The organism is Kiloniellales bacterium (assembly GCA_030066685.1).
Taxonomy (GTDB): Bacteria; Pseudomonadota; Alphaproteobacteria; order Kiloniellales; family JAKSBE01; genus JAKSBE01.
Genome location: JASJBF010000031.1, coordinates 56,157 through 167,776 on the forward strand (window position 1 = coordinate 56,157; position 111,620 = coordinate 167,776).

The 111,620-nt window shown below is 65.5% G+C and carries 110 protein-coding genes and 1 tRNA gene (1 of these 111 only partly in view); 65 read left to right on the plus strand and 46 right to left on the minus strand.

Annotated elements, in window-relative coordinates; genetic code table 11:
* The first annotated feature begins 152 nt into the window (after positions 1-152).
* Positions 153-2,879 (plus strand): DNA gyrase subunit A, encoded by a 2,727-nt coding sequence (gyrA, locus tag QNJ30_17470; GenBank protein ID MDJ0945261.1) that lies wholly within the window; start codon positions 153-155, stop codon positions 2,877-2,879.
* Positions 2,876-3,397, plus strand: coding sequence for a pantetheine-phosphate adenylyltransferase (coaD, locus tag QNJ30_17475; protein MDJ0945262.1), 522 nt, complete (start codon positions 2,876-2,878; stop codon positions 3,395-3,397). Before gyrA ends, coaD begins: the two co-directional genes overlap by 4 nt.
* 16 nt (positions 3,398-3,413) lie before the next feature.
* Here coaD and QNJ30_17480 read toward each other — a convergent pair whose 3' ends face one another.
* The 3 genes from QNJ30_17480 to QNJ30_17490 all read right to left on the minus strand — a co-directional run bounded on the left by QNJ30_17480 (position 3,414) and on the right by QNJ30_17490 (position 7,460).
* The gene (locus QNJ30_17480) at positions 3,414-4,178 is read right to left on the minus strand and encodes a VacJ family lipoprotein (protein MDJ0945263.1); all 765 of its coding nucleotides are present in this window, start codon (positions 4,176-4,178) and stop codon (positions 3,414-3,416) included.
* A 9-nt stretch (positions 4,179-4,187) separates the two neighbouring features.
* Positions 4,188-5,510, minus strand: a complete 1,323-nt coding sequence (locus QNJ30_17485; GenBank protein MDJ0945264.1) for an alpha/beta fold hydrolase — start codon at positions 5,508-5,510, stop codon at positions 4,188-4,190.
* A 102-nt stretch (positions 5,511-5,612) separates the two neighbouring features.
* Complete coding sequence (locus tag QNJ30_17490) at positions 5,613-7,460, minus strand: adenylate/guanylate cyclase domain-containing protein (protein MDJ0945265.1); 1,848 nt, start codon at positions 7,458-7,460, stop codon at positions 5,613-5,615.
* 211 nt (positions 7,461-7,671) lie between these two features.
* On the opposite strand from QNJ30_17490, the gene QNJ30_17495 reads away from it, so the two are divergent.
* From QNJ30_17495 to QNJ30_17510, 4 genes are all read left to right on the plus strand, one after another.
* A tRNA-Lys gene (locus QNJ30_17495) sits at positions 7,672-7,747 on the plus strand.
* A 908-nt stretch (positions 7,748-8,655) separates the two neighbouring features.
* The gene (locus QNJ30_17500; GenBank protein MDJ0945266.1) at positions 8,656-10,008 is read left to right on the plus strand and encodes an NADP-dependent malic enzyme; all 1,353 of its coding nucleotides are present in this window, start codon (positions 8,656-8,658) and stop codon (positions 10,006-10,008) included.
* A gap of 140 nt (positions 10,009-10,148) precedes the next feature.
* Positions 10,149-11,786, plus strand: a complete 1,638-nt coding sequence (locus tag QNJ30_17505; protein MDJ0945267.1) for an acyl--CoA ligase — start codon at positions 10,149-10,151, stop codon at positions 11,784-11,786.
* Positions 11,787-11,836: 50 nt separating this feature from the next.
* On the plus strand, positions 11,837-12,427 hold the full coding sequence (locus tag QNJ30_17510; protein MDJ0945268.1) for a nucleoside-triphosphatase: 591 nt from the start codon (positions 11,837-11,839) through the stop codon (positions 12,425-12,427).
* Between the two features lie 57 nt (positions 12,428-12,484).
* Here QNJ30_17510 and QNJ30_17515 read toward each other — a convergent pair whose 3' ends face one another.
* Together QNJ30_17515 and QNJ30_17520 are read right to left on the minus strand one after the other, a co-directional pair.
* Complete coding sequence (locus QNJ30_17515) at positions 12,485-13,336, minus strand: metallophosphoesterase (GenBank protein MDJ0945269.1); 852 nt, start codon at positions 13,334-13,336, stop codon at positions 12,485-12,487.
* A gap of 557 nt (positions 13,337-13,893) precedes the next feature.
* A complete protein-coding gene (locus QNJ30_17520; protein MDJ0945270.1) occupies positions 13,894-14,364 on the minus strand; it encodes a cyclic nucleotide-binding domain-containing protein in 471 nt (156 codons plus the stop codon).
* Between the two features lie 157 nt (positions 14,365-14,521).
* Between QNJ30_17520 and QNJ30_17525 the strand changes: the two genes are divergently transcribed.
* The 17 genes from QNJ30_17525 to QNJ30_17605 all read left to right on the plus strand — a co-directional run bounded on the left by QNJ30_17525 (position 14,522) and on the right by QNJ30_17605 (position 27,221).
* Positions 14,522-15,583, plus strand: coding sequence for a 4Fe-4S dicluster domain-containing protein (locus QNJ30_17525; protein ID MDJ0945271.1), 1,062 nt, complete (start codon positions 14,522-14,524; stop codon positions 15,581-15,583).
* Positions 15,543-16,373 carry an FAD/NAD(P)-binding protein gene (locus tag QNJ30_17530; GenBank protein ID MDJ0945272.1) on the plus strand — a complete coding sequence of 277 codons (831 nt, stop codon included), beginning with the start codon at positions 15,543-15,545 and terminating at the stop codon, positions 16,371-16,373. The genes QNJ30_17525 and QNJ30_17530 overlap by 41 nt, the downstream gene beginning before the upstream one ends.
* A gap of 3 nt (positions 16,374-16,376) precedes the next feature.
* Positions 16,377-16,865: a 4Fe-4S binding protein gene (locus QNJ30_17535; GenBank protein ID MDJ0945273.1), complete on the plus strand. Its 489-nt coding sequence runs from the start codon at positions 16,377-16,379 to the stop codon at positions 16,863-16,865.
* Complete coding sequence (locus tag QNJ30_17540) at positions 16,838-17,788, plus strand: NADH-quinone oxidoreductase subunit H (protein MDJ0945274.1); 951 nt, start codon at positions 16,838-16,840, stop codon at positions 17,786-17,788. Before QNJ30_17535 ends, QNJ30_17540 begins: the two co-directional genes overlap by 28 nt.
* Positions 17,789-17,792: 4 nt before the next feature.
* Positions 17,793-18,287, plus strand: coding sequence for a hydrogenase (locus QNJ30_17545; protein MDJ0945275.1), 495 nt, complete (start codon positions 17,793-17,795; stop codon positions 18,285-18,287).
* Between the two features lie 24 nt (positions 18,288-18,311).
* Positions 18,312-18,752: an NADH-quinone oxidoreductase subunit C gene (locus QNJ30_17550; GenBank protein MDJ0945276.1), complete on the plus strand. Its 441-nt coding sequence runs from the start codon at positions 18,312-18,314 to the stop codon at positions 18,750-18,752.
* A 7-nt stretch (positions 18,753-18,759) separates the two neighbouring features.
* The gene (locus QNJ30_17555) at positions 18,760-19,980 is read left to right on the plus strand and encodes a nickel-dependent hydrogenase large subunit (protein ID MDJ0945277.1); all 1,221 of its coding nucleotides are present in this window, start codon (positions 18,760-18,762) and stop codon (positions 19,978-19,980) included.
* Positions 19,981-19,996: 16 nt separating this feature from the next.
* Positions 19,997-21,865 carry a proton-conducting transporter membrane subunit gene (locus tag QNJ30_17560; protein ID MDJ0945278.1) on the plus strand — a complete coding sequence of 623 codons (1,869 nt, stop codon included), beginning with the start codon at positions 19,997-19,999 and terminating at the stop codon, positions 21,863-21,865.
* On the plus strand, positions 21,858-22,427 hold the full coding sequence (locus tag QNJ30_17565) for a DUF4040 domain-containing protein (GenBank protein MDJ0945279.1): 570 nt from the start codon (positions 21,858-21,860) through the stop codon (positions 22,425-22,427). Before QNJ30_17560 ends, QNJ30_17565 begins: the two co-directional genes overlap by 8 nt.
* Positions 22,424-22,909, plus strand: coding sequence for an MnhB domain-containing protein (locus QNJ30_17570; GenBank protein ID MDJ0945280.1), 486 nt, complete (start codon positions 22,424-22,426; stop codon positions 22,907-22,909). Before QNJ30_17565 ends, QNJ30_17570 begins: the two co-directional genes overlap by 4 nt.
* Positions 22,906-23,253 (plus strand): sodium:proton antiporter, encoded by a 348-nt coding sequence (locus QNJ30_17575; GenBank protein ID MDJ0945281.1) that lies wholly within the window; start codon positions 22,906-22,908, stop codon positions 23,251-23,253. Before QNJ30_17570 ends, QNJ30_17575 begins: the two co-directional genes overlap by 4 nt.
* 33 nt (positions 23,254-23,286) lie before the next feature.
* Complete coding sequence (locus tag QNJ30_17580; GenBank protein ID MDJ0945282.1) at positions 23,287-24,741, plus strand: proton-conducting transporter membrane subunit; 1,455 nt, start codon at positions 23,287-23,289, stop codon at positions 24,739-24,741.
* A 38-nt stretch (positions 24,742-24,779) separates the two neighbouring features.
* A complete protein-coding gene (locus QNJ30_17585) occupies positions 24,780-25,394 on the plus strand; it encodes a Na+/H+ antiporter subunit E (GenBank protein MDJ0945283.1) in 615 nt (204 codons plus the stop codon).
* Positions 25,395-25,520: 126 nt separating this feature from the next.
* Positions 25,521-25,688 (plus strand): monovalent cation/H+ antiporter complex subunit F, encoded by a 168-nt coding sequence (locus QNJ30_17590; GenBank protein MDJ0945284.1) that lies wholly within the window; start codon positions 25,521-25,523, stop codon positions 25,686-25,688.
* Complete coding sequence (gene mnhG / locus QNJ30_17595; protein MDJ0945285.1) at positions 25,681-26,034, plus strand: monovalent cation/H(+) antiporter subunit G; 354 nt, start codon at positions 25,681-25,683, stop codon at positions 26,032-26,034. Before QNJ30_17590 ends, mnhG begins: the two co-directional genes overlap by 8 nt.
* Positions 26,031-26,642: a 4Fe-4S binding protein gene (locus QNJ30_17600; protein ID MDJ0945286.1), complete on the plus strand. Its 612-nt coding sequence runs from the start codon at positions 26,031-26,033 to the stop codon at positions 26,640-26,642. Before mnhG ends, QNJ30_17600 begins: the two co-directional genes overlap by 4 nt.
* An 81-nt stretch (positions 26,643-26,723) precedes the next feature.
* On the plus strand, positions 26,724-27,221 hold the full coding sequence (locus tag QNJ30_17605; GenBank protein ID MDJ0945287.1) for a hydrogenase 3 maturation endopeptidase HyCI: 498 nt from the start codon (positions 26,724-26,726) through the stop codon (positions 27,219-27,221).
* Between the two features lie 331 nt (positions 27,222-27,552).
* On the opposite strand, the gene QNJ30_17610 is transcribed toward QNJ30_17605, so the two are convergent.
* Positions 27,553-27,990: a cytochrome c gene (locus tag QNJ30_17610; protein MDJ0945288.1), complete on the minus strand. Its 438-nt coding sequence runs from the start codon at positions 27,988-27,990 to the stop codon at positions 27,553-27,555.
* Between the two features lie 647 nt (positions 27,991-28,637).
* Here QNJ30_17610 and QNJ30_17615 point away from each other — a divergent pair.
* The gene (locus tag QNJ30_17615) at positions 28,638-29,456 is read left to right on the plus strand and encodes a M28 family peptidase (GenBank protein ID MDJ0945289.1); all 819 of its coding nucleotides are present in this window, start codon (positions 28,638-28,640) and stop codon (positions 29,454-29,456) included.
* A gap of 10 nt (positions 29,457-29,466) precedes the next feature.
* Positions 29,467-29,736, plus strand: a complete 270-nt coding sequence (locus QNJ30_17620) for a hypothetical protein (protein MDJ0945290.1) — start codon at positions 29,467-29,469, stop codon at positions 29,734-29,736.
* A gap of 41 nt (positions 29,737-29,777) precedes the next feature.
* Here QNJ30_17620 and QNJ30_17625 read toward each other — a convergent pair whose 3' ends face one another.
* The 6 genes from QNJ30_17625 to dnaK form a co-directional block, all read right to left on the minus strand.
* Positions 29,778-30,407 (minus strand): hypothetical protein, encoded by a 630-nt coding sequence (locus QNJ30_17625; GenBank protein ID MDJ0945291.1) that lies wholly within the window; start codon positions 30,405-30,407, stop codon positions 29,778-29,780.
* Positions 30,408-30,410: 3 nt separating this feature from the next.
* The gene (locus QNJ30_17630) at positions 30,411-31,448 is read right to left on the minus strand and encodes an MBL fold metallo-hydrolase (GenBank protein MDJ0945292.1); all 1,038 of its coding nucleotides are present in this window, start codon (positions 31,446-31,448) and stop codon (positions 30,411-30,413) included.
* Positions 31,449-31,567: 119 nt separating this feature from the next.
* Entirely contained in the window at positions 31,568-32,068 is a 501-nt protein-coding gene (locus QNJ30_17635; GenBank protein ID MDJ0945293.1) for a BCAM0308 family protein, read from the minus strand.
* Positions 32,069-32,245: 177 nt separating this feature from the next.
* Positions 32,246-33,331 (minus strand): DnaJ C-terminal domain-containing protein, encoded by a 1,086-nt coding sequence (locus tag QNJ30_17640; GenBank protein MDJ0945294.1) that lies wholly within the window; start codon positions 33,329-33,331, stop codon positions 32,246-32,248.
* Positions 33,332-33,345: 14 nt separating this feature from the next.
* Positions 33,346-33,501 (minus strand): hypothetical protein, encoded by a 156-nt coding sequence (locus QNJ30_17645; protein ID MDJ0945295.1) that lies wholly within the window; start codon positions 33,499-33,501, stop codon positions 33,346-33,348.
* A 5-nt stretch (positions 33,502-33,506) separates the two neighbouring features.
* Complete coding sequence (dnaK, locus tag QNJ30_17650) at positions 33,507-35,192, minus strand: molecular chaperone DnaK (GenBank protein MDJ0945296.1); 1,686 nt, start codon at positions 35,190-35,192, stop codon at positions 33,507-33,509.
* A 266-nt stretch (positions 35,193-35,458) separates the two neighbouring features.
* Here dnaK and QNJ30_17655 point away from each other — a divergent pair, with 266 nt between their 5' ends.
* The 3 genes from QNJ30_17655 (at position 35,459) to rtcA (ending at position 38,642) form a co-directional block, all read left to right on the plus strand.
* Positions 35,459-36,178 (plus strand): SagB/ThcOx family dehydrogenase, encoded by a 720-nt coding sequence (locus QNJ30_17655; GenBank protein ID MDJ0945297.1) that lies wholly within the window; start codon positions 35,459-35,461, stop codon positions 36,176-36,178.
* A 24-nt stretch (positions 36,179-36,202) separates the two neighbouring features.
* Positions 36,203-37,336 (plus strand): site-2 protease family protein, encoded by a 1,134-nt coding sequence (locus tag QNJ30_17660; GenBank protein ID MDJ0945298.1) that lies wholly within the window; start codon positions 36,203-36,205, stop codon positions 37,334-37,336.
* Between the two features lie 229 nt (positions 37,337-37,565).
* Complete coding sequence (gene rtcA, locus QNJ30_17665) at positions 37,566-38,642, plus strand: RNA 3'-terminal phosphate cyclase (GenBank protein MDJ0945299.1); 1,077 nt, start codon at positions 37,566-37,568, stop codon at positions 38,640-38,642.
* Here the strand turns inward: rtcA and QNJ30_17670 are convergent.
* Together QNJ30_17670 and QNJ30_17675 are read right to left on the minus strand one after the other, a co-directional pair.
* Complete coding sequence (locus QNJ30_17670; protein MDJ0945300.1) at positions 38,639-39,178, minus strand: THUMP domain-containing protein; 540 nt, start codon at positions 39,176-39,178, stop codon at positions 38,639-38,641. The genes rtcA and QNJ30_17670 overlap by 4 nt on opposite strands.
* A gap of 39 nt (positions 39,179-39,217) precedes the next feature.
* Complete coding sequence (locus QNJ30_17675; GenBank protein ID MDJ0945301.1) at positions 39,218-39,946, minus strand: BON domain-containing protein; 729 nt, start codon at positions 39,944-39,946, stop codon at positions 39,218-39,220.
* A 282-nt stretch (positions 39,947-40,228) separates the two neighbouring features.
* Between QNJ30_17675 and QNJ30_17680 the strand changes: the two genes are divergently transcribed.
* Genes QNJ30_17680 through gcvPB form a run of 4 tightly spaced genes read left to right on the plus strand, consistent with a single transcriptional unit; the run spans position 40,229 to position 44,626 of the window.
* Positions 40,229-40,567: a GYD domain-containing protein gene (locus QNJ30_17680; protein ID MDJ0945302.1), complete on the plus strand. Its 339-nt coding sequence runs from the start codon at positions 40,229-40,231 to the stop codon at positions 40,565-40,567.
* Positions 40,568-40,610: 43 nt separating this feature from the next.
* On the plus strand, positions 40,611-41,732 hold the full coding sequence (locus QNJ30_17685) for an ATP-NAD kinase family protein (protein ID MDJ0945303.1): 1,122 nt from the start codon (positions 40,611-40,613) through the stop codon (positions 41,730-41,732).
* Between the two features lie 45 nt (positions 41,733-41,777).
* Positions 41,778-43,130, plus strand: coding sequence for an aminomethyl-transferring glycine dehydrogenase subunit GcvPA (gene gcvPA / locus QNJ30_17690; GenBank protein MDJ0945304.1), 1,353 nt, complete (start codon positions 41,778-41,780; stop codon positions 43,128-43,130).
* The gene (gene gcvPB / locus QNJ30_17695) at positions 43,127-44,626 is read left to right on the plus strand and encodes an aminomethyl-transferring glycine dehydrogenase subunit GcvPB (GenBank protein ID MDJ0945305.1); all 1,500 of its coding nucleotides are present in this window, start codon (positions 43,127-43,129) and stop codon (positions 44,624-44,626) included. Before gcvPA ends, gcvPB begins: the two co-directional genes overlap by 4 nt.
* 36 nt (positions 44,627-44,662) lie before the next feature.
* Here gcvPB and nfi read toward each other — a convergent pair whose 3' ends face one another.
* The 4 genes from nfi to polX form a co-directional block, all read right to left on the minus strand.
* Complete coding sequence (gene nfi, locus QNJ30_17700) at positions 44,663-45,343, minus strand: deoxyribonuclease V (GenBank protein MDJ0945306.1); 681 nt, start codon at positions 45,341-45,343, stop codon at positions 44,663-44,665.
* A 176-nt stretch (positions 45,344-45,519) separates the two neighbouring features.
* Entirely contained in the window at positions 45,520-45,951 is a 432-nt protein-coding gene (locus tag QNJ30_17705) for a hypothetical protein (protein ID MDJ0945307.1), read from the minus strand.
* Positions 45,952-46,512: 561 nt separating this feature from the next.
* Positions 46,513-47,076, minus strand: coding sequence for a hypothetical protein (locus QNJ30_17710; GenBank protein ID MDJ0945308.1), 564 nt, complete (start codon positions 47,074-47,076; stop codon positions 46,513-46,515).
* A gap of 40 nt (positions 47,077-47,116) precedes the next feature.
* Positions 47,117-48,838 (minus strand): DNA polymerase/3'-5' exonuclease PolX, encoded by a 1,722-nt coding sequence (gene polX, locus QNJ30_17715; GenBank protein MDJ0945309.1) that lies wholly within the window; start codon positions 48,836-48,838, stop codon positions 47,117-47,119.
* A 465-nt stretch (positions 48,839-49,303) separates the two neighbouring features.
* Between polX and QNJ30_17720 the strand changes: the two genes are divergently transcribed.
* A complete protein-coding gene (locus QNJ30_17720) occupies positions 49,304-50,335 on the plus strand; it encodes a ribose-phosphate pyrophosphokinase (protein MDJ0945310.1) in 1,032 nt (343 codons plus the stop codon).
* A 50-nt stretch (positions 50,336-50,385) separates the two neighbouring features.
* On the opposite strand, the gene QNJ30_17725 is transcribed toward QNJ30_17720, so the two are convergent.
* A complete protein-coding gene (locus QNJ30_17725) occupies positions 50,386-51,426 on the minus strand; it encodes a hypothetical protein (protein MDJ0945311.1) in 1,041 nt (346 codons plus the stop codon).
* Between the two features lie 158 nt (positions 51,427-51,584).
* Between QNJ30_17725 and QNJ30_17730 the strand changes: the two genes are divergently transcribed.
* The 11 genes from QNJ30_17730 to QNJ30_17780 all read left to right on the plus strand — a co-directional run bounded on the left by QNJ30_17730 (position 51,585) and on the right by QNJ30_17780 (position 63,428).
* Positions 51,585-52,268, plus strand: a complete 684-nt coding sequence (locus tag QNJ30_17730; GenBank protein ID MDJ0945312.1) for a dienelactone hydrolase family protein — start codon at positions 51,585-51,587, stop codon at positions 52,266-52,268.
* Entirely contained in the window at positions 52,229-52,990 is a 762-nt protein-coding gene (locus QNJ30_17735; protein ID MDJ0945313.1) for a phosphoribosyltransferase, read from the plus strand. Before QNJ30_17730 ends, QNJ30_17735 begins: the two co-directional genes overlap by 40 nt.
* A 45-nt stretch (positions 52,991-53,035) precedes the next feature.
* Entirely contained in the window at positions 53,036-53,416 is a 381-nt protein-coding gene (locus tag QNJ30_17740) for a DUF3775 domain-containing protein (GenBank protein MDJ0945314.1), read from the plus strand.
* Positions 53,417-53,625: 209 nt separating this feature from the next.
* Positions 53,626-54,693 carry a 2,4-diaminopentanoate dehydrogenase gene (ord, locus tag QNJ30_17745; GenBank protein ID MDJ0945315.1) on the plus strand — a complete coding sequence of 356 codons (1,068 nt, stop codon included), beginning with the start codon at positions 53,626-53,628 and terminating at the stop codon, positions 54,691-54,693.
* Entirely contained in the window at positions 54,686-55,000 is a 315-nt protein-coding gene (gene ortA / locus QNJ30_17750; GenBank protein MDJ0945316.1) for a 2-amino-4-oxopentanoate thiolase subunit OrtA, read from the plus strand. The genes ord and ortA overlap by 8 nt, the downstream gene beginning before the upstream one ends.
* Entirely contained in the window at positions 54,997-56,418 is a 1,422-nt protein-coding gene (gene ortB, locus QNJ30_17755) for a 2-amino-4-oxopentanoate thiolase subunit OrtB (protein ID MDJ0945317.1), read from the plus strand. The genes ortA and ortB overlap by 4 nt, the downstream gene beginning before the upstream one ends.
* Positions 56,396-56,749, plus strand: a complete 354-nt coding sequence (locus QNJ30_17760; GenBank protein ID MDJ0945318.1) for an ornithine aminomutase subunit alpha — start codon at positions 56,396-56,398, stop codon at positions 56,747-56,749. Before ortB ends, QNJ30_17760 begins: the two co-directional genes overlap by 23 nt.
* Entirely contained in the window at positions 56,746-58,941 is a 2,196-nt protein-coding gene (oraE, locus tag QNJ30_17765) for a D-ornithine 4,5-aminomutase subunit OraE (protein MDJ0945319.1), read from the plus strand. Before QNJ30_17760 ends, oraE begins: the two co-directional genes overlap by 4 nt.
* Positions 58,942-58,973: 32 nt before the next feature.
* The gene (locus tag QNJ30_17770) at positions 58,974-60,074 is read left to right on the plus strand and encodes an alanine/ornithine racemase family PLP-dependent enzyme (GenBank protein ID MDJ0945320.1); all 1,101 of its coding nucleotides are present in this window, start codon (positions 58,974-58,976) and stop codon (positions 60,072-60,074) included.
* Between the two features lie 274 nt (positions 60,075-60,348).
* Positions 60,349-60,987: a protein-L-isoaspartate(D-aspartate) O-methyltransferase gene (locus QNJ30_17775; protein ID MDJ0945321.1), complete on the plus strand. Its 639-nt coding sequence runs from the start codon at positions 60,349-60,351 to the stop codon at positions 60,985-60,987.
* Positions 60,987-63,428: a hypothetical protein gene (locus QNJ30_17780; protein ID MDJ0945322.1), complete on the plus strand. Its 2,442-nt coding sequence runs from the start codon at positions 60,987-60,989 to the stop codon at positions 63,426-63,428. Before QNJ30_17775 ends, QNJ30_17780 begins: the two co-directional genes overlap by 1 nt.
* Here QNJ30_17780 and QNJ30_17785 read toward each other — a convergent pair.
* The gene (locus QNJ30_17785) at positions 63,425-64,381 is read right to left on the minus strand and encodes an IS481 family transposase (GenBank protein MDJ0945323.1); all 957 of its coding nucleotides are present in this window, start codon (positions 64,379-64,381) and stop codon (positions 63,425-63,427) included. The two genes, QNJ30_17780 and QNJ30_17785, sit on opposite strands and share 4 nt — an antisense overlap.
* Positions 64,382-64,657: 276 nt before the next feature.
* Here QNJ30_17785 and QNJ30_17790 point away from each other — a divergent pair, with 276 nt between their 5' ends.
* Both QNJ30_17790 and QNJ30_17795 read left to right on the plus strand, forming a co-directional pair.
* Positions 64,658-64,900 (plus strand): hypothetical protein, encoded by a 243-nt coding sequence (locus QNJ30_17790; protein ID MDJ0945324.1) that lies wholly within the window; start codon positions 64,658-64,660, stop codon positions 64,898-64,900.
* 190 nt (positions 64,901-65,090) lie between these two features.
* Complete coding sequence (locus tag QNJ30_17795) at positions 65,091-65,342, plus strand: hypothetical protein (GenBank protein MDJ0945325.1); 252 nt, start codon at positions 65,091-65,093, stop codon at positions 65,340-65,342.
* Between the two features lie 108 nt (positions 65,343-65,450).
* Here the strand turns inward: QNJ30_17795 and QNJ30_17800 are convergent, their stop codons facing one another.
* The 5 genes from QNJ30_17800 to QNJ30_17820 all read right to left on the minus strand — a co-directional run bounded on the left by QNJ30_17800 (position 65,451) and on the right by QNJ30_17820 (position 72,144).
* Positions 65,451-66,170, minus strand: a complete 720-nt coding sequence (locus QNJ30_17800; protein ID MDJ0945326.1) for a PD-(D/E)XK nuclease family protein — start codon at positions 66,168-66,170, stop codon at positions 65,451-65,453.
* 109 nt (positions 66,171-66,279) lie between these two features.
* On the minus strand, positions 66,280-67,098 hold the full coding sequence (locus QNJ30_17805; GenBank protein ID MDJ0945327.1) for an alpha/beta hydrolase: 819 nt from the start codon (positions 67,096-67,098) through the stop codon (positions 66,280-66,282).
* A gap of 199 nt (positions 67,099-67,297) precedes the next feature.
* Positions 67,298-68,338, minus strand: a complete 1,041-nt coding sequence (locus tag QNJ30_17810; GenBank protein ID MDJ0945328.1) for a DUF21 domain-containing protein — start codon at positions 68,336-68,338, stop codon at positions 67,298-67,300.
* A gap of 114 nt (positions 68,339-68,452) precedes the next feature.
* Positions 68,453-68,932, minus strand: a complete 480-nt coding sequence (locus QNJ30_17815) for a YbhB/YbcL family Raf kinase inhibitor-like protein (GenBank protein ID MDJ0945329.1) — start codon at positions 68,930-68,932, stop codon at positions 68,453-68,455.
* A gap of 761 nt (positions 68,933-69,693) precedes the next feature.
* The gene (locus QNJ30_17820) at positions 69,694-72,144 is read right to left on the minus strand and encodes an FAD-dependent oxidoreductase (protein MDJ0945330.1); all 2,451 of its coding nucleotides are present in this window, start codon (positions 72,142-72,144) and stop codon (positions 69,694-69,696) included.
* Between the two features lie 78 nt (positions 72,145-72,222).
* Between QNJ30_17820 and QNJ30_17825 the strand changes: the two genes are divergently transcribed.
* Genes QNJ30_17825 through QNJ30_17850 form a run of 6 tightly spaced genes read left to right on the plus strand, consistent with a single transcriptional unit; the run spans position 72,223 to position 78,874 of the window.
* Positions 72,223-73,131 carry a MurR/RpiR family transcriptional regulator gene (locus QNJ30_17825; protein MDJ0945331.1) on the plus strand — a complete coding sequence of 303 codons (909 nt, stop codon included), beginning with the start codon at positions 72,223-72,225 and terminating at the stop codon, positions 73,129-73,131.
* A 10-nt stretch (positions 73,132-73,141) separates the two neighbouring features.
* Positions 73,142-74,248, plus strand: coding sequence for an aromatic ring-hydroxylating dioxygenase subunit alpha (locus QNJ30_17830; protein ID MDJ0945332.1), 1,107 nt, complete (start codon positions 73,142-73,144; stop codon positions 74,246-74,248).
* Positions 74,241-75,338, plus strand: coding sequence for an alcohol dehydrogenase family protein (locus tag QNJ30_17835; GenBank protein ID MDJ0945333.1), 1,098 nt, complete (start codon positions 74,241-74,243; stop codon positions 75,336-75,338). Before QNJ30_17830 ends, QNJ30_17835 begins: the two co-directional genes overlap by 8 nt.
* 4 nt (positions 75,339-75,342) lie before the next feature.
* Positions 75,343-76,461: a mandelate racemase/muconate lactonizing enzyme family protein gene (locus tag QNJ30_17840; protein MDJ0945334.1), complete on the plus strand. Its 1,119-nt coding sequence runs from the start codon at positions 75,343-75,345 to the stop codon at positions 76,459-76,461.
* Entirely contained in the window at positions 76,458-77,561 is a 1,104-nt protein-coding gene (locus QNJ30_17845) for a mandelate racemase/muconate lactonizing enzyme family protein (GenBank protein MDJ0945335.1), read from the plus strand. Before QNJ30_17840 ends, QNJ30_17845 begins: the two co-directional genes overlap by 4 nt.
* A gap of 14 nt (positions 77,562-77,575) precedes the next feature.
* A complete protein-coding gene (locus QNJ30_17850) occupies positions 77,576-78,874 on the plus strand; it encodes an aminotransferase class III-fold pyridoxal phosphate-dependent enzyme (GenBank protein MDJ0945336.1) in 1,299 nt (432 codons plus the stop codon).
* 24 nt (positions 78,875-78,898) lie between these two features.
* On the opposite strand, the gene QNJ30_17855 is transcribed toward QNJ30_17850, so the two are convergent.
* From QNJ30_17855 to QNJ30_17885, 7 genes are all read right to left on the minus strand, one after another.
* Positions 78,899-79,933, minus strand: a complete 1,035-nt coding sequence (locus QNJ30_17855; GenBank protein ID MDJ0945337.1) for an NAD(P)-dependent oxidoreductase — start codon at positions 79,931-79,933, stop codon at positions 78,899-78,901.
* A gap of 12 nt (positions 79,934-79,945) precedes the next feature.
* Positions 79,946-80,722: an aldolase/citrate lyase family protein gene (locus QNJ30_17860; GenBank protein ID MDJ0945338.1), complete on the minus strand. Its 777-nt coding sequence runs from the start codon at positions 80,720-80,722 to the stop codon at positions 79,946-79,948.
* A 29-nt stretch (positions 80,723-80,751) separates the two neighbouring features.
* Complete coding sequence (locus QNJ30_17865) at positions 80,752-82,707, minus strand: hypothetical protein (GenBank protein ID MDJ0945339.1); 1,956 nt, start codon at positions 82,705-82,707, stop codon at positions 80,752-80,754.
* Positions 82,708-82,731: 24 nt separating this feature from the next.
* Entirely contained in the window at positions 82,732-83,847 is a 1,116-nt protein-coding gene (locus QNJ30_17870; GenBank protein MDJ0945340.1) for an ABC transporter ATP-binding protein, read from the minus strand.
* A gap of 3 nt (positions 83,848-83,850) precedes the next feature.
* Positions 83,851-84,732 carry a carbohydrate ABC transporter permease gene (locus tag QNJ30_17875; protein MDJ0945341.1) on the minus strand — a complete coding sequence of 294 codons (882 nt, stop codon included), beginning with the start codon at positions 84,730-84,732 and terminating at the stop codon, positions 83,851-83,853.
* Positions 84,729-85,640: a sugar ABC transporter permease gene (locus tag QNJ30_17880; GenBank protein ID MDJ0945342.1), complete on the minus strand. Its 912-nt coding sequence runs from the start codon at positions 85,638-85,640 to the stop codon at positions 84,729-84,731. The genes QNJ30_17875 and QNJ30_17880 overlap by 4 nt, the downstream gene beginning before the upstream one ends.
* Positions 85,641-85,953: 313 nt before the next feature.
* The gene (locus QNJ30_17885; GenBank protein MDJ0945343.1) at positions 85,954-87,396 is read right to left on the minus strand and encodes a sugar ABC transporter substrate-binding protein; all 1,443 of its coding nucleotides are present in this window, start codon (positions 87,394-87,396) and stop codon (positions 85,954-85,956) included.
* 195 nt (positions 87,397-87,591) lie between these two features.
* Between QNJ30_17885 and QNJ30_17890 the strand changes: the two genes are divergently transcribed.
* Positions 87,592-88,344: a transcriptional regulator NanR gene (locus tag QNJ30_17890; GenBank protein MDJ0945344.1), complete on the plus strand. Its 753-nt coding sequence runs from the start codon at positions 87,592-87,594 to the stop codon at positions 88,342-88,344.
* A gap of 293 nt (positions 88,345-88,637) precedes the next feature.
* Positions 88,638-89,423, plus strand: a complete 786-nt coding sequence (locus QNJ30_17895) for a MipA/OmpV family protein (GenBank protein ID MDJ0945345.1) — start codon at positions 88,638-88,640, stop codon at positions 89,421-89,423.
* A 51-nt stretch (positions 89,424-89,474) separates the two neighbouring features.
* On the opposite strand, the gene QNJ30_17900 is transcribed toward QNJ30_17895, so the two are convergent.
* On the minus strand, positions 89,475-89,711 hold the full coding sequence (locus tag QNJ30_17900; protein MDJ0945346.1) for a hypothetical protein: 237 nt from the start codon (positions 89,709-89,711) through the stop codon (positions 89,475-89,477).
* A 68-nt stretch (positions 89,712-89,779) separates the two neighbouring features.
* Between QNJ30_17900 and QNJ30_17905 the strand changes: the two genes are divergently transcribed.
* Positions 89,780-90,040, plus strand: coding sequence for a hypothetical protein (locus QNJ30_17905; protein ID MDJ0945347.1), 261 nt, complete (start codon positions 89,780-89,782; stop codon positions 90,038-90,040).
* A 308-nt stretch (positions 90,041-90,348) separates the two neighbouring features.
* A complete protein-coding gene (locus QNJ30_17910; protein ID MDJ0945348.1) occupies positions 90,349-92,502 on the plus strand; it encodes a hypothetical protein in 2,154 nt (717 codons plus the stop codon).
* Between the two features lie 91 nt (positions 92,503-92,593).
* Here the strand turns inward: QNJ30_17910 and QNJ30_17915 are convergent, their stop codons facing one another.
* The 7 genes from QNJ30_17915 to paaG form a co-directional block, all read right to left on the minus strand.
* Complete coding sequence (locus QNJ30_17915) at positions 92,594-92,758, minus strand: hypothetical protein (protein ID MDJ0945349.1); 165 nt, start codon at positions 92,756-92,758, stop codon at positions 92,594-92,596.
* A 67-nt stretch (positions 92,759-92,825) separates the two neighbouring features.
* A complete protein-coding gene (locus QNJ30_17920; protein MDJ0945350.1) occupies positions 92,826-93,113 on the minus strand; it encodes a hypothetical protein in 288 nt (95 codons plus the stop codon).
* A gap of 118 nt (positions 93,114-93,231) precedes the next feature.
* Positions 93,232-93,828, minus strand: coding sequence for a TetR/AcrR family transcriptional regulator (locus QNJ30_17925; protein ID MDJ0945351.1), 597 nt, complete (start codon positions 93,826-93,828; stop codon positions 93,232-93,234).
* Between the two features lie 227 nt (positions 93,829-94,055).
* Entirely contained in the window at positions 94,056-95,366 is a 1,311-nt protein-coding gene (paaF, locus tag QNJ30_17930; protein MDJ0945352.1) for a phenylacetate--CoA ligase, read from the minus strand.
* A 203-nt stretch (positions 95,367-95,569) separates the two neighbouring features.
* Positions 95,570-96,772, minus strand: coding sequence for a 3-oxoadipyl-CoA thiolase (gene pcaF, locus QNJ30_17935; GenBank protein ID MDJ0945353.1), 1,203 nt, complete (start codon positions 96,770-96,772; stop codon positions 95,570-95,572).
* Complete coding sequence (gene paaI, locus QNJ30_17940; GenBank protein MDJ0945354.1) at positions 96,772-97,224, minus strand: hydroxyphenylacetyl-CoA thioesterase PaaI; 453 nt, start codon at positions 97,222-97,224, stop codon at positions 96,772-96,774. The genes pcaF and paaI overlap by 1 nt, the downstream gene beginning before the upstream one ends.
* Before the next feature lie 195 nt (positions 97,225-97,419).
* On the minus strand, positions 97,420-98,217 hold the full coding sequence (gene paaG, locus QNJ30_17945) for a 2-(1,2-epoxy-1,2-dihydrophenyl)acetyl-CoA isomerase PaaG (GenBank protein MDJ0945355.1): 798 nt from the start codon (positions 98,215-98,217) through the stop codon (positions 97,420-97,422).
* Between the two features lie 205 nt (positions 98,218-98,422).
* Here paaG and paaN point away from each other — a divergent pair, with 205 nt between their 5' ends.
* From paaN to QNJ30_17990, 9 genes are all read left to right on the plus strand, one after another.
* Positions 98,423-100,096, plus strand: a complete 1,674-nt coding sequence (paaN, locus tag QNJ30_17950; protein MDJ0945356.1) for a phenylacetic acid degradation protein PaaN — start codon at positions 98,423-98,425, stop codon at positions 100,094-100,096.
* 15 nt (positions 100,097-100,111) lie between these two features.
* On the plus strand, positions 100,112-100,726 hold the full coding sequence (locus tag QNJ30_17955) for a phenylacetic acid degradation protein PaaY (GenBank protein ID MDJ0945357.1): 615 nt from the start codon (positions 100,112-100,114) through the stop codon (positions 100,724-100,726).
* An 80-nt stretch (positions 100,727-100,806) separates the two neighbouring features.
* The gene (locus tag QNJ30_17960) at positions 100,807-101,964 is read left to right on the plus strand and encodes an ABC transporter substrate-binding protein (protein MDJ0945358.1); all 1,158 of its coding nucleotides are present in this window, start codon (positions 100,807-100,809) and stop codon (positions 101,962-101,964) included.
* A gap of 202 nt (positions 101,965-102,166) precedes the next feature.
* Positions 102,167-103,039, plus strand: a complete 873-nt coding sequence (locus QNJ30_17965) for a branched-chain amino acid ABC transporter permease (GenBank protein ID MDJ0945359.1) — start codon at positions 102,167-102,169, stop codon at positions 103,037-103,039.
* A gap of 2 nt (positions 103,040-103,041) precedes the next feature.
* Positions 103,042-104,004 (plus strand): branched-chain amino acid ABC transporter permease, encoded by a 963-nt coding sequence (locus QNJ30_17970; GenBank protein MDJ0945360.1) that lies wholly within the window; start codon positions 103,042-103,044, stop codon positions 104,002-104,004.
* Positions 104,001-104,789, plus strand: coding sequence for an ABC transporter ATP-binding protein (locus QNJ30_17975; GenBank protein ID MDJ0945361.1), 789 nt, complete (start codon positions 104,001-104,003; stop codon positions 104,787-104,789). The genes QNJ30_17970 and QNJ30_17975 overlap by 4 nt, the downstream gene beginning before the upstream one ends.
* Positions 104,773-105,477: an ABC transporter ATP-binding protein gene (locus tag QNJ30_17980; protein ID MDJ0945362.1), complete on the plus strand. Its 705-nt coding sequence runs from the start codon at positions 104,773-104,775 to the stop codon at positions 105,475-105,477. The genes QNJ30_17975 and QNJ30_17980 overlap by 17 nt, the downstream gene beginning before the upstream one ends.
* Positions 105,478-105,663: 186 nt before the next feature.
* Positions 105,664-105,951 (plus strand): hypothetical protein, encoded by a 288-nt coding sequence (locus QNJ30_17985; GenBank protein ID MDJ0945363.1) that lies wholly within the window; start codon positions 105,664-105,666, stop codon positions 105,949-105,951.
* Positions 105,952-106,310: 359 nt separating this feature from the next.
* Positions 106,311-106,607: a YciI family protein gene (locus QNJ30_17990; GenBank protein MDJ0945364.1), complete on the plus strand. Its 297-nt coding sequence runs from the start codon at positions 106,311-106,313 to the stop codon at positions 106,605-106,607.
* A 4-nt stretch (positions 106,608-106,611) separates the two neighbouring features.
* Here QNJ30_17990 and QNJ30_17995 read toward each other — a convergent pair whose 3' ends face one another.
* The 6 genes from QNJ30_17995 to xylB all read right to left on the minus strand — a co-directional run.
* A complete protein-coding gene (locus QNJ30_17995) occupies positions 106,612-106,962 on the minus strand; it encodes a glycine zipper family protein (GenBank protein ID MDJ0945365.1) in 351 nt (116 codons plus the stop codon).
* A gap of 194 nt (positions 106,963-107,156) precedes the next feature.
* Complete coding sequence (locus tag QNJ30_18000) at positions 107,157-107,543, minus strand: YkgJ family cysteine cluster protein (GenBank protein ID MDJ0945366.1); 387 nt, start codon at positions 107,541-107,543, stop codon at positions 107,157-107,159.
* A 95-nt stretch (positions 107,544-107,638) separates the two neighbouring features.
* Positions 107,639-108,496, minus strand: a complete 858-nt coding sequence (locus QNJ30_18005; GenBank protein MDJ0945367.1) for an AraC family transcriptional regulator — start codon at positions 108,494-108,496, stop codon at positions 107,639-107,641.
* An 86-nt stretch (positions 108,497-108,582) separates the two neighbouring features.
* Complete coding sequence (locus QNJ30_18010) at positions 108,583-109,419, minus strand: hypothetical protein (protein MDJ0945368.1); 837 nt, start codon at positions 109,417-109,419, stop codon at positions 108,583-108,585.
* Complete coding sequence (locus QNJ30_18015; GenBank protein ID MDJ0945369.1) at positions 109,416-109,817, minus strand: hypothetical protein; 402 nt, start codon at positions 109,815-109,817, stop codon at positions 109,416-109,418. Before QNJ30_18015 ends, QNJ30_18010 begins: the two co-directional genes overlap by 4 nt.
* A gap of 315 nt (positions 109,818-110,132) precedes the next feature.
* Positions 110,133-111,620 carry the 3' portion of a xylulokinase gene (xylB, locus tag QNJ30_18020; GenBank protein ID MDJ0945370.1) on the minus strand. Its footprint extends 36 nt past the window's final position, so 1,488 of the gene's 1,524 nt are visible here — the last part of the coding sequence; its start codon lies off the right edge, out of view; the stop codon is at positions 110,133-110,135.

A 111,620-nucleotide genomic window follows, 5' to 3' on the forward strand; every position in this document is an offset into this window, starting at 1 on the left:
CCTCAAGCATTGTTCGCACCTGCGGCAACTGCTATAAACCAGTCGGCCGGCATCTCGCGATGCGGCCTCGATTCCGCGCTTTGCCTCGGCCACCAAGAGGCGCCCAGGGGCTGCCCCCCCTGAGGTTCATTCAGCCATCAGGAACAGACTTCTTGGACACGCCCACGCCTTTGCCGCCTGACTTCGACGTAGAGCCGGTCACGATCGAAGACGAGATGCGGCGCTCCTACCTCGATTACGCCATGAGCGTGATCGTGTCGCGGGCGCTGCCGGACGTCCGCGACGGCCTGAAGCCGGTCCACCGGCGCATCCTCTACGGGATGAAGGAGCAGGGCAACGACTGGAACCGCGCCTACCGGAAGTGCGCCAAGACGGTCGGCGAGGTCATGGGCAACTACCATCCCCACGGCGACAACGCGATCTACGACGCCCTGGTGCGCATGGCGCAGGACTTCTCCATGCGGCTGCCGCTGGTCGACGGCCAGGGCAACTTTGGCTCGATGGACGGTGACGCCGCGGCGGCGATGCGCTACACGGAATCGCGCCTCACCCGGGTCGCCAGCGACGGCCTGCTGGAGGATATCGACAAGAACACCGTCGACTTCCAGCCCAACTACGACGAGACGAGCAAGGAGCCGGTGGTCCTGCCGGCGCGCTTTCCCAACCTGCTGGTCAACGGCGCCGGCGGCATCGCGGTCGGCATGGCGACCAACATCCCGCCGCACAACCTGGGCGAGGTGATCGACGCCTGCTGCGCCTACGTGGACGACCCGGCGATCTCGATCGACGCCCTGATCGACATCGTGCCCGGTCCGGACTTCCCCACCGGCGGGGTGATCCTGGGCCGGGCCGGCATCCGCGAGGCCTATCACAAGGGCCGCGGCTCGGTGGTGATCCGCGCCAAGGCGACGGTCGAGGAGCTGCCAAAGGACCGTTCGGCGATCGTCTTCACCGAGATCCCCTACCAGGTGAACAAGAGCCGCCTGGCGGCGAGGATCGGCGAGCTGGCGCGCGAGAAGACCATCGAAGGCATCTCCGACATCCGCGACGAGAGCAATCGCGAAGGCGTGCGCCTGGTGATCGAGGTTCGGCGCGACGCCATGCCCGAGATCGTCCTGAACCAGCTCTACCGCTATACCGCGCTGCAAACCTCCTTCGGCGTCAACATGCTGGCCATCGACAACGGCCGGCCGGGCATGATGACCCTGAAGGAGATCATCGGCGCCTTCGTCCGCTTCCGCGAAGAGGTCATCACCCGGCGCACGATCTTCGACCTCGGCAAGGCGCGGGAGCGGGCCCACATCCTGGCCGGCCTAGCCATCGCCGTGGCCAACATCGACGAGGTGATCCGCCTGATCCGGGCCGCGCCGGATCCCAACGCGGCGCGCGAGGCCTTGCTGGCGCGGTCCTGGCCGGCCGAGGAGGTCGCCGACCTGATCGCCCTGATCGACGAGCCCGGACACAAGGTCGCCGCGGACGGCACCTACCGTCTCTCGGAGGCCCAGGCACGGGCCATCCTGGACCTGCGCCTGCAGCGCCTGACCGGCCTGGAGCGGGAGAAGATCGCCGACGAGCTGAAGGCGCTGGCGGCGCAGATCCTCGACCTGCTCGACATCCTGGGGTCCCGCGAGCGGCTGCTCTCGGTCCTGCGCGGTGAGCTGGTCGAGATCAAGGAGCGCTTCGGCGATCCCCGGCGCACGACCATCGAGGACGTCGAGTTCGAGCACGACGTCGAGGACCTGATCCAGCGCGAGGACATGGTCGTCACCGTCACCCACAACGGCTACATCAAGCGCGTGCCGCTCTCGACCTATCGCTCGCAGCGCCGCGGCGGCAAGGGCCGCGCCGGCATGTCGACCCGAGACGGCGACTTCGTCAGCCGCGTCTTCGTCTGCTCGACCCATACCCCGGTGCTGTTCTTCTCCTCGCGCGGCATGGCTTACAAGCTCAAGGTCTACAAGCTGCCGGTCGCCTCGCCGCAGGCGCGGGGCCGGCCGATGGTCAACCTGCTGCCGCTGCAGGAGGGCGAGACCATCACCACGACCATGGCCATGCCCGAGGACGAGGACACCTGGGACGCCTTCTTCGTCATGTTCGCCACCTCGGCCGGAACGGTGCGGCGCAACCGTCTGTCGGACTTCGTCCGGGTCCAGGCCAACGGCAAGATCGCCATGAAGCTGGAGGAGGGTGCGCGGCTGGTCAGCGTGCAGACCTGCAACGAGGACCAGGACGTGCTGCTCGCCACCGCGGCCGGCAAGTGCGTGCGCTTCCCGATGGACGACGTCCGGCTCTTCGCCGGCCGGACCTCGGCAGGCGTGCGGGGCATCAAGCTGGCCGCCGACGACCATGTCATCTCGATGTCGATCCTCGACCATGTCGAGGTCGAGACCGAGGAGCGCGACGCCTACTTCCTTCGAGACCGGGACGAGGACCAGCTCTCCGAGGCAGCCCTGGCGGCGAAGCGCGGCCTGGACCCGGCGCGGGCCGAGGAGCTGGCCGGCAAGGAGCAGTTCATCCTCGCGATTGCCGAGGACGGCCTGGGCAAGCGCAGCTCGGCCTACGAGTACCGGATCACCGCGCGCGGCGGCAAGGGTATCGACAACCTCGACCTCAGCCGCGGCCGGAAGGGCAGCGACTCTCGGGTGGTCGCGGCCTTCCCGGTCGAGCAGGAGGATCAGATCATGCTGGTCTCCGACGGCGGCCAGATCATCCGGGTCGGAGTCCAGGACATCAGCCTGCAGCGGCGCGCCACCCGCGGCGTGCGCATCTTCCACGTGGCCGAGGACGAGCGGGTGGTCTCGGTGACGCGGCTGGAAGACGAGAACGGCCAGGACGAGGAAGCGGTGTCGGACCCCGGGTCGGAGGAGGGGGCGTCATGACCCAGCGCAAGCCCCTGGTCGGGGTCTACCCGGGGACCTTTGATCCGATCACTTTCGGGCACATGGACATTATTTCCCGCGCCACGCGGGTGGTCGACCACCTAATCGTCGCGGTGGCGCACAACGCCGGCAAGGGGCCGCTGTTCTCGATCGACGAGCGGGTCCAGATGGTCCGAGAGGAGCTCGGCGCGATCGAGACCAACAGCGCCGAAGTCGAGGTCCGATCGTTCCGCAACCTGCTGATGCACTTCACCCAGGAAGTCGGCGCCCGGGTCATCATCCGCGGCCTGCGGGCGGTCTCGGACTTCGAGTATGAGTTCCAGATGGCGTCCATGAACGCACGCCTGGACCCCGACGTCGAGACGGTCTTCCTCACCGCCTCGGAGCGTCAGCAGTTCATCGCCTCGCGCCTGGTCAAGGAGATCGCGGTGTTGGGCGGCGACATCACCAGCTTCGTCAGCCCGCGGGTGGCCGAGCACGTGCGGGCGCGCTGTGCCAACCCGCGCGACCTCGATTAGCCCCTGACGGGGTCTCTTACTGCGCGATGTCGATCTGGCGTCTCTTGGTGTAGAGCAGCCTGACCAGATCGTATTCGTAGGGCGAGCCGGATTCCCAGTAGCGGAAATTGATCCGGCTGCGCGTGTCGACCGCGCGCAGGCCGGTGATCACCGGATAGCGTTGTTCGATCGTGGCCATGTTGAAGGGGTCGACGAGCGCGAACGCGACGGTGTCGCCGATCAGTCCGACCGTATCGCGCAGGTTCGAAGGCCCGAAGATCGGCAGGACGAGGTAGGGACCGCCCGGCACGCCGTAGCGGCCCAGGGTCTGGCCCAGGTCCTCGCGGATCTGCTGGATCCCCATCTCGCTGGCGATGTCGATCAGGCCGCCCAGCCCCAGAATGGTGTTCAGCGAGAAGCGCAGCGCGGCGCGGCCCGCCCGGATCGGCTTCAGCTGCAGGGCGCCGTTGGCGAATGTGATGAGCTCGGTGATGTTGGAGAAGAAGTTGGAAACGCCCTTTTGCGCGAGGTCCGGAGTGACGGTCTGGTAGGCTTCGACGACGGGCAGGAAGACGAAGCGGTCGAACTCGGTATTGAAGTTGTAGACCGCCCGGTTGAAGCCCTCCAGGGGATCCGAGACCTCGATCGGATGCTGCTCCGAGCGGTCGATGAACTCGTCGGCCGGGTATACCGGCGGGTCCAGATCCGCCGCCGTTCGCTCCCCACCGGCGCAGGCGAGGAGCGGCAAGGTGAGCAGGAGCGCCGAGAAGATCCGAAGGATGGATTTGCCAGGCTTCCGCATCGATCGGCGTCAGTCCCTGAAGAAGCGGACGATGCGGGCGACGACTGTGTGGTGCTCGAGATTCCCCATGTGGCCGCCGGTCGGAAAGATGGTTGCCCGGTTGCCGAAGACCTGACGCAGGTAGTCGATCTCGCCGCGGGCCAGGATGATGTCGTCTTCGTTGTGGATCAGGCCGATTTTGTCAGTCGCCCTCAGGTAGGGCTCGATCGCCCTGAAGCTGGCCTCCTCGATCAGGGCTTCCTTGGTCAGTCCCGGCTCGCGGTCCCGGAAGTAGGGGTAGAAGAAGCGGTCGAGGTAGTTGCGGAAACCGACCTCCCGGCCGAGGATAAAGAAGTCCGTTAGGGAAGAGGTCGCATGAAGCTGCCGGTTGCGAGGCACGATGAAGCCGAAGCGCGACATCACGTCGGCGGTCAGGATCATGTCGTTTGCCGAGAGGCGGAAGGCGACGCCGACCAGCGCCGCCAGGTCGGTCTCCTCGGGTTCCTTGCGAAGATAGACGCGATAGAGGAAGTCCTGTGAGAAGTCCACGGCGTCGAGCTCGACGTAGACCTCGGCGAAATCCTGGAAGACCTGGTCGAAGAAGGCGCTGAAGTTGGCCATCCCGCCGGGGATGTTCTGCTCTGCCAGATCGTCGAGAAGCCCGATCGAGTTGAACAGGCTGACCGGCGGATTGATCAGCAGGACCTTGCCGAAGCCGAAGGCGCGCTCGGCCTCGTCCAGCTGCGCGACGAAGGGGGCCTGCCAGGCGCCGAGGCTGGCGCCGGCCAGGTGGAACGCCGTCACCTCGACCTCGTCCTTCACCTCGGCGTAGGCCAACTGCATCGTCCGATAGAGGTCTTTGGCGTCGTCCCCGATCCGGCCCGGCACGCCGGTCGTCGAGGCGTTGCGGATGAAGTTCGGGTTGGTCGGCGAGGGCACGCTGATGACGTGGAGGCCCGCGGCGGTCAGGATGCGGGTGAGCAGCCGGCTGGTCGGCGAGATGTCGCTGCCGCCGGTCCCGGCGATGACGAAGACCAGCGGCGCCGGGCCCTCCTGCTTCGCAATCGAGAAGCGAAGCGCCCTGTCGTACCAGAACACGTCGGGCGGCGAGCGGCCCTCGAAGACGGTCAGATCGTGACGAACCGTGACCACGTCCTGCTCTTCGGGAAGATCGGCCTTGTAGCCGGTCGGCGTACCCACCACCGTCGCGGCGAAGGGGTTGACGAAGGGATAGTCGTAGTCCCGGTCGACCACCAGGAGTCGCTCTGTCTCGAAGGGCGGATTCGTCGTGCTCGCGCAGGCCGCGACCAGCAGCAACAGTGGGCCAAAAAAAATGGCCGAGAGGGCTCGCATGAAACCACCAACCATGCTCCAACCTTAACGGCTGCTGCTCTGGAGGCAACAAGGTATCTTTCCTCGCGCGACCGGCGTCGCGGTCTCGCGGTTGCGGCCGTGCTAGGTGTGCAGCCGGTAGACCTCGAGCGCGTCACTCTTGCCGCGGACCTCGAAGCGGCCGGCGAAGTCCAGCTTGAACCCGTCGTCCAGGCGCCCGGCGGTGGCGCCGCTGACCAGGATGACGACGTCCTCGCCCTCGCCCATGTCCTTGCCGAGGGCCTCCAGGCGCTGGCTGCTGTTCACGGTGTCGCCGACGATGGTGTAGTTGATCCGGCCCGGCCAGCCGATGTTGCCGACCACCACGGGCCCGGTGTGGATGCCGATCCGGAGTCGGACCGGGGGCTTGCCTTCGGCCCGCCGCTTGTCGTTGTCGGCGGTCACCGCGGCGGCCATCGCCAGGGCCGCGCGGCAGGCCCGGGCCGCCGTGTCGGGCTGCGGATCCGGGGCGCCCCAGAAGGCCATGAGGGCGTCGCCGATGAACTTGTCCACCGTGCCGTCCTCGGTTTCGACGCAGGATCCCAGCAGGGCGAAGTGCTGGTTGAGGAAGGCCGCGACCTCGGCGGCCGGGATGTGCTCGGACAAGCGGGTGAAATCGGCGATGTCGGTGAAGAGGATGGTCAGCTCGCGCTCCTCGGAGGTCACCGCCTGTTCGCCGCCGGCCTGGATCAGGCGGGTGACCAGCCGGCGCGGGACGTAGGTCTCGAATGACTTGAGGCTGGCGAGCATTGCGTTGAAGGCCTGGGCCTGGTTGTCCAGCTCCCGCAGCCGGCTCGGCCCCAGGGTGTCGACGTGGGCGAGGTCGAGGTGCCCGATACGGGCGGTGCCTTCGGCGACCCGACGGATTGGCCTGGCGATCAGGCGCCCCAGAAGAAATGCCGCGGCCACGGCCAGGACCAGGAGGAGCAGGCTCCATTCGATCGAGCGCACCAGCCGGTCGACGACATTGTCGGCGGTCAGCAGGAACCAAGCGCCGATGTACCAAGGCTTCGGGCCGTAGTCTGCGAGCTCGCGGTAGACGAAGGCGTATTCCTGGTCGCCCAGTTCGGTTCGTACAACCGTGGCATCCAGGCCCTCGGCGCTGAGGCCCTCGATCGGCCGGCCGTTCCAGATCTCTGCCAGGACCGGATCGCCGACCCGGTCGAGCCGAACCACTGGGCTTTCCGGCGACTGATCCGGATGAGCGGAAACGAGGTTGGGGTGGGCCAAGACACCGTCGGTTCCCTCCAGGACGAAGGCGGTGCCTTCGAGGATCCGGCTCAGGTCGGCGGCCAGCGCCGAAAGGTCCTGTACGGAGATCGTGGCGACGAGCAGGCCGACGGTCTCGCCGTCGTGGCGGAGCGGCTGGCGAAGGTTGATCCGGGGCGCGTTTCCGCGGAACACCGTCTTGCCCCAGACGGCGCCTTCGCTGGTCTTCATCTCCTCGGCCGTGGCGCGCATCAGCGGGTCGTCGCTGAACTCGCCCTCCATGATCCCGCTGGTGCCGTCCGCTTCGCGCCAGACGGCGAAGCGACGCAGGTCCGTGTCCCAGGTGAGGAGGGCGGTGATCTGGGGCGTGCCGGCCACGGCACCGGTCAAGAGGTCCCGCAAGCGCGCCCGGTCCTGCAGGTCGATCGCGCCGCTTTCGATTTGACGGGCGATGAAGGCGGCCTGATCTCGGGCCGGCTCCAGGTGGTCGCGCAGGCTGCGGTCCATGTACTCCACCACCAGGGCGGTGACTTCGCCCAGCAGCTGGAAGGTATTCCGCTGACTGGCCGAGACCTGGATGGTGATGACCAGGACCACCGACAGCAGGACCAGCAACGCCATGCTGGCCGCCAGCACCAGGGTCACCGAGGGACGCCAGAGCCGGTCCGGGCCGCGACCCGCGGCCTCCGGCGTCTCGATCAGCTGCCTGCCATCCCCCGGCATCGCCTGGTCCCCGATTTGCAGCCGCGCCTCAAGACAGCGCGATCCTAGAAGATCCGCAAAGCGCTGCCTAGGCAAGCGCTGCGCCCCCGGCCCGGGCGCCGCGGGACCGAAAGGGCGCCGGGGGCGGCGCAGGCCTGGCCCCGGTTGACCCGTCGAGGCCGGCTGCTTATCTTCCGCCCCGAATCGGTGCCAAGTTGCCCACGCCCTCTCGGGGCCCGTAGCTCAGTTGGTAGAGCAACTGACTTTTAATCAGTAGGTCCTAGGTTCGAATCCTAGCGGGCTCACCAATTTTTTCAAATGGTTAGGCGGCATTCTTCTCCAAGCTGGAGTTCTAGCTCCCATGTAGCAACCAAACGGTCGCAATTGAGATCGGAAGAGGTTTACGATCTTGTGTGCCTTGGCAAGAACAGGACCTTGGGAGCAGGAATCTTGGCAGGCAAATCGAGATCACGACGGCGTTGTGGCGCACGACGAAAGCACGATGACCAGGCTTGCCAGGCACCAGCGTATCCGAATGGTCGCTGCAAGCTATGGCGGGCTCTCTACCGGCCCGAAGACACGGGAGAGTCGTGATCGTATTGCTGCAGCTCAGCGCGTTAGGTGGTCGAAATGGCATGCGGCTCGAGACGCTGAAACCTCTTGGGCTGCATCCACATGGCTATGGCGCAGGAGAGATCCCTAACCTCGCCAGTAGGTACCGTGCCCCCACCTCTCTTTGAGTCTGTACCCCCTCCTGATAGTATCTGCACCCAAGGCTAAATCCGGATTTGCTTGATGCAGGAGCCTGGAGTTCTGGTAGGCGCCTCAAGATCACAGCTCGCGGGCCATCGAGGAGTGTATCAGCGTTCCTCGAGGAGGAGATGCCCGCAAGCACTCGGCGCAAGACGTCGAGGTAGACGACTTCCCCGTCTTCGACGCAGCTGTTGAGCTCTCGGGTACAAGGACTCCCTAGAGCGGGATGACATGAAGCCGATCCAGCTTCATGTCTGAATCTCGCTCTCTTTCAACAGTTTAGAGCACGATTCAGACAAGAGGTCGATTCGACCTCATGTCATCGTGCTCTAGCTACCTGACTCAAGGTGTCCAAGCCTGTCAGCTCGTCATGTCTGGCACAGGGTCCAAAACTGCACGACGTTGATCGCAAGCCGGGTATGTTCTTTACCTGGACCGGTGACGCTGTCGATGGAGGTGAGGTATGTCCAGGTCACCACCTGGCGGCGGCGGGCGGAAGAGGACGAAGGGGGAGACCGCACTAAGGCTGCATCGGCTGTGTCGGGGCAAGATCCAGACTCTGCCGAAATGCCCGCTGCGGGGGCTCGAGGACCTCGCCGTCTGGTACACGCCTGGCGTGGCCGCCGCCTCACGTGCGATCGCCGTCGAACCCGATCGCGTTTATGAGCTCACCAACAGGGGCAACTCGGTCGCCGTGCTGACGGATGGAAGCCGCGTCCTCGGCCTCGGCGACATCGGCCCGGAGGCGGCTCTTCCGGTGATGGAAGGCAAGGCTTTGCTGTTCAAGCATTTCGGCGGAGTCGATGCGATCCCCATCTGCATCGCCGCTCAAGCGGAGGCCGAGATCGTCGCCCTCGCGCAGGCGCTGGTGCCTTCCTTTGGCGGCATCAACCTGGAAGACATCTGCGCCCCGAAATGCTTCCGGATCCTCGACGCTCTGCGCGCCGAGCTTCCCATCCCCGTCTGGCACGACGACCAGCAGGGAACGGCCATCGTCGTCCTTGCCGGTCTCGTCAATGCGCTGGAGGTCCTGGGGAAGCGGCTCGCCGACGTGCAGATCGCGCTCATCGGGATCGGCGCCGCCAACATGTCGGTCTACCGCCTGCTCATCGCCGAGGGCGCCCAGCCCGAGCAGATCATCGCCTGCGACAGCAAGGGGACGCTGCATGACGCGCGCGAGGACCTGAAAGCCGCACGTGAAGGCTATCGGGAGAAATGGCAGGTCTGCCGCGAGACGAACCCGAAGCGGATCGCTGGCGGCGTCTTGGAAGCGCTCCGAGGCGCGGACGTCTGCCTGGCCTTCTCGCAGCCCGGGCCCAACATCATTCCAGCCCAGGCGATCAAAGCGATGGCGCGTGATCCGATCGTCTTTGCCTGCGCCAATCCGGTGCCCGAGATCTGGCCCCACGAGGCGCAGGCGGCGGGGGCCAGGATCATCGCGACAGGGCGCAGCGATTTCGAGAATCAGGTCAACAATTCTCTCGCCTTTCCGGGGGTCTTCCGTGGCGTGCTCGACGTGCAGGCAAGCGCAATCACGGACGGCATGGTCCGAAGCGCAGCCTATGCCCTCGCGCGTTGCGCGAAGGACCGCGGGCTTTCGGAAGATGCGATCCTGCCCCGCACCGACGACATGGAGGTCGCTGCTTCGGTGGCTGCCGCGATAGGTGAACAGGCGCAACGAGACGGCGTTGCCAGGCGGCAAGCCAGCCGTGACGCGCTTTTCCGTGATGCCATGGAGAGGATTCGAGGGGCCCGTGAGGCCAGTCGCTTGCTTTTGGACGCAGGGTTGATCCCCTGTCTCCCTCAAGAGCCCTAGGGGGCGCGGCAAGAGCTGACCAAGCGGCTCTCTTGCATCGTTCGTGCTATCTTCCAGGCAGTGCAGGAAAGCAAATAGGGCTCTAACCTCAGGCAGCGAAGCGCGAAGGGCCGAGGGCCGCTATGCTCGATCTTCCCAAGATGACCGACTACGAAGCGCTGCGGGCCGGGTTCGAACTCGAAATCCCGGAGCACTACAACTTCGGCTTCGATGTCATCGAGCGACGCGCCTTAGAGGCCGACAAGACAGCCTTCATCTACGTCGACCGCTCGGGGCAGACGATCGAATCCTGCAGCTTCAGCGACCTGAATCGCGCCTCCAATCGATTCGCCAACGTGCTTCTCGAACTGGGCATCGAAAAGGGCGATTCCGCCTTCGTCATGCTGCCGCGCGTGCCTGCGTGGTTCGAGGTGATGATCGGCTGCATCAAGTCGGGCGTGGTTGCGATGCCGGGCACCACGCTCCTCACCCCCAAGGACATCGCCTATAGACTGACGAAGTCCGGGGCCAGGCTCGCCATCGTCGGCGCCGAAGACGCCCAGAAGGTGGACGAGATCCGGGCCAACTGCCCGGCGCTGGAGCACCTCATCATCGTGAACGGAGAGCGCGAGGCTTGGATCAGCTACAAGCGGGCCTGCGCGGCGGCCCCGGATCGCTTGAGTCGCAGCGACGCGCCCCGAACCGGAGCCCGAGACACGATGCTGGTGTACTTCACCTCCGGAACGACCGGGCCGCCCAAGATGGTGCCGCAGGATCACGGCTATGCGCTGGCACACGCCCTCACCGGCCGGTACTGGATGGATCTCGAGCAGGATGACATCCACTGGACGCTGTCAGACACCGGTTGGGCCAAGGCGGCATGGGGCACCTTCCCGCCATGGCAGATGGGTGCGACGATCGTTCTCTACGATGCGGCCTCGCCTTTCGATGCCGATGCCCACCTGCGCCTTGTCGGCAGGCTCGGCGTCACGACCTTCTGCGCGCCGCCGACCGCATACCGGATCTTCGCCCAGCTGGACCTTACGCAGTACGATCTGCGCTCCATCCGTCACTCAATCGGTGCCGGCGAACCGCTCAACCCCGAAGTCATGCGGATCTGGAAGGCGGCGACCGGCACCGACATCTACGATGGCTATGGTCAGACCGAGACCGTGAACCTGGTGGCTAACTATCCCTGCCTGCCGGTCAGGCCGGGCTCCATGGGTAAGCCGGTGCCCGGCCTCGAGTTGGAACTCGTCGACGACAATGGCAACATCGTGAGCACCGGCGAGATCGGGGAAATCGCTGTACGGGTTACGGAGCCATATCCGCCGGGACTGTTCAGAGGTTACCACGGCGATCCGGAGGCCAATGCCCGCTGTTTCCGCAGCGGCTGGTACTACACGGGCGACACCGCGAGACGGGACGCGGAGCGCTATATCTGGTTTGTCGGCCGTTCGGACGACATCATCACCTCGGCCGGCTACCGCATCAGCCCCTTCGACGTCGAGAGCGCCCTCCTGGAGCACCCGGCCGTTGCCGAGTCAGCCGTGGTCGGCAAGCCGGATCCGCTACGGGGCGAGATCGTGAAGGCCTACGTCACGCTCGCTGCAGGGTTCGAAGCCTCCGAAGACCTGATACGGGAGCTGCAGAGCTTCGTCAAAAAGCAAACTGCTCCATACAAGTATCCGCGCGAGATCTCGATTCGGGATGAGCTGCCCAAGACGATCTCCGGCAAAATCCGCCGGGTCGAGCTCCGCGCCGCCGCCATAGCGGAGTCCGAGGGAGAGGCGCGATAGCGAGGCGCACGGCGGGCCGCCCACGCGGCAGTCCCATCGGGGCCGCGGGAATGCAAGATCCATCGCGCAACGGCCGGCAGCACGCCGGCAGCGAACAAGCCGGAGACGCAGGCCGCGACGGCAGGCACGTGCTTCTCCTCACGGGGAGGCCTGGCGTCGGCAAGACCACGGTGATCCGGCGGGTCGCCGGCGGATCGCAAGAGACGCGGCTCAGTGGCTTCTACACCGAGGAGATCCGCGAACACGGCGAGCGGAAGGGCTTCCAGCTGATCGGCTTCGACGGCGAAGATCGAGTCATTGCCCATGTCGACTTCCCAAAGGCCCCTCGAGTGGGCAAGTACGGTGTCGACCTGACCGCCATCGACGATGCGATATCTCTGCTCGCCTACGACCCCGCCGTGCGGCTCTACCTGGTCGATGAGATCGGCAAGATGGAGTGCCTCTCCGCGCGCTTCGTGACCGCGATGCGTAAGCTGCTCGCCGGCGACACGCCGGTTGTCGCCACGGTCGGCCTGCAGGGCGGCGGGTTCATCGCCGAGGTGAAACGATTGAAGCAATGTCTTCTTTGGGAGGTAACGCAAGACAATCGAAACAAGATGCCAAGCCGTGTCCTCGCCTGGATCACGGAGACGCAGACATAGAAGCATGTTCGACGCTGGTGATCTCTCCGGCAAATCGTCGAGCAGCGTAACGCCTGGCTAGGGCTTTTCCGGATGGCTTCGTTTGACGCATTGGCTCCGGCCCGAGTCGGCAAAGCCCTGTTCATCGGCGGGCATGAACTCCCAGGCATATTCCTGCTCGTAGAGCTTGAGGCGGAGGACACCCCAGGATCCAGCGTGAAAGGTTTCGCTGTTGGGCGCGGCTTCCCGTCTGGGGCGCAGCGGCGCGCCGCCTGTGCCCACGACGAAGCTGCGGATGCCACGCTCCGGATCCACTCGGCCCTGGGGATCTTGGGGCGCGAAACGCTCGTAGTTGTGGTCGTGACCTGAGAGGACGACGCTGGCGCCCGCTTCGTAGAGGGCCGCATACAGAGGCAGCAGGTCGGGCACCCCACCGTGCTTCCCCGAGCTGAAAACCGGGAAGTGCCAGTAGGCGAGAATACAGCGGGCTTCGGTCTTCGCCAGATCGGCGCGCAGCCAGCGCTCCTGCGGGGAGCCCTTTCGCGCATCGACGTTGCTGTTGAGCGCGACGATGTGCCAGTCGCCTAGATCGAAGCTGTGATAGCCCTTCCCGGGTTCGCCTGCCCGCTCGCCCCAATAGGCAAAATATGGGGCAGCGTCCGGGCTCCTGTACTCATGGTTGCCGGGCGTCGGCCGTGTCCGTTCCTTGTGGCGACCCCAGGTTGGCTCATAACACCTACGGAAATCCTCGGCCGAGCCTTCAGGGTAGACGAGGTCGCCTAGGGCCAGCACCGTGCCCGGCAGGCGGTCGAGCAAAGCAGCAGTGGCCGGGGTTCCGGACTCTGGGTCCTCGCCCCTCAAGCGCGACCGCATCCGGTCCCACCAACCTTCCGGGCACCACGCGACGTCCCCGGCAGCGAGCACCGTCACCGGCGTTTCTTCCGGCTTCCCCTGCGCGAGCGTAGCTGTCAGAACCCCGGCCGCAAGGATCAAGCAGATTGGTAGGCAACCCCGAATCACCGAACGTCTCATCGCTCAAAGCCGTCGACCGCCGCCTGGAACACTGCAGGCAGGGCGCACGACCGGGAAGGTGAGATGCATTTCGAGTTGCGCGACCATCACATCACCTTGTCCGGTTGTTGCATGATCGTCACCAACGTGGAAACGATCCGGAAGGTCTTCGAGCTGCCGCACTCTCCGGGGCGCACGCCATGATGCGATGTGGCTTAGACAGAAAATGAGCCAATCGGAAGCCTAGGGCTTGACCGTCCTGGGATGAAGCTTGGTAGATCAGCCCATTGCGGAACGGCCATTTCTCGATCTCGACCACCACCAACACAACCCAAGGCAGCCCCGGGACCATGAACAGTTCCTCCAGCGTCCGGTCGCCCGGCGGAGCCTCCGCCTCCAGTCTGGCGTCGGCGTCCTTTGCGACCGGTATGAATTCGCCCGTCAGTGCTGCTTCGTCCTCTGAAAGGTCGGCGGTCTCATGCGGAGGTCGGACCGTAGATGTCCATGATTTGCAAGCGCGCGGCCTGCATGCGCGCATGGATCAGAGCGGAAAAGCGTTTCATCATCTCGTATCCAAGCTTTGGATCCTGGTCGCACTTACCGCGGAGGCATTTGCCGTCCAAGGCGACAGCCCTGGTCGGTTCCGTGGCCCGGGCATCGAAATGCCACTTGTAGGGCGGGAACAGCCAGGACCAGCCCAGCACCTCGCCCGGCCCGAGCGTCTGGATCGTCAACGGCCCCTGGGTGGGCGACCAGATCTCCAAAGACACAATTCCGTGACGGATCAGGAAGAACCGGTCGGCTGGCTCGCCGTGTCGAAAGATCCTTTCCCCCTCGGCAAAGCGCACGTTGAAGGCACACTCGCTCAGCAAGGCCACGTAGTCTGAGTTCAGATCGCGAAACAGCGGGTGCTCGGCCAGATACGGTTCAAGTGTTCGTGTCCCCACGACTCGTCTCGTTCGAAAGGAAATCTCGCAGGTTGGAACGCCCTCAGTGAGATGAGTCTACCGGTGACTCCGATGCCACAGATTGATCGACGTCAAAGACCCGCCAACCGCCGGATGAGAGAAATTGGCCTTAGGCAGCAAATGCGATTGGCTGGCCATGACGTGGACGCTCGCCGACGGGTATAGGGTGGATGACGTCCTCTCGGTCCTCACCGAGAAGCGTGTGGTGTATGCCCTGGCCGAGGAGAACGAAGGCTATCGGCTTGTGAGGGCCGACGCCTGGGATCCGCAACGACACACCCTCGGCGCCTACCGGCCGGTGGAGCCGCTGAAGTCGTTGCTGTTTCGTCCCCGGGAATACCTCGGTGCCTGGAAGGATCCGAAGACCGGCAGTCCGCTGAGCGAACGGATCGTGTTCGGCGTAAAGAACTGCGATCTCTCCGCGCTGGAGATCCACGACCAGGTCTTCCTGGCCCGAGACGCGCAGGATCCGCTCTATGCGGAAGCCCGCGAGAAGACGATCCTGGTATCCTGCGATTGTACCGGGTTCCTGGACGTCTGTTTCTGTCCCGCGATCGGCGAGCAGCCATATCCGACAAAGGGCTTCGACATAAACATTTCTCCGACGCCGAAGGGCTACGTCCTGGAAAGCGGAACGGATCGGGGCGCGGATTTGCTTCGGAGAGCCGAGCGGTACCTGAAGCCGGCCGATGACAACCTGCTCGAGTCACGCGAGAGCCAGCGCAGCGCGATGTATGGCAAGCTCGTGGACAACGCTGCAGCATCCGGGCTGAGGCCGGGGGCGGATTTTCGACAGGCGGTGGAGACAGCCTTCGACTCCGGCCTTTGGGAAGACTTTGCCGCCGACTGCGTCGAGTGTGGCGCGTGCAACTTCATCTGCTGCACCTGCCACTGCTTCTTTCTGGCCGACGGCATCGATGGCCAGGGCAATCCAGCCCGCTGCAAACAATGGGATTCCTGCCTATTTCCGAATTTTGCGTGCACGGCCGGCGGGGATCCGCGTCCACGGCGATCCCAGCGATTGCGCAATCGCTTCGATAAGAAGTTCGTTTTCTTTCCGCAGGTGCTTGGACGCTACGCCTGCGACGGATGCGGGCGCTGCACGGAAGCCTGCATCGGGAAGATCGACATCCGCAAGGTGCTGAAGAGGGCAGTCGATGAATCTGGCGCCATACATGCCGGTTCCAGCGACGATTGAGCGGGTCGAAGAGGAGACCCCGTCGGTTAAGACCTTTACCCTTCGCCCAAGGGACCCGGTGGCCTTCAAGGCCGGCCAGTTCGTCGAGCTCTTCGTGCCGGGCGTCGGCGAAGCGCCCTTCACGCCGTCGTCTTCGCCCCGCATCACCGAGCGCATGGAGATCACCATCATGCGAGTCGGCCGCGTCACGGAGCGTTTGCACGCGATGCCGCCGGGCTCGGAGGTCGGTATCCGCGGGCCCTTGGGTCGCCCCTATCCCATCGAAAACTTCCGCGGGCGGGAGATCCTGATTGCCGGTGGGGGCTGCGGGGTCGGCCCCTTGCGGGCTTTTCTGATGGCTCTGATGGAAGATCTCGACGCCTACGAGCGCGTGATCATTCGCTATGGCGCGCGCACGCCGGACAACCTCGTCTTCCGCGACGCCGCGCTGAGGGGATGGGGGCGGAGCGATGCTCTGGATGTGATGTTGACCGTTGACGTGGGCGATCCGCAGTGGGACGGCCATGTGGGCGTGCTGCCGACGATCCTGACCGAGGAATATCTCGACTGTCATCCGGAGGACGGCGTCGCAGTGATGTGCGGTCCCCCGTTGATGATGCGCTTCACCGTGCTGAAGCTCCTGGAGCGCGGCTATCGTCCCGAGAACATCTATCTCTCTCTAGAGCGGAAAATGAGCTGCGGGCTGGGCATGTGCGGGCATTGCCGACTTGGCCGCTACTACGTCTGCAAGGACGGGCCCGTCTTCTCTTACGAAGAGATTCAATCCAACCCGCAACTCTGGGACGCGTAACCCATGAGCAAGCGCTTGGTCATCGATCTGGATGTCTGCGATCAATGCGATCGCTGCGGTGTGACCTGCAGTTACTTCTATCGTCCCCGTGCGACCGACAATGGGGTTCTGGCTTTGCGCGAGCGGGCGACCTTCGAGCTGATCTGCCGCCGCTGCGAGGAGCCGAGCTGCGTCGATGCCTGTCCTTACGACGCCTTGGAGCGACAAAGCGACGGCGTGCTCAAACGGCACAACCTGCGCTGTGTGAGCTGCAAACTGTGCGCCCACGCCTGCCCCTTCGGGACGATCTATCCCGACATGGTCCCGTTCTACGTGACGCCCTGCAACTTCTGTCTCGGAGCGAGCGACACCGAGCCGCCCTGCGCGCGCAGTTGCGGTCGCGGGGCACTCGCGTATCGCGAAGTGGATCCCGAGGAGCCGCGGCTGCACATCATCGACGACCACCTGGCCGCGCGATCGGCCAAGTGGATCAAGCGGGAGGAGTCGCCCTGAACGCCGCCGTCACCCTGCTGGAGTTTCTCATCTTCCCGGGCCTGCTGTTCACGGGGGCGGCCGGGTTGATCACCAGCTGGGTGGACCGAAAAGTCACGGCCCGAGTGCAGATGCGAGTGGGACCGCCCTTCCTTCAACCCTTCTACGATATCGGCAAGCTGCTCATCAAAGACACCTGCGTTCCCGCGGGCGGCTCGATCGGATTGTTCCTGCTTGCGCCGCTGATCGGGCTGGCTGCGGTCGGCTTGGCGTCGACGATCCTCTGGCGCGCCCTCTTGCATCCGCAAGCGACCTTTGTCGGCGACCTGATCGTGCTCCTGTACCTGCTCGCGATGCCCGCCCTGGCCGTGATCCTGGGCGCTTTTGCTTCGCGCAACCCTTTGGCCTCGCTCGGCGGCAGCCGAGAGATCAAGCTGATGATTGCTTACGAGTTGCCATTCGTGCTGGCTGTCCTGGTGCCGGTGATCCAGGTGCACAGCCTCCGACTGGGAGATTTCTTGGCGGCGACAGCGGCGGCGGCGCTGCCGTCCGGGATGCTGGCTCTTTTGGTTGCCATCGTATGCATGCAGGCCAAGTTGACGCTCGTGCCCTTCGACATGCCGGAGGCGGAAGGCGAACTCAGCGGCGGCGCCTACATCGAATACTCGGGGCCGCCGCTGGCCATGTTCAAGCTGACGCGGGCAATGATGCTGTTCACCCTGCCGGTCTTCCTGGTCGTGGTGTACCTCGGCGGGTCGATCGTCAGCGCGGGATGGGCGGGCAAGCTGCTCGGCCTCGGCCTCTGGACCTTCCTGGTCGCCGTAATTGTCATTTTGCGCAACACCACGCCGAGACTGCGAACGGACCAGGCGGTGCGCTTCTTCTGGGGTCCGATGACTGGGCTGGCGCTGATCGCCGCCGCCCTGGCATGGATGGGATGGTGAGGTCATGAGCTTCGCCACTCAGGTCCTGTCGCGATCCCTCAATGTGTTTCATCTCGCCGGCAGTGCCTGCAACAACTGCGACATCGAGATCCTTGACGCGCTCACGCCGAAGTACGACCTCGAGCGTTTCGGCATTGTCCTGGTTGGGAGCATCCGGCACGCGGATCTGATCCTCTTGTCGGGCATCTTCAACAAGAAGGCGGCCATCCGCGCCAAGCGGCTCTACGAACAGGCGCCGAAACCGGTGGTGGTGATCGCCGTTGGCGGTTGTCCGTGCACCGGGATCATCTTCCGCGGCTCCTACAACTGGGACGGCCCACCCAGCAATTACATTCCCATCGACGCCTACCTGCCGGGATGCCCGCCAAAGCCGGAGGCCATCATCGCGGCGGTGCTCAAGGTCGTCGAACGCCTGCGAAGCGGCGAGATCGTGCCGAAGAGGCGAATGAAGGAGAGCGAGCCGGCAATGCCGCCGGCGCCGACGGCGAGCAAGGCGTAGCGCCCGCTTCGAAAGGAGAACCGCGTGACTCGCGAAGATGTCCTCAGCCGCATAAAGGCTGCGCTTACAGACCGGCTGCTCAGCCTCGAGGAGAAATCGGCCAAGCGGGTGTTCATCGAGGTCTCGCCGGACGACGTTCCCGAGGCCAGCCGTCTGATGTTCAAGGATCTTCAGGCACGCTTTCAGATTGCCACCGGTGTCGACACTCCCACCGCCATCGAAGTGCTTTATCACTGGGCCCTGGACTCGCTGGGGTGTGTCGTCACTGTGCGCGCGCGGCTGAACCGCGAAAGCCCCGAGATCGAGTCCATTGCGCCCCTTTGCCCCGCGGCCGAATGGATCGAGCGGGAAATGTGGGAGTTGCTGGGCATCAGATTTCTCAACCACCCAGACCTGCGGCATTTGCTGCTGGGCGATGATTGGCCCGAAGGTAAGTACCCCCTGCGTCGGGATTACCAGGGGTGAGACGGCCATGACCAAGCGGACAATCATACCAATCGGCCCCTATCATGCCCTTCAAGAGGAGCCGGAATTCTTCAAGCTGCACGTGGAAGGCGAGCGGGTCGTCCATCTGGATATCGAGATTGGTTACAACCACCGAGGCATCGAGAAGCTTTCCGAGTCCAAGGACTTCGAGGAAACCATATTCATGGTCGAGCGCATCTGCGGAATCTGCTCGACGTCCCATCCGATCGCCTGCGTCCAGGCGATCGAGGAGGCAAGCGAAATCGAGGTGCCGGAGCGCGCGCTGTTCATCCGATCGACAATTGGGGAATTGGAACGCCTCCATTCGCACTTCCTCTGGCTGGGCCTTGCCGGACACTTCCTTGGCTTCAACACGATCTGGATGTGGGCGTGGCGGTACCGCGAGGATCTGCTCAGTATCCTGGAGCTCATCACCGGCAATCGAAATCACTACGGCATGATGAAGCCGGGCGGCGTCCGCCGGGACATCCTGCCGGAAAGCACCCCGGAGATCGAAAGGATGCTGGATGGGCTCAAGAAACCCATCGAGATGTTCCGGGGAGCCGTCTTGGACGATCCGCTGTTGCACGCACGGACCCAGGGTGTCGGCGTCTTGAACCGGCAGCAGGCGATCGACTTTGGCGCGCTTGGCCCGACCGCCCGGGCCTCCGGTGTCGACATCGACGTGCGCCGCGACCATCCGCACGCCGCCTATGGCCTGGTCGATTGGAAGGTGATCACCCGCGACAACGGCGACGTCTTTGACAAGGCCGTGGTTCGAATTCTGGAGATGTTCGAATCGATCAAGATCATCGAACAGTGCCTGGAACACCTCAAAACCCGAAACGGAGAGATCGACTCCAACCCCCCGCACGTCGACGCGGGCGAAGGCATTGGCCACTACGAAGCGCCGCGCGGCGAAGTCTTCCACTATATCCGCAGCGATGGCAGCAACCGTCCAGTCCGTCACAAGGTGCGGGCGCCCAGCTTCATGAATGTGCCAACGAATGCCGTGACGGTTCTGGGAGCGACAGTGGCCGACGCCACGATCATCCTGGCGGCGGTCGATCCTTGCTACTGCTGTACCGAGCGCATGGCGAGCGCCGTGGACCGGACGAGCGGCAATCGGGTCTGGGACGGCCGAGACCTCATCCGCCTGTCGCAAGAGAAAACGGAGCGCTTGAAGAAAGAAACGGGCTGGCAAGAGCCCCAGCTGCCCTTCGAGTGATGGAAAGGGCACGCGCATGGAGTTGATCGTCCATCCGGTGCTTCTGCCGATCACGTTCCCCCTGCTGGCCGGGTTGATCTGCCTCTTGATCCCTCGCGCCGCTCAGCGGACCCGCGCCATGGTGGCAGTGGTGTCGGCGGCGGTGACGGTCGGCGTCGTGTGGCCGCTCTTCTCGGATCGAGACGAACTCCTGGAGCTGGGCATCTGGTTCTCGTTGCGCGTCGACGGGTTGAGCGCCTTCGTCCTGCTGGCCATCGCGGTCTTCGGCTTCCTGATCGCCTTGTACTCCTGGAGATACATGACGGGACGCGAGCGGCACCGCGAGTATTTTGCCTATCTGCTGTGGACGCTGGGGGTCGCCTGCGGCGCGGTTCTCGCCAACGACCTGCTCATCCTGCTGGTTTTCTGGGGTTTTCTGGCGCTCGTCCTCTATCTGATGATCGGGATCGCGGGCGCCGGCGCCGCGGAGGCCGCCCGCAAGGCGCTGATGATCGTAGGGGGCACGGATGCGCTGCTCGTTCTCGGCGTGGCCTTGCTGTGGGACCTCTCCGGATCCACCCGAATGGATGCCGCTGCAGTGCCGATCGAGGGATTCGCGGCTCATGTCGCGTTTCTCACCTTCGTCGCCGCCACCTTTGCCAAGGCCGGCGCGATACCGCTTCACGCCTGGGTTCCCGATTGTGGAGCAAGGGCGCTCGTCCCGGTGACGGCCTTCTTGCCGGCCTCGCTTGACAAGCTGCTGGGACTCTATCTGCTCGCCCGCTGCGTTCTGGAGCTTTTCGAGATCACATCAGCATTGCAGACGATGCTGATGCTGCTCGGCGCCATTTCGATCCTGGCCGGGGGGCTGATGGCTTTGATCCAGCGGGATCTGAAGGTCTTGCTCGCCTACAGCAGCATCAGCCAAGTCGGCTACATGGTCCTCGGAATTGGTTGCGGCACCCCGCTTGGCCTGGCCGCCGCCCTGTTCCACATGCTCAACAACACGATCTACAAGTGCTGCCTGTTTCTCTGCGCCGGCGCGGTCGAGCGTTCCGCAGGAACCACCGACCTCGACCGGCTCGGCGGTCTCGGGAAGGCGATGCCTCTGACATTGGCTGCCTTCACAGTCGCGGCGCTCGCGATCTCCGGGGTCCCGCCGCTCAACGGCTTCGCCTCGAAATGGATGATCTACCAGGCCATCATCGGCACTGGCGAGACGGGCGGACCAGGCTGGATCTTGTGGCTCGCGGCCGCGATGCTGGGCTCGGCCCTCACGCTCGCCGGCATCATGAGGGCCCTGCACGCGACATTCCTCTGCAAGGCGGCGCCCAACATTGCCGAGCGATCGATCCGGGAAGCGCCAACCTCTATGGTTCTGCCCGCCGTCGCGTTGGCGGCCTGCTGCATCGTCTTCGGCGTGTTTGCCTACGCTGTCCCACTCGAGCTCCTCGTCTTTCCGTCGGTGCGAGCCGAAGTGATCGGCGTCTGGTGGACAGGTCCGGCAACGATCCTGATCCTGGTCGCCGTCGGCCTTGGCGGCGGCGTCTACGCGATGACCATGACCGGCGGAAAGCTTCGCCGTAGCGAGACCTACATCGGCGGCGAGCACCTGGACGAAGTCTATATACGGGGCGAGGAACGGGGCCCCGGCCGGCATGTGGAGGTCACGGGGGCGGACTTCTACGATGCGGTCGAGAAGCTGCCTGGCTTGCGCCGCCTATACCGGCTGGCCAGGACGAAAATCTTCGACGTCTACGAGGTCGGCGCGAAATCCGCCTTCTATTTTGTCGCACTGCTGCGCGGCGCGCACAGCGGTGCCCTACCGGTTTATCTGACATGGTTCATTGCCGGGCTGCTGGTGGTGCTCTACGCAATGACCCAGATCGGCCCCAGACATGATTGAAGTCATTGCCGTTTTGACTTTGTTCATGATCGCTGCGGCGATTGTCGCGGTCGGGACTTCGCGCTTGCTGTTCTCGGTCGTCAGCGTCGGTGCCGTAGGGTTTCTGTTGACGATTGCGTTTCTGTTCCTAGGCGCGCCGGATGTTGCCATCGTACAGATCGGGGTCGAAGTCATCAGCCTCGTCATCTTGATTCGGGCGACCATCGGCCGCGACGCCAAGATGGCGGTTGGCCGCCGTCGGTTCTTTGGGCTGATTGCAGCGACGACCTTCGTCGCGGCCATTGGACTCTTCGGAATCCATGCCTTTTCCGACTTTCCGGAGTTCGGCAGCTCGGTTATGGAGAGATTCACCGACGCCCCTTCCAACAGGTACCTGCAGGACGGTCTGGCCAGTACCGGGGCGCGGAACATCGTAACAGCGGTTTTGCTCGACTTCCGCGCCTACGACACCCTTGGGGAGGCGACCGTCCTGTTCTGCGCCGTCTTGGGCGCCCTCGCGATCCTTCGCCGGAAGGCGCGAGCGGCCACTACTCTCGAACAAAGCGAAGCTAGACAAGAATGAACAAACGTTCCACCGGCGAAGGCATGGGTGAAATCGTTCGAACCGTGGCCCGTTGGCTCAACGGCATCATCCTGACTTACGGAATCTACATCGTACTCTACGGCCACATTACGCCAGGCGGCGGCTTTGCCGGGGGCGTCATCATCGCCTGTGGGTTCATCCTGCTGACGTTGGCCGGCGGGCAACAGCTGGGGCTGAGCTATTTCAGCAAGACAGCGGCTTCATCTCTCGGTAGCGCCGGGGTCCTGCTCTTCCTGGCGCTCGCCTGGATAGGCATGTGGACGGCCGGTGGCGCGTTTCTCCAGAACTTCATCGGTGCCTCCGAAGAAGAGCGATTCACGCTTCTCAGCGCGGGCACCGTGTCCATCGCGGAGGTCAGCATCGGGTTAGTGGTCACAAGTTTGTTGTTCCTGGTGTTCACGGTGCTGGCCGCCTTTCAGATCCTCCCCGGGAGCAGCGAGGAGGAAGAGGAGGACCCATGATCTATCCCTTGGCCTTTCTGTTGATCCTCGTCGGGCTCTACGGCGTCGTCGCGAACCGGAATACGGTCAAGATCGTGATCAGCCTCTTGATCATGCAGCACGGCGTCCACCTGCTTCTGATTCTCATTGGCTACCGAAGCGAAGGCACGCCGCCCATCATGGATCCAGGGACGGCGCCAACGATTTTTTCGGGAGCCGCGGTTGATCCGCTTCCTCAGGCCGTCGTGCTCACATCAATCGTCATCGGTTTGGGTGTTCTCGCGCTCTTGGTGGCTTTGTGTGTCCGGCTCTATGAGCGTTACGGGACCTTTGATGTCGGCGAGATGACAAGGCTGAGAGGATAGGCCAGGTACTTGAGATATGGAAAAGGCAGTGAATTGCTGATTCCCCTGTTCATAGCGATACCCTTGGCGGTGGCCTTCTTGCTTCCGTTGGTCGCGCGCGATCGGCCGGTCCTCTCCGACTGCTTGGCCAACGCCACCATGGCCGGCCTCACGATCATGGCCTTCGCCAGCGTCGGCGAGGAGGCCTTGTACCACATGGGCGCATGGCCCACGCCGATCGGGATCGACCTGCGACTCGACCCGCTCGCGTCCCTGCTGCTGATCGCCGTCAATCTGGTCGGGTTGGCCGCCGGCATTTATTCGGTCGACTACATGCGGCGGTACACGGACAAGCGGCGCTTCTACAGCCTGTTCCTTTTTTTGGTGGCGGGAATGAACGGCGTCATCCTCGCCGGCGACCTCTTCAACCTCTACGTCTTGATGGAGATCGCGGCCGTGGCCTCTTATGCCCTGGTCGCTTTCGGCTGCCAGCACGAAGAACTCGAGGCCTCCTTCAAGTACGCCATATTGGGAACGCTGGCATCCAGCTTCATCCTGATCGGGGTGGCGCTGGTATACGGCGTGACCGGCACCTTGAACATGGCCCATATCGCGAGCCGCACGTCGGACAGCGGCATGGATCCGTCGCTCCTCTTTGCGATCGCGCTGTTCATCTGCGGGTTCAGCATGAAGGCTGCGCTCGTGCCTTTTCACGCCTGGCTGCCCGACGCCCATCCTTCGGCGCCCGCGCCGGTCTCTGCCATGCTTTCCGGCGTCCTCATCAAGGCGATCGGAATCTACGTCGTGGCGCGCCTGATCTACAACGTCTTCGGCGCGGAGGAAGGCGTACTCGGGTTGCTTCGATGGCTGGGTGTGATCTCCATGGTCGTGGGCGGGCTGCTCGCCACCGGTCAGTGGGACATGAAGCGTCTCTTCGCCTATAGCAGCATCTCTCAGGTCGGATACATCGTGCTGGGGCTCGGTCTCGGAACACCGCTCGGCGTCGTCGGCGCGCTCTATCATCTGGTCAATCATTCCATTTTCAAAGCGCTGCTGTTTCTCAATGCCGGTGCCGTGGAGTACGCCACCGGCAGTCGAGACCTGAAACGGCTGGGTGGACTGAACCGAGTGATACCCGTGACCGGGGCAACGTCCCTGGTGGCGTCCATGTCGATTGCGGGGATTCCCCCGTTGAACGGATTCTGGAGCAAACTGATCATCGTCGTGGCTTGTGTTCAAAGCGGGTTCTACGGCCTGGCCGCGGTGGCGGTCGCCGTGAGTATCGTCACCCTGGGATACCAGCTGAAGGCGCAGCGATACGCGTTCTTTGGGGCGGGGTCGCCGGTTTCGACACCCTCACTGGGTGAGCCGCGTCTCATGGCAACGGCGATGGTCGTCCTGGCGATCGGATGCATGGCGCTTTCGGTGCTGGTGATAGGCGGTCTGGGCGATCCGATCCTGATAGGCCCAGCGGCGCAGGCCCTCCTCAACGGAGCCTTCGCCCTCTAGCGGCGAGCAAGCAGGTCTCGAGGTCCGAGAAAGAACAGATGCCTAGGATCGTCGAACATAGCCCCAAGAGGCAGAAGGCCGAAAGGTTCTCCGGGGCCAAACCCGAAAACAAATCGGGCGAGGCGGTGGCCAATCATCGCTTCGCCAAGCGCCTAGTGCTGTTTGCTTTCGCGTTTGTGTTCTGGCTCCTCTTGGTCTGGCCCGTCGCGCCCGCCGATGGCCGTCTGCTTTGGGGAGACATCTCGGCCGGCCTGGTGGTCGCGGGCTTCGTGGCCCTGGTGGCGCGACAGATCGTCACAGAGCGCTTCGGTCGCCTGCTCGATCCGCTGCGCTACTTTTGGGCAGCCGTCTACCTCTTTGTGTTCGGCTACTACGTGATCAAAGCGAACCTCGATGTGGCGTACCGCGTGCTGCATCCCGCCATGCCGATCTGCCCGGGCATCGTAAGGGCGACCTCGAAGCTTCGTTCTTCATCGGCACGAACGGCTTTGGCCAACAGCATCACGCTCACGCCGGGCACGCTGACGGTCGACATCGCGGAAGACGGCACCTTCTATGTGCACTGGATCAATGTTCGGAGCCTCGAGGAAGAGGAAACTGCGAAGCGGATCCTCGGTCGTTTCGAATGGTTTATCCAAAAGATACTCGAATAGGTCAGTGGGTGGGCAACCGTGACTCCTTTTGACACGCTCTACGCGACATTGGTGGCGGGACTGCTGATCTGTTGCGCCCTCTGCTTGTATCGCATCGCTCGCGGTCCGACGGCACCGGATCGTTTGGTGGCGATCGACATCCTCGGCACGGTCATGGTCGGGTTCGTCGGCATTCTCACCGCGGTCCTGGGCAAGGAGTACCTGCTGAATGTGGCGATCGTCTGGGCCCTGATCAGCTTTGTCGGGACCTTGGCCTTGGCGAAATACCTGGTCGGGAAGGGCTTGCATGAGTGAGATCCTAGGCGGGACCATCATCGCGATCGGTGTCTTGTTCGACATCTTCGGATGTATTGGTCTGGTGCGCTTCCCGGACGTGTACAACCGCCTTCAGGCCTCAACGAAGTGCGTGACGGTCGGCACCTGTTTCATCCTGGTGGGCAGTCTGATCCTGCTCGGTTCGCTGCCGGGCACGGTCAAGGGGATCATTTGCATCGCCTTCGTCCTGATCACATCGCCGACAGCGGCCCACGCCCTGGCCCGCGCGGCGCATCGATCGGGCATCGCGCAGTGGGAACGGAGCGTTGTGGACCACTACGAAGAGGACTTTCCGGTTCGCCGCGGGACGGAGGAGAAGCAATGAGACTACCGAGTTTCCTCCAGCCCCGGATTCTCGCTCAGGCGGTTCGGGCGGTGCTTTCGCCGCCCTTCACGACGAAGTTTCCGCGCGAAGCCTTTCAACCGGTGGAGAGCTTCCGAGGTCGGCCGAGGTTCGACGAGCAGGCTTGCATCGGCTGCGGCGCCTGCGCGGAGGTCTGCCCTCCCAAGTGTATCGATGTGATCGATGACCTTGAAGCAAGGCCACCGAAGCGCCGATTGGTCCAGCATCTCGACGCGTGCATCTGGTGCGGACAGTGCGAGCGCTATTGCCCCACGCAGCAGGGAATCAAACTGAGCAACGAATACGACTGCGTTGGTTTCTCGCCCGAGGATTTCGAAGAGCGTGTCGAGAAGGATTTGCTCCTCTGCGAGTTGTGCGGCTCGGTGCTCGCGCCGGTGGATCAGATTCGTTGGCTGGCCCAGCGGCTGGGCCCGCTGGCCTTCGCCAATCCGACGCTGATGATGGTCGTTAGCCGGGACCTCGGCTTGGTTGATCAGGGCGTCAAAGGCCAGGGCGAGGAGGTGCTGCGCGGCGACCGACTGACCCTCCAATGCCCCAAGTGCCGGCGCAAGACCGCTTTCGCCGTCTAGGTGGCGAAGCGGAGCTGCGCCAAGCCGGGCACGAGCGGCCTCAGGGAAGTCGTGGTCGCGCCCGGGATCAGGGATGAAGCCGTGGATGTTACGTTTCTCTCGAAGTTGAAACGCCTTCTGAAAGATCGCGTCGTCGTGCTCGGCGTGGGCAATCGTTGTCGGCGCGACGACGGCGCCGGCTCGTTGTTGGCCGAGCAGCTTGACGGGCAGACCGGCGTACAGGCGATCGATGCCGGCGCGGTCCCCGAGAACTATCTCGAGAAGGTGGCGCGATCGCATCCGGGCACGGTTCTCATCCTCGACGCGGTCGATTTTGGCGGGACGCCTGGAGATCTGCGCATCCTCGAGCCGGAACTCATCAGCCCCTCGGGTGTCTCCACCCATGGTCTTTCGCTCCAGTTCACCGCAGATTTCTTGAAGGCCAGGACCCAAGCGCGCCTGGTGGTCTTGGCCATCCAACCTGCCGATATCGGTATGGGCACGGAACTCTCCGAAGAGGTGTCTCGGGCGGTCGAGCAACTCAAAGATGCCTTGCTCTCAGCTTTCCACAAGCACCTGAGTGAATTGCAGGGCGCGTAGTCTCGAAGCCGGACGGTAGAAAGCCCGCGCCGCTTTGAACCAGGTCATTGGCGAATTGCGGGCTTTGAAAGACCACGAGGACGGGGAGCTCGATCGACGTGGTTCAGCGCCAGGAGGTCGCGGATTGGAAGTCGAGGAGGCGCTGCGCCGAACAGGCTGACTGCGATTGACCTGAGCCCTTCCCTTAACGCGCCGCGGTCCACTGGATGCGTCGTTGGCAATCGACTGCACCGAGTCTTCCCATCCCCTCGATCGCTACTCCATCCACTACCGCTCTGCGATGCCACCAGACTAGATCAGGTCAATTCTTGGCACCGACGCCGGAAGCGGATCAGGGTTCTTGGATCGACTGTATGTAGTAGACCAGCTCCAGGACCCGATTGCGAACCACGAAGTCGTTCATGGGACCGGGGCCGTGCCGGGTCATCGACTGAGCCATGTACCGATCGCCCCAGACCGGCATCTTGCGTTCGCCGTGAGCGGCAACCTCTTTGCGCCCGTCGATAACTTCGAAAACCCTGTCGAGCGGGAAGACGCCCTTGTTGTTCTTGCTGAGCTGGGTCAGGTCGCCGGGATCGACGCCGCGAAAGATCCTGATGAGAAAGCCCGCGCCCTTGCCGTCTGCGCCGTGGCACGAGGCGCAGGAGTTGCGGAACTCGGCAGCGCTCGCTGCAAAGCGCTCTTCACCCTCCTGAGCGTAGGCCGTGCCGGCTTGGACGAGAGCCAGAATGGCGGCGAGCGCCATGGTGCGGAGTGGAAACTGTGACATGGGACCCTCCCCAACGTGGTCGATACCTGCGTCCTCCCAGCGATGGCCGAGGAAGGCCGCCAACAACCCGAGTCGATTTCAGGCTGAATCTGACTTCGTTGATGCAGGTCAAGCTTTGGGCAGTCCGCTATCGTATTCCTGCGCCACCTTCGTTCTGGCCAAGGCCTACGTAGCAGTCGAGCACGTCTTCTCGGCGAAGTCGCTCGTAAGTCGGCTCTTTGCGGTAGAATGGGCATCCTGGCTACATCGCTGGGGCGGCGCGGAACAGCCTGATTCGGAAAGGACCTGGTCTTGACGTACGGACATCCGATTCGTTACTCCCGCGGGCCCAGACCAGTGAATTCAAGCTTCCTTTTTCGAGCGTGTCGCCATCGTGCCGCACGGCGAGCGCGTGATCCAAGCCGACATGCTGCACAAGGCAGTCCCTATCGAACCACTGAACGGTTTGCAAAAATGCGTGCCCGAGATCAAGTGGCTTTCCCGCTCATGAACGCCTCGCATACCGAAGGAGCCTGGAGATAACCGCACTGCCACAGCCCGGGTCGGTTCAGCCCGAAGCCGTAGCCGCGCATGTCCAGCAGCTTGCGGGCGTTATCGGCGAGCGGAACATCTTCCGCCCCTCAGCCCTCACCGCAGCCGCAGGCTACATCCGCGAAGTTTGGACCGGGCAGGGCTACGAAGTCGGCGCCCAAAGCTTCGAGGAAGGCGGCGTCCTCTGCGAGAACCTCGAAGTCACGCGACCGGGCAGGCAGGCGGATCAAATCCTGCTCGTCGGCGCCCACTACGATTCCGTGAGGGGCAGCCCGGGCGCCAACGACAACGGCAGCGGTGTAGCAGCCCTGCTCGAGCTTTCCAGGCTCTTCAGGCAGGCGCAGCCGAATCTATCGCTGCGTTTTGTCGCCTTCGTGAACGAGGAGCCGCCGTTCTTTATCACGGGCCGCCAAGGCAGCATGATCTATGCCAAGGCGGCCCGCCGGCGGGGCGATGATATCCGGCTGATGATCGCGCTCGAGACGATCGGATACTATTCCGATGCACCCGGAAGCCAGAAATACCCGCCGTTGTTTGACCTGTTTTATCCGGACGCCGGCAACTTCCTGGGCTTCGTGTCCAACCTGCAGTGCCGGAAGACCATGCGCAGGATGGTCCGCCTCTTCAGGGCCGCCTCGGATTTTCCGGTCGAGCACGTGGCCACCCTCGGCGCGGTGCCCGGCGTGAGCTGGAGCGACCATCGCTCCTTCTGGCGCTACGGCTACCCCGCGCTGATGGTGACGGACACCGCTCTCTACCGCTACCCCTATTACCACAGCGCGCAGGACACGCCGGACAAAGTCCACTATCCCGAGCTCGCTCGGGTGACGGAAGGGCTCTTCGGGGCGCTCTCGCGTCTCGCCGCGGAAGGTTTCGATGGCCGTGACAGCGGCTTCTTGACGCGGATCAAGGCTTTTGCCGGACGGTCAAGATGAAATCGTTGCCATGGCGCTGTGGAAATTGACCCCCGTCGATCTCAAGGATCCCAACTGGCTGGCCAGCTCTCACCGCGGCCGGCTCCTGGTTCGGGCGCCCTCGGAAGCCGCCGCCCGCGAGGCGGCCGAGGATGCCTTTGGCGTGAAGACGCGCTTTGCGCCGGGGGCGGGCGTGACGGCGCCGCCCTGGAAGAGAGACAACCTGGTCAAGGCGGAGCGGATCGACGACGAGCGCTACGATCCGGAGGGCCCGACGGAGGTCCTCGATCCGAGCCTCTGATGCCGTCGTGACCGGGTCGAGGCCCAGCGCGTACCGAAAAACTATGCTGCGGCCGGAGCCGGCCGCGATTGCGGTGCCTTTTTCAAGCGTTTGCGGGCTCGGATCAGCCCGGCCTCGATCCGCGCGAAGGCCATCGATTTCCGGTCATAGACAGCGAGGTCGAGCCCCAGGCTCCCCGCCAGAGCCTCTACGACCGGCAGGGGTGCCGGATCGGCGTGTCGCCAGACCGGTCTGAGCTCGCGGAGAAAGACGTTGACCGTGACGGGGCCGATGCCGAAGAAGTCCAGGAGCTTCCTCTCCAGATCCTGACTGTCCTTCGCCGCGGCGTGCAGCTCGGTCAGGCGGCCCCGATAGGCGGTCATCAGCTGCTCGCAGTCCCGAAGAATCTGTTCGGATTTTCGGCCGTCGTAACGGACGTATCCGCCTTCGCGCATGATCGGATCGACGAGGGTGTCCCACCCGGCCTCGAGGATGCGTCGAGGGGTCAACAGCCTGTGCCGCGCAAAGGCCATGTAGGTGTGCTTGGCGATCGTCTCGGAGATCCTGGCGCCGAAGAGGATACTGGCAAGAAACCACTTGAAGAGCGCGGCGTCGCTGCCGTCGGCAAGGGCGATTCCCAGCTCTTCCGAGTACAGCGGGCTCGATTCCAGATCTTCGAGGGTGATCGCCATGACTCAGGCCGCGGGCGCCACGGTCGCGCGACCGTCGCCTCTGAAAGCCTCGTCGGCCTCGGCCACGAGCCGTTCCGCATCGTCGCCGTAGCGGGGCGAGAAGTGAAAGGGAACCAGGCGTCGCACCTTCGCCAAACGGGCGACGCAGCCCGCCTGGGCGGCCGTCAGATGGTTCTTCCTCGCGGCCATCTCCGCATCCTCTTCCAGGAAAGGCGTCTCGATGAAGAGGATATCGGCCCCCGACGCAAGCTGGACGATCTTCTGCCGGTTTTCCCTGGAATAGCGCGCGTCGGTTACATAGGCCACTTTCTGCCCGGGCAGGATCTCCGCAATGTCGGATTTCAGAGGGCCGAGCGGCAGCCACTCTTCATGTAAGCCGTCGCCGGCACGCCACCAGATGCGGAACAACCTGTCATCGGGCTCGTCTCGCCGGATGGCCGCCTTGAACTCCCGCAACCAGGGCCCGACGCGGAATCCCATGGCCTCCACCCGGTTTTTCCAGATGTTCACGTGGCCCTTTTCTTCCACGGCAAACGCCAGGCAGGCCGTGCCGTGGTCCAGGATCGCCGCCCGGACCCGGTAGTGTTGGTCGTCGAGCAGGATGCCGCCCGAGACCTCGGTAGATCGAAGATCCTCCAGCCGGAAGCCCCTTCGGCACCGGAACGTGCCCGACCTCAAAATGCCCTCCGGGTGCAGCTCGGCGGCGGTCAAGGTGAGATCCGTCGCGTAGTTCTGCACCAGGTTCCAGGTGTAGGCGGCCAACTTGTGCTCGACCTGCGGGATCAGACCCCGCGGTCCGAAAATGTGCAGGCTTTTGTCGCGACCCAGGCAGACCCGCAGCAACCGATCGAAGCCGCAGAAATGGTCCAGGTGCATGTGCGATACGAAAACATGGCTGACGCGGAGCAGCTTGCGCGGCGGCAGGCGATGGAGATCGCCGAGGTCGAAGAGAAGCGCTCGCTTTTCGTAGAGAAACTCCATGTAGACCCCCGGGTCACCGAAGGGATCGTTGATCAGAAAGGGATGAATGATCGGTCGCATGGAGGTCGTCACATCCCCTCGGCCCGTAGTGCCGACGCAATCTGTGCCGGGACCCGTTCGTTAGGTCCGCTCGTCACTTCGGTGCCACCGCCTGCCCGTCACGGCAGCGCCGGGGCTTCTCATGCCTCCCGGTTCCAGCGAACGCGGATAGAGTAGCTTTCTTCCTCGTAGTGGAAGTCGAGCTCCCCTTCATAGGCCCTATGGATTGCCTCGCCGATCCGGCGCGGCAGGTGAATATCCGTCGTCGTGATCACGACCACTTCGCCGCGATCCTCGACCTCCATGATCCGGTTCAAGGGATGTTCGCCGCTCTCCAGCTTCTCTTCATTGCGCGCCAGGTGGAGGATCTCCGTCTTGTGGTCCTTGAGAAATCCGCCGCCCAAGGTCAGCTCGCCGGCCGGATATCTGTCGTTGATCCGATGGCAGGCCTGGCACAGGACCTCCGACGCCCCGGCGGCAGGGGCGTCCCAGCACCATCGCCCCTGCTGGTAGACAGCCTTGCACTGTGGACACCGTGCGGGCTCCGACAGCTTGAGCCGGGCCTTGTAAGGATCGTGGACGCGCTCGCGAATCAGGCGATCCCTGCGGTGCCTTCGAGGGGTCTCTCCCAGGTTCTTCATCGCAAATCCCCGAGATGCAGGAAGTGGGTTGGCTAAACTTCGAGTAGGGGGCCGCCTCCCTAAGATACAGATAAAGGACTCTGGCAGCGACCTGCTTGACCTGCATCAAACTACGACCAAGGACTGAATCGCCCGCGCGACAGGTGATTGCGGTCGTACGCCTCGTGGCGCCCTTATTCAGCTCTTGCGGTCTGAGATCTCCTTAAGCTCTTCGAAAAGCGTGCGCTGTTCTGCCGAGAGCTTCTCGGGGATGTGCACGTCGATCCGGAGCAAGAGATCGCCCCGCTGGCCACCGCCGAATGCCGGCAGGCCCTTGCCCCTTAGCCGGAGGACGGAGCCGGGCTGCGTACCCGGCGGAACCCTCACGTTCACCTCGCCGTCGAGGGTCTGCACCTGTCTCCTCGTCCCCAGGACGGCGTCGGTCAGCTCGACGGCTTCATGGCGCCAGAGATTGGCGCCGTCGCGGATGAAGCGGGGATCGGGCTCGCTGCGCACAATGACGTAGAGGTCCCCAGGCGCGCCGCCCGCCTCGGGACTGGGAAAGCCATGCGCCGGGACGCGCAGGACCATGCCCTCCTCGACGCCGACCGGGATCTTGACCCTGAGTTCTTCCTCGGCCGTGCTTCGCCCGCTGCCGCCGCAGTCTGCACAGGGGTTGTCGATGATCCGGCCACGCCCGCCGCAGGCCGGGCAGGGCGTGATCTGCTGGAAGTGGACCCCACCCCGGCGTTCGCTTTTGATCTGCTGGCCGCTGCCGCCGCAGTCTTCGCAGTCTCTCGGCGTCGAGCCTGGCGCCGCGCCGGTTCCCCCACAGGTGGCGCAGGGTTCCGGACGATGCAGACGCACGGTTTCTTCGCCGCCCGCCAGGACCCGGACCAAGGGCACCCGGACTTCGACTTCGATGTTCTGGCCCCGGCGCGGCCCTCGCGGCTGGCGGAACAGCCGGTCGAAGAGGCCCCCGCCACCGAAGTCGAAGCCGAGGCCGCCGAAGAGATCTCCGAAATCGATTCCGCCGAAAAGATCCTCGGGCGTGAAGTCCGCGACGCCGGCGTGGCCACGCAGGTCGTACTCTCGCCGTTTCTTGGGGTCGCTCAGAATGGCGTAGGCCTCGGCGATCTCCTTGAAGCGCTCTTCGGCGCCCGGTTCCTTGTTACGGTCGGGATGGTACTTGAGGGCGAGCTTGCGGAAGGCGTCCTTGATCGCCTTCTCATCCGCGTTCGACGGAACTCCAAGGACCTCGTAGTAGTCGCGGCGCGCGTCCAAGACTCGTCACCGTTTCAGCCTTGGCGGCGTTGCGCTTCTTCGTACTCCGCGTCGACCACCTTCTGGCCGCCGGCGGGCCGCGCCGCGCCGCCCTCCGCACCGACATCCGGCTTCGGATGCGGCGATGGCTCGGCGCCGGCATAGACCGTCTTGCCGACCTCCTGCAGCACCAGCTTCAGGGCCTCGGCCTTGGCGGTGGCCTTTTCCGCATCCCGCGAGGAGACAGCCTCGCGGGCTTCGGAGAACGCGGCCTCGATGCGCTTCTTGAGGTCCTCGGAGATCTTGTCGCCGAAATCGGCCAGGGTCTTCTCGGCCTGGTAACAGACGGCGGCTTCTCCGCCGCCTCGCGGCGCTTCCTGTCCTCCTCCGCATAGTCCTCGGCCTGCCGAATCATGCGCTCCTTTTCGTCCCGCGGCAGTCTGGTGGACCCGGTGATCCGGATCGACTGCGACTTCCCGCTCGCGGTGTCCTTGGCGGAGACATTCAGGATGCCGTCGGAATCGATATCGAAGGTCACGTCGATCTTCGGCATCCCACGGGGGGCAGGCGCGAGGCCGTCCAAATTGAACTGGCCAAGGCCGGTGTTGTCGGCGGCCATCGGCCGTTCGCCCTGGAACACCTGGATCGTCACGCTGGTCTGCATGTCGGCCGCCGTGGTGAAGATCTCCGAGCGCTTGACGGGGATCGGCGTGTTGCGCGCGATCAGCGGCGTGGCCACGCCGCCCAGCGTCTCCACGCCGAGGGTCAGCGGCGTGACGTCGACCAGGACGATCTCGCCCATCTCTCCCGCCAGGACCCCGGCCTGGATCGCCGCCCCCTGAGCCACGCATTCCATCGGGTCCATGCCGGTTTCGGCCTGCTTGTGCAGCAGATCCTCGAAGAAGGTGCGCACGCAGGGCATGCGGGTGGGGCCGCCGACGAAGATCAGACGATCGACCTGTGCTGGCTGCAGATCGGCGTCGTGCAGCGCTTGCATCACCGGTGCCCGACAGCGCTCGATCACCGGGCGCACCAGCCGTTCCAGCTCGGTGCGGGTCAGCTCGACATCGAGGTTGTGGGCCGTGCCGGTCGAAACCGCCAGGAACGGCAGGCTGATATGCGTGGTGGTGCTGCTGGAAAGCTCGACCTTGGCGATCTCCGCGGCCTCACGGAGTCGCGCGGCGGCCGTCGGGTCTTCGCGCACGTCGACGCTGCTTTGCGCCTTGAACCGCTCCGCCAGGTGATCGACAAGCAGCCCGTCCATGTCGCTGCCGCCCAGCCGGGTATCGCCGCTGGTGGCCTTGACCTCGAAGACTCCCTTGCCGAACTCCATGATCGTGACGTCCAGCGTCCCGCCGCCGAAGTCGACCACCGCGATCCTCAGCTCCTCGCCGCCCCGGTCGAGGCCGTAGGCCAGCGAAGCGGCCGTCGGCTCGTTGACCAGGCGGATGGCCTCGATCCCGGCGATGGTGCAGGCGTCCTTGGTCGCGCTGCGCTGGTTGTCGTCGAAGTAGGCGGGCACGGTCACGACCGCCTTCTCGATGGGCTTCCCCAGGAAGGCCTCGGCATCGCGCTTGATCTTCTGCAGCAGGAAGGCGGAGAGCTGCTCCGGCGAGAAGTCCTTGCCGCGCAAATGGACCGTTTCGCGCCGGCCCATCCGCCGCTTGAAGCCGGTCGCGGTGCCGTCCGGATTGGCCGCGGCTTGGCGCCGCGCCGGCTCGCCGACCAGCATCGAACCGTCGGCGGACAGCGCGACATAGCTGGGAAAGGCCTTGCCTCCCAGGCTCACGCCTTCGGCGCTGGGAATGATCACGGGCCGCCCGCCACGCAGGACCGCCGCGGCCGAGTTGGAGGTTCCAAGATCGATTCCGATGATCGGCATGGCTCGCCTCCTATGACCCAAGATCAGAGCTTCGATCCCGCTGACTGAATGGACATTGACTTGGGTCAACAAGACGAGTTTCCGCCAAGCGGATCCGGCGCGCCCCGGCCCCCTATGCGGCCGGAGCCGAGCGCTTCGCCGCAGGCAAGTCCCGCTTGTTGGGGCGAGAGGAGGCCTCAATGCCGGTGACGCAGATCAATGTCCTTCGTCGTCGCAGCATTCACGCTGCCTGAAGAACGACCCGACGGTCTCGCGAGGTGGCGGTCTTGCCCGATTTCGGCTTTGCTCGTCGTCGATTCCTTGTCCAAGTCGGTCGGGCCGCCTTGCTGGCCACGAGCGCCACGGTTCTGCCCATGAGACAAAGCACCTTTGCAGATCCTGAAGAGCCTCTCCGGGAAGTCGAACTTCAAGAGCCCGACCAGGGAGGCCGACTGACCCTGGAGAAAACACTGGCGCAGCGCCGATCGGTCAGAGATTTCGCGCCAGGGTCCCTTACGCTGGCCGAGCTCTCGCAGCTGCTTTGGGCGGGACAAGGCATCACGAACCGGTCAGGGTTCCGGACGGCGCCCTCCGCAGGCGCACTCTATCCGCTCAAGCTCTTTGCCGCCGTCGGGCAGGTCGAATCCCTTCCATCGGGCGTCTTTCGATACAGTCCTTCCAAGCAACTGCTGGAGCCGCTCGGCGCCGGCGATCGCCTTGCCGCATTGAGCCGAGCCGCCCTTTCCCAGGCCTGGATCGCTGAGAGTGCCGTCGTGATCGCGGTGGCCGCGGTGGTGCGACGCACGACGTTGAAGTACGGCGAACGCGGCCGGAGGTACGTCTACCTGGAGGCCGGGCACGTCGCCCAGAACATCTGTCTTCAGGCCGTTTCCCTGGGTTTGGGCGTGACGCCCGTCGGTGCCTTCGAGGACGATGAGGTCAAGGCTGTGCTGGCGCTTTCGGCCGAGGCGGAGCCCATCTATCTCCTGCCCGTCGGTCGGCGCTGATCTCGGGCGGCGCGGGAGGCGGCCGTGTTCACCAAGCGCGTGACGATCTTCACGCTGCTGGGCTTCAAGGTTCAGGTCGACTTCTCCTGGATTTTCCTGGCTGTGCTGATCACTTGGACCTTGGCCCAGGGGCTCTTCCCAGCCAGATACGAGGAGCTCTCCGCCGCGACCTACTGGCGGATGGGCATCGCCGGCATGATCGGCGTGATATTTTCCATTATTTTCCATGAGTTGTGCCACTCGCTCGTCGCCCGCCACTATGGAATCCCGATCAAGGGAATCACGCTCTTCATCTTCGGCGGCGTGGCGGAGATGGAGGAAGAGCCGCCCAGCGCCAAATCCGAGTTCTTCATGGCCATTGCCGGGCCGATCTCAAGCTATCTCCTGGCGGCCGGCTTCTATGCCTTGGCCATGGTCGGATCGGCGGCAAGCCTGCCCATCGCTGCGCTGGGCGTCCTCCGGTACCTGGCCTTCATCAACACGCTCCTCGCGACCTTCAATCTTTTCCCCGCCTTTCCCCTCGACGGCGGTCGCGCCTTTCGGGCCGCGCTCTGGTACTGGAAGAGGGATTTCGCCGCCGCGACGCGCCGGGCCGCCAACATCGGCAACATCTTCGGGATCCTGCTGATGGCGCTGGGCGCCTTGAACATTCTGGCCGGCAACTTCATCGGCGGTATGTGGTGGTTTCTGATCGGGATCTTTGTCCGTGCCGCCGCCAGCGCGTCCTACATGCAAGCCTTGGTCACGCGGGTCTTGCAGGGCGAAGCGGTAAGGCGGTTCATGACCAGCGCCGTCGTTACGGTTCCCGCTGACCTGCCAATCGACAGCTTGGTGGAGGACTATGTCTATCGGCACCACCATGAGTTCTTTCCGGTCGTCGAGGGAGAGCGCCTTATCGGCTGCGTCACGGCCAAACAGATAAAACTCGTGCCCAAGGAGCGTTGGGCCGTCGTGTCGGTACGAGAAATCATGACCCCGTGCAGTCCGGAAAACTGCGTCGGGCCGGACGATGACGCCATGAGGGTGCTGTCGATCATGAGGCGCTCGGGGAACGGCCGACTGATGGTGGTCCGCGGCCGCGAGCTCGTCGGCATCATCGCTTTGAAGGATTTGCTTGAATTCTTTGCCCTGAAGATGGACCTGGAGGGCCTCAAATGAACGGTGACGTGGCCAAGTCACGGATCAGAGTCTGTCTCGCCCGCGAAGGCGGCACGATACGCACTCAAATATCGGCCGACCCTACCGGACTAACCTTGCAAACGCCCGGAAAGTGACGCTTGGCTTCAACTTCTGGGTATGCTTTCGGCCAGCCCGGACCGAACTATGACGTTCCGGGCCATGGCGGACACCAGAGCGCGCGGAAGCCGTGGCCCTGACAAGACCATTCTTGACGATCGACGGTTCCTATGGGGAAGGCGGCGGCCAGATCCTCCGCAGCGCGATCTGCCTGTCTGCGATCGAGCAACGCCCGGTCAGGATCGTGAAGATCCGTGCGGGACGTCCGAAGCCAGGCCTTGCCGCCCAGCACTTGACCACGGTGCGCGCCCTGGCCGCTCTGTGCGGCGCGGCTCTGGAAGGCGACGAGCTCGGGTCGTCGACGCTCACCTTCGCGCCGGCGGGGTCGGTCAGGCCAGGGGACTATCTCTTCGATGTTGCCGAGGCACGCGCCGGAGGCAGCGCCGGTGCTACGAGCCTGGTGCTCCAGACCGCCGCGTTGCCGTTGGCCCTGGCGCATGGTCGCTCCTCCTTGACTTTGCGCGGCGGCACTCATGTCCCCTGGAGCCCGCCTTATGACTACCTCAAGGACGTATGGGTTCCGACGCTGCGAAGAACAGGTGTCCGGCTCTCCGTAGAGCTCCACGCCTGGGGATGGTATCCGCGCGGGCAAGGTGAGATCTATTCGAGCATCCAAGGACTCGATAGGGGAAGCGAACGGGGCGCACTCAAGCCAATCGATCTGACCGACCCCGGCAGGCTTGAACGGATCTCTGGCCGGGCGGTCGCTGCCAACCTGCCACAGCACATTGCGCTGAGAATGTCAGAAAGAGCTAGTGCGTTGACGGCAGATCTCGGCGCCGATGTCTCGATTCGCGCCGAGACCGTGCAGGCGGCCTGTCCGGGCGCGGGTATCTTTTTCACCGCGGAGCACGAGCACGTGCGCTGCGGCTTTAGCGCCTTGGGCAAAAGAGGGAAACCGGCCGAGCAGGTGGCCGAGGAGGCCGTCCAGGCCTTGCGCCGCCATCGGTCCTCCGGTGCCGCCTTGGACTCCCATCTTCCCGATCAGATCCTGCTGCCGTTGGCTTTTGCGGAAGGTCCGTCGAGGTTCTCGGCGGAATGCATCAGCCGGCATTTCGAAACCAATGCTTGGGTGCTCGAACAGTTCGACCTTGCCCGATTTGCGATCGAGCGGCGCGCCTCCGGCGCCGGCGTGGTCACCGTGTCGCCCCGAAAGGCCCGAGGTTAGTCCAGCTTGAGGAAGGGACAGCGGGAAAGGTCGTCGCGCGTCCAGATCGAGAGGCCGGCTCGGTTGTCGACCGTGTCGACGTCGATGATTACGTCCGGGTCTTCGAAGGTGATCCGACCGGGCGTCCCCCGCTCTTCGAGCGCCTGCAGGATCACGTCGTCTAGGAAGTGCTCCTCGTCGTGGCTGGACATCTGCTGATGGAAGCCGCGACGGTGCATTCTGACATGGAAGCTTTTGCCGATGAGCTCCGGGATCCGCTCGAGAGCGAACGCACGGGCCTGGGACTCGAAGCCCTCCCGATCCTGAAAGGTGAAGGTGACTTCGGCCGGCATAACGCGCGACACCATCTTCAAGAGACCCGGCGCATTGACGACCAAGGCCGAGAGACGAGTGAGAAAATCACTTCGATCTTCCACCTTCATCAGGAAGACGTTGTAGTAGCCGCTCCGCCGCACTTCTCCGAACTGGGAGAAGATCTGGCAAGCTCGGGTGAAGGCGTCCTGGTGGACGGTCACCACGACATTCCAGTCAAGCATCCCCTATGCCTCGTCTTTGGGGCGACGCGATGCCGCCGCTCAGGCGTGCACCTCCAGCTCGTTGATCACGCCGTTCACGCCGAAGACGTACCAGGCGTCGGCCTCCGCCATGTCGCGCTCCGATTCCGTCGTGACCTGGCCACGCAGGGTGACAACGGACTCGCGGGTCACAGCGCGGACCTGGCTGGCGTTGACGAAGGGATCCTTCTCCAGGGCAATGCGGACGGCGTCAGTGATCTCGTCGTCGTTGTCCTCCTCGGGCGGGGACTCGGCCAGCCCGTTGATTACGTCGCGGCTGCCGGGCACCCACCAGGCCAGAACCCCCGCAAGGCGCTTGTGGCCAAGACCGGGAACCTCGCCGTTCAAGGTCACGACGCCCTCCGAGACGGAGACCTCGATCCGTCCTCGCGGCGAGAGGACGGGATCTCGGATGGTCTCCCGGCCGCTTCCCGTTACCTCGATCAATGTGCATTCGGCGAAAGCCGGCTCCTGCAGGACGGCATCCCGCAGGAGAACTCGGATCTCGCCGTCACCCATGGCCTGGGCCGGTGTCACGCGCAGCCGATCGACGATCCCCGTCACTGCATCCAAGGCCGCGGTTCGTCTCAGCGCCAGCTTCTTCGCGGCGACGCTGGGAACGTCGCCTTCCAGGACCAGGGCGTCATCGGCCAAGCTCGCGGAAATGCGCGAATGGCAGTCGGCGAGACGCGGCTCGCTTGCGAGCGCCGCCCGCACCCTGGCGAGCACCCCCTGGATTGATTCGGCCATGCCTGTCGCCACCCGCTGGATCGTCCGTTGACCAAGTCCGTTCCGGCTCACTTGCCGCCGGGCGACGTGTCCTGCCCGCGCCCAGTCCTTCGAGATTGGACATGGATGCAGGTTGATGCCTTGACGCCGATCAAGATCCAACGGCCTCGCGGAAGGCGTCTGGATCTCCGTCTGGAAGCCACGCCCTGGGCTTGACGAAGATCATGGCTGGGCGACGGCAGGCCAAGCAGGCTCGAGAGCAACGCCGAGGCATTTCCTGCCACGCAGAAGGAGCGGACAACCATGTCGACCTTCATCATGCTGACCCGCCTGACCCATGGGGCCCTGGCCTCGCCGAGCTCGCTCGAGAACCTGGAGCGCGAGGTCATGGAGCGCATGCGCGCCGAGTGTCCCGAAGTGGAATGGCTGAGCAGCTACGCCGTTCTGGGGCCCTGCGACTACCTCGATATCTTTCAGGCCCCCGACATCGAAACCGCGACCAAGGTCGCCACCATCGTGCGGACCTTCGGCCATGCCGAGACCGAGATCTGGGCCGCGACCGAATGGGACAGCTTCAAGGAGTTGGTGCGCTACCTTCCGCCGGCCAAAGCTGAGGCTGGCGAAAAGGCGGCGCCAAGCTGACGCGGCCTAGGCTTTGCCCCGTGTGGTGAGTCGCATCGGCTTCTTGATCAACCCGATCGCGGGCATGGGCGGTCGCGTCGGCCTCAAAGGAACCGACGGCGTCGTCGAGGCCGCGATTGCACTCGGCGCGCGTCGTATGGCGCACGTCAAGGCCGTCGAGACCTTGAACGAGTTCGGCCGGCTGATCGGCGCCTCAGGCAGCAACATCGACGTCGCCTGGCTCACCTGTGCCGGAGACATGGGTGCCGACTGCTTGCGCGCGGCCGGGTTTTCCCGCTTCGAGGCCGTCCACCAGGCGGCCGAAGGGCAGAGCGACGACCGGGACACCAAGGCGGCTGCCAAGTGCTTCGTGGAGCGCGGGGTCGATCTGATCCTCTTCTGCGGAGGGGATGGCACGGCGCGGGACCTCTGCGATGTCGTTGGAGAACATACGCCGCTTTTGGGCATACCCGCGGGAGTCAAGATGTATTCCGGCGTCTTCGGCATGACGCCCGCGAGGACCGCGGAGATCCTCCTCGGATTTCTGGAGGGGCGGCTCACTGTCGCACAGGCCGATGTCCTCGATCTTGACGAGGAGAAGTATCGGCAGGGGGAATGGGCGGTGAAACTGTTTTACTCCGCGCTCACGCCTTACGAGCCGACGCTGACGCCGGCTGCCAAGATGCTGATCACCGAGACCAGTGACGCCGACGTCAAGCGTGAGATCGCGAGCTATCTGCTTGAGGAGATCCGGGCGGATCGCACGGCACTCTTCCTGCTGGGGCCGGGCAGCACGGTGCGCTCGATCGGAGACGCGCTGGGAATCGAGAAGACTCTGCTCGGGATCGATGCGATCGCCGGCGAAGAGATCGTCGGGCGGGATCTGAACGAACGACAGATCTCCGATCTGCTCGACCACTATCCGCGCTGCAAACTGGTTCTCAGCCCGATCGGGGCGCAGGGTTTCATCCTTGGCCGTGGCAACCTTCAGCTCAGCCCGGAGGTTATCAGGCGGATCGGAGTTCACGATATAATCGTTGTCGCCACACCAGCGAAGCTGGCACGAACACCGGTCCTGCGCTTCGACACGGGTGACGCGACATTGGACTTGGAGCTGACCGCCAGCGGCTACCTCTCCGTCGTGATCGGCTATCGCCTGCATCGACTGGCAAAGGTTCAGGCCTAGAGACTGGGAGCCGCCTGTGCACAAGAATGCCGCCCGGAGATCGCCATGACCTATCTGCCCCACACCGATGCGGACCGCAAGGCCATGCTGGAAGCCATCGGTCTGCGATCGATGTCGGAACTCTTCGACGATGTGCCCGAGCGCGTCCGCTTTCCCGATCTGAAACTGCCGCCGGCGACGACCGAGATGGAGATCGGTCGAGAGATGCAGGATCTTGCTGAAGGAAACACGAAGGTGACGCGCGGCGCCTGCTTCCTCGGGGCCGGCGCCTACCACCACTACATCCCGCCGACCGTCGACGACGTGTTGCGACGCGGCGAGTTCTACACTTCCTACACGCCCTACCAGCCGGAGATCAGCCAGGGGATGCTGCAGACCATGTTCGAGTACCAGAGCATGATCTGCCGTCTGACCGAAATGGAGGTCAGCAACGCCAGCCACTACGACGGCGCGACGGCGCTGGCCGAAGGCGTGTTGCTCGCCCTCGATGTGGCGAAAGGCGACCGCAGCAAGGTCCTGCTGTCCTCGGCCCTGCACCCTCAGTACCGGCAGGTCGTGAGGACCTACATAGGGGGCACCGACGTGGAGGTTCTCGGTGACGAAGACCAGAGTGCCGACATCGCCGAGCTGAGCGCGGGGCTGGATGGGCAAACGGCCGCGCTCGTCATCCAGAACCCCAACTACTTCGGCCAGTTCGAAGACGTCCACGGCCTGGCAAAGGCCGTTCATGCCGTCGGCGCCTTGCTGATCGTCGTGGTCGATCCGATCGCCCTGGGGCTGTTCCAGGCGCCTGGCGCCTACGGCACGGACGTGGCGGTTGCGGAGGGCCAGCCGCTGGGGATTCCGCTGTCCTTCGGCGGGCCGCACCTCGGTATCTTCGCGACCAGGAGGGCCTATCTGCGACGACTCGCCGGCCGCTTGGTGGGCGAAACTCGCGACCTCGAGGGAACGCGCGGCTATGTGCTGACTCTGGGCACGCGCGAGCAGCACATCCGCCGCGCCAAGGCGACCAGCAACATCTGCACCAACGCGGCGCTGACGGCGCTTGCCGCCAGCGTCTATCTGGCGACCTTGGGCAAGTCCGGTCTTAGGCAGGTGGCCAGTCTCTGCTACCACAAAGCCCATTACGCGGCTTCGCGGATCGCCGAACTCCCCGGGCTCGCGATCAATCCACAGGCGCCCGACAAGCCCTTCTTCAAGGAGTTCGTTGTCCGTCTGCCGAAACCCGTGGCTCAAGTGAACCAGATGCTGCTGGAGGAGTCCGGGATCATCGGCGGCTACGACATCGGCCAGGACCATCCGCAATTCGAGTCCCACATGTTGCTCGCGGTGACCGAGATGAACACGCGCTCGGCGATCGACGACTTGGTCGAGGCGCTGCGCCAGGCAACGGCATGAACAAGCAAGCGCGACAGAACGCTTCGAGGGAGGGCGGCCTGGAACCCACCGTTTATGAATTGGGCGTCGCTGGTCGCAGTGGTGCCGACCTCGCGGAGCCGGACGTGCCGGAGTCCGCTTTGCCCGAGAACCTGCTACGCGACGACAACGGCTTGCCGGAACTCTCCCAGGTCGACGTCGTGCGGCACTACCTGCGTCTGTCGCGGATGAATTTCGGGGTCGACAGTGGCTTCTATCCGCTCGGCTCCTGCACCATGAAGTACAACCCGAAGGTCAACGAAGAAATCGCCCGCTTGCCCGGCTTCGCCGACAGCCATCCGCTGCAATCGCCGGAGACGGTTCGGGGCAACCTGGCGCTGATGCACGCGCTTCAGGATTGGCTAAAGGAGATTGGCGGCTTCGCCGGCGTTTCCCTGCAGCCGGCCGCCGGCGCCCACGGCGAGCTGGCCGCCCTCCTGATGATGCGCGCCCACCATGCCGACCGCGGCGAAGGCGGGCGCAACCAGGTCCTGATCCCGGACTCGGCGCACGGCACGAACCCCGCGTCCACGACCATGGCCGGTTTGATCGCCCTGGAGATTCCCTCGGACGAGCGGGGCAACATCGACCTGCGGGCTCTGCGCGCGGCCTGCGACGAGACCGTGGTCGGCCTCATGCTGACAAATCCCAACACTCTCGGATTGCTCGAGGAGCAGCTCGACGAAGTCGTCGCCCTGGTGCACGGCTGCGGCGGCCTGGTCTACGGCGACGGCGCCAACATGAACGCCTTGGCCGGGATCGCCCGGCCGGGCGATCTGGGCATCGACCTGATGCACTACAACCTGCACAAGACCTTTGCGACGCCGCATGGGGGCGGCGGTCCGGGATCGGGCCCCCTGGGCGCGTCAAAGGCCCTGATGGACTACCTGCCCGGGCCCATCGTTGTGGCGGAACCCTCACAGAGTCCGGAGACCGCGCGACATCGGCTCGAGATGCCCGAACGATCGATCGGCCGACTCTGCACGTTTTTCGGCAACTTTGGGATGTTCGTTCGCGCCTATGCCTACATCCGGGTCCACGGCAGCGAGGGTCTTCGCGACAACGCCATGCATGCCGTGTTGAACGCCAACTACCTGCGGGTCGGGTTGAGGGACTTCTACCCGGTGCCCTTCGATCGCATCAACATGCACGAATTCGTCTGCCAGGGCCGCCCCGAAGGTAGCAGCGTCCGTGCCCTCGACGTCAGCAAGCGCCTGATGGACTTTGGATTCCATCCGCCGACCAACTACTTCCCGCTGATCGTCCCCGAAGCCCTGATGATCGAGCCCACCGAGACCGAAAGCCGGGAAACCCTGGACGCCTTTGTCGCCGCGATGACCGAGATCGCCGGGGAAGCGCTGGCCCGACCCGAGGTCCTCAGGGCTGCGCCCCACCAGACGCCGGTCCGGCGGCTCGACGAGGTGCGTGCTGCGCGAGAACCGGTGCTTTGTGACAAGGCGGCGCGGGGCGAGCCCTGACCGGACCCGTACCGCACAGGTTGATCGCATCCGGGGTCATCCGACAGGATGCATCCGCGACAGCCGATCGGCGGCGCGGATCGGTTCGGGCAGGCGATATCGGTCAACACAGCGCAGCACCCATTGCACGGCGCTAGCCAGGCTGATTCGATGGCCAAGCGACACGAACAAGGGCCGGGTGTTGTTCCGGGTCCGAACTACCGTTCCCACGACCTCGCCATGTAAGAGCAGGAAGGTCGAGTTCCCGCGCGCCGGATCAGGCCCTTTGTAGCTGCCGACGAGACGCGACTTCGCGACGCCGATCGTGGGAAGATCCACCAGCACTCCAATATGGCAGGCAAGGCCGAAACGACGGGGATGTGCGAGGCCCTGCCCATCGACGAGAAGCAGATCGGGGCACAGGGAGAGGCTTTGCAGAGCGGCGAGGAGCGCCGGCGCCTCTCGAAACGACAGATAACCCGGCACATAAGGAAAGGTGAGAGGTGTGCAGGCTAAGGCGCTCTCCAGCAGCAAGAGCTCCGGATAGCTCATCGCCGCGGCCGCGCCCCAGACCAGGCCCTGTTGTGGTGTGTAGTGCGCGTCGAGACCCACGACGATTCTGACACTGCCAAAGCGGTCCTCGGTCACAACGCGGTGACGAAGTGCTTCCTGGATCTCGCGCGCCTCCTGGGGCGTGCTCGGCCAGTCGGCAGCGATCGTGGATTTGGAAGCGGTCATTTCGTGATCTCAGGTGGGCTGCGTTCTCTGAACCTTAGGCTCGGCGCCTGGTGTCGCGCCCTGCGGCTAGAGCGGGATGATTTGAAGTCGATTGGACTTCAAATCTGAATCCCGCTCTATTTCAATTGGTTAGAGCACGATGATATGAGGTTGGTTCAACCTCATATCATCGTGCTCTAGCGCCGTTTGGCGTCTCGTTTCCGCCAGAGGCGTGCTCCTGCGAGACGATCGGCGCGAAGCAGTCCGGGCGTGCTGTTGCGGGGTAGAACCCTGTAGGCGGGAGTCACCGAGCGGTCGAAGGCGAGGGCGGACTCCAGCACCTTGGGAGGGATGCGCGCGAACTGCTTCGGACGGTAGCCTTCCCGCAGGACGCGTGGCACGTCGGGATTGTCGACCTCGACGACGACGGAGCCGTCTTCCAGATCCCCCAGCAGGTCTGCACATAGCCCCACGGCTGCGATCTCCGCCGCCAATGCGTAACCCTCGACGTCCGAGACGGACCGGGTGCGCTCCGCAACGACCTTGTCGCCGACCGTGAGCACGGCGGCGCAGGCCGCCTTCCTTCCGCTGCAGGCGCCGTCGACGCTGAGCAGGATCGCATCGGTCACGGCGCGCCGGCCGCAGATGAGGAGTCGCCGTTCAAGATCACCTCCAGACCGTCATGGGCGAAGCCCGCCTCCACTTGGCGCTCCCGCCCCCATACGGTGCAACTGCGCCCCGAGCGCCCGTTCGTCGCCCGCGATGATCTCGGCACCGCAATGGGTGAAGAGCGCTCTTCCGACCCGTTCCTTCTGGCAACAGCCCGTCGAGCTCGAAGGGCGCGCGCGCCTGCAGGACGCGCTTCTGCTTGATCGGAAAGTCCTCGAGGCCGCTCCAGCCGTCCTCCGTCGCGCAGGCGAGGCAGGGCGCGCCCTCCGTCAAGCCCCAGGCATGGTCCGGCCTAGCGTGGGTGAGCACGATGGCGGTCAGCGCGATCCTGTCCAGCTCACCCAAACAGTCCCGGCCACAATCGACCATGACCCTTGAGTTTCCAGAGGAGACCAGGAGCGCGCTGTGCCGCCGATGGCGCCGGTTGCGTTCCTCCGTGTTGGCCCGCGTGCCGAGGAAGGTCAGCTTCATCTGCCGGCTCCGAATAGCCGCTCGGGCGCCGCGTCCAAGACCTGGGCCGATCAATGCCTGGGCGGCACACTCGGCGTTGCGGGGCGCGCCTCCAGAGAAGCGTTGTCTTGCAGCCAGGCGTTTGCCCGGGACTTGATGTCCGAGAGCTCGGTTGCGATCTGCGCCAGATTGAACTCCTCCTCAATGAGCGTCAGCGTGTCGACCGTCGGGTCGTAGTGGCGCAGGAACAGGCTGTACTCCTCCTCGAAGGCGTCGCGGTCGCCAATGTTGAAGTCCAGGACCTTTCGCACCTCGCCGCGCAGCGACAAGCCATGGGCCAGCCGCGTGTCGTAGCGGTCCATGATCTCGCGAACGCTGTCGTCTTCGACCCGGTAGTCCTGCGGCACCTTCAAGAGCGCCGCGATGTTTGATCCGCCGGCGTGCTCGGCGAGCTCGGAAGACCAGAGCAGGCGCGCCACCGTGGCGCAATGAGACAGCAGGGAATGGACGTAGAAATAGGTAGCGACGGCCTCCTGGCGGCCGCTCTTGTCGATGCTGCGGTAGGCCAGGTCCGCAAAGTCGCAGTAGGTCGCAATCTCGCGGATTCCCAGCTCTACGATGGGTGCGTCACGCATTTCGGCTCACTCCCTTTCCTCGGTTAATCGCCGCCATGCCTCACGGGCGCTTGAGCAGCGTCTTCAAGTCGGTCCAGCTTCGGGTGTTCAGCACGTCGTCCGGCTCCAGCCAGCCCCGCCGCGCCTGGCCGACGCCGAAGCGCAGATAGTCGAGTGAGGCCGTGGTGTGCGCGTCCGTCGAGATCGCGACCTTGAGGCCGAGATCCTTGGCCATCCTGCAGTGGATCTCCGTGAGGTCGAGGCGCTCCGGTTGGGCGTTGACCTCGAGATAGCAGCCGCGTTCGAGCGCCGCCTCCATCACCCGCTCCATGTCGACCTCGTAAGCCTCGCGCTCGCCGATCAGCCGTCCAGTCGGGTGGGCGAGGATGTTGAAACAGGGGTGGTCCATCGCGCGGATGATCCGCTCGGTCTGTCGTTCGACTGGGAGATCGAACTTGTAGTGGATCGCGCAGACCGTCAGGTCGAGCCGCTCGAGAATGCCGTTCGGGAGGTCGAGGGACCCGTCCTCGAGAATGTCGACCTCCGCCGCCTTCAGGATCCGTAGACCCCTGAGCCTCTCGTTGAGGGCCTCGATCTCCTCGATCTGACGGCCCAGGCGCTTCTCATCCAGGCCGTGGGCTATGGTGACGTGCTTCGTGTGATCGCTGATCGCCAGGTAGGCGTAACCGCGCTGCCTTGCCGCCTCGGCCATTTCGTCGATCGTGTTCCGACCGTCGGAGGCCTCGGTGTGGGTATGCAGGTCGCCGCGGATGTCTTCGGGCGCGATCAGTCTCGGCAGCTTGCCACGCTTCGCCGCTTCTATTTCGCCATGGTCTTCGCGCAGCTCCGGCTCGATGTAGGGCAGCCCGGCCTGTTCGAAGACCTCTTCCTCGCTGCGGCCGGCGATCCGCCGGTCGCCTCTGAAGACGCCATACTCGTTGAGCTTCAAGCCCTTGGCCACGGCCAGCTTGCGCACCGCTATGTTGTGCGCCTTGGAGCCCGTGAAGTAATGCAGCGCCGCGCCATAGCTAACTTGGGGCACGACCCGCAGGTCGACCTGGAGTCCGGAGCGCAGGAGGACGGTCGAGCGGGTCCTGCCCTTGGAGACGACCTCGTCGACGTCTTCATGGCCGACGAAGCGCTCCATGACCTTGGTGCCCTTCCGGCAGGTGACCAATATGTCCAGATCACCGACTGTCTCCTTGCGACGCCGAGAGCTGCCGGCAACGATCGCCTGCTGCACCCCTTCGACCTGCTTGAGATGACTCAGCAGGGATTCGGCCACTTCTTCCGCGGCAATCAGCTTTGTCCGCTTCTCCACATCTTTTCGGCGTTCGATGGCTCTGAGGATCTTTTCTTCGGACTTCCTTCCGAAACCGCGCAAGCTTCGAAGACGCCCAGCCTCGATGGCGTCCCTGAGACTCGGCAAGCTGTCGATCTTGAGCGTCTCGAACAGGACCTTGACCCGCTTGGGCCCGAGCCCGGGCAAAGCGGTTAATTCGACCAGTGCGCTCGGGCTTTCCCGCTCCAGGTCTTCGAGCTCATGGAGCCGCCCGGTATCGACGATCTCGTGGATTTTTCCGGCGAGGTCCTTGCCGATGCCCGGCAGCTCGGAGAGATCGGCGCCTTCCGCGAGCAGGCTCGCCACGCTGTGGGGCAGGTCCCAGATTGTACGCGCGGCCTTCCGGTGAGCCCGGACTCCGAAGGGGTTGGCCCCTTCGATTTCGAGCAGCGTGGCGTAGCGGTTGAAGACCTCCACGATCTCGGCATTGTGCGCCGGCATATCAAGAGAACCTGACTATTGGTCCTGCCGGCTCGATCGGCGATCGAGGGCTCAAGCTGCGTGCCCCGACTCGAAGAGGGCCGAGACCTCAATCACTTTGAACATTGTCAGGGTCATCTCCGCGAGTTTGAGAAACTGTCAGCTTGCCAAACTCTCTGGCCCTGGCCTCACCGCTATGACCTGCGTCAAGGATGGGGCGAACGGCCCTGGCGCCCCGGCATCGACCGGTCAATCGAACGACCAACACCCGGTGCAGGCTGGTCCTCGAGCAGACGCCACCGGCTGTTGATCTGCGTCATGGCACCTTTTTGCGCGGAATGTGTAGTGAGCCCTTGAAATCTCAAGAGACCTAGTCGCGCCTTGAGCTCCGTACTGCACGGCGGTGCTCTGCCCGCCGGAGGATGCTCGTCGATGTTGGGGTGAAGGGCGGGCAGGATTCCCCGGCAGGTGAAGGGATAGACAGACATGGCCGAAGGCCGGACTCGGGAACTAGGTTCGACGGAAACCGTGCAGTCGGTTGCGGACATTTGCTTGTTTGCCCTCGACGCTAGCCGCGACTATGGCGAGAAGGTCGCAACAGCCCTGGGGATTGAGCTCAGTAGGCATGAGGAACGGGACTTTGAGGACGGAGAACACAAGACGCGCCCCTTGATCAACGTCCGCGGACGCGACGTCTACGTGATCCAGTCCCTGCACGGCGACGACGGGCAAAGCGCGAACGACAAACTGTGCCGCCTCCTGTTCTTCGTCGGCGCCTTGAAGGATGCCTCGGCGAGGTCCGTCTGCGTCCTGACGCCCTATCTCTGCTACGCACGAAAGGACCGGAAGACCAAGTCCCGCGACCCGGTGACCACGCGCTACGTGGCGCGGCTTTTCGAAGCGGTCGGAACGGACCGCATCGTGACCCTCGACGTGCACAACTTGGCCGCCTTTCAGAACGCCTTCAGGTGCACGGCCGATCATCTGGAGGCCGCCGGCATCTTCGCGGCCTACTTTGCAGGCCTGGCGAACACCCGCGAATGGACCGTCGTCTCGCCCGACATCGGCGGCGTGAAACGTGCGGAACGCTTTCGCGAGGTCCTGGAAACTGCCACCGGCAAGGCGCTGTCGAGCGGGTTCATGCAGAAGAAGCGCAGCGCCGGCGTGGTGAGCGGCGACGTCCTGGTCGGTGAGATGGAGGGCAGGGCGGCCATCATCATCGATGATCTGATCAGCGCTGGGACCACGATGTCGCGCACCGCGCGGGCCTGTAAGGAGGCGGGGGCGACCGAGGTTCATGCCGCCGCGTCCCACGGGCTTTTCGTCGGCAAGGCCAACGAGCTTCTCGCGGATTCGGCGATCGACAGCATCGTGATCACGGACACGGTGCCGCCCTTCCGCCTGAGCCCAAGGCTGGCTCAGGAGAAGCTCGTCATCCTTGATGCCGCGGCGCTTTTTGCCGAGGCCATCAAGCGGATCCATACCGGGGGGTCGATCGTCGAGCTCCTCGGCGCCTGACACCCGGTTTTCCGCCAAGACGCCGATTGCGGGCCGTCGGCGTGATCGGTCTAAGGTGTCAGCTCGCCGGCGTAGCCATCGGCAAGGGCAAGGTAGTCGCGCGCCAGCGCGGCCCATCTTTCCGGGTCGCAGGTCTCAGGATCGGCAAGATGCCAGACTGCCAGCTTGGCGCGCAGGCAGGCGCGATAGCATTTGTAGAAGGCGACAAGCGTTTTCGTTGGATCGTCGCCGGTGAGTCCCCGATAGGTTTCAAAGATGCGCCGCCCGACGAAGGCCGCGCCCAGGAGCTCGCATTCCATCGCCAGAAAACAAAGCTCGTCGACCGGGTCCAAGATGCGGAAATCTCGATTGAACTCGAGGCAGTCGATGATCATCGGGCTCGGCCCCAAGCAGATATGCTCGGGCCTGAGATCGCCATGTGCCTCAACAATTCGGCGCTGACGAACCCGCTCCTTCAGGAGTTCCGGCCGTCGTTCGAGCAGGCGCAACTGTGCTTGACCGACGCGGTCGATCAGGGACACGCACAGGCCAAAGCTCGGCTTCGAAAGGGCGTCGAGGTTCGCCCGGATGTCCATCAGAAACCGATCGCGATACTCCTTCGGCGTGAGTTCTTGGCACGCCGAGGTTCGATAGAACTGGGCCAGGACACTTGCGACTCTATCGGCATCTTCGTCCCGAACGCGACTCTCGCGGACGGCCTGGTCGAGCATGAGCTCCCTGGGCAAGCGGCGCATCTTGACCAGCCAGTCCACGATTGCGCCCTTTCCTTCAAGGGACAGCCTGCCGTCGGGGTGAGCCCTAATCGGCAGGGTACCCAGGTAAACGTCGGGTGCCAGGCGGCGGTTGAGGCGCACCTCCTCCTGGCAGTCCAGGCGGCGTGCCTCGATGCTGCTGAAATCGAGGAAGTCATAGCGAACAGGCTTCTTCAGCTTGTAGGCGTGGTCGTCTGTCAGGAACACCCAGGACATATGGGTTTCGACGGCTTTGACGGACTTCGGGCGATCCGGGTAGCTGTCGGGCCGCCGGAGAAACGCGACCTTGGCCGTCAGCGTCACGAATTCGTCAGCAGATTTGCCATGCAACGGCGTCATTGCTCAACCCTTAGCCCCTCTGCCCCTGCCGCTGGGTAGCGATCCATCTCTTGGCCGTCAGAAAGCGCGAAACATGATCTAGGTTAAGGAAACCGGTGTCAGCTTTCTTTATGTCTCATCAAAAGCGCAGGGCCTCAGCATCAACCGGTGAAACGACAATGCAAACCGGTAGTGAGATCAAACATCACGAAGGGGCAGCGTTTGAGGTCAGGGATGTTGCGATCCCGCCCTATGACCTCAAGGGAATTCTGACTGTTCCGCCGACCGCGAAGGCGATCGTACTGTTCGCACATGGCAGCGGAAGCAGCCGCCTGAGCCCGCGGAACACCTTTGTTGCATCGGCGCTTCAAAAGGAAGGGCTCGGCACATTGTTGTTCGATCTCTTGAGACCGGAGGAGGAGCTGGACCGAGCCAACGTCTTCGATATTGAACTGCTGGCCGAACGCCTTCTCGCAGCCACGCGCTGGGTCCGCAAAGAGACGAAGTTGGAGGGATTCCAGATCGGGTACTTCGGCGCCAGCACCGGGGCGGCAGCGGCCCTGCGCGCCGCGGCGACCGAGGGCAACGACATTGCCGCCATCGTGTCGCGCGGCGGTCGGCCAGATCTCACGGGACCGGGCCTGCCGAAGGTGCGTGCCCCTTCGCTCTTCATCGTCGGCGGTGACGATCAGGAGGTCCTGGCGCTGAACCGGGCGGCGATGGCGGAGATGACCTGCGAGAAAGATCTCTTCGTGGTCCCCGAGGCGAGTCACCTCTTCGAGGAACCCGGTGCGCTCGATGTCGTCGTAGGTGTAGCAGGACAATGGTTTACAAAGCACCTGAGCCCCAGACAAGCGGCCTGATAGGCGAGCAGTTTCTGGATCGAAACCAGGCGGGCCGCCGCCTTGCCGAAGTGCTGCTTGCTTTCAAGGACAAGCGGCCGCTCGTGCTGGCCCTTCCCAGAGGAGGCCTGCCGATTGGCTATGAGGTGGCCAAGGCGCTGGCAGCGCCGCTGGACCTGGTCTTTGTTCGCAAGATCGGCGCGCCCTATCAGCCCGAACTGGCCCTGGGCGCCGTCGCCGATGGCGGCCGTCCCATCACCATACGCAACGACGACGTCATCCGGATGCTGGGGGTCTCGGAATCCTACCTGCAGGAGGAGATCCGGCGGAAGCTCGCTGAAATCGACCGGCGCAGGACGCTCTATCTGGCCGGTCGGCCCCGTGTTGATGTCAAGGGACGGACCGCCATCGTGGTCGATGACGGGATCGCGACCGGGGCCACGGTTCGGGCCGCCTTGCGCTCGGTCAGAAAGGGCCGGCCAGCCCGCTTGGTGCTGGCGGTCCCTGTCGCACCGCCGGAGACCATAGAAGTTCTGAAGGACGACGCGGACGAGGTCATTTGTCTTGAGACGCCTGTCCAGTTCTTCGCGATCAGCATGTTCTATCGAAGATTTGAACAGGTTAGTGACCAGGAGGTCGTCGATTGGCTGAAACGGGCGGAAGCGTTCCTGCAAAGCGAGGAGACCGAGGGAGAAAGCGCCGCACAGACCGATCGACCAGAGACGAACTCCGCTCCGCAGTGACCGAGAAACAGGCTTCGGCGGGACGTGATCCTGAAGGGGAAAGGCATGCTGGAACAATTGGGCGCTGAGACAGCCAAGGGAATCGCCGAGCTTGCCCGGGCGGCGCGGGACGCCCGGGACGCGATCCTGGACAAGATTCGTGATGAGGATGTCCAATCGGTGCCACCTGCACACGGCGAGCACAATCCGACCGTGGCCTTGGGGCTGGATCCGCTTCCGGAGAGTCACTCGGCCCGGGTTGCATTGAGGGAGGCCGTCGCCGCCCTGTCACCCGAAGCGCGGAGCGAACTCCGCGCCCTTATGTGGATCGGCAAGGGAGACTATGGTGCCAGGGATTGGGCAAAGGCCGTCAATGATGCGGCCGCGGCCCCGATGACGTTGCACGGTCTTCTTTGGTCGAACAGCCCAATTTGCACGCGTTTGTGATGAAGGCCCTCTACGAGCTGAAGCTGTCCTAGTTGCCAGTGGAAGGCCAATCGGCGAGAAGGGTCGCGCCGAGCCCGCCGAGGGCGCTATGCTGCCTCTGAAAAGGGAGCCGCATTTCGGCGAGTACCTGGAGGCGGTGTTGAAGAAGGAGACGCCAAAATCTCCAAGACTGGAGCGGGCCCTTTGAAGCCCGACCGGAGGTCGTCTTGATGCGCGAGGCGATCCGTGTGCTGGTGTTGGGCACCGGTCGAATGGGATCCGGGATCGCGCGGCTCGTACTCGATAAAGAAGGTCTCGAACTCGTCGGTGCGTTTGAGCGCAGAGCCGAGCGTTCAGGTACGGATCTTGGCTCAACGATCGGATACGAAGGCGATCTCGGCCTCCGCATCGAAGCCGACTTGGACAAAGTGATCGCTCAAGGCGAGCCCGACATAGCGATTCAGGCCACCTGCTCCCGGGCATCCGACGCGGCGGAGGAGATCACGACGCTCGTTCGGCGGGGCGTTCACGTGATTTCCATCGCCGAAGAGATGGCCTATCCCGCTAGCCGTTCGCCGGAAGTCGCGAAGGAAATCCGCCAGCTCGCCTTGGCAAACGGCGTTGCCGTTCTTGGCACGGGCATCAACCCCGGCTTCGTGCTCGACCTTCTGGTGATCACGCTGACTGGTGTCTGCACAGAGATCGAGTCCATCATGGCGAAGCGGGTGAACGATCTTTCCCCCTATGGTCCCTCCGTCCTGGCAAGTCAGGGTGTCGGGGTTTCGCCAGAGGCCTTCCGACGCGGCCTTGAGGACGGTACGGTCCTCGGCCATGTGGGCTTCCCGGAGTCGATCGGAATGATTGCGGCGGCGCTCGGCTGGCACATCGAGCGCGTCGAAGAGAGCAGGGAACCCATCGTCGCGCAGATCAGACGCACGACGCCCTTTGGCACGATCGAGCCCGGACAGGTGGCCGGCTGTCTGCACAGCGCCGTCGGTTACCGGGACGGCAGGTCCGCCATAACTCTGATTCATCCTCAGCAGGTGCAGCCTCATCTCGAAGGTGTGGAAACCGGCGACACGATCGAGATCCGCGGGACGCCCACTGTCCGTCTGAGCGGGAGTCCGGAGATCCCGGGCGGAGTCGGGACCACGGCTCTGGCCGTCAACATGATCCCACGGGTCCTGAACGCCGCGCCGGGCCTTTACTCGATGGCAGATCTGCCGGTTCCGGCCGCGATGCTGGGTGACGCCCGCACCCTGGTCCGCGCGCCAAGGCGAGAGGCCGGCCATGGCTGAGGTGGTTGAGAAGGGTGTCTGGGTGGAGGTTCACGGTACCGTGCTGCCGGTCGGCCAGCGGGCGCCTCAGGTGCCGCAGGATACCCAGGGCGTCCCCCTGGAGATGAGGGCGAAAGGCTTTCTCGCAGCGCCCGCAGCGCTTGGTGAGGAGGCCGAGATCGTAACGCCGACGGGCCGCAAGCTGCGCGGCAGGCTCGCGGCGGTGAACCCCGCTTACACGCACAGCTTCGGCGCCCCGATCCCGGAACTCTCCAATATCGGCAGCGAGATGAAAGCCATCCTGAAGAAGCGGGAAGGGACCGGATGACGCCGCACAGCAGCTACGAAAGGGTGATGGCGCGACGGGCGGAGATCGTCCGCAAGTCCATTGGGCTTGACTACGACCGCTACAGGAAGGGCGCGCTCGCCTTCGACTACGAAGGGCTGCTTGCCGACACTGGCTATGATCTGAGCGCGGTTCAGGCGATCCAGAGTCGGACCGCCATCGGCAAGACGCCGCTTGTTGAGTTGAGGAACATCACGGCGCTGGTGCGCTCGGTTGCTCGGTCTGGCAAGGGCGCGCGGATTTTCGTCAAGGACGAGGCCGCGAACCCCTCGGGTTCCTTCAAGGACCGTCGGGCCTCGGTCTCCGTCCATGAGGCAAAGCGCCGCGGCTACGAGGGGGTCGTAGCGGCGACGAGCGGCAACTACGGAGCCGCCGTGGCGTCACAGGCGGCAAAGGCCGGGCTGCGGTGCATCGTGGTGCAGGAAGCTTTCGACAGCAAAGGGGTCGCACAGCCGGAGATCGCGGAGAAGACACGCGCCTGCGAGGCCTACGGCGCCGAGGTCGTCCGCCTGTCCGTCGGTCCCGAGCTTTTCTATGTGTTCCTTCTGGTGCTCGAGGAGACCGGCTTCTTCAACGCGTCCCTCTACACACCCTACTCGATCCTGGGCATCGAGACGCTGGGCCAGGAGCTGGCGATGCAGATACAGGATCGGGTCGGCCGGTTTCCGGACGTCGTCCTGGTCACCCATGCGGGCGGCGGGAACCTGACCGGGACGGCCCGCGGGCTGCGCCAGGCGGGGGCAGGCGATACGACAGTGATCGCGGTCAGCGTCGATCTTGCCGGACTGCACATGGCCTCGGACCGCGACTTCAACCGCAAGTCCTTCACGACCGGCCATACGGGCTTCTCCATTCCCTTCACGACTTGGCCCGACCGGGCCGACGTCCCGCGAAACGCCGCCCGTCCGCTGCGCTATATGGACCGATTCGTGACCGTGACCCAGGGCGAGGTCTTTTTTGCGACGGAAGTCCTGGCCGCGCTCGAGGGAATGGAACGCGGCTCCGCAGGGAACACGTCGCTCGCCGCGGCCTTCGCGATCGCCCGCGAGCTGGACGAGGATCAGACCGTGGTGGTGCAGGAGACCGAGTACACCGGCGCCGGGAAGCACCCGATCGCGCAGCTAAACCTCGCGAAAGGCTTGGGGATCGAACTTCGTCGAGGCGACCCGCGCGACAATAAGCCCGGACAGGCGATCGTCATTCCGGAGCATCCGTCGCAGATCGAGGTCGTGGAGGTGGATTTGCAGCATGTTCGGCGGTCCTACCTAGGCAACGCCCTGGCGTCCTGTCCGACGGTCGAAGGCCTCGGCGAGGACGACCTCGCGTTCCTGGCTGCCGAAACCCGGTCCAGCCCGGCCGACGTCATGGAGGTGATCGATGAGGTGCGAGGAAAGACCTGACGATTTCGAAACGCGACGCGCGCATCTGCGCGCGATGTCGGACGAGGAGCTTCACGCACACTTCTGGCGTCTCGTCGGTGAGTTGGTCGCGCCCTTGATCGAGGAAGCTCGGACCCACACCACGCCGTCGATCGAACGTTCGGTGCTCTTGCGCATGGGGTTCTCGAGCGTGGAGGCGCAAGTCCTCGTGCAGCGCTTCGCCGAGCGGGGCCTGCTCGGCCGGGGTGCTGGCCGTTTGATCCTCGAGCTGGCAAGGGCAAAGAAACTCTCGATCCTGGGAGCCGGCGCGGCGCTGCTGGAGGGGCGTCACTGGGACGAGCTCCCGGCATGAAGCTCTCCCCCGAACAGAAGCTGGATCTGCAGGAAGTCCTTGAGGACCTGGATCGCTATCGGCCGAGGCGAAAAGGTTGGACCTGGCGCCAGAAAGCGGAAGCCCATCGCGTGGGGCCTTTCGTCTACGCGGAGGCCTCCGAAGACCTCGCGCGCTCGATTCCGCTGCCTTCTGCACGCCACTTCGGCGACATCGACCCGCAATGCGACATCGTGATCACGACCGAAATCGCATCCGGGCGCTTCGAGGACGACCTGCGGCGGATGCGCATGGCGGCGTGGCACGGTGCCGACCACATCATGGTCATCCGGACCACGGGTCAGTCCCACATCGACGGCCTGATGGAGGGCACACCTGAGGGGGTCGGCGGCATCCCGATCACCCGAAAGCAGCTGCGCGCCACGCGCAAGACGCTCGACGCCATCGAAGACGAGGTCGGCCGAGCGATCAACTTCCACTCCTATGTAAGTGGGCTCGCGGGGCCGGAGATCGCCGTGCTGTTCTCGGAGGAAGGGGTGAACGGGGCGCACCAGGATCCGCAGTACAACGTCCTCTACCGCGACATCAACATGCACCGCTCCTTCGTCGATGCGGCGGAGGCGAAGAAGATCCTCGCCGACGGCGAGATCCTGCAGATCGACGGCGCGCACAACGCCTGCGCCACGGCCAAGGAAGCTTGGAAGGTCACGCCGGAGGTACTCGTGCAGCATGCGATCAACACCGCAGTCTCGCGAGCCGTCGGTATGCCGGCCGAGCAGATCGCGCTGTCCACGGTGCCTCCGACCGCGCCACCTGCACCGAAGCTGCGGCTCGACCTGCCATTTGCAGTGGCCCTGCGCGGCCTTTTCAAGGGCTTCAAATTCCGGGCTCAGCAGAACACACGCTACATCGAGACCGATACGACGGAAGCCACCGTTACCCACGTTCTGGATACCCTGATCTCGCACCTGACCTCGGCCGATATCCAGAGCACGATCACGCCGGACGAAGGCCGCAACATCCCGTGGCACTACAACAACGTGATCGGCGTCAACACGGCGCGGCAGACCTTCATGGGCGTCGACGGTCTGAGGGATATGGTCGAGCTGCGTCGGACGGGGCCTCTGCCCGAGCAGGTGCGGGAGCTGAAGGAACGCGCCGTGCTTTTCCTCGAGGAGATGCTGGAAGGCGGTGGCTACTTTGCCGCCGTGGCTGAGGGGCAGTTTGTCGACTCCGGCTTCTATCCGGAGCGGAAGGGCGATGGAATCCGGCGGGAGCCGGCCGCGGGGGATGGCGCTGGCAGCGTGTTACGTCGGGAAGCCGACTATGGGGCGCCGGTTTGCAGCCATTTCGGCAGCAACGTCTATGACGACGGTGAGGGCAAGGCCTGCGCCGACTACGGAGGCTGCACTCTTTGTGACCGGTCGAAGATTCGATATATCGACGAGCTCGAGTCCGAGGACACCGTCGAAACAAGGCTCCGCGCAACGCTCGCAGACCGCGAGGCCGGGGTGGTACGGCCGGAGGTCGAGCGGCACGGCGACGGCATCGTCTGCGTGACTCTCTTCGTCCCGGAGGAGCGGCGCGTCGCCGAGGCGGCGGCGCTCGAGATGGCCAGGCATATGGGGCTTCGCGATCCGCAGGTGATCAGCCGCAGACTCCTGCACCCCGCGGAGGGCAGCGTCTTCGAGATCAAGGGTGTGCTCGATGTCGCCATCAGGATCGATCGGCTTCCGTCGTCCGCGCCGGAGGCCGCTCTCTCGGATGAAGAAATCGAAGCCTGGGCACGACCGCGGAACTTACAGGTCGTCGCCGCGACCATAGGCGAGGATGAGCATTCCGTCGGTATCCGGGAGATCCTGGACATCAAGCACGGTGGGATCGAGAAGTACGGTTTCAGCTGCCACTACCTGGGGACCTCCTTGGCGCCGGACCCGATTCTGGACGCCGTGGAGGCGACCGGCGCTTGCGCCGTGCTCATCTCCACCATCATCACCCATGCGGACGTCCACAAACGGAACATGCGGCGCCTCCACGAGGCCGCGACGGAACGAGGTCTGCGAGACCGCCTGATCCTGATCGCCGGCGGTCCCCAGGTGACACAGGCGATGGCGAGGGAGTGCGGGATGGATGGGGGCTTCGGCCGAGGCGCAAAGGGTCAGGATGTCGCCAGCTTCCTCGTACGCAAGCTGCGCGAGTCAGAGACTCCTTAGCTTATTGATCCCAGGCAAGCCTGCGAACGCCCATGGCCAAGCCCCGCGTGACCATCGACCTCGGCAAGATCGAGCACAATGCCCGCACCGTAGTCGGGCTGTGCAGGAGCTATGGGATCGCGGTCACGGGCGTGACCAAGGGCGCCTGCGGTCATCCGGAGGTGGCGAGGGCCATGTTGCGGGGCGGCGTCGCCTCGATCGGGGAATCGCGATTGGAAAACGTCTCCCGGCTCAGAGCCGCCGGCATCGACGTTCCCATCATGCTGCTCCGCATTCCTTGGCTCTCGGGTGTCGAGGACATCGTGGATTCGGTCGATCTGAGCCTGAACTCGGAGCCCGCGGTCCTGGGCGCCCTGTCGCAGGCGGCCCAGGCGCGAGACCGTGTTCACGACGTGATCGTCATGGTGGATCTCGGCGACCTCCGAGAAGGGGTATGGCCGGAGGATCTGCCCGACGTCGTCCGGGAGACCCTGGCTCTGCCCGGCCTTCGCTTGGTGGGACTCGGGGCCAGCCTTTCCTGCTTCAGCGGCGTTGTCCCCTCGGAGGAGAACATGAACCAGCTGGTTCGACTAGCGGGTCAGATCGAAACGGTCTTCGGGATCAGCTTTCAGTGGATCTCCGCCGGCAGCTCAAGCGCACTCGAACTCATCTCCGCGGGGCGGATGCCCGAGGCGATCAACCATGTCCGGATTGGCGAGGGCATCCTGCTCGGTCGCGAGACGATCCGTCGCAGACCCTGGCCGGGAACCTTCCAGGACGCTTTCCTTCTGCAAGCCGAAGTTCTCGAGCTCAAGCGGAAGCCCTCAATGCCGATCGGAGAGCGGAGCGAAGATGCCTTCGGCGAGTTGCCGGAATTCGCGGACCGCGGCGACATCGACCGCGCGATCTTGAACGTCGGGCGGCAGGACGTGAGCGTCGAGGGCATGACGCCGGTCGACCGAGACGTCACCATCATCGGTGCCTCGAGCGGCTACGTGATCGCCGACGTGACTCGGACCAAAGGCCGTCTTCGCGTTGGGGACGAGCTGGCCTTTGATCTCAACTACGCAGCCCTGCTTGCAGCCATGACTTCGCCTTACGTGGAGAAAGAAACAATAGGGGCGAGGTCAGGCCGTCGGTCCCATGACCTGTGACCCGCGGGCAAATTTCGAGCGGCGCAAAGGCGTGACCTTGAGCGAGATCAAGGCATCTTGATCCGGCTTCCTCAGTTTCTTTCCCAGGGCATTTGAGATCGATCAGGACCCCATTTCCATGGGACGCAGGAGTAGACGCCTGCCATGTAGCGAGAGGTCGCCGGTGCGGAAGGGCCTCAGGCGGCTCCTTGGGCTGTTGGCCTGCTTGACGGTCACTGTCGGCCTACCGCCAGCGGCGGTTTCGGAGGCCGACGACGCTGCACGACGCGTCGACATGGTCCGGTTCATCGAATTGCAGGCTCGCTACGCGGGAGAGGCCCTGAAATCCAAGCGTTTCGACCCTCGAGTCCTGGAAGCGATGGGGCGCGTGCCGAGGCATCTCTTCGTCCCCGAGGATCTGCGGGACGCAGCCTATGCGGACCGGCCCCTTCCGATCGGGTATGGCCAGACGATCTCGCAGCCCTTCATGGTTGCCCTCATGGCGGAGCTGGTCGATCCCGGACCCCAGGACAAGGTGCTGGAAGTGGGAACCGGGTCCGGCTACCACGCTGCGGTCCTCGCCGAGCTTGTGGAGGTCGTCTGCTCCATCGAGATCATTCCGGAACTCGGCGAGACCGCAGCGCGGCGCCTGAAGGATCTTGACTACACGAACATCCGAACCCGGATCGGAGACGGCTACTACGGCTGGCCCGCTTGCGGCCCCTTTGATGGCATCGTCGTCACCGCGTCCGCGAGCCATGTGCCGCCGCCGCTGATCAAACAGCTCAAGCCGGGTGGCCGCATGGTCATTCCCGTTGGCAGCGCTTTCATCGTCCAGCATCTGATGTTGGTGGAGAAACGGCCAGACGGATCGGTAGTCACCCGGCAGTTGCTGCCCGTCCGTTTCGTACCCCTCCTGCGGGCAGCGCCGTGATGCTCTTGGCCGTCTCTCTGGTCTCGGCAGGCGTGCTGGCGTTCGAGGTCCTGCTGATGCGGCTCTTGGCGATCGTCCAGTGGCACCACTTCGCCTACATGGTGATCAGCATCGCCCTGCTCGGCTACGGCGCGAGCGGCACCTTCCTGTCATTAGCGCAGAAAGGCCTCAAGCGGCACTTCTCTCTTGCCTTCGCGGCCAACGCCATCCTGTTCGGGATCAGCGCGCCTGCGGCGTTTGCGGTTGCGCAGCGCTTGCCGTTCAACGCGCTCGAGATCGTCTGGGACCCCGGGCAGCTGCTCTACCTCCTCGCGCTCTATATGATTTTCCTCGTGCCCTTTTTTTTCGGTGCCAACTGCGTGGGCCTTGCCTTCACCACCTTCGGGCGGCGGATCGGCCGTATCTACCGCTATGACTTGATGGGTGCAGGTCTCGGCGCGGTCGGGGTGGTTGCCGCGCTCTTTCTCTTGGCTCCGGCCGATTGCCTGCGGTTGGTGAGCGGCCTCGGTCTGGCCGCGGGCGGCGTGGTTCTTCTCGCGAGGGCCAAGGCCCATCGGCGGGCCGCAGCCTACGGACTGCTGGCGCTCGCCGTCGTGTTTCCGTTCTCAATGCCGGAAGGCTGGATCCGGCCGAGGCTCTCCGAATACAAGGGACTGCGCATGGCGCTCGATGTTCCGGGGACGGAGGTGCTTACCGAACGTTCGAGCCCGCTTGGAGTGCTGTCGGTCGTCCGCAGCCCAACGATTCCCTTCCGCCACGTGCCGGGGCTGAGCCTCGTCAATCCTCAGGAACCCCCGGATCAGCTGGGCGTCTTTACCGACGGGGACTCTCTCAGCGTTGTCACCGCCGTCGACAGCGGCTGGGATCGCCTCCGCTATCTCGGGTTCACGACTTCGGCGCTGCCCTATTATCTGGTGAAAGAGCCCTCCGTGCTCATCCTCGGCTCCGGGGGTGGTTCAGATGTCCTGCAGGCGTTGTATCACAGCGCGAAAAGCATCGATGCCGTGGAATTGAACCCGGACATGATCGATCTCGTCGCGCGAGAGCTTAGCAGCTTTGCCGGGCGGGTCTACGACCGACCTGGCGTGCGAGTGCACCTCGGCGAAGCGCGCGGCTTCGTGCGCCGGAGCCAAGCGCAGTGGGATGTGGTGCAGATTCCCCTGCTCGATTCCTTCGGGGCGGCAGCTGCGGGCGTCCAGGGTTTGAGCGAGAGCTATCTCTACACGGTCGAGGCCTTCAGGGAATACATCCGGCACCTGACGGCTGAGGGCATTCTTGCCATCACCCGCTGGCTCAAGTTACCGCCGCGCGACAGCCTGAGACTCTTCGCCACGGCCTTGGTCGCGCTCCGACAGGAAGCTACCGCCGAGCCGGCCAGGCATCTGGTGCTTATTCGCGGCCCGAACACGACGACGCTGCTTGTGGGGCGCAGCCCCTTCAACGAAGGGGATTTGGATGCCATTCGGGCTTTCGCCGCCGAGCGCTCCTTCGACATTGCCTACGCAGCGAACCTTGCTCCAGCGGAGGCGAATCGTTTCAACATCCTGGATCGTGCCCACTTCTTCGATGCTACGCGGGCCCTCGCCTCGGCGTCCGCCGAGGATTTCCTGCGGCAGTACAAGTTCGACGTCACGCCGACCACCGACGACCAGCCTTACTTCTTTGACTTCTTCCGGTGGCATGCTTTGCCCGAGTTCCTCGAGCTCCGTACCCGCGGTGGGGCCGGGTTACTGGAATGGGGCTACCTGATCCTCACCGCGACATTGCTTCAGGCGGTTGCCCTGAGCGTCCTCTTGATCCTGTTACCCTTGTGGATCTGGAAAGGAAGGCCGGCTCGAGAGGGGCAGGGCAGGTCGATCCTGGTCTATTTCCTGTGCCTTGGCCTGGGCTTCCTTTGCGTCGAGATCGCCTTCATTCAGCGCTTCATCGTGTTCCTGAGCCATCCGCTCTATGCCATTTCCGTCGTGCTTTCCACGTTTCTGGTTTTCGCCGGTCTCGGCAGTGGCTACGCGGGGCGCTTGGCACATCGAATGCGTGAGCGTCAGGGGGCCTCGCGCTTTTCGGTGCGGCTCTCGGGGATCGACCTTGCGGTCGTCGCGATTTCCGGTCTCGCCCTCGTCTACCTCGTGTCTCTGCCCGTCCTCTTCGAATGGCTCATCGGCTGGCCGGATGGCGCCAAGGTTGCGGTCTCCGTGGCGGTCATCGCGCCCCTGGCTTTCTTCATGGGCCTGCCGTTCCCCCTCGGACTTTCGGCAGTTTCCGCAAAGGTTCCCGATCTCGTGCCTTGGGCTTGGGGCATAAACGGTTGTGCGTCCGTCATAAGTGCCGTGCTGGCAACAATACTGGCCATACACTTTGGCTTCACTGCGGTCGTCGTCCTCGCCGTCGTCGCCTATGTGGTGGCGGCTCTGTTCTCTCGACAATTCGAACCGCACAGCTAGCTGTGGAGCCTCAACAGGTTGTCCTCGGATAGATTGAGTCTGCTGATAGGCGTGTTGGCCTTCAAGCTACCATGTGGCCTGTGCCAGTTGTAGCGATGGAGGAAGATGGGCAGGTCTTTGGCGCGTTGAACTGAGGTTTGATAGGCGCGGGCGTAGGCCCACTCGCGCAGCGCGGTTTGGATGAAGCGCTCGGCCTTTCCGTTGGTCTTGGGTGTGTAGGGCCGGGTTCGGATGTGCCTGAGCTTGAGCTGCTTGCAGGCTTTGGCGAAGTCTTCCGATCGATAGCAAGAGCCGTTGTCAGTCATGACGCGCTCCACGGTGACGCCGAGGCTCTGGTAGTAGGCGACGGCGGCCTCGAGGAAGGCGGTGGCGCTTTGCTTTCTCTCGTCGGGCAGGATCTGGGAGAAGGCGATGCGGGAGTGGTCGTCGACGCAGACATGGACATACTCCCAGCCGACGCCGCGGGTGCTGCTCTGGCCCTTGCGCTTGCCGGTGATGCGGTGTCCGGTGCGGCTGAACTTGCCGAGCTTCTTGATATCGATGTGTAGGATCTCGCCAGGGTATTTGCGTTCGTAGCGGCACACCGGCTCGGCCGGCTCCAGGGCCTTCAGGGTATTCAGGCCGAGGCGGCGTAGGACGCGGCTGACGGTGGCCGGCGAGACCCCAAGCTCGGTGGCGATCTGCTGTCCGGTTTGGCGCTCACGGCGCAAGGCCTCGATCCGCTTGACGACCAGCGCCGGGGTCGGGTTGTGCAGCTTGTGCGGTCTGGAAGAGCGGTCCTGCAAGCCTTTGGGCCCTTCCTCCTGGAAGCGCTCGACCCACTTGCGGACGGTCTTGGGGCAGACGCCAAAGGCCCTGGCCACGGCCGTTCGGCTCTGCCCCTCTTCAAGCACCCGGCGGACCAGCTCGGCTCGACTGTGCGGCGTCAGGCGTGCATTCTTGTGGATGTCCATTCGGTTCTCCTTGGAAACAGATGCTTCAGCAACATCAGCTTCCTCGGTCGGGGCCGAATGGACAACCTGTTGAGAGATCACAGCTAGCAAGCCGATAAAGGGATCGAGGACGCCATGAAGAGTCGGCTGTCGAGGCTTGCAGCCTGCCGGTGCTTTGTGACGCAGATCAAGGACGCTTTCGAGCGGGGTTGATCTCATAGCTGATCGGGCCGCCAGGACGTCGGCTGGCTCTGTGACCAAGTGTGAGACCCGCATATCCCAGAGTGTCATCCAACCATGGCTGAGCTGCACGCGGCGTTGATTCGTCAGTTTCCGGAGTACAAGACGCAGATCGAGGCCTTGATCGCCAGTGATCCGGACTTCGAGGACATCGCGCGTGACTACCAGCGTCTGCGCGAAGAGATACATGCGCTAGAAGCTTCGGGCGATGTCGGACCCGACTACACGAACCTCTGCAATCGACGGGATTCCTTGCAGGAAGAGCTCGTCATCAAGATGCAGGAAGGCACCGGCGGCTAGCGCACTTCCCGATCAGACGCGTTCGCGTCTGGCCGGGAGTCGTGCGCTATCGCTCTGAAGGTAGGGCATTACATCCGGCCAGATGGATCGCGAAGCGATTCCATCTGATCGGATAATGCCCTAGGTGAACCCGCTGTGAAATAGCGGGAAGACTCCGTCGCTTTATCCGGTCGGTCTGAGGAGCTTGGCTATGGTCGAAGACAACGTGGTGGTCATGGACGGGCCGGGCCCGTTCTACTTCGGAAGGCTGGAAGGTCCGTTCAGATTGCTCCACGCGGAGAAGGCCGATGCCGTCGCTATCGAGGGTCGGATGGAGGTGAACGAGACGGGAAGACGCGCCGTGGTTCGCCTGCCGCTGGCAGACGAGGACGCGATGCGTCTGCTCCAGCTCCTGAGGGACCTGCAGGAAAACAGACATCTGCCCATTCCGAAGGATCCTTAGCTCAATCGTGTTGGTCAATGCGCGGAAATCGGCCCGGGAAGACAAGAGGAGCGCCGAGGCGACGGTGGTTCCCAAGATCGCTGGCCCAGCCGCCTTCGCACCTTCGCTTCAAGCCGAACCCGCCTGCAGCAGAGCGACGGCTCGCGCGGTTTGAGCACAGTCCCTGCAGCCTCGGCGTGCCGGCGGCGGCGTCGGCAGGTCATGGATCTCCCTCGCCGCAATGAGCAGCCTCGGCACCAGGTCTCGCTGGATCGGCACGAACTCGATGTGCGGCGTGAAGGCCATGGCGAAGCCACCAGAGCGGTGATTCGCCGTATCGCTGGCGTCCTCTTGCGCGGTGCGCGGCTGCATGTAGACCAGGGCCAGCCGCGTGACCGGCCCATAGCCGGTCCGCTCGGCGATCCAGGCATAGGCGTTCAGTTGACCTTCGTAAAGCGGCCGAAGAGCGTCCTGGCCCCTGGTATACCTCGAGGTCTTGTAATCGACGATGAGGTGAGAGCCGTCGGCGTTCAGGAGGATCGCGTCCGGAGCTCCCGTCAGATGAAAATCGGTTTCAGGCTCGTCGACGCAGAACGTCTGATAGGAGGGCGCGGGCCGGTATCCGGAAACGTCGCCCAGCTCTGAGAGCCACTTGGGCAGGCCGTCGTGATCGAGGAAATGCTGGACGACACGCTTCGTGTAGGCATCGATCGAGCTGAAGATTCCGGGGAATATCTGATACGGCAGGCGATATTCGAGACGCAGCTTGAGCCAGATACAGCGAGGGCAATAGGCGACCTGGTTGAGCTCGCCGAGGTGCTTTCCCGATATCCTGAATCGTCTGGGCATTTGCCGCCATCCTCATGCCATATCCCGCTGCGTTCTCGACTCTGCCGGGCTCCAGACCTGACCCAGGGAGGCCGACGGCGCCCGGTCCTTCGGCCTCGGGGTCGCGACGCTATTCCTTCAGGTGAGTCCGCAGGAAGCTGTCGAGACCATCTGTATACAAGCGGCCGCTGACGAAGAAGCCGTCGTTGTGGCCGCCGCGGATTTCCAGGAACCGCTTCGGCTCGCTGGCGGCCGCGAAGACACCGCGGCCGTGTCGGATGGCGATGATCTCGTCGTCACGGCTGTGCACGACCAAGACCGGACAGGTCACGGACTTCAGGTATTCATCCGCGCTGTAGCGCGATCGTGCCAACCAGCGGGCGGGGAATATCGGATAGAGACTTTGCGCGAGATCGGGCACCGAGGTGAAGGCCGACTCCATGATCAAGGCGCCCGGTTGGTGTCGTGCTGCGAGCCAGGCGGCGACCGCCGCCCCGAGTGAGCGCCCGAAGAGCACGACCTCTTCCCGGCGGACGTTTCGCTCTTCGGTCAAATAGCGCCAGACGGCCTCCGCGTCGCGATAGATGCCCGGCTCCGAGATCGTGCCTTCGCTTCGGCCATAGCCGCGATAGTCGAAGATGAGGACGGCAAGACCCAGGTCATGAAATATCTTCAAGGACTCGAGCCTATGCGAGATATTGCCTGCGTTGCCGTGGAAGAAGAGCAGGACGCCTCGTCTCTGCGGCGCGGGCAGGAACCAGCCGTCCAGCTTGATCCCGTTCTCCGCGCGGATCTCGACCGGCTCGTAGATCAGGCCGATGCGATCGGGCGTCGCGAAAATCTGGCGGGAGGGAAAATAGAGCAGCCGCGATTGCGAGAAGAACAGCAAACTTGCCAGGCCGACGTAGATCACGCCGACGACTAGAAGGAAGGACAAGATGCTCGTCATCCAGGAACCTGAGGACGTCATGGTCTTTGAAAAGGCTCTTCAAGAACTCGACTGGACGATCCACGGAAACCATGAACCGGTAGGGAAACCACTAGCGAGTCAGCTCTCCTCGAGACGGTGATTGGCACAGTTCGGACTTTGCCGCACGCTGTCGTTGCAGGGCCGACAGAGACCACTTCGGTGTCCGGCAGTGTGAACGTCATCGTGGAGCACTCTCGACCCTGGCGATGCCGCTCATGAGTCGGCCGAGGATGTCGGCACCCGTGATCACCCGTTTCTCCGCCGCCCAAACAAGGATCACGTCGTTGTCGATGACGTTGTCACCCGGCCGTTCGGCCTGCACCTTGAGGAGCCCGATGACCTCACCAAGACGTTGCTTGGGATCGTGCACGATGATTGGGCGATGGCAATGGCCAAGGGGGCGAAAGGTCGCGGGCGTGAAGAGAGCGTCACGAAGGAAAGCGTCCGAATTCATCACGAAGACCGGCTCGCCCGAAGGGTTGGTGAGGATGATCCACTTGCGTCCGGAGCGGTCGACGCGTTTGAGGAAGGGGTCAGAGGCGTCGCAGTGAATCTCGGGGAACAGAGGCAGCCCCTTTTTGATCGGCAAGCTGATCACGCTCTCCGGGTCGACGATCTCGCCTTCCTCCGAAACTCTGAGATCGTCGAGGGCGAGGAAGTTAAGGGCGCCCAGTCCTTCCAGGCGCTCGATCTCTGCGCCTTCGGCCTCGAAGTGCTTCTGGATCAGCTCGCGCATTTCCCGCTCGCGGAACAAGCGCAGACCTTGGCGCCCGAGCCAGCGATTGAGGATCGCGGCAGAGGGCTTGGCCAGCGGATAGAGAACAACACCGTAAGCCTTCAGGACGGGCGCCAGCGCGGAAGCGATGCGCACCGCGTGCGTGGAGAAATAGGCCTGGGGCAGGATCTCACCGAAGATCGTGATCGCGAAGGTGGAGAACAGAAACGCGGAAACGCCCGCCAGGACCGAATCGGAGAGGAGTGTGAGCAGCACGTTGACCGCCACGTTGCCCCAAAGGATCGTCGTCAAGGTCAGATTGGGATCGACCCGTAACGCGAGAACCTGTGCCGCTCGGCGGTCACCGAGAGATGCCTCGATCTCGAGCCGCAAGTGGCTCACGCTGAAGACTGCAAGGTTCAGGCCGGAGAACATGGCCGCTTGGCTGAGGCAAAGCGCGATGCCCATCCATGTCAGCACGCCAAGCGTGAAGGGATCCGTCATGCGTCACGCTCCCATCTCGGGGTCTCGTCAGGCGGTCTCAGGGGCTTTGGCCGCTGCCAGATCGAGCACGAGAGTGAAATCGCCCCAGGGCTGTGCGGCGTTGTCGGGCCGGCTCTAGCGGCCGTCCTTTTCGTAGGTCCCAACGAGCTCTGCTTGGTCGAGCACGTGACCCTTCATCGCCCTTTCCAACTGTGATTTTGTCGGGGCGTGCAGGTCGGCGAGAACCGTATCCAGAGCGTAGAGCTTGTGAAAGTAGCGATGCCGTCCGATGGGAGGGCAGGGTCCGCCATAGCCCAGGTTCTTCCAATCGTTCTGACCCTCTTTCGTACCCGACGAAAGCTCATCAGGCCTGACCCCTTCCGGCAAACTTTCGGCTGTGGGAAGCAGGTTGTAGAGCAGCCAATGAACCCAGGTCATCTTGGGGGCCGCCGGGTCCGGGGCGTCGGGGTCATCGACGATGAGCACAAGGCTCTTGGTTCCTTGAGGGGCCCCGGACCACGCCAAGGGCGGAGATATGTCGTTGCCCTCGCAGGTGTAGCGCTTGGGTATCTCTCCGTGATCTGAGAAGGCTGGCGATGTCAGGGTCAGAGGCATGTTCGTGTTCCCGGCCAAGCGTCCAAGTACGAAAGAGAGCAATCCGGCTTCGATCCGCGTCCTCCAAACAGCAGTCGCTTAGCCTGCAAACGCTCCAGATATCTGGTCGGCGCCAGGATCCTGTCATCGGCGAGCAGTTCCCCTTCGGCGCCCAGAGAGTCTCCTGACGCCTGCAGGGCCTCGCCCCAAACCGGCATGTCCCTGGGTCTCTGCGCCGCGACCTCGCTTCGTTCGTCTATCGTGTCGAAGACCCTTCCGTAAGGAAAGAAGCCGTCGTTCTGTCGGCTCAGAAGGGTGAGATTGGGGGGCGAAGAGATCGGCCATTGGGCCGTCGCCCCTGGCTTCGAGCCCGTGGCAAACAGCGCAATTGGCACGAAAGTCCTGCAGGCCAGTCTGCTCAATATCGCCTCGTGAAATCTGGGGAATTGCTATGGCGACGAGCGCAGGTGCGAGGCCAGTGATCATCGTCCGCGTCATTGCCGAGGCCTCCGTTGCGCGCGCCGACTGCTGATTTGACCACTACTGAGGGGCAAGTGTCGACGCCTCGGCCATGACGTGGATCAAAGCGACGGTTTCCCTTGCCTCCGGTGGTCCGCCCCCTTTGACCGGATCCAGGCGCTGAGCAAGTTCAAAAGCTGTCGAACTCTCAGGTTGAATGACCGGTTCTGGAGGGCAGGCCATCGCAAGGCCGCAGATCGGTCGACGCGCCGCCGTCGACCCAAGGGCCGTCGACGTCGTACTGCCGATCGGGCGCGATCGGGCTACTCCGCGGCCAGGCGCGCCTCGGCGCGGGGCCGGGCGTTCTCGGCGTCCCAGACCGGGCCGGCCAGGACGCGCGCCCGACGGGGCGTGCCCAGGACCATGACTTCGAGCTCGGTCCCGGCGGCGGCGAAGGCCGGTCGGAGGTAGGCCCAGGCGAGGTAGGCGCCGATGCCGTAGCCGAAGCCGCCCGAGGCGATCGAGCCGATGCAGGCGTCCCCGGCCCAGACGGACTCGGCGCCGAGCGGGTCGGCCTGGGGCGCGGCGGCTGACGGTTCCTCGAGCTGCAGGCAGACCAGCCGCCACTTCTTCGGCGCGGCGCGGCTGGCCGCGGCGCCCTGGAAGCCGTCCGGCCGGGCGAATCGCAGCAGGTCGGCCTCGGCCAGGGTCACCTCGTTGGTCAGCTCGTGGCCGGACTTGTAGCCCTTCTCCATGCGCAGGGCGTTGAGCGCGGCAGAGCCGACGTGGACCAGGCCGCGCGGTTCGCCGGCGGCGACCAGCGCCTCGTAGACGGGGAGCAGGCCCGCCATCGGGACGTGCAGCTCCCAGCCCAGCTCGCCGCTGTAGGTCACCCGCAGGGCGCGGACCTTCTCGACCCCGGCGACCGCGATCTCCCGGGCCGAGAGCCAGCGGAAGGCGGCGTTGTCGAGGGCGGCGTCCGTGCAGCCGGCCAGGATGGCACGGCTCTCCGGCCCGGCGATCATCAGCACGCCGTAGTCCTCGGAGACGTTGTCGAAGGCGACGGCCTCGCCCTCGCGGCGCTGCTCCTCGAACCAGTCGAGCAGGGCCTTCTCCTTGACCGCGGCATAGACGGCGTAGAAGCGGTCCTCGGCCAGCCGGACCAGGGTGGTCTCGCCTTCCAGGCGGCCGTTGGGGTTGACCAGGTAGGTGAGGGAGACCGAGCCGACCTTCTTTGGCAGGCGGTTGGAGGAGACCCGCTCCAGGAAGGTGACGGCCCCGGCGCCATGGACCTCGAGCTTGGCGAAGGCGGTCAGGTCGGCGAGGCCGGCCGCCGCGCGCAGGCCGCGGACCTCGGCCCCGACGACCTCGTGCAGGGCCGTACGGCGGAAGGCGTGGATGTGTTCCCGCGGCAGGCTGCCGGTCGCGTACCAGGCCGGTCGCTCCCAACCGTAGACGTCCTGATAGACGGCGCCCCGGGCTTTCAGGGTCTCGTAGAGCGGCGAGGTCTTGGAATGCGACGGGCGGCAGGCCGGGCGATCGAGCTGGGGGAAGGGGATCTCGTGGCGCAGGAGGTAGTCCTCCTTGGCCTTCTCGATGCGGTAGGTCTCGTCGATGCGGGCGCCGAAGCGGCGCGGGTCGAAGCTGGCCATGGAGATGTCGGCGGCGCCGTGGACCATCCACTGGGCCAGGTACTTGCCGGCGCCCGGGCCCCAGGCGATGCCAACCTGGGCGCCGCAGCAGAGCCAGAGGTTCCGCAGGCCTGAGGGCCCGAGCAGCATGTTGCCGTCCGGCGGATGGGTGATGGCGCCGTGGACGACCCGCTTGATGCCCAGGTCGGCGAAGACCGGCATGCGCGCCATGGCGTTCTCGAGCCAGGGCAGGATGCGGTCGTAGTCCGGCTCGAAGAGCTCGTTCTCGGCTTCCCAGGGCGTGCCGTCGTCCCAGACGGTGGCGGCGTTCGCCTTCTCGTAGATACCGATCAGGCCGGATTTCTGCTCCATGCGGATGTAGCCGGAGACTTGGCGGTCGTCGCGCACCACCGGGAGCTCGGTCTCAAGCGCGTGAAAGTCCGGCACCGGCTCGGTGATCAGGTAGTGGTGCAGCAGGTTGGCGATCGGCAGGTCGAGGCCGACCCACTGGCCGATCTGGCGGGCGTAGGTGCCGCCGGCGTTGACCGCGATCTCGCAGGTGATGTTGCCCTGCTCGGTCCGGACGATCCATTCGCCGCTCGGCTTTCGGGTGAGGCCGGTGACGCGGTTGCGGCGGATCACCGTGGCGCCCAGCTGCCGCGCGCCGGCCGCCATGCCGAAGGCGATGCCGGCAGGGTCGACGTGGCCGTCGTGGGGCGTGTGCAGCGCCGCCTTGATTCCTTCGAGGTTGTAGAAGGGGTGCAGCTCCCGGATCCGCTCGGGGCCGACGATCTCCATCTCATGACCGAGGCCGCGGCCGACCGACAGGGTGTAGCGCAGCCAGTCGACCTCAGCGTCCTGATAGGCGACGCGCAGGCTGCCGCAGCCGTGCCAGCTGCAGGACTGGCCGGTCTCCGCCTCCAGGCGGGGATAGAGCTCGGTGCCGTAGGCGGCCATCTTGGCCAGGCCATAGTGGGAGACCGAGTGGGTGATCTGGCCGGCCGCGTGCCAGGTCGAGCCGGAGGTCAGCTCCGCCTTTTCCAGCAGGACCACGTCGGTCCAGCCCTCTTTGCAGAGGTGGTAGGCGAGCGCGCAGCCCATGACGCCGCCACCGATGATCACGACTTTCGCCTGCGTCGTCATGTGCCCAAGAGCATCCTTGCAATCGCGCCCGGGATAGGGTCTGATACATATGTATCAATGTCAACTGATCTTATACAGATGCGCCAGACCCCGCAGACCGCCGAAGCCGTCGTCGCCGCGCTGACCGAGGCCTACTCGGGGCTGCCGCCGGCCTTGCAGGCCGCGGCCCGGCACATCATCGATCATCCGCGCGAGGTCGGCGTCGAGTCCATGCGCACCCTGGCGGTGAAGACCTCGGTGCACCCCAACGCCTTCGTGCGCCTGGCCCGGCAGCTCGGCTTCGAGGGCTACGACGAGATGCGCGAGCGCTTCCGGGATTTCGTGGTCGCCGACGGCCTGGGCGGATTTCGCGACCGGGCGCGCTGGCTGCAGGAGATGGCGGCCGAGGGCGGTTCGGCGGCGGTCCTGGGGGAGATGGCGGCGGCGGTCGCTGACAACCTCGAGCGTGCTTTCCAGAAGCAGGACCTGAAGGCCCTGGAGCGGGCCTGCGATCGGATCCTCAAGGCGCGGACCGTCTACGTCCTCGGGCTCGGCTCGGCCTACAACCTGGCGCACCAGTTCTGGTACGTGGCGCGCATGGCCTTCGGGCACATCGTGCCGATCCCGCGGCACGGCTCGCAGCCGATCGACGACCTGGCGCAGGTCGGCAGGAAGGACCTGCTGGTCGCCCTGACCTTCCAGCCCTACCGCTCCGAGACCCTGGGCGGGGTGCGCCTGGCCAAGCGGCGCGGCGCGCGGGTGATCGGGATCACCGACAGCGCGACCTCGCCCCTGGCGCGCGAGGCCGACCAGGTCCTGATCTGCCCGACCCACACGCCGCAGTTCTTCCAGTCGCAGGCCGCGGTGACCGCGCTGCTGGAGACCTTGATCGCGCTGCTGGTCGCGCGGGCCGGCGAAGAGGCCCAGGCCCGGATCGAGGCCTTCCACGCCGAGCGCCTGGCGGCCGGGAACTACGAGGAGGAGCCCCGCCTGGGCGCGCTGGGGTAGGGAGGGCGCGATGGAGCAAGTCCTGGAGCGTTCGGTGGAGCCCGGCACAGAGGCGCCGGTCCTCGGTCTTCCCGCGCGCTACTACCGGGCGCCGGAGGTTCTCGCCCGGGCGCGCGAGCGGATCTTCTTTCGGAGCTGGCTCTTCGCCTGTCACGCGAGCCGCTTGCCTGCGCCGGGCAGCTACGTCGCCTTCTCGGTCCTCGATCAGGATCTCTTCGTGATCCGGGGCCGGGACGGAGACCTGCGCGGATTCTTCAACGTTTGCCGCCATCGCGGCCATGCGCTGGTCGAAGGCGCGGGGCGGTCGCGGGTCCTGGTCTGTCCCTACCACGCCTGGACCTACGACCTGGAGGGCCGGCTGCGCGGCGCGCCGGGCACGCGCGGCCTGGCGAACTTCGATACCGCCGGAATCTGCCTGACGGAGGTGAAGCTCGAGGTCTTTTGCGGCTTCGTCTTCGTCAACCTGGACCGCGAAGCCCGGCCCATGGGCGAGGTCTTCCCCGGCGTCGAAGGCGCAGTCCGCGCGCTCTGCCCGGACATCGACGATCGGGTCTTCGCCGAGGAGCACGAGGCGGAGGAGGCCTGCAACTGGCTGGTGGCGGTCGAGAACTACAACGAGTGCTACCACTGCAAGGTCGTGCACAAGACCTTCGCCTCGGGTGTGGTCGATCCGCAGAGCTACAATGTCAGCGGCTTCGGCGACACCAAGTGCCTGCACCACACGGCCAAGGCGCAGTCGGGTGCGACCGCCTGGTACGACACCTCCGGCTCGGACTACGGCTCCTTCTACCTCTGGCCCGGCTTCAGCCTGCAGATCTATCCCTCGGGCCTGGTCAACACCTATCACTGGCAGCCGCTGGCGCCGGAGGCCACGCGGGTCTTCCGGGGCTGGTATTCGCGCGACGGCGCGACAGACCTCGAGCTACGCAAGGTGATCGACCTCGACCGCGATACCACCTTTGCCGAGGACCTTGCGCTGGTGAAGAGCGTGCAACGTGGTGTGGGATCGCTCGGCTATCGGCCCGGCCCGCTGGTGATCAACCCGCAGGAGGGCATCGACTCCGAGCATTCGATCGCCAAGCTGCATGACTGGCTGCGGGAGGCTGTCGATGACTGAGATCCCCAAGACCATGCGCGCCGTTTTGCTGACCGGGCATGGCGGGCTCGACGTGCTGGAGTACCGAGAGGACTGGCCGGTTCCGGAGCCCGATGCGAACGAGGTCCTGATCGAGGTGGGGGCCTGCGGGCTCAACAACACCGACGTCAACACCCGCACCGGCTGGTATTCGAAAAGCGTGACCGAAGCGACCAGCGGCGGGGTCCTGGAAGAGGCGGCTGCGGAGGACGCCGGATGGGGCGGCGCGCTCAGCCTGCCGCGGATCCAAGGGGCCGACGTCTGCGGCCGGGTGGTCGCGGTCGGCGGCCCGGCGGGGGCCGACCTGGTCGGCAAGCGGGTCCTGGTCGACACCTGGCTGCGGGACTGGGAGCATCCGCTCGATCTGAACAAGTGCGGCTACTTCGGGTCGGAGGCCGACGGCGGCTTCGCGGACTACACGAAGGTCGATGCCCGCAACGTCCATCCCGTGGAAAGCGATCTTTCGGATGCGGAACTGGCGACCTTCGCGACCTCCTACGTCACCGCCGAGAACATGCTCAACCGCGCCCAAGTCGGCGAGGGCGACAGCGTGCTGATTCCCGGCGCCTCGGGCGGGGTCGGCTCGGCATTGATCCAGCTCGCCAAGCGGCGGGGCGCGCGGACCATTGCCATGTGCGCCGAGTCCAAGGCGGAGGCCGTGGCCGCGATCGGCCCGGATGCCGTCCTGCCGCGGGCGCCGGAAAGCCTGAAGTCGGCGCTCCGGGATGCGATCGGCCAGGACAAGGTGACCGTCGTCGCCGACGTCGTCGGGGGCGACCTCTGGCCGCAGCTGATCGACGTGCTGGCGCGCGGCGGCCGCTACACGGTCTCCGGCGCCATCGCCGGGCCGATGGTCGAACTCGATTTGAGGACCCTCTACCTGAACGACCTGACCTTCACGGGCGCGACCATCGTGCCGCCGGGCGTCTTCGCCGATTTGGTCGGCTACATCGAGCGCGGCGAGATCCGGCCCCTGCTGGCCGAGACCTATCCCTTGGCCGAGCTGGTCAAAGCGCAGGAGGCCTTCATCGCCAAGCGCCACGTCGGCAACATCGTCGTCACCATGGCCTGAGCCCTTGCGCATCACCCGCATCACCGCCTGGCAGAAGACCCTGCCCCTGGAGAAGCCCTACTGGCTTTCGGGCGGGCGGCTGAAGTTCGAGGCGCTCGATTCGACTATTTTGCGGATCGACACGGACGCTGGGCTGTCCGGATGGGGCGAAGGCTGCCCCTGGGGCCACAGCTATCTGCCCGCCTTCGGCGGCGGCATCCGCGCGGCCTTGGAGCTCCTGGCCCCGGCGCTGATCGGACGCGACCCGCGCGACATCGATTGCCTGAACCGGGCCATGGATATGGTCTTGCCGGGTCATCCCTACGCCAAGTCGGCGCTCGACCTGGCGCTCTGGGACCTGCTCGGCCAGGACGCCGGGCTGCCGCTCTACACGCTGTTCGGCGGGGCGGAGGGCGAGAGCGTTGCGCTCAACAGCTCGATCTCGACCGGCACGCCGGAAGAGATGGTGGCGCTGATCGAGGCGGCGCGGGGCCAGGGCTACCGGACTCACTCCGCCAAGATCGGCGGCAACGACCCGACGCTGGACATCGCCCGAATCGAGGCGATCGAGGCCGCGCGGCAGCCGGACGAGCAGATCACCTATGACGCCAACCGGGCCTGGACCCCGGCGCTCGCGATCGAGGTCATGAACGCGGTCGCGGCCCGGGGCTGGTTCGAGCAGCCCTGCGAGACCCTGGACCAGTGCCTGCAGGTCCGGCGCTTGACGCGACAGCCGATCATGCTGGACGAATGCCTGCAAAGCTATCAGGACCATCTCGACGCCTGGCGGGCGCGGGCCTGCGAGGGCGTCAAGATCAAGCCCAACCGCGTGGGCGGACTGACCAAGGCGCGCCGGCTGCGCGACTTCGGGGTTTCGGTCGGCTGGCGTCTGCACATCGAGGACGTCGGCGGCACGGTGCTCGCCGATACGGCGGCGCTGCACCTGGCACTTTCCACGCCCGCCGAGAACCGTTTGGCCTCCTGGCTCTGCCATCCGCATCTCGCCGAGGATGAGGCGCCGGGGCAGGGCGCGCGGAACAGCGACGGCACGGCGGTCGTGCCGGAGACGCCCGGGATCGGCGTGGTTCCGGACCCGGATTGGCTCGGCGAGCCCCTGGTCAGCTACGAGAGGCCGGGGCCGTGAAGATCACGCGGATCGCCCTCTACAGCGTGCCGCTGACCAGCCACGCGGCCTACTACATGTCCGACGGCAAGGTTTGCGACACGGTGGAGAGCATCGTTCTGCGCCTCGACAGCGACGAGGGCCTGACCGGCTGGGGCGAGGTCTGCCCGATCCCGCGCTATCTGCCGGCCTACGCGCGCGGCGTGGCGCCGGCGATCGCCGAGCTGGCGCCCCTGCTGCTGAGCGCCGATCCGGTCGGGCCGGAGGCGGTCCTGCAGCGCTGCGAGGCCCAGCTTCCGGGCCATCGCTACGCCAAGTCTGTGCTGGATCTGGCCCTTTGGGACCTGACCGCCAAGGCGGCGGGCCTGCCGCTCTACAAGCTGCTTGGCGGGCGCCGCATGGAGAGCGCGCCGCTCTACCATTCGATCACCTGCGTCGCCCCCGCCGAGATGGCGGCGATTGCCGAGGCCGCCTACGGCGAGGGGATCCGGCAGTTCCAGGTCAAGGTCGGCGCCGACGACGACTGGGAGGCCGATGTCGCCCGGATCCGGGCCGTCCGCGAGGCGGTCGGGCCGGGACCGCTGGTCTATGCCGACTGGAACGCCGGCGCCAGCAAGCTGACCGCGCTCCGTGTCTCGCAGGCCCTGGGCGACCTGGACGTCATGCTTGAGCAGCCCTGCGAGAGCCTGGAGGCCTGCGCCGAGGTGCGGCGGACGACCGGACGGCCCATGAAGCTCGACGAGAGCGCCCACGACACCGAGTCCTTGCTCAAGGCCCAGGCGCTGGGCTGTGCCGACGTGGTCGCCGTGAAGCTCTCGAAGTTCGGCGGCCTGAGCGCGGCCCGCCGGGCGCGCGACCTCTGCCTGCACTTCAAGATCATGATGGTGGTCGAGGACACCTGGGGCTCCGACATCGCAACGGCGGCGGCGGCGCATCTCGCGGTCGCCACGCCGCCGCGCTATCTGCTCAACGTCTGCGATCTCTCCGGCTACGTCGCGCCGCGGATCGCGCCCGACGGGCCGGAGCGCAAGGACGGCAGGCTCGCGCCCTCGGAGCGGCCGGGGCTCGGCGTGACCCCGGAGGCAGACGTGCTCGGCGACGCCGTCGCCGTCTTCGAATGAAAGGAACGGGTGCCATGGACGCCAGACTGGAATGGAGCAACGACGCGCTCTTCGCGCTGGCGGAGGGCGTGCTGCCCGGCGCCGGCCTAGGCGGCTACGCGCTGCCGGAGGACATCCGCTTCGTCTTCGCCGAGGGCGCGGGCGCGCGGCTGCGGGATGTCGAGGGGCGGGAGTACATCGACTACGTCGGCGGCGCGGGCGCGCTGATCCTGGGCCATTCCCATCCGGCCGTGGTCGCGGCGGCGCAAGAGCAGGTCGCCCGCGGCCTGCACATGTTCGGCACCTTGAACGAACCGGCGATTCGCCTGGCCGCGCGCCTGGTCGAGGACATCCCCTGCGCCGAGAAGATCGTCTACGCGACCACCGGCTCCGAGGCCACCGCCTACGCCCTGCGCCTGGCGCGGGCCTTCACCGGGCGCGACCTGGTCCTGAAGTTCGAGGGCGCCTACCACGGCAACCACGACTACGCCCTGACCTCGACCTTCCCCACGGCCCTGGGCAACGACCCGCACGGCCAGGACGACACCGCCGGCCGCCCGGCGGGTACGCGCTCGACCGTGCTGGTCGCGCCCTACAACGACGCCGAGGCCGTCGAGCGGATCGTCAAGGACCACCGCCAGGAGCTGGCGGCGATCATCGTCGAGCCGGTGCAGCGGATCATCCCAGCGCGGCCCGCCTTCCTCCAGGCCCTGCGCCGGATCTGCGACGAGAACGGGGTGCTGCTGATCTTCGACGAGGTGGTGACCGGCTTCCGCCTGGCCTACGGCGGCGCACAGGTGCACTACGGCGTGACCCCGGACCTGGCGAGCTTCGGCAAGGTCGTGGGCGCGGGTGGGCCGTTGTCCTGCGTCGCCGGGCGCGCCGAGATCCTCGATCTCTGCGATCCGCGCCGGAAGGGGGAGCCGAACTACGTCTATTTCAACGGCACCCTGCACGGCAATCCCGTGGCCGCGGCGGCGACCCTGGCCCTGCTCGACGAGCTCGCGAAGCCGGGGACCTACGCGCGCCTCAACGCCTTCGCCGATGCGGCCTGCCGGGCCTGCCAGGAGGTCCTCGACCGCCACGGCCTGCCGGCGATCGCCGAGAACACCGGCTCCCTCTGGCAGATCCTTTTCACGCGCAGGCGGCCGGAGACCCAGGCCGATATCATGGCGAGCGATTCCGCGGTCGCGCGCCGCTTGGACGCCGAATGCATGAAGCGGGGGATCTACGCCCTGCCGGGGGTGCGGCGCTTCTTCTCGACCGCGCACGGCGAGGCCGAGCTGGAGGAGACCCTGCGGATTCTAGACTCCGCCTGCGCTGCGGTCGCATAGCGCCATCGCCCCGGTGGCGACACCTTACGGTGCGAAGCGCCGCAGCTTCTCCTGCCAGCCCGAGCTTTCGATGACCGCGCGGTTGACGATGCCGCGCGGGACCTGGCCGGACTTGACGTCGAGGACCGCTCGGACATCCGCGGCGCCGTTGCCGGCGAAGCACTGATCCGTCCAGCACAGTGCGTGGGGCGTGAGGATCACGTTGTCGAGGTCGAGGATCGGGTCGTCCGGGTCCGGCGGCTCCTGCGCCAGGACGTCGAGGCCGGCGCCGGCAATACGGCCCTCGGCCAGGACGGCGGTCAGCGCGGCCTGGTCGACGATCGGCCCGCGCGCCGTGTTGATCAGGTAGGCGCCGGGCTTCATCAGGGCCAGGCGCTCGGCGTTGACCAGGTGGTGCGTGGCCTCCGTGAGCGGGCAGTTGACCGCCAGCACGTCGGCGCGGCGAAAGAGGTCCTCGAGGCCGACCAGCTCGATGCCGAGCTCCCGGGCGACGGCGGGATCGGCGTAGGGGTCGTGGGCCAGGAAATCCATGTCCAAGGGCTTGGCCAGCCGGAAGAGCTCGGCGCCGATGTTGCCGATGCCGATCGAGCCGAGGGTGAGGCCGACCAGCCCGACGCCCATGTGGTCGGAGCGCTGGCCCCAGGTCTCAGGCCCGCCGCGGGTCAGGCGGTCCTTGACCATGAGCTTGCCGGTCAGCGCCAGCATCAGGGTCAGGATCGAGACCGCGACCGGGCGGCGCACGCCGTCGGGGGTGATAACCAGGGCGACGTCCTTGGCCGTGCAGGCCTCGACGTCGACGGTGTCGTAGCCGACCCCGAAGCGGGCGACCACGGCCAGGCGCGATCCGCCCGAGAGCGTCTGCGCGGTGACCCGGGGCATCAGCAGAATCAGGGCGTCGACCTCGGCGACCTGCTCGGGCGCGATCTCGCGGCAGGGCTCGAGGACGATCACCTCGACGTCCTCACGGTCGCGCAGGGGCGCTAGATCGAACATCGGATAGGCGGGCTGTCCCGCCGCATCGAAGAAATCACCGCTCAGGGCGACGCGGAAAGCGGACATGGTGTGGCTCCCTCAGGCGCAGGCCTCGCGCAGGTCCTTGAGCGCGCCGGCCAGGGCGTCGCCCAGAACCCAGGCGTCGGCCGAATAGGCGATGAAGTCGAAGCCCTGCTTGTAGAGCTCGCTGCCGCTGGCGACGTCCGGCACCAGGCGGCCGAGGGACTTGCCGGCCTTGCGGCCGGCGGCGATCACGGTCTCGATCGCGCCGGTGAAGTCCGGATGGTCGAACTGCCCGGGGATGCCCAGCGAACAGCTCAGGTCGAAGTGGCCGACCCAGAGGCAGTCGACCCCGTCGATGGCGGCGATGGCCTCGGCGTTCTCGACGCCCTCGGCGGTCTCGATCTGGGCGAAGAGGGTGGTGCGGGCGTTCTGCGCGGCCAGCTTCTCGTCGGTCGGGCCGGCGGTGTAGGCGTCCAGCGCGGCGCGCAGGATCACCCCGCGGCCGCCGCGCGGCGTGTACTTCATGCTCTGGACGATCTGCTCCGCCTCCTCGGGCGTCGAGACCATGGGCAGCATCACGCCCTCGGCGCCGGCATCGCAGGCCCGGGCGATGTCCTTGTAGTCCTTGGAGGGCACCCGGACGATGGTCGGCAGGTCGGCGGCCTGGAAGAAGCGCAGCATGCGCTTGGTGGTCTCGATGCCGAAGCCGCTGTGCTCGGTGTCGAAGATCACGAACTCGCAGCCCGCGTTCTTGCAGATGTGCCCCATGCCGGGGGTGTCGAACTCGAAGATGAAATGCCCGGCCTTGAGGGCGCGGGTTTGCGCCATGGCCTTGAGTCTCGCTTCGGTCATCCTGCCCTCCTAAGGCTGAGTGATGTGAATCATTCGGCGGCTTGAATGCGGGCCACGGCATAGGGGCCGAGGTCGAGCGACGAGCCCGAGGCCCAGTGCAGCGCCTTGTCGAAGCCCTCCGGATCGGCGGCGCAGGCCTCGAAGCTCGCCTCGTCGAGGATCGAGACCGCCGCCGCGTCGAGGTCGGCGCCCTCGATCTCGACGCGCCGGGTCTCGCCGCCCAGGTTGGCCAGCCAGAGCTGCGCCCGGCCGCCGATCTGGAAGGCCAGGGCCTGCAGGTCGCGGGGCGCCGAGACTTCGGTGGCCAGGCGCTTCGCGCCCGAGGCGGCGTAGACGCCCCGCATCACGTGGAACGCCGGGTAGAGGCCGCCGGCCTCGTCGTACCAGGGTTGCCGGTAGCCCATCTCGTGGTGGACCAGGCCGAACTCGCCGAGCGGCGCGCCGAGGATCACCTCGTCGACGCCGCCCTCGGCCATGCGTGACGCGTAGCCCAGATGCCAGGCGGCGCCGAGCAGGCCGCGCTGCCGGGGATCGGCGCGGGTCATGGTCATGCGCGCGGCCTCGGGGTTCTCCGGCGGCTCGTTGCCGAAGGGGCTGGTCCGCGAGCCGATGCCGCCCGGGCCGATGCGATAGGTCTTATCGCCGAAGAGCGCGCGGCCCGAGGCGACGACGTAGGGCAGGGCCTCCAGGGTCTCGGTCACCGAGCGGTCGTCGGCGGCGTGGACGATGGCGCAGGTGCCGTGGCAGACGAAGTCGAGCGCCGCGACGGGCGGCGGCTTGCGGTTCAGCTCGGTGAAGTAGACGAAGTTGCCGCCGCCGATCCTGGCGCCGGGGAAGGCGTGCCGCGCCGCGGCGAAGAGGTCGTCGAAGTCCTTGCTGTCCGGAAAGATACTGCCCGGCATGACGAAGCCGAGGTCGCCGGACGGGGTGACCGCGACCGAGGCCGGCTCGAGGCCCGCCGCCTCGACCCAGCCGGCCACCGCGGCCAGCTCCTCCTCGGGCGGGGCATTGCCGGGGACCACGACCTCCAGCGCGGGCTCGGCGCCCAGGCCCTCGGCCAGGGCCTTGAAGGCGCGCAGGGCTTCGTCGGTGCCGTCCTGCCGTGCATCCAGATAGAGGCTCAAGAAGGGCGGTGCCAGCGGCGTCAGACTGTCCAGCCTCTTCAAGGCTGCCGGGGCGTGCCGGGCTTCGAGCGCCATGCCGAAGCGCGGCACCCGGCCTGCGGTGCTGCCGAGCGTGACCGACACGGCGTCGCCGCCGCCGCCGCTCTTAACCGCCGGCGCCGCACCCTCGAAGGCGAGGGTGACCGACTGGGTCAGGGCCTCGCCGGCCGGCAGGGTGTAGGGGAAGGGCAGGCCGAGCGGCCGGACGTAGGTCTTGTAGGAGGCGTCGGTCCAGTTGCGCTGGTCCTCCATCTCGAAGGTGTCGCCGTTCATGGTGCAGACCACGCGCAGGCCGGGCGCGACCTGATGGGTCAGGGCGCGGATGTCCATGATCGGTTGCTTGGGATCGATCTCGGCCGGGAAGACCGTGTCGATCACCGCACCGCCGACCTCGGTCACCTCGACCGGCGCGCCGCTGACCCCGGCGACCGGATGGAGCACGACGAAGCCGGTGCGGTTGGTGAGGAAGTCGGTCTCGGGCTTGCCCTCGGCCTCGAAGCTGAGGCTGCCGTCGGCGGCGCCGGTGATCCGGGCGCGGTAGGTGAAGGCCTGTTCGCCGTCGGAGCAGGTGGCGCGGTAGGTGACGGTGAAGCTGTCGTCCGACTCCGCGACCTCGAAGTCTTCGATCCGTGGGTCGAAGGTGCCCCAGTACTGGTCGCGGACCACGTAGGAGATGGCGCGGATCGCTTCCAAGCCGCCGAAGCGGATGTAGCGCAGGTTGCCGGCGTCGAGCTCTACGGTCAGCGGGCCGGCGCTCAGCAGGCGGGTCTCGGCGGGCGGTGCCTCGGTACCGAAGAGCTTCACGGCGCGGCTCGGGGTCATGGTGGCTCCTCCCTTGCTCTGTCTTCAGGTCCCGGAGTGCGAGACGACCCGCTCGCTCTCCGGATCGATGATCACGACGCGGTTCATGTCGAAGGTCAGGTCAAGCTGCTCACCCGGGCCTTCGACGTCGTGGACCTCCAGCTCGGCGACCACCTCGACCTCGTCGAGCAGGAAGGTGCCGTAGGTCCGTGAGCCGGTCGGCTGGACCAGGTCGATGGTCGCTTGCAGCGGCGCCAGCCCAGGCCGGAGCTCGCCGTTGCGCCGTCGCGCGATGTGCTCGGGCCGGACCCCGAAGAGGACCGCCTGGCCGGCCCGCTCCGTCAGCGCGGGCCGCCGCGCGGCCGGCAGGGGCAGTACCCGGCCATCGGCGAAAAACACGGCAAGAGCCTCGCCCTCCACGTCCAGCCGGGCGGGCACGAAGTTCATCGCCGGCGAGCCCAGGAAGCCCGCGACGAAGCGGGTCGCCGGGCGCTCGAAGAGCTCCAGGGGCGTGCCCTGCTGCTCGATCAGGCCGTCCTTCAGGAGCACGATCCGGTCGGCCAGGGTCATGGCCTCGATCTGGTCGTGGGTGACGTAGACCATGGTCTTGCCGATGTCCTGGTGCAGGCGCTTGATCTCGCTGCGCATCTCGTCGCGCAGCTGGGCGTCCAGGTTGGACAGCGGCTCGTCGAAGAGGAACAGCCGGGCGTCGCGCACGATGGCCCGGCCGATCGCGACCCGCTGGCGCTGCCCGCCCGAGAGCTCCCGGGGCAGGCGTTCCAGCAGGCCCGAGATGTCGAGCAGGGCGGCGGCCTCGCGCACCCGGGTCTCGACCTCCGCGGCGGGTGCCCTGCGGGCGCGCAGGCCGAAGGCGATGTTCTCGAAGACGCTCATGTAGGGGTAAAGCGCGTAATTCTGGAACACCATGGCTACGTTGCGGTCGCGGGGGCGCATGTCGTTGACCACCTCGCCGTCGATCGCGATCTCGCCGGCGTCGGCCTCCTCCAGCCCGGCGATGCAGCGCAGCAGGGTCGACTTGCCGCAGCCCGAGGGCCCGACCAGGACCGTGAACTCGCCCTCGGGGATGTCCAGGTCGACGCCGCGCACGGCATGGACCTTGCCGTAGAACTTCTGCAGCGCGGTGATGGTGAGGCGTCCCATCCTTTAGCCCTTCACTGCGCCCATGGTGATGCCGCGCACCAGGTAGCGCTGCAGGAAGGCGACGGCGACGAAGACCGGAGCCGCGCCGAGCACGCTCATGGCCGCGATCTTGGCCCAGAAGTTGGACTGGGCGCCGAAGTAGTGGGTGACCTGAACCGGATAGGTCGTCACCTCGCTGCGGGTCATGACCAGGGCGAAGATGAAGTCGTTCCAGGCGAAGACGAAGGTGAAGACCGCCGTCGCGAAGAGCCCGGTCCTGGCCATGGGGAAGATGACCCGGACCAGCACCTGCCAGCGGGTGCAGCCGTCGACCAGGGCGCTCTCCTCCAGCTCGCGCGGAATATCCTCGATGTAGCCGCGCATCATCCAGATCACGTAGGGCAGGTTGAAGGCGGTGTAGAGCAGGATCAGGCCGTGGTAGGTGTCGACCCAGCCGAGCCAGACGTAGAGCAGGAAGAGCGGAAAGACGATGGCGATCGGCGGGATCATGCGCTGGGAGATGATCCAGACCGCCAGGTTGTCGCCGCCGGTGCGGAAGCGCGCCAGGCTGTAGGCGCAGAGCGTGCCCAGGAACATCGCGAGCGCGGTGCTGACCCCGGCGACGAAAAGGCTGTTCCAGACCGTGACCGCATCGCCGTCGCGGAACAGCACCGCGAAGTTGTCGAACTGGATGCTCGCGGGATACCAGACCGGGGGCGAGGAGAAGATCTCCTCCGGAGTCTTGAAGGAGATCATGAACAGCCAGTAGATCGGGAAGAGGAAGAGGGCGGTCAGCGCCAGCACGGCGGCGTAGCGCAGGGCGAGGCGGCCCACCTTCCTGCGGCCTAGCCGGATCCGCGGCGCCGCGACAACGACCGCGGGCTTGCGCTGCGTCGCGACGCTCATCGGGCGATCTCCATGCGCCGGAGCGCGAGGACCACGGCGAGGGTCAGCAGCAGGATCACCAGGAAGGCGATGGCGCCGGTGTAGCTGGTCTCGAACTGCCGGAAGCCCTGGACGTAGGTGTAGATCGAGATGGTCTCGGTCCGGGTGCCCGGGCCGCCCTGGGTCAGGGCCCAGATCACGTCGAAGATCCGGAAGAGGTCGAGGCCGCGGATCAGCAGCGCGATGGCCATGACCGGCCAGATCGCCGGCAGGATGATCTTGAAGAAGGTCCGGCCGAAGGAGGCGCCGTCGATCTCGGCGGCCTCCAGCAGGCTCCTGTCGACGTTGGACAGCGCCGCCAGGAGGATCAGGAACATGAAGGGGGTCCATTGCCAGATCTCGGCGATGAAGATCGCCGGGTAGACGAACTCGGCCTTGATGGTCCAGAGGATCGGCATGGGCTCGCCGGCGAGCCAGCCGAGCACCTGGTTGATCGGCCCATAGCGGTTGTCGAAGAGCAGGCGCCAGGTCGCGCCGGCGACCACCGGGGCGATCATGGTCGGCAGCACCAGGAGCGCGACGAAGACCTGTCGGCCGGGCAGGCGGTCGAGGAACAGCAGGGCCATCAGCAGGCCGAAGACCAGCTCGATCGGCAGGGCAACGGCCGTGATCAGCAGGGTGTGGCCCAGGGCCTCCCAAAGGCGCGTGTCCTTGAAGAGCGCGCTGTAATGAATCAGGCCGTGGAAGGAGGTGTCCTCCTCCAGCATGGTGATGTTCTGGAAGCTGACCGCCAGTGAGTAGATCAGCGGAAAGATGCCGATGAAGAGCAGCAGCAGTATTGCCGGCGCGACGATCAGGTACTTGAAGCGCCGGTCGGCGAAGAGGCTGACCCGTTCGCCGAGGCTTCGGTCCGACGCGGCGGTGGTCATCGAAGGGCTTTCCCGGACGGGCTTACCCTACGACGATCCAATTCAGCGCTCGGTAGGTGCTGTCCGTATTCTTCCTCCCCCTTGATGGGGGAGGACAAAGGAGGGGGTGGCGGCCGATAGGCCGCGAGACGGATGACCGGGGTCGAGCCCTTTACCGACATTACCCCCCCACCCCAACCCTCCCCCACAAGGGGGGAGGGGGCTTCGGAGCCAAGCCGCGACGAAGGGTGGGGACCTGCAAACCGAGTCATCTGAGCAAGCTCTCGCGCAGGGCGATGGAGGCGGCGCGAGTGCCGCCTCCGGCCTTCAGGCCTCACTTCGGATAGGCGTTGGGCTTGCTGGCCCAGTCGGCATAGGCCGCCTTCTGCTTTTCGACCCCGATCTTCTCGGTCAGGCTGTCCCACTGTGCCGCGGTGTCGTCGAGGATCGCCTTGGCATCCTCGCCGGCCCAGAGCCGTGTGATGGACTGGCGCAGGGCCTCCTCGTACTTGTCGATCTGCAGGATCGAGAGATCGAGAAGGCCGGTGTCGGCACCTTCGCGCAGGGTCTTGAGGTAGTCCGGCGCGTCCTGCCAGCGCGAGAGGTACTCCTTGTTCGTGAAGTGCGACTCCCGGAAAGGATCGCGCAGGGCGTAGGGCAGTTGCACCCGCTGAAGGCTGACCTCTTCGCTGTTGAGCCATTGTATGAAGAGGTAGGCGGCCTCCTTGTTCTTGCTCTTCGAGGAGACCGAGAGCGAGAAGCCGGCGGCGAGCTGCGGCGTGCCGCCGGGCGGCAGCGCATAGCCGACCTTGTCGGCGATTTTCGACTTGGGCACCCAGGACAGGGCCTCCTCCTCGACGCCGTAACCGGCGGCCCAGCGGCCGAAGGGCGGCCAGGAGATGGTCATGGCAATGTCGCCGGCCAGAAAGGAGCTCAGCGCCTCGCCGAAGCCCCAGGACTCGACACCCGGCGGCATGAATTTGTTGTCGTTGCGCATGCCTTCGTAGACCTTGACTCCGATCTCGTTGTTGATCTGGGCTTTCATGGTCTCGGGATCGAAGAAGCGGCCGCCCTCGACCCGGTAGCGCTCCTCGAAGAGCCAGATGCCGTAGGCGGGACCCCGGAACTGGCCGGCGCCGTAGATCTCGGGCGCGTACTTGTCGGTGATGAACTGGCCGATGTCGGCGTATTGCTGCCAGGTCGCCGGTGCGGCCAGGTCGTAGCCGTACTTCGCCTTGAAGGCGGCCTGGTTCTCGGCGTCCTCGAAGAGGTCCTTGCGGTAGTAGAGGACGAAGAGGTCGCCGTCGTCCGGGAAGCCGTAGATCTTGCCGTCGACGGTCATCTGGTTGTCGCGGTAGGTCGGCGCGATCTTCTGCAGCTCCTCGCGGAAGCCGTACTTGTCGACATAGGGGTCGAGCTCCTCCAGCGCACCCGCCTTGACCAGGTCGGGCATCCAGCTCGGGATCACGTTGAGCGCGTCGTAGGCGCCGGTGCCGGCCCGGTGCTCCTGCAGGATCTTGGTGAACATCTCGGCGGTCGGCACCTCGATCACCTTGACCTTGATGCCGGTCAGCTCCTCCCACCTCGGGCCGGAGAAGTTCAGCGGGTCCAGCGACTGCAGGCCGGCTTCCCAAACGATGGAGATCTCGCCTCCGGAATACTGCTTGGCGGCCTCGACTGCGCGCTCGGCGGCGGATTGCGCCCAAGCCGAACTGCCGGCGGAAAAGATGATCGCCGCCGCGGCGGCGAGCGACAGCAGCGCCCTCGTCCCTGTCATGGCTTCCTCCCTGTTGCGCGGCCCGGTTTTCCGGGCTTTCAGGCGGCCCGCCTGACCCCGGACAGCAAGCCGCCCGGCGCGAGCCGATCATTTTGCTTTGACCAACGTGCGAGTCATCATCACGTTGACTCATCATACCAACAGGGTCAATCGGCCGACGGTGGCCGGCGAGGTGAGGGCCAAAGGAAGAAGGTCGTGAAGAAGGCAGTGGACATCGCGACGACGGATTTCGCGCCGATCCCGCGCCGCAAGCTCTACCAGGAGGTCGTCGATCGCCTGGTGGCGCAGATCTCCGGCGGCGCCTTCGCGCCCGGCGATCAGCTGCCCTCGGAGCGCGAGCTGATGAAGCTTTTCGGCGTCGGCCGGCCGGCGATCCGCGAGGCGCTGCAGACCCTGGACCGCATGGGCATCATCACGGTCTCCCACGGCGAGCGGGCCCGGGTCACGGCGCCCGACGCCGGAGCGGTCATTGAACAGATCGCGGCGACCGCGCGGCACATGCTGCTGACCTCGCCCCAGACCCTGGACCACCTCAAGGAAGCCCGGCTGTTCTTCGAGGTCGGCATGGTGCGCATTGCGGCCGTCAAGGCCGAAGAGGCCGACCTCGCGCGCCTGCGCCGTCGCCTCGAGGACCACCGGCAGGCCCTTCGGGACCTGGACCGCTTTCTCGAGATGGACAAGCGTTTCCACCGCGAGATCGCCGCGATCAGCGGCAACCCGATCTACGCCGCGGTCAGCCAAGCGGTCTTCGAATGGCTGGAGGAGTTCTACGTCGAACTCGTGCGCCTGCCGGGCGCCGAGCAGATCACCCTGACCGAGCACCAGGCGATCTTCGATGCCATTGCCGCCCACGATCCCGACGCGGCGGCCGAGGCCATGACCCGGCACCTGACCCGCGCCAACGAGCTCTACCGCCAGTTCGAGTGCAGTCTCGCCAGGAAACCGTAAGGCGACGCCGACCCCGACCCCTCACTACGGATACGAACCTGCTCTGACGTCGGGCGGGGCAGGATTCAGCGTTCCAAGACCCCTGGCCAAGCGGAAAGGTTGCGCCTCGCCGCATGGTGAAGTGTTTCTCTTGGCCTCGCTGTTCCATCCCTATATCGTCCATACCTAAAATAAGGGATGGGAACGCTCCGGACAGAAAGGCTGCGCTTAGTTTATGGGGGGAGTCTATGCTCCGGAGACGTCCGATCGCGATTGCCGTTGCGCTCCTGGCCTTGGTAATTGGCGCAGAGGCGATGGCACAAACACCGGGCGGCGGCGACGGCAGTGTCGCGCGGGATGCCGCGGTATCAAATGCCTGGGGCTGGACGCTCGGGCTCGGGGCGGGCATCGCGCCGGACTACGAAGGTTCCGAAGACTACGATTTCGTCCCTATCCCGCTCGCCAGGGCGCAGAAGGGCTATCGCTTCGGCCAGTTGCTCGGCCTCAAGGTCGAGTCCAACCTCGTCAACCACCCGAACTGGCGGGTCGGGCCGAGCCTGAACTACCGCCAGGGCTACAACGACGTCAGCAATAAGCGGGTCGACAACCTCACGGACCGCGGGAGCTCTTTCGAGGTCGGCCTGAAGGGTGGCTTCGTCTTCGAGCTTGCGCAGCTCTTCCTGCCGGACCCGACCATCGACCTCTCCCTCGAGTTCCTGCACGACGTTTCGAGCGGCCACGAAGGCTGGGTGCTGACGCCGAGCGTCACCTACGGGGCACCGCTGTCCGAAAGCTGGAATCTCTCGCTCGGGGGCGAGGCAACCTACGCCTCCGGCAACTACATGAGCCACTACTTCAGCGTCAACGCCTCGGAAGCCGCGGGCAGCGGACTGGACAACGAGGACGCGGACGCCGACTTCAAGGACGTCGCCTTCAATGTCGGGCTCAACTACGAGATAACCGAGCGCTGGGGCCTCAACATCCTCGGTCAGTACAAGCGCATGCTCGGCGATGCCTCCGACAGTCCGGTGGTCGACGACGAAGGCGAGGACAACCAGTTTTTCGGCGGCGTCATCGTGTCATTCAGCTGGGGTGGTTAGTGACGACGGCCAGACGCCGAGCGCCCTCGGGCCTTCGGACGCCGGGAGTCCTCAGGATCCCCGGTCGTCGCTCACGACGCAGTCGTAGATATAGAGCGTGACCGCCCGCTGCTTCATGGCCGAGTAGGTGTTCAACTGGGCGCGCCGGCCATAGGTGGCGCAATGCCGCCGAGCGTAGCTCTCAGCGCCGCGCAGGCTGCCGGCCCGCAAGGTCACGGATTTGCGGCCGCCGGCGACGACCTTGGGTTCTTCGAAGGGCTCGATGAAGCCGCATCCGACGAGGAGCACCGCGGCCGCGAGAAGGAGAAGGCCCGCGGGTAAGACTGCAGCGACCCTCAAGGCCATCGCCTTGGCAGATGAGCCCGACGCACCACTGTCAACTCTCCAAGAATCGATCCCGGACCAAAGTCTCGTCGGAAAGAGACGATTTGACAATTGTACAGCTGTCGATCGCCGGCGCCGAACCGTTCCGCCTGCCGTCGGGCCTTCGCGACCCTTTGGCCCGCTCCTGTTTTTTGCGCCATGGAAGGGAAATGGCCATGCTCTGCGGTCTCTCGCTGGCGGCCTGGATCGACGGCTTAACGTCGCGCGAGCCGGACGGCGACCTGCCGGCTTGATCAGCTTTGGATGCCCTCGGAAGACTGCTGCATTCTTAGGTATAATGATATACGCTATTGTTCGTAGGCTTGCCCTCCTCCGCTGAGCTTGGCGTTGGTGTCAAGCAGGCACCGGCCGAGTGTTCAGACTGGGCGCCTTCAGAAAATGCGGACATAGACAGGCAGTCGGCTCCGGTTCGATGAGACGGCGCGCGATGCCGACCTCGCTCAAACATTGTCGACCTGTGCCGATCGATTTGCTCGGCCGATGAACCCGTGGGCCAGATTGCCGCAACGGGAGAGGAACTATGATTGCTCTAAGGTCTTGCTTGCGAAGCTTTGCAGCAGCGTATGCCGCAGCTTTGATTTCAATTGTCCCGGCAGCGAATGCGTTGGCTGATGTTATCATTGAAAACGGGCTGATTTTTCGGGAGTTTCGTGTCAATCCCCCCTTGAACTTCACTCAAGGACCCGACCTGCTGGTTCTCAGGGCCGATGTCAGGGACAGTGATACGGGCCAACGGCCCGCCGGGGCTATCGCAAGTGTGAGGAACCTCGAAACGGGGGAGAGCTTCACCATGCTCAGAGGCGGGTCGGTGAGGTTCTTCCGGCTCGTCCCCTACAAGACTGATAGGGCGGAAGGCACTTGGGTCGTCGAGGTGAGCAGCGACGTCGGCTCGGCGGCGGCCTTGCTGCCTCGATTTGGGATCGGACCGGGAACCGGGAGCATTCCAGGTGTGAGCGGCCTGACGGCAACATCAGGCTCGCAGCCGACCTTGACCTGGACGCTTCCCGCAGATCTTCCCCTGCTCAATGACGGCAACATCGATCGGATCCGCCTGCGCCTCAATGACTCCAATTCGGTGCGGATCCTTGACGAGGCCGTCGATGACTCGTCACTCACGACCACTTCGGCAACAGTGGCGCCGGGTGTGATCACGCACAACGGAGCCTTCGTTAGCGAGGTGTTGATTGAAGGTTTCGCGCCCTACGACCGTTCAATCGCTTACGAGACATTCGTGGTCGAGGAAGACTTGACCGGTGGCGTCGGTGTCGATGGTAACGCCTTCTTGCTTCAGGACAACCGAGAGGAAAACAGTGTTCGGTTTCAGGCCGGCCAACGTCTCAGTGTGTCGGCGAACCTCTTTCCTTCCGACAACACCTTTGCCTACGCGGAAAACGACGGAGTCATCATTCCATTGTCTCAAGTCCGTGAAGCCGATCGGAGTTTTGAGTTTGCAGCCAGCGTCGCCGTGCAGCCCAGCCTGACCGATCCCTGGTCTGTCGTTCTTTGGAATGGGGGTGAGCGGAGGTCTTTGAGCAGCAACAACGTCGGGATTCTCGACTTTCTTCCCTTTGTCCGTGAAGTTCGGATGATCCCCGACTTTCTCACGCCCACCTTCGAGTGGGAGCTCCCGACAGGCAATACAGTGCCCTTCGACGCCGTGCAGATCGGTCTTTTCGACGACGTGACCGACGAGCGTCTCAGCGTTTTTGGCTCCAACCAGGACGAGCTTTTTGCGACGCTGCCCGCGGGCACCATCAGCTACAAGTTTGATCCAGGGCAACTTGAGGAAGGCCGGAAGTACGCTGTGAGGGTGCTCTTGACCGACTTCGACTCATCTGGATTCACCGTCAACCGCTCGCTCTCCTTCTTCAACTTCACGCCGGTTTTGGAGGCGTCGAACGAGCCGCTCTACCTGCCGAACGAAGACGAGAGCGGCAGGTTCTCCTTCGACTTCGATGTGACGGCGACGGACTCCTTCACCACGGCGGTGCCCGCCAATACGAAACCGCCGATTGCGGTGGGCTACGAGTACGCCGTCGGCGAGGGCGATCCGAATTTCGCCTCGGTCACGCTGCCCCCGGAGGGCGGGGAAAGCTACGACGTCGTTCCCTTCGACGACGCCGGGAATTCGCTTCCCACCGAGCCGCTCGCGGCGAATGAGCGTTTGGACTTCACGATGGAAGTTGACCCCGCCGGTGTCGAGCGCTTTGTCGTCCTGGGCGTCGATGAGCCGGATGGGCAAGGCCAGGGAGACGCGACTCTGTTCGAAACGACCCTGAGCTTCACCCAGGACGGCCAATTCACGGGGACCATCATTCCGATAACGGTGTCTGCTACGACGACGGTCCAGCTGGTCGAAGCCCTGCAGAACGATCTGGACGCCTTGGTGGACGGCGGCGAACTCGACGAGGAGGAGGGCAAGAAACTAACGCGCATCCTGGATCTATTCCTGGTCGCCTTTGCCCGGGACCGGATCGAAAAGGGCTGTCGGCTGCTCGACCGCTTTGTCGGTCGCGTCGAGGACCTTGTTGAGGACGGCGAGCTGAGCCCGGAGGATGGAAACCCGGTTCCGCTGGTCCAGCAGGCAGAGGCGGTCCGGAGCAGCCTCGGTCCGGGCGCTTGCGATGCCGGACCTGGGGGCGAGGATGATGACGATGACGATGACGATGACGGCGACGGCGATGACGACGATTGAGGCTTGAAACGCGTCTCGTCTCGTTCGCCGACCGTTGTCCGGGGTCCAAGGCCGCCTTCCGGGCTGATGTCGGACGCGGCCCGTCACCGCCTCATACCAGGCCCTTGACCCCGTCGATGAAGTGGCGGGCGCCGAGGTCGGCGTCTACGACTTCATGGCCATCCCGGAAGGCTTGGAGATCCTGCGCGGCCTCGACCCTTGCCCCGTCGACGCCCGCGGCCGGCAACTCCGGCTCCGACCGCATCGCGACGGCCATTCCATCCCCGCCGAATGGGTCGCCACGGGCCATGACTGGATGCTGAGCTTCCCGGAGCGAGTCCGGGTCAATCGGAGCTCTCTTCGGCTGCGGCCGCTTCGCCCTGTTTCTCCGCCGCCTTGGCCTTCTCTCCGCAGTCGGCCGAGCGCGTCTTGTCAGCGCGCAGTTCCAGCGGCACCTTGCAGTCGTTCACCCGCTGCGGGTCAAAGGCCTTGCCCGCTTGGCGCTCCTTGGCTGTCTTGGGCGGAGGCGCGGAAGCGCCGGCCTCCTCTGCAACCACTGGTTCTTCAGGAGGACCAGCCAATATGAGCGCCGCGAGGAGAAGGCTTCCATAGGTCCCGAGCCGTCGCTTCATAGTGTCCACCGCCGATGCCGGCGACTTCACCCCTTCACAAGTGCGGCGCCAGTTGTCATGTGCTTACGATCTCAGACCAGCCATCTTAAGTCTGTTTGGCGATCCGCAATAGCTTGCCCTATGCCAATCCCTTCACCCCGTTGATGAAGAGGCGGGTGGCGAGGTCGGCGTAGTCTTCGAGGCCGAGCGGGCCGTCCTTGCGGAACCAGGTGAAGTGCCAGTTGAGCATGCCGAGCAGGGACATGGTCACCGGCTTGATCAGGCTTGGTTCCTTGCCGAGTGCGGGATTGAGGGCAGCCACCGCGGCGGCGAAGACCGCGACGATCTCGCGCTCCAGGGCACGGATCCGACCCTGCTGCGCGGGCGCCAGGACGCCGAGCTCGCTGAGCAGGACCTTGTGCTTGGCGTCGGAGTCCCGATAGGCCTCGAGCAGGGCGAAGACCAGGGCGCGGAGGCGGGCCTCGGGGTCCGGGCCGGGCCGGTCGGCGGCCTGCACGGCGTCGCGCAGCATGCGGATGTGGTCGTGCAGGATGTCGAAGAGGATCGCCTCCTTGCTCTCGTAGTAGTGATAGATCCAGGCCTTGGAGGCGTTGCACTCGCGCGACAGGGTCGAGATCGAGGTCCGGGCGAAGCCGTGGCGGGCGAAGAGCCCGGCGGCCCGGTCCAGGATTTCCTGCCGGCGCTCGTCGTAGGCTTCGGAGCGGACCCGCGCCATGGGCTAGCGTGCCTCAGCGGCAGTGGAGTGCCGAAGGTGGCGAGGGCGGTGTTCCCCCCTCACCCGGCGAGGGCTTCGCCCCTGCCACCCTCTCCCTCCAGGGGAGAGGGTGTTAGGCGCGGAGCCGCGTCGACGCCAACCCTCTCCCGGGGGAGAGGGTGGCCGCGTAGCGGCCGGGTGAGGGGGGAACACCGGCGTAGTGTCATAAAGTTGAGCTTCTCGTGTCACTACGACTGGCCCCTCAGGTCGATGACGCGGCGGGCCTTGCCGACGGAGCGTTCGACCTGGCCCGGGTCGGTGACCTTGATCCGGGCGGTCACGCCGACCAGGCTTTTGATGTGCTGGGCCAGCTCCTTGGCCTGGGCGTCGCGGCCGTCGCCTTCGGGCAGGTCGGCGCGGGCCTCGACCAGGATAATCATCTCGTCCATGCGGCCCTCGCGGCGCAGCTCGATCTGGTAGTGCGGAGCCAGGCCCTCGCACTTCAGGATCATCTCCTCGATCTGGGTCGGGAAGACGTTGACCCCGCGCACGATCATCATGTCGTCGCTGCGGCCGGTGACCTTCTCCATGCGCCGCAGGCTCCGCGCCGTGCCAGGCAGGAGGCGGGTCAGGTCGCGGGTCCGGTAGCGGACCACCGGCATGGCCTCCTTGGTCAGCGATGTAAAGACCAGCTCGCCGATCTCGCCGTCGGGCAGGACCTCGCCGGTCACCGGATCGATGATCTCGGGATAGAAGTGATCCTCCCAGACGTGCAGGCCGTCCTTGGTCTCGACGCATTCGTTGGCGACTCCGGGGCCCATGACCTCCGAGAGGCCGTAGATGTCGACCGCGTGCATGTCGAAGGTCTGCTCGATCTCGCGGCGCATCGACTCGGTCCAGGGCTCGGCACCGAAGATCCCGACCTTGAGGGAGGAGGCGCGGGGGTCGAAGCCCTGGTTCCGGAACTCGTCCAGGATCGAGAGCATGTAGGAGGGGGTCACCATGATGACCTCGGGCGCGAAGTCCCGGATCAGCTGGACCTGGCGCTCGGTCATGCCGCCGGAAACCGGGATCACGGTGCAGCCCAGTTTCTCGGCGCCGTAGTGGGCGCCGAGACCGCCGGTGAAGAGGCCGTAGCCGTAGGCGACGTGGACCTTGTCGCCGCGCCGGCCGCCCGAGGCGCGGATCGAGCGCGCCACCACCTGGGCCCAGACCTCGACGTCGTTCCGAGTGTAGCCGACCACCGTCGGCTTGCCCGTGGTGCCGGAGGAGGCGTGGATGCGCACCACCTGCTCGCGCGGGACCGCGAACATGCCGAAGGGATAGTTGACGCGCAAGTCGTCCTTGGTGGTAAAGGGGAAGGCCGCCAAGTCTTCGAGCGATTTCAGATCGTCCGGGTGTACCCCCTTGACGTCGAACGCTTTCTTGTAGTGCGGCACGTGGTCGTAGGCGCGCCTCAGGCTGGCCTGCATGCGCTCCAGCTGCAGCGCGGCGATCTCGTCCCGCGAGGCCTTCTCGATGTGCTCCAGGTCCGCCCGTTGCGGCGTCAGATCCTCCATGGCGCTCTCCCTCGTAATCCGTCCCAGTTGGATGGCTCCTTTTCAGCCTTCATGTCCCGCAGGTGGCCTTCGCAACCCTGTCATCACCGGACTTGATCCGGTGATCCATGGCGCAGGCGTCTCGATGGATACCCGGGTCAAGCCCGGGGATGACAGCGAGACGGTGGTTGACGTCAGTGCGACGACGGATGGCTCGCATTGCCTCACGCCCGCTCCAGCAGGAGCGCGATGCCCTGGCCGACGCCAATGCACATGGTGCAAAGGGCGTGCCGGGCATCGCGTTCCCTGAGCTCGAGGGCCGCGGTCAGGGCCAGGCGGGCGCCGCTCATGCCCAGTGGGTGGCCGAGGGCGATGGCGCCGCCGTTGGGGTTCACGTGCTCGGCGTCGTCGGGCAGGCCGAGCTGACGCAGCACGCCGAGGGCCTGGGCGGCGAAGGCCTCGTTGAGTTCGATGACCTCTATCTCCTGGAGCTTGACCCCCACCCGCTCCAGCAGCTTTTTGGTCGCGGGCGCCGGGCCCATGCCCATGATCCGCGGCGGCACGCCGGCGGTGGCCATGGCGGTCACCTTGGCGATGGGCTCGAGGCCGTGTTTCTCGGCCGCCTCGGGCGAGGCGATCAGCAGCGCGGCGGCGCCGTCGTTGACCCCCGAGGCGTTGCCCGCGGTGACGCAGCCGCCCTCGCGGAAGGGCGCCTTGAGGGCCGCCAGCTTCTCCAGGCTGGTCGCCCGTGGATGCTCGTCGCGCTCGACCAGGATCGGATCGCCGCGGCGCTGCGGGATCGAGACGGGCACGATCTCCTGGGCCAGGCGGCCGTTCTCCTGGGCCGCCGCAGCGCGCGCCTGGGAGCGCAGGGCGAAGGCGTCCTGGTCCTCGCGGCCGATCTGGAACTCCTCGGCGACGTTCTCGGCGGTCTCGGGCATGGAATCGATGCCGTACCGGGCCTTGATCGCCTTGTTGACGAAGCGCCAGCCGATGGTGGTGTCGAAGATCTCGGCCTTGCGGGAGAAGGGCTGGTCGGCCTTGCCCATGACGAAGGGCGCGCGGCTCATGGACTCGACGCCGCCGGCCACTATCACCTCGGCCTCGCCGCACTTGATCGCCCGGGCCGCGCTGCCGACCGCATCGAGGCCGGAGCCGCAGAGCCGGTTGAAGGTCGCCCCCGCCACGCTGTCGGGCAGGCCGGCCAGGAGTCCCGCCATGCGCGCGACGTTGCGGTTGTCCTCGCCGGCCTGATTGGCGCAGCCGAGCAGGACGTCGTCGACCGCCTCGCCGGCAACCTGAGGGACCTTCTCCATAAGCGACTTGATGGCGTGGCCGGCCAGGTCGTCCGGCCGCACCGCGGAGAGGGCGCCGCCGTAGCGGCCGATCGGCGTGCGCACGCCGGCGCAGATGTAGGCCTCGCGCATCAGGTCGTTTCCTCCTCTGCCAGCTCCGGGACCAGGTGGCCCTTGATGGTCCGCGAATGGCCGCGGAACTCGGCGATCGGCACGCCGTCCTGGTTGTCGACGCGGATGTCGTAGATGCCGCTGCGGCCGTTGAGACTGCGCTCCTCGGCGCGGGCGGTCAGGCGGTCGCCCAGCCTCGCGGGCGCCAGGAAGGTGACGCTGCAGTGCTGGGCCACGGTCACCCTGTTGTAGGCGTTGCAGGCGAAGGCGAAAGCGGAATCGGCCAGGGTGAAGATCAGTCCGCCATGGCAAATCTCGTGGCCGTTGATCATGCTGTCGGTGACGGTCATCGACAGGGTCGCGGTCCCGGGCCCGACCGCGTCGAGGCTCATGCCCAGCGCCTGGGAGGCCCGGTCGTCGCGCCACATGGCCTCGGCGCAGCGCCGGGCGAGCTCCTCGGGGGGGACGGTCATGAGGGTTCCTGCCGAGTTCGCTGACCCTCGACATCCACTCCTCTGTCATCCCCGGGGCGCGTACGCGCGGCGCTTCGCGCGACCCGGGGATCCATCGAGCTAGCGGCACCATGGATGCCCGGATCAAGTCCGGGCATTACAGCGAAGTAAGGGACAGACGAGCGTGGGAAACCGGACATCCGCATTGTATGCCCCCTATCGTCCCTGGAACACCGGGGCGCGCTTCTCCATGAAGGCGGCGACGCCCTCGCGGTAGTCGGCGCTGCGGCCGGCCTCGCGCTGCAGGTCGCGCTCGAGGTCGAGCTGGGCATCGAGATCGTTGTCGAGGGAGGCCTGGATCGCCTGCTTGATCTTGGCCAGGCCGGCGGTCGGCTGGGTCGCCAGGTGGCGGGCCAGCTTCTGCGCCTCGTCCATCAGGGCCTCGTCGTCGACGGCGCGCCAGACCAGGCCCCAGGCTGCGGCCTGCTCGGCGGTCAGCGTCTCGCCGAGCAGCGCCAGGCCCTTGGCCCGGGCCTCGCCGACCAAGCGCGGGAGGCTGTAGGTGCCGCCGCTGTCCGGGACCAGGCCGAGGCGGCAGAAGGCCTGGACGAACTTCGCCGACCTGGCCGCCAGGACGATGTCGCAGGCCAGGGCGATATTGGCGCCGGCGCCGGCGGCGACCCCGTTGACCGCGCAGATCACCGGCAAGGGCAAGTCCCTGAGCTTGCGAATCAAGGGGTTGTAGAAGGTCTCTAAGGTGTGGCCGAGGTCCAGCTCGACGTCGCCGGTGACGTTGCGGTCGCCCAGGTCCTGACCGGCGCAAAAGCCGCGGCCGGCGCCGGTCAGAAGCAGGGCGCGGACGCTTTCCTCGGCCTCGGCCCGTTCAAGCGCGGCACGCAGGGCCAGGTGCATATCCTCGTTGAAGGCATTGAGCTTGTCCGGGCGGTTGAGGGTGATGACGGCAACGCCGTCGCCGATCTCGCTGAGGATGCTTTCGCTGGTCTCGTCCGTCATGGGCAGGTCCCTTCGCGCGCCTCACCTCGCTCGCGTCACGCTTTCTCGGTCTTGCCAGGGCGATTGCGTGACAAAGATCTTGAAATGACCGACCGGTCGGTTAATTATTCTCGGGCAGCGGGAAGCTGTCAATCGGCCAAATACACTTCCCTGCCGCGGCCCTCGCGGGTTTCCTTGGGCGCGCGATGCTCATAAAGGAAGACTGATGACCGCATTCTACGATACGCACCGCGAGCTTCTGGAACAGGCGCTCGAAGCCATTGCAACGCGCGGCTACTGGAGCGCCTATCCCGAATCGCCCAGCAAGCGCGTCTATGGCGAGACCGCGCCGCAGGACGGGGAGGCCGCCTTCAAGGCCCTTCTGGAAAAGCCCTTCGAGCTGGATCAGCCGGGCGCGGCGGCACGGGTCGGCGCCGAGCGCTCGCCCTACGGTTTCGACCTCGGCATCACCTATCCCAAGGCGTCGGTCGAAGAACTCATCTCCGCGTCGCGGGCGGCGGCGCCGGGCTGGGGCGCGGCGACGCCCGAAGACCGCGCCGGGGTCTGCCTCGAGATCCTGCAGCGGGTGAACCGGCGCAGCTTCGAGATGGCCCATGCGGTGATGCATACCACCGGGCAGTCCTTCGTCATGGCCTTCCAGGCCGGCGGTCCGCATGCCCAGGATCGCGGGCTCGAGGCGGTGGCCTACGCCTACCAGGAGATGGCGCGGGTGCCGCGGGCCGTGCTCTGGGAGAAGCCCCAGGGCAAGCACGACCCGCTGCGCCTGGACAAGAGCTACCGGATCCTGCCGCGCGGCATCGGTCTGGTGATCGGCTGCTCGACCTTCCCGACCTGGAACGGCTACCCCGGGCTCTTCGCCAGCCTGGCGACCGGCAACACGGTCATCGTCAAGCCGCACCCCGGCGCCATTCTGCCCCTGGCCATAACCGTGAAGATCGCCCGCGAAGTGCTTGAAGAGGCTGGCTTCGATCCCGACGCCGTCCTTCTGGCCGCGGACAGCGCCGAGGCGCCGGTGACCAAGGACCTGGTGACCCATTCGGCGGTCGCGATCGTCGACTTCACCGGCAGCCCGGCCTTCGGCGACTGGGTCAAGGCCAACGCCGCCGGCGCCCAGGTCTATGCCGAGCAGGCCGGGGTCAACTCGGTGGTCATCGATTCCACCGACAACTTCAAGGGCCTCTGCCAGAACCTGGCCTTCTCGCTCAGCCTCTATTCCGGCCAGATGTGCACGGCTCCGCAGAACCTCTACGTGCCCGAAGGCGGGATCGAGACCGAGGACGGCCACAAGTCCTTCGACGAGGTCGCCCAGGGCCTGGCTACCGCGGTCGACAAGCTGCTGGGCGACCCGGAGCGGGCGGCCGGCGTGCTGGGCGCGGTCCAGAACCCGGCGACCCTGGAGCGGGTGCAGAAGCTCGCGGCCGAGGCCGGAGCGGCGCTGCTCCGGGCACCGCAGGCGAGCGAAGTCCCCGGCTTCGCCGAGGCGCGGACCCAGAGCCCGGCCCTAATCAAGGCCGAGGCGGGGCGGGGCGGCGCCTTCACCCAGGAGTGCTTCGGCCCGGTCGCCTTCGTCATCGCCACAAAGGATACGAATCAGTCCATCGCCGAAGCTGCGGGCCTGGCGGCGGAGAAGGGGGCCATCACTGCCGCGGCCTATTCGGCCGACGACGCCGTCCTCGACAAGGCCGCGGAGGCCTTCGGCAACGCCGGGGTGTCGCTGTCCTGCAACCTGACCGGCGGCATCTTCGTCAACCAGTCGGCGGCCTTCAGCGACTACCACGTCAGCGGCGCCAACCCGGCGGGCAACGCCTGCCTGACCGACGCTGCCTTCGTCGCCAACCGCTTCCGGGTGGTGGCGCAGCGCCGGCCCCACGCCGCCTGACCGGGACGCGGTTCCGTGGCCCGCGTCTATGCCCTCGACGGACTGACCCCGGTCATCGATCCCAGCAGCTTCGTCCATCCGACGGCGGTGCTGATCGGCGACGTGATCGTCGGGCGCGGCTGTTATGTCGGGCCGGGCGCGGTGCTGCGCGGCGACATCGGCCGCCTGGTCATGGGCGACGGCAGCAACCTGCAGGACAACTGCATCGTGCATTGCTTTCCCGGCCGCGATAGCGTGATCGAGGCCGACGGCCACGTCGCCCACGGCGCCGTGCTGCACGGCTGCACGGTCAAGCGCAACGCCATGGTCGGGATGAACGCGGTGGTGATGGACGGCGCGGTGATCGGCGAGGACAGCTTCGTCGGCGCCCTGGCCTTCGTGAAGGCCGGCTTCGAGGTGCCACCGCGCCATCTGGTCGCCGGGGTGCCGGCCAAGGTGGTCCGCGAATTGAGCGACGAGGAGATCGGGTGGAAGGCGCGGGGAACCAAGGAATATCAGGAGATTGCCCGGCGCTGCTTGACCGGTTTGAAAGAAGTGCAGCCGCTCGAGGCGCCGGAGGCCGACCGTCCGCGCTTCGACGCGGGCGATCTCTTGCCCTTGATCGAGACCAAGCTGGGCGAGGGGTCTTGAAGGGGTCCGGCAGCAGCGCCGGGCCGGACGAGGCGAACGCGGCAGGCATGACCGCGAAAGGTCAGACAAGGAGGGAGCGAATGTTGAAGAAGCGCAACTTGACGGGGACGCTCGCCGCGGCGGCGGTGGTCGCCACGGCGATGGCCGGCCCGGGCGCGGCCTGGGCCGAGATCAAGATCGGCTCGGTGCTGGCGGTGACCGGCCCGGCGTCCTTCCTCGGCGACCCCGAGGAGAAGACGCTGAAGATGTACGTCGAGAAGATCAACGCCGAGGGTGGCGTGCTCGGCGAGAAGCTGGAGCTGGTGATCTACGACGACGGCGGCGACGCCAAGAAGTCCCGGACCTTCGCGACCCGCCTGATCGAGGAGGACAAGGTCGTCGCCATGGTCGGCGGCTCCACCACCGGGGCGACCATGGCCATGGTTCCGCTCTTCGAGGAGGCCGAGATCCCCTTCATCTCGCTGGGCGGCGCCGTGGTCATCATCGAGCCGGTGAAGGACTTTGTGTTCAAGACCCCGCACACCGACCGCATGGCCTGCGAGAAGATCTTCGAGGACATGAAGGCCCGGGGGATCAGCAAGATCGGCATGATCTCGGGCACCGGCGGCTTCGGCAAGTCGATGCGCGGCCAGTGCCTGGACGTGGCGGGCAGCTACGGCATCGAGGTGGTCGCCGACGAGACCTACGGCCCCAAGGACAGCGACATGACGCCGCAGCTGACCAACATCAAGAACGCGGCCGGCCTGCAGGCCGTGGTCAACCCCGGCTTCGGCCAGGGCCCGGCGATCGTGACCCGCAACTACGCCCAGCTCGGCATCTCCGTGCCGCTGTACCAGAGCCACGGTGTCGCTTCGAAGTCCTACATCGAGCTGGCCGGCAAGGCGGCCGAGGGCGTGCGCCTGCCGGCCGCGGCGCTTCTGGTCGCGGAGAAGCTGCCGGACAGCGACCCGCAGAAGCCGGTGGTGGCCGGCTACAAGAAGGCCTTCGAGGAAAGGTGGAACCAGCCGGTCTCGACCTTCGGCGGCCACGCCTACGACGGGCTCTTCCTGCTGGTCGAGGCGATGAAGCGCGCCGGTTCCACCGACGGCAAGGCTGTGCGCGACGAGCTGCGCAAGACCAAGGGCTTCATGGGCACGGCCGGGCTGGTCAATATGTCGGAGAGCGACCACCTGGGGCTCGACCTCAGCGCCTTCCGCATGCTGGAAATCCGCAACGGCGACTGGACCCTGGTGGAATAGCGGACGCGGACGGCACGGGCCGGCATCCTGTCTCGGAGATGCCGGCCTTTTCCGCCTTCCCGTCACCTTCTCAGCTGTCATGCCCGGGCTTGACCCGGGCATCCATGGCGCAGCGGCACGATGGATTGCCGGGTCAAGCCCGGCAATGACAGAGTGAGGGGGAGCAGGGCGGCTTCCCAACCCTCAGGCAGATCCCCGATCGATGTCCGAGTTCCTGCAGTTCGCCTTTTCCGGAATCACCGTCGGCGCGGTTTACGCCATGGTCGCGCTGGGCTTCACCATCATCTACAACGCCTCGGACGTGGTGAACTTCGCCCAGGGCGAGTTCGTCATGCTCGGCGGGATGTCGACGGTATTCCTCTCGGCCTTCGGGCTGCCGCTGCCCCTGGCGGCGCTGCTGGCGATCGTGATCGCGGCGCTGACCGGGGTCGCGCTCAACAAGCTGGTGATCGAGCCGGCCCGGGACGCCTCGGTGGTCACCCTGATCATCATCACCATCGGCGCCTCGATCTTCCTGCGCGGCATCGCCCAGGTGATCTTCGACAAGCAGTTCCACCGCCTGCCGTCTTTCTCGGGCGACGATCCCATCGCGGTCCTGGGGGCCAGCCTGACCCCGCAGAGCCTCTGGGTCCTGGGCGGGGCGGCGGTGATCGTCGTGCTGCTCTACCTCTTCTTCAACCGGACGCTCTTCGGCAAGTCGATCCTGGCGACCTCGCACAACCGCCTGGCGGCGCAGCTGGTCGGGGTCAACGTCCGCTTCGTGCTCCTGATCAGCTTCGGGCTCTCGGCGGCCATCGGCGCGGTGGCCGGGATCCTGGTCACGCCGATCACGCTCACCAGCTACGACGTCGGCACCATGCTGGCGCTCAAGGGCTTCGCGGCCGCGATGCTGGGCGGCATGGGCAACCCCATCGGCGCCGTGGTCGGCGGCCTGCTGGTCGGCCTCGCCGAGGCCCTGGGCGCCGGCTACCTCAGTTCCGAGTACAAGGACGCCGTCGCCTTCGTGATCATCCTCGCCGTCCTCTTCTTCCTGCCCCGCGGCCTCTTCGGCAAGGCGGGGACAGAGCGGGTCTAGCGATGCCCGCCTGGCTCAAGGATCCGCGGCGGGGCGGGCTGCTGTTGCTGGCGCTGATCATCGCGCTGCTGCCGCTGGTCCTGCCGAACCGCTTCTACTACGACGTGGCGATCCTGATCGGGATCAACGCCATCGCGGTGGTCGGCCTCAACCTGCTGATCGGCTATGCCGGGCAGATCAGCCTGGGACACGCCGGCTTCTTCGGCATTGGCGCCTATGCGGTCGCCGTGCTGCCGGCGGAGCTGGGCATTCCCTCCTGGCTGGCCTTCCTGATCGGGATCGCCTTCGTCGCCCTGCTGGCCTTCGTTGTCGGCCGGCCGATCCTGCGCCTCAAGGGGCACTACCTGGCGGTCGCGACCCTGGGCATGGGCATCCTGATCTTCATGGTGGTGACCAACGAATCGCAGTGGACCGGCGGCCCGGACGGCATGCCGGTGGCGCGACTGATGCTTTTCGGGTTCCGGGTCTCGGGCGCCCAGACCTGGTACTGGATCACCGGCGCGGCGCTCCTGCTCGGCGTCTGGTTCGCGCTCAACCTGATCGACAGCCCCTCGGGCCGGGCGCTCAGGGCACTCCACGACAGCGAGGTGGCGGCCCAGGTCGCCGGGATCGACGTCGCCAGCTACAAGCTCTTCGCCTTCGTGGTCTCGGCGATCTACGCCTGCATCGCCGGCTCGATCAGCGCCTTCTACACCGGCTTCGTGACCCCGGACGGTGCCGGCTTCCTGCACTCCATCGAGTTGGTCTCCATGGTCGTGCTCGGCGGCATGGCCTCGACCTTCGGCGGCATTATCGGGGCCGCGCTGCTGACCGCGCTGCCGCAGTTCCTGACCGTGTTCCAGGAGTACGAGCACGCCCTGCTCGGCCTGGTGATCATGGTCTGCATGATCTTCCTGCGCCGCGGCATCCTGCCGAGCCTGGCCGCGGTCGTGCTGCGCGGCGCGGGACAGGGAGGCCGGGCGTGAGCCATCTCCAGGTCGAGAACCTCTCGATCGCCTTCGGCGGTGTGCACGCGATCGAGGACCTGTCCTTCGACATTCGGGCGGCGACGATCCATTCGATCATCGGCCCCAACGGCGCCGGCAAGACGACCCTCTTCAACTTGATCACCGGCCTCTACCGGCCGAGCGCCGGCCGCATCCGCTTCGAGGAGGAGGACGTCACCGGACAGCCGCCGCACCGGCTGGCGGCCAAGGGCATGTCGCGGACCTTTCAGAACCTGCAGATCTTCTTTCGCATGACCGCCCTGGAGAACGTTATGGTCGGTCGGCACCTGCGCGAGCCGAAGAACCCGATCGCGCACGTCCTGCGCCTGCCCGCGCAGCGGCGCAGCGAGGCCGCCTGCCGCGCGCGGTCCCGGGAGCTGCTGGACTTCGTCGGCCTCTCCGCCTACGCCGGCGAGGCGGCCGGCTCCATGCCCTACGGCGCCCTGAAGCGCCTCGAGATCGCCCGGGCCCTCGCCGCCGAGCCCAAGATGCTGCTGCTCGACGAGCCGGCCGCCGGCTGCAACCCGGCCGAAACCCGCGAGATCGACGACCTGATCCAGAAGATCGCCGAGCAGGGCGTGACCGTGGTCCTGGTCGAGCACGACATGCACCTGGTGATGAACATCTCCAACCACATCCTGGTGCTGGACTACGGCCGCAAGCTGGCCGAAGGGACGGCCGCCGAGGTCCGCGCCAATCCGGAGGTGATTGCGGCCTACCTCGGCGCCCAGGGCCAGGAGGAGTTCGATCGTGCTCAGGGTTGAGGGTCTGACCAGCCACTACGGCCGCATCCAAGCGCTCAAGGGCATCGACCTGGAGATCGCCCAGGGCGAGCTGGTCGCCCTGGTCGGCGGCAACGGTGCCGGCAAGACCACCCTGCTGCGCACGCTCTCGGGCGTGCAGCCGGCGAGCGGCGGCCGCGTCACGTTCCGCGATCGCGACATAACCCGGGCCAGCCCGGCGGCGCGGGTCGGGCAGGGGATCTGTCAGGTCCCCGAGGGCCGGCAGGTCTGGGGCCCGATCTCGGTCGAGGACAATCTCAAGCTCGGCACCGCAAAGCGCCGTGGTCCCGACATCGCCGCCGACCTGGAGCGCATGTACGCGATGTTCCCAGTGCTGAAGGAGAAGCGCGGCCAGGCCGCCGGCACGCTGTCGGGCGGCCAGCAGCAGATGCTGGCGCTCTGCCGGGCCCTGATGGCCAATCCGGAGCTGCTGCTGCTCGACGAGCCGAGCATGGGGCTTGCTCCCTTGCTGGTCGACCAAATTCTGGAGGCGGTCCTGGCCTTGAAGTCCAGGGGCGTAACCGTCTTCCTGGTCGAGCAGAACGCCTTCGCTGCGCTCAAGATCGCCGACCGCGGCTACGTCATCGAGACCGGCAGGATCGTACTTTGCGACAGCGGCCGGGCCCTGCTCGACAACGACCGGGTCAAGGAAGCCTACCTCGGGATCTAGCGCCACACGGTGCGGAAGCAAGGCCGTGGACTCCCAAGGCCCCGGATCGAAGCCCACCCTATTATGGAGATCCTACGGATCGCATATCCGCTTCGGTCGCTATCAATTCGATGCGAATCTAGGTATTGATTCCCTTGCGACTTGACTGGTTAACTCTGAGATTGTTCGCAGGCCAAGGAGTAAAGAATGCCAAAAAAGAAAACTAAGATAGACGAGGCTGCATTGACCAAGGGCGAACTGCGCAAGCTCAACGCCCTGAGAAAGTCCATCGGTGAAGAGCTCGCGAACGAAGCCTTCACCAAGTGGTATGCGGATCAGTCCGGTGGCGAAGACACCTCCGATCCCAACATTGAGCTGATCGAGAACGCGCTCAGTCCTTTGATGGACAAGATCCGTATTCCGCGCGGCGGTGCCTATGCCGTCCGTCGCGGCCGCGGTCGCTTTATTGTTGAGGCCGTGAGCCTCAAGTCCTAGGAAGCTCGTTCCGCGGCTCGGTCGTCGTCGTGCCTCGGCGCCTGATGGAATGAGACAGCGGCAGGGAGTCGCGTTTCGGCGGCGCCCCGTGCGGCAGTGCCTTGGCTTCGCGATCCCTTCCCCTGCTGCGACCCGATCGTGGGTGATCCCGTCCTTTCAATTGCCCGACCCCAGCGCGAGACAGCGCCCGGTTCCCCGTTCCCGACGCTTCGGGGCGAGACGCTGTTCTGGCAGTCGCGACATCTCCGCCGGGCGGCGTGACCCTCGGTGCATTCCCGCCTATGCTATTGCGCGCTCCGGATCTCCCCGGCTGCAGCCTTGATCTCAGAACCGCGAAACACGCTTTGGAGCCCTCGGTCATGCCCTATGTGATCATCACCGTCGACAAGCCGAACAGCCTTGGTCTGCGCAACCAGACGCGCGTGGAGCACCTGGCCTATCTGGAAGCCAACAAGGACAAGCTGCTGGCTGCCGGCGCGAAGATCGATGACGAGGGCGAGGGCGGCTACGGCGGAGTGATCCTGGTCGACACCGAGGATCGCGCCGAGGCCGAAGCCTTTATTCACAACGATCCCTTCACCAAGGCCGGACTCTTCGCCGGAATCGAAGTGGTCCGCTGGCGCAAGGCCTTCTTCAACTTCGAGAAACTGGTTTAGGCGCTCAATCCCAGCCGATCGGCTCGTAGCCGAGGTCCCGGAGGCACGTGTCGACGAAGCGCTTGTGGATCTGGCTCGGCTCCCGAGACCTGAAAAGACCCCGCAGGAACCCGCCGGTCGCGCCGGTGGCCGCACCCACGGCCGCACCCCGCCCGGCCCGGCCGAGAACCGCGCCGCCCGCCGCGCCCACGGCCGCACCGCCGCCGCCGCCGATCGCCGTGCTCCCGGCCACCTTGCCGGCGGCGCCGTCCCTAGCCGAGGCGCCATAGGCTTCGGCCCGGGCCCGACATTCGTCGATGTCGCGTTCCGCCGTCGCCTTGCCGACGCGTTCCAGGTGAGCGTTGGGGTAAAGCACGGGTTCCGGCGAAGAACACCCGACGGAGAAGAGCGCCAAGAGGACAACCGGAATTGGCCTTGTCATCACGACTCCGGGGCAGTCTCGTTCAGCACAAGTTTCGCTCGAACCCGGGCCTCGCCGTCGGCGCCTCCGCGCAACGCGACCCGAAGGCTGCAGAACACGCGGCCTCGCCACTTGCCGCCGTCGGCGCCTCAGTTGCCCGTCACGGCGATGTAGTCGGGATCCTGCTGTGCGTCGCGCTCGAAGCTCAGGAACTCGTAGTAGCCGCAGCGCTTGCGTCCCGGATAGTCGCGGCAGGTCTGGGGACGGGCCTCGTAGATTCCGCAGCGCCGGGCGCCATGGTCGAAGAAGGTGCAGATCGTGCCGAAGATCTCATCCTCCTTATGGCGCAGGATACGGGGGCTCTTGCCGTTCCCTTCTTCGCTGCCGTCCTTCTCGGTGAACCGCTTCTTGGCGTCCTTCCTGGTCATTCCGAAGTGGCGGGCGAGACGCTCGAGATCCCCGTTCTCGAGCTGAATTCTGGGATAGGAGCAGCAGTAGCTGGGGCACTTCTCGCAGTCGTAACGCTTCTTCGCCAAGACTTCTGCCTTCCTTCCGGATCGGGCCGCGGGGTCGTGCGGAAGATCCGCGGCGCCCCGCGCCCTGTCAAGGGGAAACGCCCGGCAGCGGGAGGTCACCCGGCGGCCAAAGGCAGGCAGATATCGGTCAGCAGTTCGGTCGGCGGCGTATCGCGGGGGTTATTGAGGTACTCCTCGAAGCAGGGCGCATCGGCCGGCTCACGACCGGAGGCGACCAGCCACTCGCCGAAGAGCCAGCCATAGGCCGCCGGCAAGTCGGCATAGGGCCCCTTGTGGCGCAGGACCGCATAGGCGCCGCCGGCGATCACGGTCCGTTCCAGCGGGGCCTCTATTGGGAAATCGGCCTCGGTGATGATGCCGGCCCGCGCGCGCAGCTCCGCCTCGGGCACCGCGTCGGGGTCGTCGTAGTAGATGCCGACTGAGCGGATGTCCGGTCCAAGAAGACCCCGGGTCGCAAGCCAGCCGAAGAGGGTCTCGAAGGCCTTGCCGATCTTCGTATAGGAACCGCGGTGCGGGATCGTGATGGCGGTGGCCTGCGGAAAGGTCTTGAGGGTGACGTCGTACATCGTGGCGGATCCTACCTTCGTTTGGGGCCGAAACTGGGTGTGGCTGCCGCGCTTGCGGTACTGCGCGGGCGGCAGGCCGAAGACGGAGCGAAAGGCCCGGGCGAAGGACTGCAGGCTCTTGTAGCCGGAGGCTTCGGCGATCTCCCGCACCGGCATCGAGGTGTTGGCCAGCTGGCCGGCGGCCCGCTGCAGACGCAGCCGCTTGACGGTCGCTGCGGCGGTTTCGCCGTGGACCGCCAGGTAGATCCGGTGCCAGTGATAGGGCGACAGGCAGGCGACCTCGGCCAGCTTCCGGAGGTCGAGCGCCTCGTCCAAATGGTCGTGGATGTAGGCGGTCACCCGGTCGAGGCGGTCCTGGTAGTCGATCAGCTTGCTCGTGCTGGGCATTGATGCGGCGTCCCTTCGCTTCGGTGGTTGCACCAAAGCACAGGTCGATTTGACAAATCTTGCGGACTTGGGCCGACGGCGCTCGGCTATTCCAGCGCGCCCAGCGCCTCGAGCTCGCGCCAGGCGCGGACCACGTACTCGCTCTTGAGGCTGTGGCCGCCCGGGTGCAGGCAGAGCTCCAGCGCGCGGCCCTCGGGATTCATGCGGCGCTCGCACTTGAGGTCCAACACCTCGTAGGCCTCGGCGGCGCCGAAGTCGCCGGCCTCGCCGAAGAGCGACAAGGCTCTGTAGACATCGCCCTGGTGGGTCTTCTGGATCGGCCGGCCGCGCAGGGGCACGATCTTGTCGTCGGTGCCGTGGGTGTGCAGCAGGTGCACCGGCGGGCTGGGGCAGCTCTGCGGGATCGGCGCCCAGAAGGTGCCGGCGATCGGGGCGAAACCGGCGAAGCTGCCGCCCCTCTGGCAGGCCAGGTTCCAGACCATCATGCCGCCCGCCGAGAAGCCCGTGGCCATGATCCGCCTGGGATCGATGGCGAAGCGCGCGGTGATCTCCTCGAGCAGGCGGTCGAAGAATGCGAAGTCGTCGGTGTATTCCCGCGGTGCGTTGGGGATCGACCAGTCGTCACCCAGGGACTTGGGCGCGACCAGCGCCAGCCCGAGCTTGGAGACCGCCTTGCCGAGCGCCTTGTTGCGCATGATCGCGGCGGCGGTCCCGCGATATCCGTGCATGTACATGATGGCGCCGACCGGGCTGCTGCCATCGTGCCCGGCCGGCATGCGGATCCGGTAGGTCCGCTCGCCGAGGCGGCAGTCGCTGTCAGGGCCGCAGGCCGCCGCGCCTCCGGGGCCGAGGCCGGCGAGGAGTCCCGCGAGAACCGCCGGCAGAAGGCGGGGCGCGGCGCGCGCGGACCCGCAAAGCCTCATCTGATCGCCTCGTCGAGGCCGATGTCCCGCCGGGCCGTGGATATGGTCACGGTGAAGCCGGCGATGACGTCGATCAGGGTCATCAGGGTCAGGAACAGGAAGGTCGTGGTGCCGAAGGCCGGAAAGAGGATCAATTCGATCAGGCAGAACACGAAGAGGCCGACCGACAACAGGTGATCGACGATCGAGGCGGTGCCGGTCCGAGTCGCCTTGAAAATCTCGACGAAAAGCAGAATCAGGCCGAGAATCACTAGGAGGTCGCCGAGGGACAACGGCAAGGCGGTCCCGGAGGGCAGGGTGAGGGACAGCGTCGGGGTGTCAATCGGCGCGCCGGCGGTCAGCGCCACCGCGTTGTAGAGGCCGACCGCGAGGATCAGCAGCGGGATCGAAAGCAGCATCGGCCATCCTTCGGCTTGTCGACGGGCGGCGACAGCCTAGCGTCTTCGGTTAGAAAATCTACCGCTTGGGAAAGTCGACCGTCTGGATATGGCAGCCACCGGGCGGCACCAGGGCCAGAAAACCTTGCCCGCCCCCCCCCCAAAAAAGTGGCCGCCTAAGTGGCGGCCAAAGGGGATAGACCAGACTGCAAGAACCGGATGATGTCGAAAGCGCGGTGAAGGCGAAGTGGTAAAACCCACATACCAGGGTTGAAGCGCGATGGCAGGGAGTCGCGCAAAAGTAGCTCTTTTGGGGTATTTTATAGGTAAAAAGAACTATGTTGTTTCCCGGGAGCCTTCTCCCAGGGCGTGATTAATCTCGGTGAGCTTTCGGCGGGCGTCGTCGTAGAGGGAGAAGAGCCGGGCATAGGTGGCCTGGCCCTGGGGGTCCGGGTTGGCCGCGGCGACGACCGTTGCGCAACGGGCGGCGTCCCGTGGCGAGGCGAAGACCCCGACGCCGAGGCCGGCGACCAGGGCGGCGCCGAAGGAGGCGTCGCCGTTGCCGGGCTGCAGAATCGGCAGTCCGGTGGTGTCGGCGATGATCTGGCGCCAGGTCGCGCTACGGGCGCCGCCGCCGAGCAGGCGCAGGGCGCCGAACTCGGCGCCCGAGAGGCGCCTGGCCTCGCGCAGTACGTCGGTCAGGGCCAGAGCGATGCCTTCGTAGCAGGCGCGGGCGAAGTGCGCGCGCTCGTGCGCGAGCGTCAGCCCCAGGAAGTCGCCGCGCAGCTTCGGATCCCAGTGCGGCGCCCGCTCGCCCTGCAGATAGGGATGGAAAAGCAGGCCCTCCGAGCCCGGCGGGACCGCGGCGGCGAGGCGGTCCATCTCGGCGAAGGCGGTCTCGGGATCGAGGTCGGCGAAGAAGCGATCGCGGACCCAACGGTGCGCCGTGGCGCAGGCGTTGATGCCCGAGGCCATGTACCACATGCCCTCGACGATGTGCGGGTAGCAGGAGACCGGCGGATGCACCTCGGGGCGGTCGACCGCGAGGAAGACGACGCCTGCGGTCGCCAGCTTGATCGCGCCTTCGCCGGGCGTCACCGCGCCGCAGCCGAAGAGCTCGACCGTGGTGTCGTTGGAGCCCACGACCACGGGCGTGCCGGCGGCGAGGCCCGTGGCCCGGGCCGCCGCCTCGGTGATCCGCCCGGCGATGTCCTGCGGGCGGGCCACCGGGGGCAGGGTGCTCGTGGGCCAATCGATCAGAGCGCAGAGCTCGGGCGACCAGTCCCGCGTCGTCGCGTCGGCCATCAGGGCGCCGACGACGTCGGAGAAGTCGGTGGTCCAGTCGCCGGTCAGGCGGCTGCGCAGGTGGTCCTTGGCGATGTAGAGACGGGCGGTCCTGTCCGTGACCTCCGGCTCGTGCCGCTTAAGCCAGGCGAGTTGAGCCAGGGTCCAGGTCGGGTTGGCCCGGTTCAGCGAGCGCTCGACGATCTCCGCGCCAGCCCGATCGTGTAGGTCCTTGGCCTCGGCGGCGCTGCGCTGGTCGTTCCAGAGAATCGCCGGGCGCAGCACCTTGCCGTCCGAATCGGTCAGCACCGCGATGTGGGCGCCCGCCGAGATCCCGACCGCTGCAACGTCGCTGGCTTCAACCTTGCCGGCGGCCAGGGCCGCGGGCAGGGCGCCGCACAGTGCCGTCCACCAGTCCTCGGGATCCTGCTCCGACCAGCCGGGCTTGGGATTCCGGGTCGCGACGGGCTTGCTGGCCTCGCCGATCGGGCCGCCGGACTCGTCGAGGATCGTGGCCTTGAGGCTGCCGGCCCCGAGGTC

Bases quoted from the DNA above. Each gene is read 5' to 3' on its own strand.
- QNJ30_17795 (MDJ0945325.1), top strand. From the start codon at position 65,091: ATGGTCGAAGACAACGTGGTGGTCATGGACGGGCCGGGCCCGTTCTAC.
- QNJ30_17740 (MDJ0945314.1), top strand. From the start codon at position 53,036: ATGCTGGAACAATTGGGCGCTGAGACAGCCAAGGGAATCGCCGAGCTT.
- QNJ30_17730 (MDJ0945312.1), top strand. From the start codon at position 51,585: ATGCAAACCGGTAGTGAGATCAAACATCACGAAGGGGCAGCGTTTGAG.
- ortB (MDJ0945317.1), top strand. From the start codon at position 54,997: ATGACGCCGCACAGCAGCTACGAAAGGGTGATGGCGCGACGGGCGGAG.
- QNJ30_17985 (MDJ0945363.1), top strand. From the start codon at position 105,664: ATGCCAAAAAAGAAAACTAAGATAGACGAGGCTGCATTGACCAAGGGC.
- nfi (MDJ0945306.1), bottom strand. From the start codon at position 45,343: ATGACCGCTTCCAAATCCACGATCGCTGCCGACTGGCCGAGCACGCCC.
- QNJ30_17525 (MDJ0945271.1), top strand. From the start codon at position 14,522: ATGACGTGGACGCTCGCCGACGGGTATAGGGTGGATGACGTCCTCTCG.
- QNJ30_17925 (MDJ0945351.1), bottom strand. From the start codon at position 93,828: ATGGCGCGGGTCCGCTCCGAAGCCTACGACGAGCGCCGGCAGGAAATC.
- paaG (MDJ0945355.1), bottom strand. From the start codon at position 98,217: ATGACGGACGAGACCAGCGAAAGCATCCTCAGCGAGATCGGCGACGGC.
- QNJ30_17760 (MDJ0945318.1), top strand. From the start codon at position 56,396: ATGAGGTGCGAGGAAAGACCTGACGATTTCGAAACGCGACGCGCGCAT.
- QNJ30_17800 (MDJ0945326.1), bottom strand. From the start codon at position 66,170: ATGCCCAGACGATTCAGGATATCGGGAAAGCACCTCGGCGAGCTCAAC.
- QNJ30_17770 (MDJ0945320.1), top strand. From the start codon at position 58,974: ATGGCCAAGCCCCGCGTGACCATCGACCTCGGCAAGATCGAGCACAAT.
- gcvPB (MDJ0945305.1), top strand. From the start codon at position 43,127: ATGAACAAGCAAGCGCGACAGAACGCTTCGAGGGAGGGCGGCCTGGAA.
- QNJ30_17610 (MDJ0945288.1), bottom strand. From the start codon at position 27,990: ATGTCACAGTTTCCACTCCGCACCATGGCGCTCGCCGCCATTCTGGCT.
- QNJ30_17720 (MDJ0945310.1), top strand. From the start codon at position 49,304: ATGGCCGAAGGCCGGACTCGGGAACTAGGTTCGACGGAAACCGTGCAG.
- QNJ30_17815 (MDJ0945329.1), bottom strand. From the start codon at position 68,932: ATGCCTCTGACCCTGACATCGCCAGCCTTCTCAGATCACGGAGAGATA.
- paaI (MDJ0945354.1), bottom strand. From the start codon at position 97,224: ATGACCGTCCCCCCCGAGGAGCTCGCCCGGCGCTGCGCCGAGGCCATG.
- QNJ30_17805 (MDJ0945327.1), bottom strand. From the start codon at position 67,098: ATGACGAGCATCTTGTCCTTCCTTCTAGTCGTCGGCGTGATCTACGTC.
- QNJ30_17970 (MDJ0945360.1), top strand. From the start codon at position 103,042: ATGCCCGCCTGGCTCAAGGATCCGCGGCGGGGCGGGCTGCTGTTGCTG.
- paaF (MDJ0945352.1), bottom strand. From the start codon at position 95,366: ATGGAGGATCTGACGCCGCAACGGGCGGACCTGGAGCACATCGAGAAG.
- QNJ30_17875 (MDJ0945341.1), bottom strand. From the start codon at position 84,732: ATGAGCGTCGCGACGCAGCGCAAGCCCGCGGTCGTTGTCGCGGCGCCG.
- QNJ30_17735 (MDJ0945313.1), top strand. From the start codon at position 52,229: ATGGTTTACAAAGCACCTGAGCCCCAGACAAGCGGCCTGATAGGCGAG.
- QNJ30_17880 (MDJ0945342.1), bottom strand. From the start codon at position 85,640: ATGACCACCGCCGCGTCGGACCGAAGCCTCGGCGAACGGGTCAGCCTC.
- polX (MDJ0945309.1), bottom strand. From the start codon at position 48,838: ATGCCGGCGCACAATGCCGAGATCGTGGAGGTCTTCAACCGCTACGCC.
- QNJ30_17635 (MDJ0945293.1), bottom strand. From the start codon at position 32,068: ATGAAGAACCTGGGAGAGACCCCTCGAAGGCACCGCAGGGATCGCCTG.
- ortA (MDJ0945316.1), top strand. From the start codon at position 54,686: ATGGCTGAGGTGGTTGAGAAGGGTGTCTGGGTGGAGGTTCACGGTACC.
- QNJ30_17835 (MDJ0945333.1), top strand. From the start codon at position 74,241: ATGACTGAGATCCCCAAGACCATGCGCGCCGTTTTGCTGACCGGGCAT.
- QNJ30_17775 (MDJ0945321.1), top strand. From the start codon at position 60,349: ATGGTCCGGTTCATCGAATTGCAGGCTCGCTACGCGGGAGAGGCCCTG.
- QNJ30_17810 (MDJ0945328.1), bottom strand. From the start codon at position 68,338: ATGACGGATCCCTTCACGCTTGGCGTGCTGACATGGATGGGCATCGCG.
- QNJ30_17790 (MDJ0945324.1), top strand. From the start codon at position 64,658: ATGGCTGAGCTGCACGCGGCGTTGATTCGTCAGTTTCCGGAGTACAAG.
- QNJ30_17545 (MDJ0945275.1), top strand. From the start codon at position 17,793: ATGAGCTTCGCCACTCAGGTCCTGTCGCGATCCCTCAATGTGTTTCAT.
- mnhG (MDJ0945285.1), top strand. From the start codon at position 25,681: ATGAGTGAGATCCTAGGCGGGACCATCATCGCGATCGGTGTCTTGTTC.
- QNJ30_17785 (MDJ0945323.1), bottom strand. From the start codon at position 64,381: ATGGACATCCACAAGAATGCACGCCTGACGCCGCACAGTCGAGCCGAG.
- QNJ30_17870 (MDJ0945340.1), bottom strand. From the start codon at position 83,847: ATGGGACGCCTCACCATCACCGCGCTGCAGAAGTTCTACGGCAAGGTC.
- QNJ30_17480 (MDJ0945263.1), bottom strand. From the start codon at position 4,178: ATGCGGAAGCCTGGCAAATCCATCCTTCGGATCTTCTCGGCGCTCCTG.
- dnaK (MDJ0945296.1), bottom strand. From the start codon at position 35,192: ATGCCGATCATCGGAATCGATCTTGGAACCTCCAACTCGGCCGCGGCG.
- QNJ30_17565 (MDJ0945279.1), top strand. From the start codon at position 21,858: ATGATTGAAGTCATTGCCGTTTTGACTTTGTTCATGATCGCTGCGGCG.
- QNJ30_17830 (MDJ0945332.1), top strand. From the start codon at position 73,142: ATGGAGCAAGTCCTGGAGCGTTCGGTGGAGCCCGGCACAGAGGCGCCG.
- QNJ30_17530 (MDJ0945272.1), top strand. From the start codon at position 15,543: ATGAATCTGGCGCCATACATGCCGGTTCCAGCGACGATTGAGCGGGTC.
- QNJ30_17855 (MDJ0945337.1), bottom strand. From the start codon at position 79,933: ATGTCCGCTTTCCGCGTCGCCCTGAGCGGTGATTTCTTCGATGCGGCG.
- QNJ30_17575 (MDJ0945281.1), top strand. From the start codon at position 22,906: ATGATCTATCCCTTGGCCTTTCTGTTGATCCTCGTCGGGCTCTACGGC.
- QNJ30_17960 (MDJ0945358.1), top strand. From the start codon at position 100,807: ATGTTGAAGAAGCGCAACTTGACGGGGACGCTCGCCGCGGCGGCGGTG.
- QNJ30_17510 (MDJ0945268.1), top strand. From the start codon at position 11,837: ATGCAAGATCCATCGCGCAACGGCCGGCAGCACGCCGGCAGCGAACAA.
- QNJ30_17585 (MDJ0945283.1), top strand. From the start codon at position 24,780: ATGCCTAGGATCGTCGAACATAGCCCCAAGAGGCAGAAGGCCGAAAGG.
- QNJ30_17600 (MDJ0945286.1), top strand. From the start codon at position 26,031: ATGAGACTACCGAGTTTCCTCCAGCCCCGGATTCTCGCTCAGGCGGTT.
- QNJ30_17965 (MDJ0945359.1), top strand. From the start codon at position 102,167: ATGTCCGAGTTCCTGCAGTTCGCCTTTTCCGGAATCACCGTCGGCGCG.
- QNJ30_17725 (MDJ0945311.1), bottom strand. From the start codon at position 51,426: ATGACGCCGTTGCATGGCAAATCTGCTGACGAATTCGTGACGCTGACG.
- QNJ30_17555 (MDJ0945277.1), top strand. From the start codon at position 18,760: ATGACCAAGCGGACAATCATACCAATCGGCCCCTATCATGCCCTTCAA.
- QNJ30_17915 (MDJ0945349.1), bottom strand. From the start codon at position 92,758: ATGGCCGTCGCGATGCGGTCGGAGCCGGAGTTGCCGGCCGCGGGCGTC.
- QNJ30_17570 (MDJ0945280.1), top strand. From the start codon at position 22,424: ATGAACAAACGTTCCACCGGCGAAGGCATGGGTGAAATCGTTCGAACC.
- QNJ30_17625 (MDJ0945291.1), bottom strand. From the start codon at position 30,407: ATGGCGATCACCCTCGAAGATCTGGAATCGAGCCCGCTGTACTCGGAA.
- paaN (MDJ0945356.1), top strand. From the start codon at position 98,423: ATGACCGCATTCTACGATACGCACCGCGAGCTTCTGGAACAGGCGCTC.
- QNJ30_18005 (MDJ0945367.1), bottom strand. From the start codon at position 108,496: ATGCCCAGCACGAGCAAGCTGATCGACTACCAGGACCGCCTCGACCGG.
- QNJ30_17780 (MDJ0945322.1), top strand. From the start codon at position 60,987: ATGCTCTTGGCCGTCTCTCTGGTCTCGGCAGGCGTGCTGGCGTTCGAG.
- QNJ30_17885 (MDJ0945343.1), bottom strand. From the start codon at position 87,396: ATGACAGGGACGAGGGCGCTGCTGTCGCTCGCCGCCGCGGCGGCGATC.
- QNJ30_17850 (MDJ0945336.1), top strand. From the start codon at position 77,576: ATGGACGCCAGACTGGAATGGAGCAACGACGCGCTCTTCGCGCTGGCG.
- QNJ30_17560 (MDJ0945278.1), top strand. From the start codon at position 19,997: ATGGAGTTGATCGTCCATCCGGTGCTTCTGCCGATCACGTTCCCCCTG.
- QNJ30_17500 (MDJ0945266.1), top strand. From the start codon at position 8,656: ATGTCCAGGTCACCACCTGGCGGCGGCGGGCGGAAGAGGACGAAGGGG.
- QNJ30_17905 (MDJ0945347.1), top strand. From the start codon at position 89,780: ATGAGCCCGACGCACCACTGTCAACTCTCCAAGAATCGATCCCGGACC.
- QNJ30_17710 (MDJ0945308.1), bottom strand. From the start codon at position 47,076: ATGCGTGACGCACCCATCGTAGAGCTGGGAATCCGCGAGATTGCGACC.
- QNJ30_18015 (MDJ0945369.1), bottom strand. From the start codon at position 109,817: ATGCTGCTTTCGATCCCGCTGCTGATCCTCGCGGTCGGCCTCTACAAC.
- QNJ30_17860 (MDJ0945338.1), bottom strand. From the start codon at position 80,722: ATGACCGAAGCGAGACTCAAGGCCATGGCGCAAACCCGCGCCCTCAAG.
- QNJ30_17505 (MDJ0945267.1), top strand. From the start codon at position 10,149: ATGACCGACTACGAAGCGCTGCGGGCCGGGTTCGAACTCGAAATCCCG.
- pcaF (MDJ0945353.1), bottom strand. From the start codon at position 96,772: ATGCGCGAGGCCTACATCTGCGCCGGCGTGCGCACGCCGATCGGCCGC.
- QNJ30_17865 (MDJ0945339.1), bottom strand. From the start codon at position 82,707: ATGACCCCGAGCCGCGCCGTGAAGCTCTTCGGTACCGAGGCACCGCCC.
- QNJ30_17535 (MDJ0945273.1), top strand. From the start codon at position 16,377: ATGAGCAAGCGCTTGGTCATCGATCTGGATGTCTGCGATCAATGCGAT.
- QNJ30_17990 (MDJ0945364.1), top strand. From the start codon at position 106,311: ATGCCCTATGTGATCATCACCGTCGACAAGCCGAACAGCCTTGGTCTG.
- ord (MDJ0945315.1), top strand. From the start codon at position 53,626: ATGCGCGAGGCGATCCGTGTGCTGGTGTTGGGCACCGGTCGAATGGGA.
- QNJ30_17895 (MDJ0945345.1), top strand. From the start codon at position 88,638: ATGGCACAAACACCGGGCGGCGGCGACGGCAGTGTCGCGCGGGATGCC.
- QNJ30_18010 (MDJ0945368.1), bottom strand. From the start codon at position 109,419: ATGAGGCTTTGCGGGTCCGCGCGCGCCGCGCCCCGCCTTCTGCCGGCG.
- gcvPA (MDJ0945304.1), top strand. From the start codon at position 41,778: ATGACCTATCTGCCCCACACCGATGCGGACCGCAAGGCCATGCTGGAA.
- QNJ30_17670 (MDJ0945300.1), bottom strand. From the start codon at position 39,178: ATGCTTGACTGGAATGTCGTGGTGACCGTCCACCAGGACGCCTTCACC.
- QNJ30_17485 (MDJ0945264.1), bottom strand. From the start codon at position 5,510: ATGCGAGCCCTCTCGGCCATTTTTTTTGGCCCACTGTTGCTGCTGGTC.
- oraE (MDJ0945319.1), top strand. From the start codon at position 56,746: ATGAAGCTCTCCCCCGAACAGAAGCTGGATCTGCAGGAAGTCCTTGAG.
- QNJ30_17675 (MDJ0945301.1), bottom strand. From the start codon at position 39,946: ATGGCCGAATCAATCCAGGGGGTGCTCGCCAGGGTGCGGGCGGCGCTC.
- coaD (MDJ0945262.1), top strand. From the start codon at position 2,876: ATGACCCAGCGCAAGCCCCTGGTCGGGGTCTACCCGGGGACCTTTGAT.
- QNJ30_17490 (MDJ0945265.1), bottom strand. From the start codon at position 7,460: ATGCCGGGGGATGGCAGGCAGCTGATCGAGACGCCGGAGGCCGCGGGT.
- QNJ30_17620 (MDJ0945290.1), top strand. From the start codon at position 29,467: ATGGCGCTGTGGAAATTGACCCCCGTCGATCTCAAGGATCCCAACTGG.
- QNJ30_17820 (MDJ0945330.1), bottom strand. From the start codon at position 72,144: ATGACGACGCAGGCGAAAGTCGTGATCATCGGTGGCGGCGTCATGGGC.
- QNJ30_17680 (MDJ0945302.1), top strand. From the start codon at position 40,229: ATGTCGACCTTCATCATGCTGACCCGCCTGACCCATGGGGCCCTGGCC.
- QNJ30_17825 (MDJ0945331.1), top strand. From the start codon at position 72,223: ATGCGCCAGACCCCGCAGACCGCCGAAGCCGTCGTCGCCGCGCTGACC.
- QNJ30_17920 (MDJ0945350.1), bottom strand. From the start codon at position 93,113: ATGAAGCGACGGCTCGGGACCTATGGAAGCCTTCTCCTCGCGGCGCTC.
- QNJ30_17630 (MDJ0945292.1), bottom strand. From the start codon at position 31,448: ATGCGACCGATCATTCATCCCTTTCTGATCAACGATCCCTTCGGTGAC.